Here is a 115343-nt window from a genome sequence, read left to right as displayed (position 1 = left end):
GTTCCCCCACCCCTGGCGTCGCACCCGACGCGCCGAGCGACGCGGCCAGCGAACCCGCGTTGGCCCCGGGGAGGGCCAGCTGGAGCGTGCCGACCCAGTCCAGCAGCGGGGCCGCGACCCCGAACAGCAGGTTCTGGACCACGAGCAGCCACACCAGACCGAGCCCGATCGGCAGCGCCACCCCGCGCATCGCGATGGCGAGCGCCGCGCCGAGTACCGCCCAGGTCATCGCGATCAGCCAGCCGGCGCCGATCCCGGTGACTAGCGAGCCGAGCGTCGGCCAGTCCATCGGCTCGCCTTCGGCGGACGCGATGAGCGCGCTCGTGACCGCACCGGTCGCGAAACTCGTCAGCACGACGGTCAGCGTCGCGACGGCCAGCGCGAACAACTTTCCACTGTAGACGGTCATTCGCGATGGACCCTGTGTCAGCACGGTCTTCCATGTGCTCCAGCCATATTCGGTGCCGACGGCCAGTACCCCGATCACGAGCAGGATCGCCCCGAGGAACACCGGAAGCCCGCCGATCGAGTTGCCGACCAGGTTCGACGGCATGGTCGAGGCCAGCCCGCGATCCGTACCGGGCGCCCCGCTCGACGAGCCCGCCGCGCCCGCCAGTGGCAGCAGGTAAGTGAACGTCAGCCCGAGCACGACCGCGATCCCCAGCATGAACCAGTTCGCCGGTCGCCGGACGAGTTTCGCCAGCTCGGCGGTGCAGCTACCCCACATGGTCCGCCACCTCTCCGGTGAGCTCGAAGAAAACCTGTTCCAGATCCCGTTCGCGGACATGCAGTTCGCGCACCGCGATCCCTTCCGTGACGAGTTCGCGGTTCAGCCACGACGCGCGCTCCGGGTCGACGGTCAGGTCGAGACCGGTCCCGCTCGTTCGTACGTTCTCGCCACCGATCCAGCGCTTCGCCAGCTCGGCGGCGCGAGTGATCTCGTCGGCCTCGATGTGCAGCACCGTGCCGCCGCGGAGTTCGGCGACCGTGTTCTCCGCGACCAGCCGCCCGTGCGACACGACGCCGACGCGGTCGCAGATCTGCTGGACCTCGCCCAGCAGATGGCTCGACAGCAGTACGGTGCAACCCTCCGCGCCGAGCCGCCGGATCAGCACGCGCATGTCGGCCATTCCGGCCGGGTCGAGTCCGTTGGTCGGCTCGTCGAGGATCAGCAGCCGCGGATCCTTCAGCAACGCCGCCGCGACACCGAGCCGCTGTTTCATGCCGAGGGAGTAGGTCGAATACCGGTCTTTCCCGCGATCGGCGAGATCGACCAGCGCGAGTACTTCGCCGACCCGGAGCGGATCCGTTCCGCTGTACCGGGCCAGCACCTTGAGATTGTCCGAACCGGACAGATACGGGTAGAAGCCGGGCGATTCGATCAGCGCGCCGACGCCGTCGAGATCGCCGGGCGGCCGCCCGAACAGCCGCACATCGCCGGACGTCGGCCGAACGAGTCCCAGCAACATCCGCAACGTCGTGGTCTTGCCGGCGCCGTTCGGGCCGAGGAAGCCGTAGATCTCGCCGGGCAGCACGGTCAGCTTCATCCGGTCGACGGCGAGGTGTTCGCCGTACCGTTTGGTGAGTTCGTCTGTGTCCACGGGAATGGTCATGGTGACCAATGGTGTCCGCGGCGAGGCCGCACCACATCCGCTCACAGGCGACTCTCGGCGTACGTCGCCGGACGTAGCCGATGGCCGGAATCCTGTGATATCTGTCGAAAACACCGGTACCGGAAGAGCGGTTGACGATCTTAGGCTCGGCGACGTGTCGAAAGTCCTCTTGATCCTTCATGTCCTCGCCGCCGTCATCGCGATCGGACCGGTCACGGTCGCGGCGAGCATGTTCCCGGCGGCCGCCCGCCGCGCGTTCGCCGAACCGGGTTCCGGTCTCTCCGTGCTGCGGGCGTTGCACCGGATCTGCCGGGTCTACGCCGTCGTCGGTCTCGCGGTGCCGTTCTTCGGGCTGGCGACGGCGGGCAGTATGCGGGTCTTCGGCGACGTGTGGGTCATCGTGTCGATCGTCCTCACCGCCGCGGCCGCCGGTGTGCTGGCGTTGCTGGTGCTGCCGGGACAGAACGCGATCCTCGCCGCGCTGGACGCCGAGCCGCCGTCGGAACCGCTGACGGCCGGGCGCGTGGCGATGTACACCGGGATGTTCAATCTGCTCTGGGCCGTGGTGACGGTGCTGATGATCGTGCGGCCGGGGTCGACCACCGGCGCCTGAGCAGTCCGTGAAGGCCTCCTTCCCTACTTTGAGGGTAGGGAAGGAGGCCTTCACGGACTGGTGGATTACGCCCTGAGCAACTGGTTGAAGAACGACCGGTAGCGGCGCAATGCGATCCGGAGGTCCTCGGTGGCCGGTTCACCCTGGCTCCAGGCGGATTCCAGTTCCTTCTTGTGGTCGGCGAACGTGGTGGCCAGATTCTGGATCACGACGGCGACCAGTTCGTCGGCTTCCTTGACGGCCCGCTGCGGGTCGTCCACGAAGGCCGTCTGGATGCCCTGCCAGCTTTCCCGGAACCGCGTCACGTCGGAGTCGTCGAAAAGGGTGTGCTCACCGTCCTCAGAGGACTCTTCTGTGACGGCGGACTCCGTGGTGGACTCGGGTTCGGCGGCCACCAGATCCTCGGTGCTCAAGGTGTGCCCGGAGTCGCGGCCTTCGGTGTCCGCGGCGGTTCGGTCGAAACCGTCAGCGGTCCGATCCTCGTCGAGCCGATCCTCCGTCCGCGGTTCCGTTCCCTCGGTTCCCAGAGGCCTGCTTTCCATGGCTATCCGCTCCTTCGTCACCGTCGGTCAACAGATCTTCGAACACCACGCGGTAGTGCTTCATCGCTTCACGCATGTCCTCTGTGGACATTTCGGAGTCCCGATGGCGTTCCAGCGTGTCGTGTCCGGCGCGGTAGTGCCGCACCGTGTTCGCGTGCCGGACCGACAGATCCGCGAGCTGCTGGTCGTACCCTTCGGTCGGGTAACCGCGCTCGGCCATCAGTGAGACCAATACCCGGTCCGCTTCGACGACGGCGCCGGACGGGCGATCGACGAACTGTTCCTGGATCAGCGCCCATTCCTGGGCGTAACGATCCTTTGTGGACGACGGCAGGGGACGGATGTCGAGATCCGAATGACGTTTCATCCGCGACGAAAGATCGCGTTCCGCTTCCCGTGGGTTCTCGTGTTCCTTGACGGCCCGGTCGTACTCGGGCCCGAACGTCTCTCGCAATCGTCGCTTGCGTTGCGCCGCGATGACGAACCAGGCGGCCGCTCCCACCACCAGGACCGCGGCGATGACGATGATGATGACCAACCACGTTGGCATCGTTATCTCCTCCGGATATTTGCCGGTAAATCCCCCGACAGACCGTGGATGCCCCCGGCTTCATGCCCGGAAACCCTTGTGTCACAAGAATTTTTGGATCTTAGGCCGGATGGCGCAGTGGAGTTCGTCGCGAATCGGCGTGGCGGCTGGCCGAGTAGGACCATCCGGAGCAAGTCGTGAGGCTCGCTAACGAAGCGTCCCTCTTTCGGATGCCTGAGATGACTCAGTGTAGGTAAACACTCCCGATCACTGCTCCGTTGTGGCACTATTGCCCCATTCGCGGGAAGAGGGCCTGCGAATGGAGGGGACCCGGTGCGATGGGGTCGCCCGGCACGACAAAACAATGATCATCAGGGGAGGAGATCGTCATATGTCGACGCCTACGGACGTCAAGGATCCCATCGGTGAGGAGGAGCCGGTCGACCCGGCTCCGGCCAAGCCCGGCCTGCCACAACACGAACACAGCCCGGATTGCGAGCACTATCGCGACCGGCTGCTGGAGTGCACCGGCGGCTGCGCTCAGACCCCGCCACCGGCTCACTGAGGCGCGAAGTGCGTGAAAGCCGCCCGCCCGCCGGGGTCGCCCGGCGGGCGGGCTTCTTTCGAATACGGACTGTGCTCTCATAGATCAGTGGTTGTTACCAGGCTCGGCCAACTCGAGGTCATTCGCAAAGCGCGTGACCTGCATCAAGCCGGACTCGAGGCGGCTTGTTCGGCTCGTCAGCGCGAGGGGATTCAGCTGCTTCGCCGCGGTATGGCGCTGCTCGAATCGATCCAACCCGTGGCGCCGGAGCACGGGGACGATTGGCTGGTCGCCAGAATCCGGCTGGCTTCGACCATCGCGACCGTGGGTTCTGAGACCAGTGGCGCGGTTTCGGCAGGCCTCGCGGGGCTTGATGAGGTCAGGACCCTGCTCGAAGAGGTCTCGGACCCGTGGCTGAAGACAGACCTGAGCGGCAGGCTCGACCACAACTACGCTCTTTTGCTCATGTCGGCCGGGCGCAACGAAGAGAGCATCGCCTTTTTCGACGCGTCGCTCCAGCACAAGAAGGCGGGATTGGCGGCGGCCACTGATCCGCTCCCACTGCTCGACGCCTTCTTGAACACGTTGGCGACACGTGGCCTCGCGTTTACCCGGCTGGGTGAAGTCGCCCGGGCACGGGCCGACCTTTCCGAAGGCATCAAGATCGCGGACTCGAACGGGTTGCGCGTGCAAGGCGCTGAAGTGAGACGTCATCTGGGGATCCTTGAGCAGCACGTCGGGAACATCCCCGCGGCGCTTCGTGTGCACGAAGAAAGCGAGCGGATTTATCAGGAGCTGGAGATGACGACTCCTCCGCTCCTCAAGCAGGAACAGGCAAGGGCTCTGCTCGCCGCGGGACTCGCGGACGAGGCGGGAAATCATCTCGACGAAGTACTCCCTTGGATGCTGGAGCAACGGAGTGTCGCCAGGGACCTGGCAGGCGCCGAGCTTCTCCGGGCTTCCGCCGCGCTGATGAGTGACGATCTCGAACTCGCTCGCGGCCATGCCGCCTCCGCGCGACGCAGGATGCTCCGCTGGGGTTGTCAGACCTGCGTCGCCAACGCGACCATCGTCGGTCTTCGGGCCGACGTGCGGGAGGCCTTGCGCACCAACGCAATCCCGCTCACCCTGACCGCCCGTGCGCTGCGCGCGGCGAACCGGATGCCGATGCCGAGGCTCGCCGATCAGGCCGCGCTCGCGCGCATGCTGGCCGTCCGGGTCGAGCTGCGGAAGGGGAAGCGTAAACGCGCCGCCGAGCTGCTGTCGCGGATTCCGCGGCCGGGACGGTTGACTTCCGTCGACTATCGGATGTTGCGCCGGCTCTGCCGCGCGGAACTCGCGGTCGCCGAGGGGGACAAGACCAAGGCGCTGGCCGAGATCCGCGCCGGGCTGACCGAACTCGACCGGGTCCGTGACCGGATGGGCGGCCTCGAATTGGTGTCCGGGACGGCCTTGCACGGCCAGGAGCTGGCGGATCTGGCGATCAAGATCGTGCTCGAACGCGCCGACGCGGCCCGGTTGTTCGCCTGGACGGAGCGGACACGCGCGCAAAGTTACCGCTACGAACCTGTCGCGGCGACCGATCCGGATCTCGCCGAGCGGGTCGGGGAGGTCCGTGGTCTGGATCAGGCGATCCACCAGGCGCAGCACGACGGGCATCCCACGGCGGCCTTGCGCGCGAAACACGCCGAGCGGTTGCGTGAGGCGCATCGGCTCGGATGGCACACCGGGCGCTGGGGCAGGCCGAGGCCGATCGCGCGGCTCGCCGAGGTCGCCGACGAACTCGGCGAACGCGCGCTGGTGAGTTTCGCCTACTCCGGAGACGACCTGGTGGCGGTGGTCGTCGCGGGTGGGCGGTGCGAACTGGTGCGGCTCGGTTCGGCGGCGCTGGCGGCGGAATCCGCGCGGATGCTGAACGTCGACCTCGACGCGCTCGCCCCGGATCAGCTGCCGTCGCCACTGGTGCGGTCGGTGCTCGGGTCTGCGCGTAAGCAGGCCGAACGGCTCGATGCCCAGCTGATCCGGCCGCTGGCCGCGCTGCTCGGGGACCGGGGCCTGGTCGTCGTGCCGACCGGATCGCTGTACGCCGTCCCGTGGGGGGTGCTGCCGTCACTGCGGTCGCGGCCGATCGTCGTCGCACCTTCGGCGACGGCGTGGCTGGGGGCGGAGCGATCGACGGCGGCACCCGCGCGGAAGGTCGTCCTCGTTCGCGGGCCAGGGCTGGTCGGGAACAGGGGTGAGCTGGACAAACTCGCGACGCATTATCGGACCGCGCGTACGCTGGCCGGCGCCGACGCGACGGTGAAGTCGGTGCTGCGCGCGCTGGACGGCGCGAAGCTAGCGCACATCGCCGCGCACGGCGCGCACGAGCCCGAGAACGCCTTGTTCTCCCGGCTGCAAATGGCCGACGGGGCACTCTTCGCGTACGAGATGGCCGGACTCGCGCAGCCGCCGTCGCAGGTGGTCTTCGCGGCGTGCGAACTCGCGCTGAACCGGATCCGGCCCGGCGACGAAGTCCTCGGTTTCGCCAGCGCGCTGCTCGCGAGCGGTTCGCGGACGGTGATCGCGCCGTTGAGCCGAGTCGGTGACGAGGCCGCCGCCGCGGCGATGGACGACTACCACCGCGGGCTCGCCGAAGGTGCCGGACCGGCGACGGCGCTCGCGGACACCATCGCGGTTGACCCGTTCCGGCGACCGTTCGTCTGTTTGGGTGCGGGCTGAACGTCCGGCTTGACAACCTCTGTTCGATCTTCACGGGTCGACGCGACCGGTTGGTTACTCTTGACCAAGTCGTCTGAACCAATTATGGTCTAGACCACATTCGCCCGCTCGGCGCTTCGGCGGATGTGGTCCCAACCGTCATTGGTTTTCGCTCGCTGTGGCCCCAGAACCTCTGGTTCCAAGACGGTTCTGCCACCGGGTCAACGGTGGGTGTCGAAAGGGGTATGCATGAGCTTCAAACGAAGGCTTCTGACCCTGGCGGCAGGTGCGGCGATGGTGCCTGCCGCGCTGGTCGCGATCCCGGCGGGAACAGCCAGTGCCCACGGCTACGTTTCCTCACCCGCGAGCAGGCAGGCGCAATGCGCGCAGGGCACCGTTTCCTGTGGTGACATCAAATGGGAACCGCAAAGTGTCGAGGGCCCCAAGGGGCTCATGAGCTGTAACGGCGGTGTCGGCCGGTTCGCGGATCTCAACGACGACAGCAAAGGCTGGAAGGTGCATTCCCTCGGCCGCACCACCTCGTTCCGGTGGACGCTGACGGCTCGCCACCGCACCAGCACCTGGGAGTACTTCGTCGACGGCGCCAAGGTCGCGACCATCAACGACAACGGCGCGCAGCCGGGCGCCACGGTCACACACAGTGTGAACCTGCAGCAGAGCGGGCGGCACAAGATCCTCGCCCGCTGGAACGTCTACGACACGGCGAACGCGTTTTACGCCTGTATCGACGCCAACATCAGTTAATGAGTGGGTCTCGTGAGTGGCGATTCGGGTTAGAACCCGAAACGCCACTCACGACCAACCCAGCCGCCTCCACCCGCGATGCCCAAGCCAGGAATGTCCGTGAAGGCCTCCTTCCTTACCTTGAGCGTAGGGAAGGAGGCCTTCACGGACACGCCACCTTTGGCTTACCCGTCAAGAGAACCGTCTTTACCACTCACGAGGCTTTTTGTGCCACGCTCACCCCATGAGCGATGACGAACGCGACGGGGTCAAGCTGACCAACCTCGACCAGGCGTTGTTCGAGGGCGCGACCAAACGCGACCTGGTGGACTACCTGGACGCCGTCGCCGACCGCATCCTCCCGGTGCTGGAGAACCGCCCGCTGTCGGTGATCCGCGTCCTGCGCGGGCAGGACCCGTTCATGCAGAAGAACCTGCCCAAGTACACGCCGGACTGGGTGAAGCGGTACGGGATGTGGGCGGAGACCTCGAAGCGGCAGGTGTCGTACGCGCTGTGCGACGACCGTCGCACGCTGCTGTGGTTCGCGAACCAGCGCGCCGTCGAATACCACCCGACGTTGATGCGCGCGGGCGACGACACGGGCCCGACCCATCTCGTCCTCGACCTCGACCCACCCGCCGGCGACGACTTCGCGCACGTCGTGAAGGCCGCCGGGCTGGTGCGGCAGGCCCTTTCCGATTCCGGTCTCGCCGGGGCGGTGAAGACCAGTGGTTCCAAGGGAGTGCACATCTTCGTCCCGCTGGTGCCGGGGCAGGGCTTCGACGACGTCGCGGCCGCGACCCGTGCGCTCGCCGCCCGCGCGGAGGCGGTCGATCCGTCGGTCGCGACGACCGCGTACATCGTGGAAGACCGCGAAGGCAAGGTGTACCTCGATTCGACGCGGGCGGGCGGCAACACCGTCGCGGCGGCGTACAGCCCGCGGTTGCGGCCGGGGATGCCGGTGTCGTTCCCGGTGGCTTGGGACGACTTGGAGAACGTCGTCCCCGCCGATTTCACCGTGTACACCGCGCCCGCCCTTGTGGGCGGCAAGGATCCGTGGGCCGAGTCGATGCCCGAACCGCAGACGCTGCCCGCCGATCTGGTCGAGCAGGGGCACACGATTCCGGTCGCCAGGGTCGTGGCGATGCACGAAGGGAAACGCCGGGCCCGGCTGCGTGCCCAGAAGGGTTGAAAGCCCACCGCGTGAAGGCCTTTTGTGTACCGTGGACCACCTGGGGTGGCGGAGGTACTGGGGGCTTTCGTGGGAAAGATCGATGCTGACGTCCTGATCGCCGGTGCGGGTCCGGCGGGGCTCGTGCTGGGAAACCTGTTGCGCGCGGCCGGAATCGACTGCCTGATCCTGGAGCGGCAAAGCCGGGAGCATGTCGAAAACCGGGCAAGGGCGGGGTTTCTGGCCGCGAACAGTGTCCGTGTGCTCACCGAGAACGGTCTCGCCGACGGCCTTCTCCGCGCCGGTGCGCGGCACGACACCTGCGCCTTCCGTACCGAACAGGCGGAATTCGAGCTCAAGTACAGCGAACTCGGCACGGGTGAGGTGCACACCGTTTATCCGCAGCAGTTCCTGGTCACCGACCTGATCGCGGAATTCCTCGCGCGGGGCGGGGAGATCAGGTTCGGGACCGAGGTGTCTTCGGTGTCGGGCACGGAGGCCACCGTCATCGCGGATGATCTTCTCTTGCGCGCCGAGTACATCGCCGGCTGCGACGGTCAGCACGGTGTCTCGCGGAGGTCGGTGCCCGCGCGGATCTTCCGGCGAGACCACGAAATCTCCTGGCTCGCGATCCTCGCCGAAGCGCCGCCGAGTATGTCCGCGATCGGTTACGCGATCCACGAACGCGGGTTCGCCGGACATATGGCGAGGACGTCGACGGTGACGCGTTACTACCTCGAAGTCCCGCGCGGTGAAGATCCGGAAGCGTGGCCGGACGAGCGGATCTGGGAAGAGCTGCACGTGCGGATGGGCGCCGGGCAGTACGGCGAGCTGAAACGCGGCCGCGTCATCGAACGCCGGATCGTGGACCTGGGATCGCGGGTGATGGACACGATCCAGCGGGCGAAGCTGTTCCTCGTGGGTGACGCGGCGAGCCTGATCAGCCCTTCGGCGGCGAAGGGCGCGAACCTCGCGCTGATGGAGGCCGAGATTCTCGCCGGTGCGCTGATCGCCGCACACAAGAAGGGCGATACGACGGCGCTCGAGCGCTATTCCGCGGACTGCTTGCCGCGCATCTGGCGGGCGCAGGAGTTCTCGCACTGGATGATCAACCTGTTGCACAGTCCGCCCGGATACGGCGACGAGGCCTTGTTCCAGCGCGCGCTGCGGGACGCGCGGCTGGAAAGCCTGCGGGTTTCCCGGGCCCATCAGGACTTCTTCGCCGAGAACTACGTGGGAATCTGAGCAGCCGGTGAGGGTCTTTCTCGCGACTTGGATGAACCGGCGGATCACCAGGTCCGTATCTCGGTAGAGAGTCCCTTCGCCGAGTGGAAGGACGGACGACGATGCCGGTACGCATCCGCTGGGCGCCATGGAACTCGTCCAGGCAGCCGAACCGGCCCGTTCCCGCGGAGGAGCCCGAGCCAGGACGGCGGGAACACTCAACCTGCGCGCACTGCGGGTGCGGCCGCCCGCTCGACGGGGACGAGCCGGACGTCGCCTGAGGGCCGCGCGCCTCTCACGGGTTCTTCCTCGGTGACGAACCGCAGTGCCCCGCTCACCTCGCGGGTCACCATCCGCGCGCTCTGCCAGCCCGCCGGCACCCAGCCGTCACGCAGGGCACGGCGCAGCTTCTCGGCCCTTTTGACGTGGCGGGCGAACGAGTGCCGCCGGATGACGCGCCCGCGCGCGACTTGGCCCGCGCGGGCCTCCTCCGGCGTCACGTCGAGCCACAGCAACCGGACCGGGCGGCGGCTCAGCAGGCCGAGCAGGGCCAGCAGCCCGCGCGTCGTCGCCCGGGTCGACGGCTCGTGCACGACCAGCGGGCCGCCGTCCGCCAGCGCGAACCCGGCGACGCGGGCCCGGTGCCACGAGTGGACGAGCGGCCGGTAGAACCGGTACGGCAACGCCGAGGGCAGTCGCGCGCGGAGCCTGCCGCGGACCTGGTCGGAGTCGAGCACCGGCATCGCGCCGGTCGCCGCCCTGGACAGCAGCGTCGTCTTGCCCGCCCCTGGAATCCCCGCGACCACCAGGAGGTCGCGGCGGCCGAGCTGGAGTGCGATGCGCTCAGTCATAAGGCGACAACGACCCGGCCGATGGCAAAGGTTCCTTTACCTTCGGGTACTCGGTTGATGCCCAGGTCAGGCCTCCGGCAGTGGGGCGGGCGTGGTCGGCGCCCCGGAAACGGCCGCCGGCTTGTCGGGCAGCAGCGTCCCGCCTTTGGTGAGCCAGGCGAAGCCGAACGCGAGGATCGCGGCCGACTCCAGCCAGAGCGCCGGGTAGAGCGCCCTGGTCTCCTCGTCGAAGAACAGGCCGCAGAGCACGATCAGCGCCAGGCACACCAGCATGATCACGCCCGAGGTGACGTACAGGCGGTTCCGCTCGGGTTTGCGGGGGCCGGGGATCGCCTTGTCCGATTTGGTGAACAACACGATGCAGAAGAACGCCAGGGTGAGGAAGAAGACCGCCGCGAAGCCGAGGTGCAGCATGCCGATGAGCTCGTCCGTGCGATCGCCGTGCGCCGGGGTGGTGGGGAAGAGGGCCACCCCGACCGCGGCCACCGCCGCGATGTTCCCGGCGATGTCGTCGATCCGGCCGTAACCCCGGTAGGACAAGAGGAAGACGCCGATGGCGAACATGGTGCCGACCCAGACGTCGCGCATTCCCGAGTAGTAGTACCCGCTGATCGAGTTCAGCAGCCCGCCGCCGTCGACGAACATTTTCCCGAACATCAGCACGAAAGGCAGTCCGACGCCGAGGAAACCTATGGCACGCCGCAAGAACAGGTAGTTGTGGACCAGGTTGTCGGACACCGTTCTCGGGCTCATGGCCGCCTCCGTGCTCAGTGCGTTTCGCTACTTGGGAGTATCACCCACGCGAACACGGAAAATGACGGTTCGTGACGACGTTGAGACCGTGTGTTATCGAATTGGCCGACTTGAAGGCGACCGGACCACCGGCGCGAGTGGTCCGGGTTACTCCGATCGGCCCTGCCGGGCGCGGGACCCAGGCAATAAGTTGCCGCTAACAACAAATCCTGCCGTCGATGAAGCCTGTGGGAAGGACCGTCATGAAGTTTCCGAAGCGGCGTCGCGCGATGGTCGCGACGGTGACCGCGGCAGCGCTACTGGCCGCCACGCCGGTGAGTGCCGCACCGCTGGCGGACGCCCCCGGCGCGCCGGGTACCGGAGCGGCCTGGACGACCGGGGGCAAGGAAGGTTTCGGCACCGCCACCGACGCCGCGTCGAAGGTGTGGTTCACCCTCGGTCAGGGCATCAGCCACGAGATCTACTACCCGACCGTCGACGTCGCCAACGTCCAGGACCTGCAGTACGTGGTGTCCGACGGGGCCGGCTTCACGCAGCTGGAACGCGACCACACGACCAAACAGCTGGTGCTGACCGATCCGCGTTCCCTGAGCTACCGCCAGATCAACACCGCGACCAACGGCCGGTATCGGATCACCAAGACCCACACCGCCGACCCGGCCCGGTCCACCGTCCTGATCCAGACCCGGTTCGAAGTGCTCGCCGGCGGCCCGCTGCAGTTGTACGCGCTGTACAACCCGTCTCTGAACAACAGCGGCATGGGGGACACCGGCGCCACTTCCGGCGGGCAACTGGTCGCTTCGGACGGCCCGGTGTCCAGCGCATTGGCCGCCTCCACCGGTTTCGTCAAGACCACCAGCGGCTACAGCGGGACCGCGAGCGATGGCTATGTCGACCTGAGCGGTGACCACGTCCTCGACGCGCAGTACGACTCGGCCTCGACGCCGGGGAATCTGGTTCAGCTGGGGCAGATTCCCGTCGCGACCGACACCACCTTCACCCTCGCGATCGGTTTCGGAGGCGATCGCGGAGCCGCGTCGGCGAACGCGTCGGCCTCGCTGGCGGGTGGTTTCGCCGCGGCGGACACCGCGTACCGGTCCGGGTGGAGCGGCTATCTCTCCTCGCTGGCCGCGGTGCCCAGGTCGATCACCGGTACCGGTCTGACCACGCAGTACAACGTCGCGCTGATGACCCTCAAAGCCCACGAGGACAAGACCTATCCGGGGGCGAACGTCGCCTCGCTCACCAATCCGTGGGGCGAGGCGAAGAACGCGAACAGCACGGGCGACTGCGGATACCACGCCGTCTGGGCTCGCGACCTCTACCAGGTTTCGACCGCGCAGATCGCGGCAGGCGACTCGGCGGCGGCCAACCGTTCCGTCGACTATCTGTTCACCGTCCAGCAGCGACCGGACGGTTCTTTCCCGCAGAACACCCGTCTCGACGGCACCAACTGCTGGACGAGCCTGCAGATGGACGAGGTCGCCTTCCCGATCGTGCTCGCCTGGCAGCTGCGCCGGTTCGACGCGGGCATGTGGGCGAAGGTGGCGAAGTCCGCGGACTTCCTCGTCGCGCACGGCCCCTCCACCCCGCAGGAACGCTGGGAAGAGAACGGCGGCTATTCGCCGTCCACCCTCGCCGCGGAGATCGCCGGCCTGATCTGTGCCGCCGACCTCGCCGAACGCAACGGGGACACCGCCAGGGCCGCGCGCTACCGCGAGACCGCCGACCGGTGGCAGGCACAGGTCAGCGCCTGGACGTTCACCACGTCCGGGCCGCTCGGCGACGGCCGGTACTTCCACCGGATCGACGGCAACGGCGATCCCGACGACGGTCAGAACGTCTTCCTGCAGAACGGCGGCGGTAACCACGACGAACGCGCCGTCATCGACGCGGGCTTCCTGGATCTCGTCCGCCTCGGCGTGAAGCCGGCGGCCGATCCGGATGTCGCCGCCTCACTGTCCGAAGTGGACTCGGTGCTCAAGGTGAACACCCCGAACGGCCCGATGTGGTACCGGTACAACCACGACGGCTACGGCGAAACCGCTTCCGGCGGCCCCTACACCGGCGCCGGCGTCGGCCGCTTGTGGCCACTGCTCACCGGTGAGCGCGGAGAATACGAACTGGCCAACGGCCGTCCGGCGACGACGCACCTGTCCACCATGGCCGCTTCGGCGAACTCCGGTCATCTGATCCCCGAACAGGTCTGGGACCGGCCGAGCACCGCCGGTTTCGTCTTCGGTGAAGGTACCGGCTCGGCGACGCCGCTGGCCTGGTCGATGGCGCAGTTCGTCCGCTTGGCACACTCGATCGACGCGGGTGCCCCGGTCGAGACGCCGTCGGTGGTCAAGCAGCGGTACAGCGCGGCTTGCGCCGGCGTTTCGGCGAAGTTCACGGTGAACGCCGTCACTTCCTGGGGCCAGAACATCTTCGTCGTCGGGGACCGCGCCGAACTCGGTGCGTGGAACCCCGCGAACGCCGTCCCGATGTCCTCGGCCGACTATCCCTTGTGGAAAGCCGACGTCACCCTTCCGAAGGGAACAGCCTTCCACTACAAGTACATCCGCAAGGAGGGCGGCAACGTCACCTGGGAATCGGGCGCCGATCGTGCCGGCACCGCTTCCGATGGCTGCGCACTGACCCTCAACGACACCTGGCGACCTTGACCGGCGCTAGCCGGCGTCCAGTACGAGGGCGGTGACGTAACCGCCCATCCCGATCGAGGTCTTGACGGTGAGCCCGCTTTCCGGCCGGGACGGTCCATCCATCAGCTGCGGATGGCCGTCCGCCACCGGTTTCGGCGCCGGGATCAGGTCACGCCGCGCCGCGAGGCAGGTCGTCACGATCTCGGTCAGCGCGCTGCCCGACTGGCTGTGCCCGGTCAGCGGTTTGATCGAGTAGATCTCGGTACTGCTCGGGAACACCGCTTCGAGGATCTGGGATTCGGTGCGGTGGCAGAGTTTCGTCCCGGTTCCGTGCGCGTTCACGTACCGGACGTCCGCCGCGGCGGCGTTCGCGTTCTCCAGCGCGTCGGTCACCGCCGCGATCGCGGTCGCCGGGTCGGGGTCGAGCGCCATCGCGTTGTGCGCCTCGTGCGTCATGGCGCCGCCGAGCACGGTGGCGTACGCGTCGGTCTTCCGCTGGGTCATCACCACCGCGATCGACGCCTCGGAGAAGGTGAAACCCCTTGTGCCTTCTTGGAAAGGACGGCACGCGTCGAGCGGTGGCACGTCGGTGACCGCGACGCCGCAGTGCACGAAGTGCCGGACGACCTGCCTGGTCGCGGACAGATCGGTGGTGACCACCACGACGTCGTCGGCGATCCCCGCGTCCAGCCACATCTTCGCGGTGAGCACCGCGGCGTTGCCGGTCGCGCACATCGCGGACGCGGTCATCGTCGGGCCGTGGAAACCGTACTCGGCCATCAGGGAGGTGATCGGCGTCGACGGCATCATGCCGATGAACTGGCGCCGGTACGCGAGCCGCTCGCCGAGGGCGTGGAAGCCGTCCCAGGTCCGCATGTCGTCGCGGACGCCACCGTAGACGAGGCCGACCCGGCGGCCGGGGGTCCAGCCGTGCTCGCCGGCGTCCTCGATCGCTTCCCGCGCCGCCGCGAGCAGTGCGCGGCAATGCAGGCTGCCGTCCCTTGGTCTGCCGCCCTCGGGGATGTGCCCGACCCAGCCCGGGAGTTCCCGGGTCTCGCCGAATCCTTCGACGAGCTGGGCGCCGGGGATGCCGCTCACGAGGCCTTCCCACAGCGATTCGTGCCCCCAGCCGTAGGCGGTTACGGCTCCGATGCCGCAGATGCCGGTTTTGCTCCGCACGTGTTTCCCTTCAACTACATTCTGTCAACGCTGGGTGGATAAAGCCGGACCGGTCAGCTGGTCGAGGAGGACGGCTACGTCGATTTAGTGATCTAATCGGAAGCTACATCAGTCGAGTAGGGGGTTTGGATCACATGGATCCTGACGATCTCGACGGTGGGACCCCCGACACCCGCCGGCCCTCGGATCAGGATTCCTCGCCAGCGAACGGCGCCGCGACCTGCACGGTTGGCGTATCCACCGCATCCGGTGGAGTGACCTCCCGGCATGCGTCGCTCGTCCGTCTGCTGACCGAGCTGTCCGCCGAGAGGGATCATCGCGGTGAGCCGGCTCTCGCGTTTCTCGGCAAGGGGTACCGCCTTTTGGAGCAAAACTCCGACGGCGGGACTTTGGGTACGCAATACCTCACGATGGTCGAGGCGAGCCCGTACGGCATCTGTGTCCATCAGCGCGGCAAAGTGGTCTTCGTCAACTCGGCCGCGATGCGGTTCGTCGGCGCCACGGTCTCGACCGAACTCGTCGGCCTGCACATCACGGACATGGTCGACGCCGGTTCGCAGGACGCGTTGCTCGCCAGGATCGGCTCGCTGGCCGCTCCCGGTTCCTTCAGCGAACCGACCGAGATGACGCTGCTGACCCTCGATGGCGGCAAGGTCACCGTCGAGTCCCAAGCGGTGCTCACCACCTGGGAGGGCAAGCCCGCCTATCAGGTGATCATGCGCGATCTGAGCACGCAGAAGGCGGCGGAGGCCGGTCTGCGGTTCCAGGCCGCGCTGGTCGGCCACGCGAGTGACGCGATCATCGCGACCTCGCCCGACGGGCTGGTGACGAGCTGGAATCCGGCGGCCGAAGCGGTATACGGGCATGAACTCGACGAGGTCATCGGAATGCCGGTGGCCGAGGTCGTCGGCGCGCCGATGGATCCGCGGCAGGTCGTCGCGTCGGGCGGTGTCGTGCAGGCGACGCATTTCAGCGCCGACGGCACCGCGCTTTCGGTGCGGGTCTCGGCGGCGGAGATGTTCGACGGGTACGTGCTCCTGTGCGCCGACGAGACCGCGCAGCGCCGGGCCGAGGCCGAGTTCGCCACCGTCGTCGAGACGCTGGACGAAGGCGTGCTGGTGGTCGGGCCGAGCGGGCGGATCGAGCTGGCGAACTCCGCCGCGCACCGGATCTCCGGGGTGCCGGAGGGGACCCTGGTCGGGCTGGAGAGCCGGACGCTGCGGCTGCACGACGAACACGGCGTCCCGGTGCCCGTCGACGATCTTCCCTCCGCGCGGGTGCGGCGCTCCGGGAAGGTCGAGAGCGGGCGGGTCGTGCAGGTGCGGCGGCGTGACGGCTCGCACCGGTGGCTTTCGCTGACCTCCGGTCCGCTGATGGCGCCGGGGCAGAGCGTGCCCTCGGTGCTGACGTCCTTCGCCGACATCACCGAACGACGGGCGATCAGCGAACGGCTGGCCTACGAAGCGACTCATGATCCGCTGACCAGGCTGGCGAACCGCACGCTCGCGCTGAACCATCTGCGGCGCACGATCGCCGATCCGGCGCTCACGACCACCGTGCTGTTCATCGACCTCGACAAGTTCAAGATCATCAACGACTCGCTCGGCCATACCGTCGGCGACCAGGTGCTGCGCATCGTCGGAGAACGCCTGCGGGCCGCGGCCGGGCCTTCGGACCTGGTCGGACGGCTGGGCGGGGACGAGTTCCTGGTCATCACCACCGGTTATACCGAAGCGGCCGAGGTCCGGGCACTGGCCGATCATCTTCAGCGGCAGCTCGCCGAATCGCTCACCGTGCACGGCCGGGAACTGCATATCAATACGAGCATCGGAATAGTGCACGCCGAACCCGGCGATACCCGCAGCGCCGACGAAATGCTGGAAGACGCCGATCTGGCGATGTATCAGGCGAAAACATTCGGGCCGGGAAGGTATGCGTTCTATGCGCCGAGCATGCGGGAACGGGTCCAGGATCGGTTCATTCTCGAACAGGATCTGCGGAAGGCCGTCGCGGAAGGCCTGATCGAGACCGTTTATCAGCCCGTCGTCGATTTGCGGACCGGTGAGATGGTCGCGGTGAAGGCGAAGTCCCGCTGGGATCACCCGATCCGGGGGCCGATCGATCCGGCGGAATTGATCGAGATCGCCGATGACGGCGATCTTCTGACGATCATCGGCGCGGAGGTCCTTGCCAAGGCCGCCGGTGAGATCTCCCGATGGCGTGCCGATCATGGTGTGCACTGTAATGTGAATGTGAGTCTTTCGGTGCGCCAATTGGGCGATCCCACCTTACTGCAATTGGTCCAGACCACTTTGGGTGAGGCGGGATTGGGGCCGCAGGATCTGAGTCTCGACGTCGACGAAACGGCGCTGAAAGACGCGGCCGACGCCGTCGACGCGTTGCGGAAAGCCGGGGTCAGGGTGACCGCCGAACGATTCGGCGCGGGGTATTCCTCGCTCGCCCAGTTGTGTCGTCTCGACCTGAACGTGATCGAAATCGATCGGTCGTTCGTCGCCGATCTCGGCAGGTCCAGTGACGCCGAGCCGATCGTCGCCGGAATCATGGCGATGGCGCACGCGGTCGACCTCGTGGTGGTCGCCGAAGGGGTCGAGACCGCGCGGCAATTGAAGGTTCTGCACGAACTCGGCTGCGATTGGGCGAAGGGGCCGCTGGTGGCGCCGCCGGGGCCGGTCGAGGAGTTGAAGTCGGCGTACGAGCACGTCGTGCGGTGAACCGGGCGACGCTCGCTGCTTGGTCTGGGGCAGTCTTCTGTTGGTCAAGCTCGGGCCGATCGCACCCAGGCGCCGCGTGAGGTGTCCCTGACCTGCGGGTCGGCGCGAAAGTGATAGCAAAGGTCCCTTGCTCCCGCGGGCCGGGGTTGTCTCTGTACCTACTAGTATGTACGGTCTGGATGTGGACAAGAGGGAACAGCTCATCGAGAGCACTCGTGAGCTCCTGTGGGAGCGCGGGTACGTCGGTACCAGCCCGAAGGCGATCCAGGAGCGTTCAGGCGCCGGTCAGGGCAGCATGTACCACCACTTCCAAGGCAAATCCGAACTCGCGCTGGCCGCGATCGACCGCAGCGCCGACGAGCTGCGCGCCAGGGCCGAGGCCGAGTTCTCCGGGCCCGGCACGGTCGTCGAGCGGATCACCGTCTACCTGCGCCGCGAGCGTGACGTGCTCAAGGGCTGCCCGGTCGGCAGGCTCGCCCAGGATCCTGACGTGATGGCCGACGCGGAGCTGCGAAAGCCGGTCGAGGAGTACTTCGGCTGGCTCACCGGCCGTCTCGCCGAGCTGCTCGACGAGGGCCGCACGGCCGGTGAACTCGACGCCGAACTCGACCCGCTCACCACGGCGACCGCGCTGGTCGCGGTCCTGCAGGGCGGCTATGTCCTCGCCCGTGCCGCCGGCTCCCCGGACGTCTTCGCGAAAGCCGTCGACGGCGCTCTCGGGCTCCTCGCCACAAAGGAGAACTGACATGCCCTTCGTCCGTATCGACGCGCTGGGGACCGACAAACTCGAAGCCCTCGGCAACGCCGTGCACGACGCGATGGTCGAAACGCTCGGCATCCCGGCCGACGACCGCTTCCAGGTCCTCAACGGCCGGAGCACCCTGAAATACGACGACTACCTGGGTATCCACCGCGACGAAGGGGTCGTATTCGTCGAGATCACCATGCGGCGGGGGCGCACCGACGAGCAGAAGAAGTCGCTGTACCGGCGGATCGCGGAGCTCGCCGAGGAGTACTCGGGGACCGAGCCGCGGAACGTGCTCGTCGTGATCAACGAGACCGATCCGGTCAACTGGTCGATCGGGAACGGCGAAGCGCAGTACGCCTGATCCCGCGTGAAGGACTCCTTCCCTCGGCTCAGCCGAAGGTTCCGGCAAGGGCGCATAACCGCTGGTCGGTCCGCCGCTAGAGCGGGACAAGGCGGACGTGTCGTGGTGGTCCCGGAGGGAGCGGGCCCACGCAAGGGATCTCACCCGGCGCTTGACTGTCCACAAGGGACACCTTTTGAAGGATCGGTGTCCGATTGATGGCGCTATGTGCGGTTCCGCGTGGGGTCGTGAGTGGCGAATAGGGTTAGAACCCTCATTGCCACTCACGACCCCACGCGCGAAACTGCACAAACCGACCAAGTCAGACATTTTTCTTCAGAAAAGTGTCCTTTGTGGACGTTGGGCCGCGGCCCGGCTTCCGTCAGCCAGCCCGGTCCCGCGCCGGGGCACGCCGCGTTTGCCTTACCCCTCAATAACCCGAATCGCCACTCACGACCCCCGCTGGGGTCCACGATCAGGGCTACCCCACCTTGATCAAGCTCCGCCACCGGCGCATGCGGCCCCGCCACGGCCAGGAATAGTCACCTGACCTGCAAGATCTCGACTTTGCCGCGATCCTGGCGCTAGGCGTAAGGAAGGAGTCCTTCACGCGACGTCGGCGGTGACCCGGGGGCGGGGTTCGACCGGAGCGGTGCCGAAGGCGTGCTGCTCCAGCAGCCACCACGTGTCCCGCCCGAAAGACCAGGTCAGCAGGCCCAGCGCGCCGAGCGTGAGCACGAAACCGGCCCACAGCGGCAAGACCGTCGAAGCCGCGGTGACCAGCACGATGCCCTGCACGGCCGCGACCGTCTTCCGCGCCATGCTCGACGGCAGCGGGGCGTTCAGCCACGGCCACAGCCTGCCCGCGGCGACGAAGGCGTACCGCATCGCGCCGATCGTGAGGACCCACGGCCCCAGCGACTGCGCGACGACGACGCTCAGGACGAGGATCAGATACGCGTCGACCTCCATGTCGAAGCGCGCGCCGAGCGGCGACGCCGTGCCCGTGCGGCGCGCGACCTGGCCGTCGACGGCGTCCAGTACCAGCGCCACCGAGGCGAGGACGACCATGACGCCGATCTCCCGGGCCGCGGTGTCGACGACGAGCGCGGTCACGCAGCCGACGAGCGCCGAGCGGCCGAGCGTGACGGCGTCGGCCGGGCCGAGGGAGCGCGCGGCGCTCCGGTTCACGCCGTAGGTCAGGAATCCGCCTACGGCGACGCCGTAGGCCGCTCCGGCGAGCCAGCCCAGCGGGCCGAGTCCGACGGAGGCGTCCAGTGCGCCGAGAAGGGCCAGCTGGACGAGGACCCCCAGGAAAACTCCGGGGTTGATCACGAGGCCTCCTCGTTATGGTGACGACTGACCCCGTCTCCAGGGTCCGATATGAGAGGACACGATGGAACGCGCCTTCTGGTTCAGTGGTACCGGCGACGGCGAGCTCAGGCCGGTCACGCTCCCTCCGGTCGGCGACGGCGAGGTGCTGGTCCGCACGTTGTGCAGCGGCGTGAGCCGGGGCACCGAAACGCTCGTCTTCCGCGGCGAGGTCCCGGCGAGCCAGCGCGAGGCGATGCGCGCGCCGTTCCAGGAAGGCGACTTCCCCGGCCCCGTGAAGTACGGCTACCTCAATGTGGGCGTCGTCGAACAAGGTCCGGCCGAACTCGTGGGCCAGGTGGTGTTCTGTCTCTACCCGCATCAGACGCGCTACGTCGTCCCCGCGTCGGCCGTCACGCCGGTGCCGCACGGGGTGCCGCCGGAGCGCGCGATCCTCGCCGGGACGGTCGAGACCGCGGTCAACGCCGTCTGGGACGCGGCGCCGAAACTCGGCGACCGGATCGCCGTGGTCGGCGCCGGAATGGTCGGCGGAAGCGTCGCGAAGCTGCTGTCCGGTTTCCCGGCGACCCGGGTGCAGCTGATCGACGTCGATCCGGAGCGCGCGAAGATCGCCGAAGCGCTCGGTGTCGACTTCTCGACACCGGAGGACGCCCTGGGCGACTGCGACCTCGTCGTGCACGCCAGCGCGAGCGAGTCCGGGCTGACGCGGTCATTGGAGCTGCTCGCGCCGGAGGGCGAGGTCATCGAGCTGAGCTGGTACGGCGACCGCCGGATCAGCGTCCCGCTCGGCGAGAACTTCCACTCCCGGCGGCTGACGATCCGCTCCAGCCAGGTCGGCATGGTCTCCCCGGCGCGCCGCGCGAACCGGAGCTACGCCGACCGCTTGGCGATCTCTTTGCGTCTTCTGGCGGATCCGGTCTTTGAGGTGCTGGTCAGCGGGGAATGTGCATTCCATGACCTGCCGGACGTGCTGCCGCGTCTGGCCGCGAATGAACCGGGAACGCTCTGCCTCCGTGTCACCTATCAGGTGGAGGACACGCGTTAAGGGCACGATCTGGGAGGTCCGTTGTTCAGTATCACCGTCCGCGACCACGTCATGGTGGCCCACAGCTTCCGCGGCGAGGTCTTCGGACCCGCGCAGAAACTGCACGGCGCCACCTTCGTGGTGGACGCGACGTTCCGCCGGTCCGAACTGGACGCCGACAACATCGTCGTCGACATCGGCAAGGCCACCGAAGAGCTCAAAGCGGTACTCGCCGACCTGAACTACCGGAACCTCGACGACGTGCCCGAGTTCGCCGGGATCAACACCTCGACCGAGTTCCTGGCCAAGGTCATCGCCGACCGGCTCGCCGGCCGGGTCCACGCGGGCGCGCTCGGCGAGGGCGCCCGCGGCCTCGAAGGGATCACCGTCGCACTGCACGAATCCCACGTCGCGTGGGCCAGTTACGAGCGTGCGCTGTGACCGGACTCCACGTGGTCCTGCCCAACGACATCGACGACGCCGGCGCGCCGAGCGGCGGCAACGTCTACGACCGCCGCCTGTGCGACGGCCTCGCCGCCACGGGCGTGGACGTCCACGAGATCGCCGTGCGCGGGAGCTGGCCGAGGCCCGACACCGAGTCCCGCAACGTCCTCGCACGCAAGCTCGCCGAGCTTCCCGACGGCTCGGCCGTCCTGCTCGACGGCCTGGTCGCCTGCGGGGTGCCCGAGGTGATCGTGCCGTCGGCGCAGCGGCTGTCGATCGCGGTGCTGGTGCATCTGCCGCTGGCCGACGAGACGGGGCTGTCGCCGTCACTCGCGGCCGAGCTGGACCGGCTGGAGCGCGAGACGCTCGGCGCGGTCGAGGCCGTGGTCGCGACCAGCGGCTGGGCGGCGCGACGGCTGATCGAGCATCACGGGCTCGCCCCGCATCGCGTGCACGTGGTGCCACCGGGCGTCGACAAGGCCGAAGTCTCGTTCGGGAGCCTGGACGGGACCAGGCTGGTCTGTGTCGCCAATGTGACGCCGCGCAAGGGGCAGGGCCTGCTCGCCGACGCGCTCAAAGCGCTTTCGGACCTTCCGTGGAGCTGTGAATGCGTCGGCGCGATCCGCCGCGAGACGCGCTACGTCGAGCGCCTGCGGCGACACACTCTGGGCGACCGGTTCACCCTTACCGGCCCCCGGTCCGGCGAAGAGCTCGAAGCGACGTACGCCGCCGCAGACCTCCTCGTGTTGCCTTCGCGCGCGGAGACCTACGGCATGGTCGTCACCGAGGCGCTCGCGCACGGCATTCCCGTGCTGGCGACCGCTGTCGACGCCCTGCCGGACACCCTCGGCCAGGCACCCGACGGCAGCGTGCCCGGGATGCTCGTTCCCGGTGAGGACGTCGACGCGCTGAGCGCGGCCCTTCGCCGCTGGCTCACCGAACCCGAACTGCGTGACCGGCTTCGCGCCTCCGCTCGCCTTCGCCGCGAGACGCTGACCGGCTGGGACGCGACGGCCCGCGGCGTCGCCGCCGTGCTGCTGAACGAAAGGACGGCGGCATGACCAAGTACGCCCCCGGCTGGCTGCGGCTGCGTGAGGACGCCGACGCCGCGGCCCGCGCGACCGAACTGCTGGAGCCGGTGCGTTCCTTCCTCCGGACGCAGGACGAGGTCGTCATCCGTGACCTCGGCTGCGGCACCGGATCGCTCGGCCGCTGGCTGGCCAGGCGGTTGCCCGGCCGCCAGCGCTGGATCCTGCACGACCGCGACCCGGATCTGCTCACGCACGCGCTGGCGCGCACCAGCCGTCCCGATCACTCGCTGGACGGAAGTGACGTCGAGGTCGTCACCGAACAGCGTGACATCACCGAGCTTCGAGCGGCCGACCTCGCCGGAACGTCGCTGGTGGCGGCGTCGGCGCTGCTCGATCTGCTCACCGCCGAGGAGATGACCCGGCTGGCGCAGGCATGCGTCGAGGCCGGCTGCGCGGTCCTGTTCACCTTGAGCGTTTCGGGCCGGGTCGTGCTGTCGCCCAAGGAGAAGTTCGACATCGAGATCTCCGACGCCTTCAACGCGCATCAGCGCCGGGTGACCGAGGGCCGGTGGCTGCTCGGCCCGGACGCGGTGGACGTCGCGTTCGGGGTGTTCGAACGGCTCGGTGCCACCGTGCGGCGCGCGCCGAGCCCGTGGCGGCTCGGGGCGGATCAGGCCGCGCTGACCGCGGAATGGCTCACCGGCTGGGTCGGCGCCGCGTGTGAGCAACGGCCGGAGCTGCGCCCCGACGCCGACGCCTACCTGCAGTGGCGGCTCGCGCAATGCGCGGCGGGCGAGCTGAACGCGATGATCGGGCACGAGGACCTGCTGGTGGTGCCGTCGTGAAGCGGCTTTGGCCGTGGCTGCGGATCCTCGGCGCGCTCGGCATCCTCGCCGTACTCGTCTGGCGGCTGGGGACGAACGCGTTCCTGGACGGACTGCGCGAGGTCGACGTGGCCGGTGTCGCCGCCGCGCTCGGAATCGGCTTCGCCACCACCGTGTTCAGCGCCTGGCGCTGGTGCCTGGTCGCGCGGCGGCTCAGCCTGAAGCTGCCGGTGTGGAGCGCCGTCGGCGAGTACTACCGCGCGCTGTTCCTCAACGGTGTCCTGCCCGCCGGCGTGCTCGGCGACGTCGACCGGGCCGTGCAGCACGGCCGCGAATCCGGCGACGTCCCGCGTGGCGTCCGCGCGGTGGTGCTGGAGCGGACGGCCGGGCAGATCGTGCTGATCGGCGCTTCGGTCGCGGTCGTGCTCAGTACGCCTTCCGTGGTGCCGCGGCCGATCGACGAGATCGTCATGGTCGCCGGGATCGTGGTCGTCGTGCTCGCCCTCGCGGCCGTCGTCACCGGGATGACCGCGGGGAAACGCTGGATCCACAGTGGATCGAAGTGGCGGCGCGGGTTCGCCGTCGGCCTGGCCGACGTCCGGCTGGGCCTGCTGACCAAGGAGACCTGGCCCGGCGTGAGCCTGCTTTCGGTGGCCACGCTGGCCGGACATCTCGCGCTGTTCGTCGTCGCCGCACGAGCGGCCGGGGTGACCGCGCCGATCGGGGACCTGCTTCCCCTGATGATCCTCGCCCTGCTCGCGATGGGGCTACCGCTCAACATCGGCGGCTGGGGCCCGCGTGAAGGCGTCTGCGCGCTGCTTTTCGGCGCGGCCGGACTCGGTTCGGCGCAGGGCGTCACCGTGGCCGTCGTCTACGGCGTGCTCGCACTCGTCGCCAGTCTTCCCGGCGCGGCCGTGCTGCTCGCGCGCTCTTTCGAAGTTCACCGCACCGACACGTCTGCCGCACCGCGCATCGCGGCCGGCGTCGTCAGGACACCCGTACAGACAGGAGAAACGCGATGACTGTGGAGAGGGTCGTAGAGACCAGACTGCCGACTCATTACGGGATTTTCCGCGCGTACGGGTACTTGGACGACGGCGGGACCGAGCAGATGGCGCTGGTGCACGGCGACGTCGCGGGTTTCGACACACTGGCACGGGTCCATTCGGAATGCCTCACCGGCGACGTGTTCAGCTCGATGCACTGCGAATGCGGCGACCAGCTGTCCGCCGCGCTGCGGGCGATCGTCGAGGAAGGCGCCGGAGTCCTCGTGTACGCCCAGGGGCACGAAGGGCGCGGCATCGGCCTGCTCGCGAAGCTGAAGGCCATGCGGCTGCAGGAGGAAGGCCTCGACACCGTCGAGGCGAACATCGCGCTGGGGCTGCCGGTGGACGCGCGCGACTACCGCGCGGCGGCGGAGATCCTGGCCGACCTCGGGGTGCGGTCGGTGCGGCTGCTGTCCAACAACCCGGCGAAGGTCGACCAGCTGAAGCGGCATGGGCTGCGGATCAGCGAGCGGGTGCCGCTGCTGGTGACGCCGAACGACGAGAACCTGCGGTACCTGCGGACGAAACAGGAGCGGATGCACCATTTCCTGCCGCATCTGGACGCCGTCGGCCCGGTGGGCTGAAGGGGCCCTTCGCCGCATCTCATGCGGTGAAGGACGCTTTCCTCGCATGAGATGCGACGAAAGCGTCCTTCAGCCCCCGCAGTACGTCACGGGTGCTTTCCTCGCACCGCGGCCAAGGTCGCCTCGAAGCTCCGCACGAGTGACTCCAGCACCAGCCGCCCCTTCTCCGCCGTGCCCAGCGAAGGCCGTCCCACCACACCGGACTCCGAGTACGGCCGCAGCCCCACCGTCAGCAGATGCCGCCTGTCGTCGGCGAGGTGATCCGCCTCCGCGAAACCGGGCCGGACCAGCGAAGGATGGGCGTGCAGCAGAAGGGAAGTCTCCAGCTCCCCGGCGTGCATGTCGCTGTCCAGCGACGTCTCCAGCCCGGCCGCGTCGTGTGCCGCCTGCCAGCCTTCGACACCGGGGAAGAGCGCCATCGGCGACGTCGACTCCTGGACCACATTGGACAGGACGTAGTTGCCGCCGTGCGCGTTCACCAGCACCAGCTTTCCGACTCCGGACCGGCGCAGCGAAGCGGCGACGTCGTTCACCACGGCGTACAGCGTCGCGGCCGAAATGCTCACGGTCCCCGGCCAGTCCGCGTGTTCGTGCGAGCACCCGATCGTGATCGGCGGGAGCCGCAACACCGGGTACGCGGCGGCGAGGGCGTCGGCGATCGTCGTCGCGATCACCGCGTCGGTGGCGAGCGGGAGGTACGCGCCGTGCTGTTCGAAGCTGCCGATCGGCAGCACCGCGACGTCGGCACCCCTGGCGCGTTCGTCGGCCGTCGTGGCCGTCGGGAACAGGTTCACCGGGCTACGGTAACCCTATGACCGACCACGCCGCATTGTTGTCCGTCGCCAGCGAGGCCGTCGCCAAGGCGACCGGGATCATCCGCTCGATGACCACGTTTTCCGTTGCCGCCAAAGGTGATCGCGACATGGTGACCGATGTCGACCTGGCCGTCGAGGACGCCGTGCGCGAATTCCTCGCGCGCGAGACCCCGGAAATCGGCATCCTCGGCGAAGAACGCGGGCACGAGGGGAACAAGGACCTGTGGTGGGCGCTCGACCCGGTCGACGGCACGGCCAACTTCGCGCGCGGCATCCCGTTGTGCGGCGTTTCGCTCGGGCTCGTCGACGGGCTGAAAAGCACGGTCGCGGCGATCTCCCTGCCGTTCCTCGACGTCACTTACACCGCCGCCGAAGGTCAGGGCGCGTACGTGGGAGAAGAGCGTCTCGAAGCGTCCAAAGCGACGAAGCTGTCCGACGCGATCGTCTCCATCGGCGACTTCGCGGTCGGTGAGGGCGCGGAGGTCAAGAACCGCGTCCGGATGGCGTTGCTGGCCGAACTCGGCGGCCGGGTCCAGCGGGTCCGGTTCCTCGGCTCCGCGGCGATCGACCTGGCCTGGGTCGCGCACGGCAAACTCGACGCGACCGTCATCCTCGCGAACCAGCCGTGGGACACGATGGCGGGTGTGCTGCTGGTCCGAGAGGCCGGGGGAGTGGTCGTCGACACCGACGGCGGCGAGCACACGGTGCGCTCGGCGGCCACCATCGCGGTCGGAGCCGGACTGCGCGACGACCTCGTGGCCGCGATCGCCCGCGTGAACGGCTGAATTTTTTCTCGCTCCAGGGGTGAACCGTTCCGGCGCCGCATCCGTGTCCCCTAGTAAGGCCGTCCGCCGGTTCGCCGTCCGCACCTGGAGGTTTTCCGTGTACACCTCGAATGTTCGCGGCACCGAGCCGGTGGTGTTCGTGCTGCCAGGGGACGCCGAGGAAAGCACCGGCGAGTACGACCGCCGCATGTGCCAGAACCTCCCGGCCACCGGCCTTCCGCTGCTGGAACTGCCGATCGCCGGCGAATGGCCGATGCCGGGGCCGCTGTCCCGCTCGCGGCTGGCCCGTTCGCTCACCGCGCTGCCCGACGACACCGTCGTCCTGATCGACGGCACGGTCGCGTGCGGGGTCCCGGAGATCGTGATCCCGCACGCCCGGCGGCTGCGGCTGGCCGTACTGGTGCACCGGCCGCTCGCCGACGACCCCGCGCTCGACCCGGCGCAGGCCGCCGAACTCGACGCGTGCGAACGGGAGACCCTGCGGCTGGCGGGTATGGTCATCGCGACCGGGCCGTGGCTCGCGCGGCAGCTGATCGACCATCACGACCTCGACCCCACCCGCGTGTACGTCGCGACGCCGGGCACGGACGCGGCACCGCTCGCCGCCGGCGCCGACGGTGTCTCCCGGCTGCTGTGTCTCGCCCCGATGACCGCGCGCCACGGCCAGGACGTGCTCATCCAGGCGCTTTCGACGGTCGACGAACTGGCGTTCAAATGCGTGTTCGCCGGAGCGATGCATCACGACCCCGGCTACGTCGACGAACTGCGCTGGACGGTCGAACGGCTCGGGCTCGGTTCCCGGATCAGCCTCATCCAGCCGCCGGAAGACCTCGATCTCGTCTACGACGGCGCGGATCTGCTCGTGCTGCCGTCGAGAGGAGGGCCGTCCGGGATGGTCGTCGCCGAGGCGCTGGCGCGCGGGATCCCGGTGGTGACCACCGAAACCGCGGGCGCGCACGACGCGCTCGGCATGGCGCCCGGCGGCGGGGTTCCCGGACTGCTGGTGCCGCCGAACAATCCGTCGGCGCTCGCGACCGCGTTGCTGCGCTGGTCGCTCGACGCCGAACTCCGGCATTCCCTGCGGACGTCGGCGCTCGCGCGGAGCAGCGTCCTCGAAGAATGGGACGTCGCCGCGGGAAGGCTCACCGACGTCCTTTCCCGGTTGCAGGCCACGCCGCGTCAGCTGGCGTGATCATCGCCCGGAAGCAGCTATCGGTCCGATCACCGGCTCGGTTGACTTGGCGGCATGCGAATCGTCGATCTTGCGTCCCGTCCCGATCTCCTCGAGCCAGCGCTGAATCTCGGTGATGTGGGCGGTGAATTCATCTACGCCGGGTTCAGCGGCAAGATGATCACTCCGGAACGCCTCCTCCGGCACTGGGCCCGGTACTTCCTGATCGCGCTGGACGACGACGGCGTGCCGATCGCGCGGGCGCTGTCGGTCCCGCTGACCTATCCCGCCGAAGACCGCACCGAACTGCCGGATCACGGCTGGGACGAGGCGATCCAGTGGGCCGCGCAAGACCTCATGGACGGCCGCGCGCCGGACACCCTGTGCGCACTCGAAGTCGTCGTCGCGCCGCGGCTGCGCGGGACCGGGCTGTCCACGCCGATGCTGAAGGCGCTCAAGGCGCGTGCGGCCGAGACCGGGTTGAAACGGTTGATCGTCTCCGTGCGGCCGATCGGCAAGGAGGACGAGCCCGACGTCCCGATGGGCGAATACGCCGTCCGGCGGCGCGAGGACGGGCTGTTCGCCGATCGCTGGCTGCGCACGCACGAACGGCTGGGCGCGCGGATGATCAAGGTCTGCCCGTTCGCCGTGACCGTCTCCGGTTCCGTCGCGGACTGGCGGAAGTGGGCGGGCGTCGAACTCGCCGACGGCGACAACGTGATCCCCGGCGGCATCGCGCCGGTGCACGCGAACCTCGAGCGCGACTGCGGGGTCTACGTGGAGGCGAACGTGTGGATGGAGCACCCGTTCTGACCGCCTCGTGAGTACGGGGCATTCCTCGCGATTTCCGGCAGGAACGTCGCATCGGCCGCGACGGCTCCCGGCCGTGCCGCACAGTGGGTCCATGGGTATCTCACGAGTCGGTTTCGCCGGACTGGGCAGTATGGGCGGGCCGATGGCACGGAACCTGGCGCGGGCGGGAATCCCGTTGCTCGTGTGGAATCGCACCCCGGGTAAAGCGGACCAGGTGGCCGAGGCCGTCGAAGACGTGGCCGAACTCTTCACGCGATGCGACGTCGTGATCCTGATGCTGAAGGACGCGGACGCCGTCGACGCCGTGCTCGACCGCGGAGGACCCGCGTTCGCCGCACGGGTGGCCGGCCGCACGATCGTCCACATGGGAACGACGGCACCGGAGCATTCCCGCGCACTCGAGACCGACCTCCTCGCCGCTGGGGCACGGTACGTGGAGGCACCGGTTTCCGGCTCCCGGGTCCCCGCCGAGGCGGGTGAGCTGGTCGCCATGCTCGCGGGTGACCCCGGCGCGATCGAGGAGGTCCGGGAGCTGTTCGGACCGCTGTGCCGGGAAACCGTGCACTGCGGGCCGGTACCGAACGCGCTCCTGATGAAGCTGGCGGTCAACGTGCACCTGACCGCCGTGGTGACGAGCCTGGCCGAGACCGTTCACTTCGCCCGTGCGCACGGGCTCGATCTCGGCCTGCTCGCGGGTGTCCTCGGCGCGGGGCAGCTGGCCAGCCCGATCCTGCGGGTCAAGGCGCCCAAACTGGCCGAGGAGGATTTCGCGCCGCAGGCCTCGATCGCGAACGTCCTGGCCAACGTCGAGCTGATCGCGGCGTCGGCCAGGGAAGCGGGACTCACGCTGCCGCTGCTCGAAGCCGCCCGCGTCCTCTACGCCGAGACCGCGCGACTCGGCTTCGGCGAGGCGGACATGGTCGCCGTCGTCAAGGCCCTTGAAACGCATCCAGAGGACGAAACGCGTGGGTGAAACGCGTTTCGTCCTCTGAACGCGGTGGGAGGTCAGCCGCGCAGGGCGGCGGCGATCCGGCCCGCTGCGGCGAACGACTCCTCTTCCGGCTCACCGAGCAAGGGGAGCAGGATGACGGATTCGTTCCCGGCCGCGTGCAGCGCGCGGATCTGCTCGACACAACGGTCGAGCGGGCCGCTGATGCTCAGCCTGTCGATCCACTCCGGACGCAACCGCCGGGCCAGGTCCGTCCGGTCGGTCGAGGCCTTGACCTCGGCCAGCAGTTCGGCACCGAAGTCCAGCGGCTCCAGCGCCGGCCCCGAGTTCGGCCCGATCGCGGACGCGACATCGGCTCGCGCCCGTTCGCGGGCCCGCTCCGGATCGTCGTCGAGGGCCAGCCAGTTGTAGGTGGCGATCGAATGACCCTCGACGCCGACGAGGTCCCGTGTCGCGCGGACGTACTCCGGGGTCGCCGGTTCGGCGAGGAGCGTCCCGTCGGCCACCCGGCCGGCGGCGGCGAGCGACTTCGGGCCGCGGACGCCGGCGATCAGCTTCGGCGGGAGTGCGGGCGGGAACTCCAGTTCGACCTCGTCCAGCCGGACGTGCTCACCCTCGAAGGAAACCCGCTCACCCGCCAGCAACCGCCGGATGACCGTCAGCGTCTCCTCGAACGCGGCGAGCGCGGACTTCGGCCACGCGTTGATCTGCCGCATCCAACTTGGCACGCCGTGCCCGAAACCGGCGATCAGCCGTCCCGGGTACAGATTCGCCAGTGCCGCGATCTCCATCGCCGCGATCGCCGGGTTCCTGGCGACGGTGGGCATGACGCCGATGCCGAGGGTGATCTTCTCGGTCGACGCCAGCACCGCCGACGCCGTGGCGATCCCAGCCGCGTAGAAACAGTCCTCGACGATCCAGACCTCGTCCAAGCCTTCTTGCTCCGCGCGCCGGGCGAGGCCGGTCAACCGGGCGGCGGGCAGTTCGCGCGGGATCCTGACTCCGAGCCGTGAAACCATGCCGTTCTCCCATCCTCAGACGCGCCGCAGCACGCGAAGCAGATATTCCTTGCGGTCCAACGGGTTGTGGTCGGTCCTCGACCGTGACGGTGCGGCTCCCCGGATCGGCCGGTAGCCGTGGAAGGCGGTCTCCATCGTGGCTTCCCCTCGGGTCGCCGAGGGCAGAAGCTGGTACACCTCATGGGTTTTCGCCGCCGGGATCTCACCGTCCAGCTCGGCCGTGTCCCCGCGGGTGAGCGTCGTGCGCGGGACTGCGCGTGCCTGCGCCAGCAGCGCGGTGACCGGGCCGAGCGTGTCGGCCGGGGTCTGGAGGGTGAACCGGTGCATCGGTTCGTGCACGGTCGTCCCGGCTTCGCGCAAGGCCGCCATCAGCACCAGCGGCGTCAGGTCGCGGAAGTCACCCGCGGTGCTGGACATACTCTTGTCGAAGGTGCCGTGCGCGTGGCTTTGCCTGGCGTAATAGCCCGAATGCGTCATCGTGGCCACGCAATCGAGCACCTCCCAGCCGTGGACGCCCTCGCGCAGTGTCTCCTTCACCGTGTCCTCGACGGCTTTGATGAAGGAGTACGGCATCGAGCCGAGTTCGACCTCCAGCCGGAACGAGATCCCGCTCCCCGGCGGACCGGGCTCGACGCGCAGCCCGACCGTGGCCAGAAAGGGATTCGATGCCTTGCCGATGAGTTCGACGGCCGACCCGACGCCGGAGACGCGCTCGACGCAGATCGTGGTCGTCTCGCTGAAGGTGACGCCGATGCCGTACTCGTCCGCGAGGGTCGCCTGGATGACCTCCTTCTGCACTTCGCCGTAGAGCGAAACGGAGGTCTCGTGACGGATTTCGTCCTGCCGCAGACCGATCAGCGGATCCTGTTCGGTCAGCTGGGTCAGCGCCTGGTGCAGCGGCCCGCGATCGGCCGGGCGTACCGGTGAGACGACGGTTTCCAGCGTCGGCGGCGAGAACAGCGCCTCTCGCGCGTGTCCCGGCCTGGTCCCGAGCACGTCACCGATCCGGACGTCGAGTCCCGACAGTTTCGCGATCCGGCCGGCCTCGACCGATCCCGCCGAAACGGCGGAGCCGTTGTCGAAGACGCTGATCGCGGTGACCTTGCCCTCGCCGTCACCGAGCGGGACCTTGTCGCGGACGGCGAGACTGCCGGAGAACAGCCGTACATAGGCGATCTTCTCGCCGCCGGGACCGCGTTCGACCTTGAACACCGTGCCGGAAAGTGGGCCGTCGGCCGCACTCTCCTTGGTGGGCAACAGATTCGCGATGCCGTCGCGGAGCGCGTCGATCCCCGCGCCGGTGATCGCCGATCCGAAGTAGACCGGATACGCGCGCCCTTCGGACACTTTCGCGGTGAGTTCGGCACGGAGCCGCGACGACGTGAACGCGTCCGGATCGGTGAGGTAGCCGGTCAGGAAGTCTTCGTCGAGGGCAGCCAGCAGATCGATCACCCGATCGGGTTCGACGGGGTCCATCGCGACGACCGAAGGCGTGAGTTTCCCGGCGATTTCCCGGAACACGCGGTCGGGATCGGCGCCGCGCCGATCGAGTTTGTTCACGAACAGCAGCGCCGGGATGCCCAGCCGTCGCAACGTCCGCATCAGCACCCGGGTCTGTGCCTGGACGCCTTCGACCGCCGACAGCACCAGGACGGCGCCGTCGAGGACGCCGAGGGCGCGTTCGACCTCGGCGATGAAATCGGGATGGCCGGGGGTGTCGATCAGGTTGACGGTGACGTCGCCGACGGCGAACGACACCACGGCCGCCTTGATCGTGATCCCGCGGGCGCGTTCCAGTGCCAGCGTGTCGGTCTGCGTACTGCCGTCATCGACACTGCCCAGCTCGCCGATGATCCCGGCCGTATGCAACAGCCGTTCGGTCAGGCTCGTCTTCCCGGCGTCAACATGCGCCAAAATCCCCAGATTGAGGGTCTTCACGAGGTGTCTTGTCCTTGAGGTAGGCGGAAATTACCTGGTGGAAGGACATGGACACGGGCAAGACGATCATCTCCTAGGCCGGGAACCGATCTTGCCGACTACAACACCCCCGCTTCGCTCCCGCAACCCTTTTTAGCGCGTGAAGGCCCCCTTCCCTCGGCTCAGCCGAGGGAAGGGGGCCTTCACGCGCTATCTCAGGCCAGGTATTCCGCCGCGGCGCGGAGACTGACGTAGGACCCGCTGAACGTGTCGATCCGCGGGCCGTCGGTGCCGGGGCCGGGTGCGCCCGTCTCGACGCGGATGTAGTCCACGCCCGTCTCCCGAAGCCAGGCGAGGAACTCGCGGACCTCAGGGTGGCGGTGTGCCTCGCGGGTCACCACGACGAGGTCGCGCGCGCCGCGGACGGCGTCGATCGCGGTCGCGATCCCGTCCCCGGTGACCTTGAGCGCCCGCGTGCCGGGGACGAGTTCGGTCAGATGCGCGCCGAGTCCCCACGGCATCGGCCCGGCCGCGACGATCGGCTCGGTCTCGACGTCGATCACCAGCGGCGGTCCGTCCAGTTTCGGCGAACCCTGGATCCGCAACGCCTTCCGCGCCGCCTCCAGCCCGAGCCGGTGATCGACCGCCGAAATCGGCGTCGACACCGGCGGAGCGCCGAGTGCGGCGACCCGCTCCGACGCCTCCACCAGCCGCTCCAGCGGCAGTTCACCGGCTTCGACCGCGGCCGCGATGACCGCCGCGATCCGGTTCAGCTCGTCCTCTTCGAACGACACCCCGCCCAGGCAGAGCGCGTCGGCGCCGGCGATCAGCGCCCGCACCGCCGCCCGGCCGACGCCTTCGGTCTTGCCCAGTTCACCGGCGATGGCGCCCATGTCGAGCGCGTCGGTGACCACCGCGCCGGTGAAGCCGAGTTCGCCACGCAGGACGTCGGTGAGCGCCTTCGGGTTGAGCGTCGCGGGCAGGTCGCCCCACGCGGGCACGACGAGGTGCCCGGTCATCACCGCCCGCACCCCCGCCGCGATCGCCGCCTTGAACGGGACCAGTTCGATCTCGTGCAGTTCCGCCTCGGTCCTGGGCAGCACCGGCAGCGAGTGGTGTGAATCGTCGGTCGCCGCCCCGTGGCCGGGGAAATGCTTGGCCGACGCGGCGACGCCGTACTTCTGCAGACCGGTGATGTACGCCGCGACGTGCGGCGACGCCTTCACCGGATCCGAACCGAACGCCCGTACCCCGATGGAGGGATCCTCCGCCGCCAGGGTCAGATCCGCGCACGGGGCGAAGTTGATCGTGACTCCGCACGCCGCCAGCCGTTCGCCGAGCGCCGCGGCGACCGACGCCGTCAGCTCGACGTCGTCCGCGGCGCCGAGCGCGAGTGGTCCCGGGACGAACGAGCCGGTGGCGACGTCGAGGCGCGTGACGTCACCGCCCTCTTCGTCGATGCCGATGAGCACGTCGGGCCGTTCCGCCCGCAGCTGAGCGCTCAGCGCGGCCACCTGCTCGTCGTCGACCACGTTGCGGCCGAACAGGATCGCGCCGCCGAGGCCGTCGGCCACCTTGCGCCGCAGCCAGTCCGGCGCGGTCGTGCCGTCGAAGCCCGACACGAGAACGGATCCGGCGAGCTTTTCCGGTGAAGACAAGGATTATCCCTTCACTGCGCCTGCGGTCAGGTTGGACACGAGCTTGCGCTGGACGATGATGAAGAACACCAGCGCGGGCACGGCGTAGATGACCGACGCCGCCATGATGCCGCCCCAGTCCACGGAAAACGCCGTCCGGAACGACGAAAGCCACACCGGCAGGGTCTGCATGTTCTGGTCGCGCATGAACACGAAGGCGAACAGGAACTCGTTCCACGCGGTGATGAAGCTGAACACCGAGGTGGTCACCAGTCCCGGGGCGAGCAGTGGCAGCGTCACCCGGCGGAACGCGCCCGCCCGGCTGCAGCCGTCGATCATCGCGGCCTCTTCGAGGTCGTACGGGATGCCGTTGACGAAGCCGTAGAGCATCCAGCACGTGAAGGGCAGCGTCGCCGCGAAGTACACCAGCAGCAGCGAAGGCAGCTGGTTGAGCAGCCCGGCGTCCCGCATCAGCAGGTACATCGGGATCAGCAGCGCCTCGAACGGCGCGAGCTGCGCGACCAGCACCAGCAGCAGGAAACCCTTGCGCCCGCGGAACCGCATGCGGGACAACGGAACCGCGGCCAGCACACCCGCGACGAGCGAGCACAGCACCGCGCCGATCGTGACGATCAGGCTGTTGGCGAGGTAGGTGGTGAAGCCGGGTTTCGTCAGTGCCGAGACGAAGTTGTCGAACGTCACCGAAAGCGGGACCAGGTCGTAACTCGGCGACAGGACTTCGCCCGGCGTCTTGAGCGAGGACGTGATCATCCAGTACGTCGGGAAGACGAACAGGACGGCCACGACCACGCCGAGCGTGCCGAGGCCGATCCGCTGGGTCAGGGACTTCCTCATGACAGGTCGGCCTCCTTCGTGCGCACCAGCAGCTGGACGTACCGGGCGGTGAGCAGGATCAGCACGAGCATCATCAGCAGGGCGGCGGTCGCCGCCAGGCCGAAGTGGTTGCCCGCGAGGCCCTTGAGGTACATGTAGACCGGCAGTGTCGTGCTGGCGCCGTCCGGTCCGCCCTGGCGGATCGCCCACACCTGGGCGAACACCTTGAAGTCCCACAGGACCGACAGGAACGTGACCATGGTCAGGATCGGCCGGATCGCCGGCCAGCTGACGGCCCAGAAAGCCTGCCAGGCGTTGGCGCCGTCGATGCCCGCGGCCTCGTACTGCTCCTTCGGGACGCCGAGAAGCCCGGCGTACAACGTGAACGCCACGAACGGCACGGCCTGCCAGACGACCAGCAGGCCGATGACGGTCAGTGTGCTCGGTCCGGTGGAGAACCAGGAATGCCCGATGAAGCCCTCGAAACCGAGTTTCGCGAGCGTCTTGTTCAGGATCCCGTACTGCTGGTCGAAGATCCATTGGAAGATCGTGGTCGTCGCGACCACCGGGGTCGCCCACGCGAGGATCAGCGCGACCTGCAGGATCACCCGGACCACCGGGTTGAGATGCCGCATCAGCAGCGCCATGAACAGCGCGAGCAGCAGGGTGGTGATCACGACCGCGGCGGTGAACACCAGCGTGCGGACCGTGATCTCCCAGAATTCGGGGTCGGACAGGATCGCGGAGAAGTTCTCGAACCCGACCCAGACCATGTCTCCGGAGACCAGCTCACGGAGGTCGAGCTTGCGGAGACTGATCCCGACCAGCTGCAGCGTCGGCCAGCCCAGCAGGACCAGGATCGCGATCAGCGCGGGGAGGATCAGCAGGTACGGCGCCGTCCGTTCGCCGAGACGGAGGCGCCGATTCGACTTCGGCGGCTTGATGCGCGGCGAAGCCGGCGGGGAGGACCCCGCCGGCGTCGTCACATCTTTTGTCGTGGTCATCCGCCGATGAGCTTGTCGAGCGCTGCGTTGGCGTCGGCGGTCGCCTGGTCGAGCGATTTCGTTCCGGTCAGGTAGGCGGTCAGCATGTCCTTGATCGGGTTCTGGCCGGACTCGACGTCACCCCACTTGGGGCTGGTCGGCACGGCGCGGCCGTTCTTGGACGCCTCGGCCATGACCTTGGTGAGCGGGTTCGCGTCGAGCGCGGACACGTCGGTCGAGGTACCGGGGACGTAACCGGCCTTGGCCAGCTCGGTCTGGTACTTCGGGGTGGAGAACAGCTTGACGTAGTCCTTGGCCGCGGCCGCGTTCTTGCTGTTGGCCGGGATGACCAGGTTCGAGCCGCCGAGGAAGACCGGGGCCGACTTGTCGGCGGTCTTGCCCGGGATCGGGAAGGCGCCCGACTTCTCCTTGATCGACGGGTCGGTCTTCGCCGCGGTGTCGGCCTCACCCGGGACACCGATCATCATCGCGACCTTGCCCGCGCCGTAGATACCGGCCTGCTGCGGGGTGGCCTCGTCGGCGTCCTTCGGCGCCTTGGTGCCCGAAGCGTCGGTGAGCTGCTTGTAGAACTCCAGCCCGGCCTTGGCCTGCGGGGTGTTCAGCGTGGCCTTGAAGGACTTTCCGTTGGCCTGCGCGATGTCGCCGCCCTCGTCCCAGATGAACGACAGCAGTTCGTACCAGTTCTGGCCAGGCTGGTAGAGGGCCTGGAACTCGGGGTCGCTGCCGAACTTGGCCTTGAGCTTGGTGATCGCGTCGAGCCATTCCGCGCGGGTCTTCGGGGTCGCGGTGATGCCCGCCTGCTCGAACATGTCCTTGCGGTAGATGACCTCGCGGTTGGCCGCGTAGAACGGGACGCCGTAGGTCTTGCCGTCGAACTCACCCGAGGCCTTGAGCCCCTGGAGCCACTGGGCGCCGTTGAAGTCGGCGACGCTCGAGGTGAGGTCGGCGAGCACGCCCTGGTTGGCGAACGCGGGGGTCTGGGTGTTGCCCAGCTCGATCACGTCCGGCGGGTTGTCACTGGCCAGTGCGGTGGTCAGCTTCTGCTGGATGCCGTTCCACTGCTGGATCTCGTACTTGACCTTGACGCCGGGGTGCGCGTCTTCGAATTCCTTGTGGAGCGAGTTCGTCAGAGATTCGGGGGCGGTCCCGGTCATGAGCCAGACCGTGAGCGTGCCGTTCGATGCCGGAGCGCTCGAATTCGTGCTGTCGCCACTGCCGGAACCGGCGCAGCCCGCCGTCGCGAGGGTGATGGCCGCGGCGCCCGCAGTCATCTTGAGCCAGCGCTTCACTCGTGCCGTCCTTTCGATGCCCGACCACGATGCCGGGCTCCCACAAAATGGTGTAGACCAATGCGGGCAGCGTGGTACGTACCACTCCGACTGTCAAGCAGGTGGCCGAGTCGTTGTAAACGAGCCGCAATCTTTCACCTTGCGTGAGCGCATGATCACGCTCGAACGCGGTTTCGGGCGGCACTCGACAAGTTGTCGCCAGGCGCGCTGACATGCGGTTTTTCGTTGACTGTTCCGGTGAGCGGAGCATTCGGCGGAACGCTCAGGGCTGTTCGGCGGTAGACCGGGCTCGCGTTCGCCGCGCGCCGGGCTGAAGGGCCCCTTCCCCTCATCTCACGCGGCGAAGGGCGCTTTCCCCGCGTCGCACGCGGGGAAAGTCCCCTTCAGCTCAGCGCGGGTCAGTAGTCCTCGTCGTCGAGCGGTGGCTCGATGCCGAAGAGCGCCCTGGTCTGATCCTGAAGGAACCACGCCAGCGTCGCGCAGACGATCAGCAGAATCAGCGGGAGGACCGGGCCGCCATTGGTGAGGATGAACAGTTCGGTGACGCTCGCGCCCACCATGACGCCGGCGAGCAGGAGCGCCGCCGGGCCGCCGAGGCGGGGGACGAGCAGGCCGATGGCGCCGCCGACCTCAAGGACGCCCGTGACGTACCGAAGCCACTGCCCGAGCCCGATTTCGGCGAAGGTCTGTTCGGTGTGGCCGCCCGCGAACAGCAGGTAGCCGCTGTAGAGGAACTCGGCGGCGAGCGCGACGCGCACGATCCACAGCGCGATCGAGCCGATCGGCGGCTTCCGGGTACCGCTGGCTCCTTCGGGCATGCCGGGGATCTTTCTCCAGGGCGCGATGGGTGGCAAGGCGCTGAAGGGGACTTTCCCCGCATGCCACGAGGGGAAAGCTCCCTTCGCTGCGTCACATGCGGGGAAAGTCCCCTTCAGCTTCGGCTTCTGGTCATGCCGAACCGCCTTTACCTCCGACAGAACAGGACACCCGTCACTTCTGTTCACCGAGGAGGATCTGTTCGAGCAGCAGGTCGACGTCGCGGGCGGACTCGGCTTCGCCTATCCGGTGGAATGTTTCGGCGGCGCGGAGCGCGCGGCGGGCGGCTTCCCGGACGCGGCCCGCCGCGCTGAGCACGTGCGCGGCGACGTGGTCGAGCTGGGCGACGAGATGCTCCCTGGCCGGCGCGGTTTCGGTTTTCAGCGCGTGCACGGCGGTTTCCGCGGCGGCGAGCGCGACCAGCGCGGCGTCGAGGTCGCCGGACCGCAGCCGGGAAAGTGTCGCGGCGTTACGGCAAGTGGCGGCCACGTACTCGCCGCCGATCGCCAGCGCCGCCTCGGCGGCCCGCGCGTAGAAGTCGGCGGCGTTCGCGCCGTAGCCGAGCAGGTCGAGTTGTTCCGCGGCGGCCATACTCGCCGAGATGTAGGAATGCCCGGTGTCGCCCGCCTCCTGGAGGATTTCGGCGAGGACGGCGTATTCGTCGAACGCCCGCGCCGATTCGCCGAGCGCGCGGTAGGCGTCGGCGTACATCCACCGGCAGCGCTGATCCCAGTCCGGGAGCCCGGTGAGCAGGTCGATGGTGCGGGGTGCGACGTCGAGCACCTCGTCGTAGCGACCGGCGCCGTGCAGCGCGGTGACGAGGACGTACCAGTGTTCCACCGTGTCCTTGCCCCTCGACGCGGCGACACCGAGGGACGCGTAGGCGTCGTCGACGGCTTCGGCGAACCGGCCGGTGCCGATCAGGGACATCGCCCGAAGCTGACGGAGGTGCCCGCGCAACCGCTCCGGGCCGCCGACGGGCAGTGTCGACAGCAGGTGCTCCACGAAAACGTCGAGTTCGTCGAGCGATCCTGTGCGCTCGTAGGCGACCCGGACCTGCTCGACGGCTTCGACGGCCTTCTCGCCGACGTTCCCGACGATGAAGGCGTCGGTCGCGGCCCGCGCGAGTTCCACTGTGGCCACCGGATCCTCGCCGTCGCCGTTCCGCAGTGACGCTTCCAGGCACAGAAGAGTGCCGAGGAGCAAGGGGTCCCCCGCTTCGCGGGCCCGGTCCGCCCCGCGCCGCAAGGCTTCGTACGCCTCGGGAGTGCGGCCCTGCCCGGAAAGCGCGTGCGCCAGCCAGTATTCGGCCCAGCAGGCGGCGCCGTCGTCGGTCCCGGCGCGCAACCGCGCCGCGGCCACCGTCGTCAGCGCGACGCCGGTCTCGACCTGATCGTCGAAGACCAGCCAGAGGCCGAGCCAGCACTGGTTGAGCAGGAACCGGACCTCGTCGCCCTGGCGCCGGAACCCGGCGGCCGCGCGGCGCAGCCGCTCCTCGGTGTCGCCGCCCTGGAAGAAGATCGCGCGCAGTTCGGTCAGTCGCGGGGCGAGCTCGTCCGGGACGGTGCCGATCGCGGCGAGACAGGCCCGAGCCTCCTCCGGTTCGCACCGGTGATTGTGGATTTCGGCCCGGACGAGCAGTTCCTCCGCCGTCAGATCCGCGGGCGGCAGGATCGGGACCCGGGGGAGCGCGGAAGGAAGGAGCGGGACGAACTCCGTGACCGGTTTCGCGGCCATCTTCCGCCGGGCGTGTTCGGTGAAGTGAGTGGTGTGATCGCGTTCGTCGAGTTCCTCGGCCTCGACGAACGCCGCCGCCCGCATCCGCTGGTGCAGCCGGTGCAGGAGAAGCCCGTCGTACGGGCCGTCGAGGGTGAACCGGATCTCGCCGTACCCGGTTTCGGTCAGCCGCCGGGTGAGCAGGGCCGCCGCGGTGAAGAACTCCAGCCTGTCCACGGCGTCCGCGTGGTCGCCCACACCGTCCAAAAGCGACAGAAGTCCGATACCGGTGTGCTCGTTGCCGGTGAGCGCGCAGAATTCCAGCCGCAGGGCGTGGTCGCCGTACCGGTGCGGGGGACCGGTCGAGGCCCTGGTCACCCACCGGTAGGTCGACGCCGCCTCGGCGTGTGCACCGGCGGCCGCCAGTGGGACCAGCGTCCGGCAGAGCCGGGTGATCTCGGCCTCGCCGGAGCCAGAGCCGGAGCCGTCCGCGCGGCGTGGTTCCACTTCCATGGTTCTGCCCCCAGAACATGACGTCGACGCCGGATCTTAACTCCCGTGGTTCCGTCGTGACCCTGCTTTCGGATGGTTCACGAGGGCGGGTTACGCCGTATCGGTGGCGTGCTGGGCGACAGCGCGTGACCGGACTGGTTAGGCTCAGCGCATGTCCGAGACTTCGACGGCCGATGAGCGCATCCAGGTGCTCGAAGCCATCACCGACACCGCACTGGGGCACCTCGGTCCGGGCAAGGTGATGGCGACGATTCTCGACAGGGTGCGCGAGGTACTCGGGGTGGACACGGCCACGGTGCTCCGGTTCGACCCGGAGGCACAGCTGCTGCGCGCCATCGCCGCTTCGGGGATCGAGGAAGAGGTCTTCCAGGACGTCCAGGTCACCGTCGGCGCGGGCTTCGCCGGCCGGGTGGCCGCGGAACGGCGTCCGGTGATCCTCGACCACGTCGACGAGACCACCGTGGTCAACGCGCTGCTGTGGGAGCGCGGCCTCCGTACCCTGCTCGGCGTGCCGATGGTGTCGGGTGACGATCTGGTCGGTGTCCTGCACGTCGGCGCGGTCACGCCGCGCGAGTTCACCGAGGCCGACGTGGACCTGCTGCGGCTGGTGGCCGCGAGGCTCGCGCTGGCGGTCCAGATCGACATCTCCACCGCCGATCGCGCGGCCGCGTCGGCGCTGCAGCGGAGCCTGCTGCCGGGACGGCTGCCCACCGTCGCCGGAATGCAGTTCGCCGCGCGGTACGTGCCGGGTACCGAACCGGGGGTCGGCGGTGACTGGTACGACCTGTTCCCCCTGCCGGATGACCGCTTCGGCATCGTGATGGGCGATGTCGCCGGGCACGGCCTCAACGCCGCCGTGATCATGGGGCGGATACGCAGCGCGCTGCGCGCCTACGCCCTCGAATCGGACGACCCGGCGGAGGTGCTGTCCAAACTGGACCGGAAGGTCCACCATTTCGAGCCGGGTGCGCTGGCCACCGTCGTGTACGGGTTGATGCCCGCTTCACGGGACAGCGTGGCGATTTCACTGGCGGGGCATCTGCCCCCGGTGCTCGCGACGCGTGACCGCCCCTCGGTGTTCGTCGACGCCCCGGTCGACCCGCCCATCGGGGTCACCGGGGTGAAACGCCGTCGAACGGATATCGACCTGCCGCCCGGCAGTGTGCTCGCTCTGTACACCGACGGTCTCGTGGAGCGCCGGGATCACCTGATCGACGTCGGGTTGCGGCGGCTCGCCGACGTGATCACCGCCGAGCCGCCCGGCGTGGTGTGCGCGCGGGTGATGGCCGCGCTCGTCGGATCGACGCCCGCGCAGGACGACATCGCCCTCCTCGTGGCGCGGCGTGACCTGAACTGATCACCGGACCGGGTGATTGGCGCGGCGGTTCACGGCCGCGAGTTCGACGGTCTTGGCGATCCGCCGCTCCCGGGTCTCCGGTTTCTTCGCGGTCAGGATCCATTCCAGGATCAGCCTTTTCGACGACGGCGGGAACTTCTCGAAGTGGGTGCGGGCGGCCTCGTCCTCGTCGAGCCGGGCACGCAGATCCTCGGGGACGCCCGCGCCGTCGGGTACGACCTGCCAGCGGCCCTTCTCCTTGGCCAGGTCGATCATCGCCTGACCCCGCGCGGTCATCAGGCCCGCCGCGGTGAGGCGGACGGCCCGCTCGCGGTTGACCCGGCTCCACGAACTCCGTGGATTGCGCGGCGTGAACCGCAGCCGGGAACTGACGGCGTCGTTCTTGCGGTGCAGTCCGTCGATCCAGCCGAAGCACAGTGCCTGCTCCATCGCCTCGTGGATGGCCACGCCGGGGACGCCGCTGTCCTGGTGCTGGATGACCAGCCAGACCGCCTTCCCGGTGTCGGCGTTTTCGCTCAGCCAGGCACGCCACTCGGCGGCGGTGGCGGCGGTGAAGGTGGGCTCGTCCATGGCCGGGTCCTCTCTCGTAACGTCTGGGACCATCATCGGAGGCAAAGTGCTCATCGACTGAGCACTTTCAGAACAGAGGTGGTCCGACATGGAGATCTGGGTGAACCCGGCGTGCGGCAAATGCCGGTCGGCGGTGGCGATGCTGGAGGAAGCTGGTGCCGAGTACACCGTGCGGAAGTATCTGGAGGAACCGCCGACGGCGAAGGAACTGAAGGCCGTCCTCAAGCGGCTCGGGCTCGAGCCGTGGGACATCACCCGCACCGCCGAGCCGATCGCGAAAGAACTCGGGCTGAAGGCCTGGGGGCGCACGCCCGCCGACCGCGACAAGTGGATCGAAGCGCTGGTCACGCATCCGAAGCTGATCCAGCGGCCGATCATCACCGCCGACGACGGCACGACGGTCGTCGCGCGCACCCCCGAAGCCGTCCAGTCCGTTCTGCCCGGATGAGCCGCTAGGGCGCGAACCGCAGGATGGCGCCGACGCCGTCGGGCAGGCCCTCACCGCTGACGGTGACGATGTCCGCTCCTTCGGCCAGCGCGGCGGCCGGCAGGGCCTCGTCCGCACGGCGGTCGTCCACGGCCCCGTCGGCGCCGGTCCCCGACAGCTTCAAGTGTTCCCTGGCGGTGGCGACCTGAGTCGGGTCCGCCGCGGTCCACACGGTGCGATCGGCCAGCGAAGCCACGTCGATCAGCAGGCTTTCGACGGCGCCCGAGCGCAACGCCGCGGTGGTCTCGGCGAGGCCGCGCGCGGCCAGACCGCCGTCGCGGCCTTCCTCGATCCGATAGCGGTCGAGGACGTCCCGGCGATGGTGTTCGGCGTGTTCGGCGAGCACACGCCGGACTTCGGCCTCCAGCGCTCCCGGATCGCCGCCCTCGGCTCGGGCGCCCGCCTCGATCTCGATCAGTTTTTCCCTGGCGCGCGGCGGGAATTGGGTGCGCACCGCCGTCCGCGCCTGTACCTCGCCGGCGAGGATCAGCACTTCGGTACCGACGGAGTCGGCGAGTTTGGTCGCCTCCCGCGCGATTTCCGCGGCGTTGCGGTCGACGACGGCCTCGACGCGGTGCTGGATGTTCCAGTACGCCGAACCGCCACCCCGGACCTTGTGCACGGGGTGGTCTTCGCCGTGGACGGTGCGCTGTTCGGTGCCGTGCTCGCCGACCGCGAGCAGATCGGCCCCGGTCTTGTCCGCCACTACCACGACGTGCGGTATGGCCGGCGGCGCGAGTTCGAGGAGCGGGAGAAGATACGGCTGCGGCGCGACCCGCGCGATCTCGCGGGGCGGCGGCTCGGGCAGTCGCTCGTCGAGTACGACCTCGTCCCCGCCGGCCACGAGTACCCGGCCGGCCTTGCCCTCCGGTGGCGGCTCCCGGCCGATCGCCTCGTCGAGCGCCGCCAGCGCCGGTTCCCGCGCTCCTTCTTCGGCGAGTTGTTTCCGGATCGCCCGCCAGCGCAGCTCCTGCTGGGCCGCGGCGTCCTCGGTGTCGTGCGAGCTGTCGAAGTACACCGAGGCGAACGGCCCTTCGCGAGCGGTCACTTCCCGAAGCGTTGTGACGTTCACGCTTCCCTCCCGGCTCGTTGGTTCACTGTCGATCTTCGAGTACCCGTCAGGTGCGGGATGAATCATGGAGGGCACGCAGGCCGGGCAGCAGCGCCAGGATCACCGCCGCCATCAGCGCGAACACCGGCCGCAGCCCCACTGCCTCGGCGAGCAGCCCGCCCGCCGCGCTTCCCAGCGGCTTGGTGCCCCACGCGACGAGCCGGTGCGCGCTGGTTCCGCGGCCCAGCAGGTGGTCCGGGATGATCCGCTGCCGCAGCGAGACGACGATGACGTTCCATACGACGACCCCCGCCCCGCCGAGGAAGAACGCCACGCCGATCACGTACGGATTCGTGGTCACCGAAGGGATTCCGACGAGTGCGGCGCCGGTGAGCAGGCTGAGGGCCAGTGCGCGGGTGCGGCCGAGTACGCGCTCTATCCGCTCGGCCGCGAACGAGGCCACGAAGCTGCCCGCGGCGATGACGGCCAGCAGGAAACCGTAGGCCTGTTCCGGCAGGCCCATCGCCGAGGACGGGCCCACCGCGTAAAGCACGAAGAGGGTGAGCATCGCGCTCGTGGCGAAGTTGAACCCGCCGATCATGATCGCCGTGACCCGGAGAAACCGGTTCGCCCAAAGGAAACGCAGGCCTTCGGCGAGATCTTCGCGCACGCTGGTCTGCTGTGTCCTTTCGACGCGGAACGATCCCTGGACGAAGAAGAGCGCGAGGACCGCGACGACCCAGAGCGCGGACGGAACCATGAACGCGGCGAACGCCCCTGCGGCGACGAGGAAACCGCCCACCGGCGGACCGACGAATTCGTTGGCCGTGAGTTCCGCGGCGTAGAGGCGGCTGTTGGCCCGGGTCAGCCTGTCGCGGCCGACGACCTGGGGCAGGATCGCCTGCGCGGCCGTGTCGTGCACCGTTTCGGCGAACCCGAGGCCCAGTGCGATCGCGTAGAGCAGCCAGATCGACCCGGAGCCCAGCGCGATCGCCACCGCGAGCGCGGCGAGCAGGCCCGCGCGGAACACGTTCGCGGTGAGCATCGCGCGACGACGGTCGACGCGGTCGACGAGCACTCCGGCATGCAGCGCGGCCACCAGCCACGGCAAGGACAGGGCGAACGCCAGTCCCGCGATGAGCGCGGGCGATCGGGTGAACTGGACGGCCACCAGACCGAGCGCGACCTTGACGATGCCGTCGGCCAGATTCGACAAGCCCGACGAAGTCCACAACCGCCGGTAGGCGGCCCCCAGTGAGCTCATCGATCGAGAATCGCACATCGATTGAGAAAACTCCATCGATGTTGTCTCCCTCGGTTTAGGCTGGAGGGATGGACGATCAGCTCGCCGCGAGGGTCGCGGACCGGCGGCGTGAGGCGACGGCGCGTGAGGCCAAGGCGCTCGGCCATCCGGTGCGGCTGCGCGTCCTGCGGCTCTGCGGTGAGCGGGAACTGACCAACAAGGAACTCGCCGACCGGCTCGGCAAGGATCCCGGCACGGTGCTCTACCACGTGCGGCAGCTCGTCGAGGCCGGTCTGCTGGAGCAGGCGCCGGTGCGGACCGGCGCGAGCGGCGCGCTCGAAAAGCCCTACCGCAGTACTGGCAAGAGCTGGTGGCTCGACGGGCCGCTGAACGGCGAGGACGAAGAGACCCGGTTCGGCCCGATCGAGGCGTTCCAGGACGAACTCCGCGAGGCGGGCCCCGGTTCGGTGCGGGTGGTCGAGCGCTTCGCGTTGCACCTTTCACCGGAGGAGGTCACCGAACTCGACAACCGCATCCTCGACATCCTCGACGAGTACGTGGCCACCGACCACGAGCGGCTCGACCGGCCGCTGCTGAGCGGGATCTTCCTGCTGCACAGCCTCGCTGACCGCGCGTGAAGGCCCCCTTCCCTCGGCTCAGCCGAGGGAAGGGGGCCTTCACGCGCAGCCGCCTGGTTCAGCCGAGCTTGTGGAAGAAGTCCCGGATGCTTCCCAGCAGGAGGTCCGGCGCGTCCTGCGTCGCCCAGTGGCTGCCGCGGTCGAATTCCTCCCACGACACGATGTTCGCGTGGTCGCGTTCGGCGAAGCGCCGCAGGGGACGGAAGTCGTAGGCGAAACTCGCCAGCCCGGTCGGCGCGGTCGTCGGCTCGGCCGGATGCTCGGCGTGCTTGTCCTCGTAGTAGAACCGCGCGGCCGACGCGGCGGTGTTGGTGAGCCAGTACAGTGTGGCGTTGGTGAGGACGTGGTCGTCGTTCGTGCCCGCCAGCAGCTGCGCGCTCCAGGCCAGCTGCCCGGCCGGTGAATCGGCCAGCGCGTGCGCGAGGTTCTGCGGCGCGCTCTCCTGCAGTTTCGCGTAGCCGGACATGTTGTCGTTGAAGTGCTGCAGGAACCGCACGTACTCCAGCTCCTGCTCCGTCATGCCCTCGAACTCGGCGGGGTCACCGGTCGGGAACGAGAACAGCTGCGTGACGTGCACGCCGATGACGTGTTCCTGATCGACGCGGCCGACCTCGGGGGCGACGAACGAACCGGCGTCGTTCCCGTGCGTGCCATAGCGTTCGTACCCCAGCCGCCGCATCAGCTCGGCCCAGGCGCGAGCCGTGCGGTAGCGGTTCCAGCCCCTTTCGTGTGTGGGACCGGAGAAGCCGAATCCCGGCAGTGACGGGATCACGACGTGGAAGGCCTTCGCCTCGGCGTCGCCGTGCGAGCGCGGGTCGGTCAGCCGGTCGATCAGGCCGAGGTATTCGAAGACCGAGTTCGGCCAGCCGTGGGTGAGGATCAGCGGCGTCGCGTCCGGTTCCGGCGAGCGGACGTGGAGGAAATGAATCCGCTGTCCATCGATGACCGTGGTGAACTGCGGGTACGCGTTGAGCTTCGCCTCCCACTCACGCCAGTCGTAACCGTCGCGCCAGTACGCGACCAGCCGCTGCACGTACTCGAGCGGCACGCCGTACTCCCAGCCCGGCGTGACGGGTCCTCGCTGTACGCCGTCGGTGACCTGATCGGCGGGTAGTTCGTTCGCCCAGCGGACCCGGGCGAGGCGGTCGGCCAGGTCGTCGAGTTCGGCCTGAGGGATGTCGACGCGGAAGGGCTTGATCTCGGTGTTCTCGTTCATGAGACCAAGATAGAGTTCCATTAGGAACACTACGTTCCTAATGAGGAGGGAGTCTCGAAGAATGTTGGAAACTTCGGCAAGATTGCTCCGTTTGCTCTCCCTTCTGCAGACTCCCCGTGACTGGACCGGTACCGAACTGGCCGAACGCCTGGAGGTGAGCGCGCGGACGATCCGCAACGACGTCGAGCGGCTGCGCGCGCTCGGCTACCCGGTGAACGCGACGCGAGGTTCCGTCGGCGGCTATCGCCTCGGTGCCGGCGCCGATCTGCCGCCGTTGCTGCTCGACGACGAGGAGGCCGTCGCCGTCGCGATCGGCCTGCGCACCGCGGCGGGCGGCACCATCGCGGGGGTGGAGGAGACGTCGTTGCGCGCGCTCGCGAAGCTGGAGCAGGTGCTTCCGTCGCGGTTACGGCGCCGGGTGAACGCTCTGCAGGCGTACACGATCCCGGTGCCCCGCGACGAGCCTGGACCGCGCGTCGACGCCGGGACGCTGACCGTGCTGACCGCCGCCTGCCGCGACCACGAGGTGCTGCGCTTCGGCTACCGGGCCCACGACGGGTCGGAAAGCCTCCGGAAGGCCGAGCCGTACCGGCTGGTGAACTGGGGCCGCCGCTGGTACCTGGTCGCGTGGGACCTCGACCGCGGCGACTGGCGCACCTTCCGCGTCGACAGGCTGACCCCGCGCGTCCCGACCGGCCCGCGGTTCACCGCGCGTGACCTGTCCGAGGACGTCACGGACCGGGTGCGGCGCGGTGTCTCGTCCGCGGCTTGGCGGTACCGGGCCGACGTCACCGTGCACGCGTCCGCCGAAGAGGTGACCGCGCGGATCAACCCGGCCGTCGGGACGGTGGAGGCCGTCGACGCGGACACCTGCGTGCTGCACACCGGCGCCGACAGTATCGAGACGCTGGCCGTCCACTTAGGACTGCTCAATGTCCCTTTCCGGGTCACCGAACCGCCGCAGTTGGTCGACTACTTGCGCACGTTGGCCGACCGGTATCGCGACGCGACCCACGGTTATTGAGGGGTACGGCAAATGTGGCGTGATCGGCTCGTTGCCCGGGGGCAGGCGAGAGGCTCCCCGTTGAGGCGAGGGCGACTGTCCACAAGGGACACCTTTGGGGGACTAGGTGTCCTGTTGCTGACGCTATGTGCGGTTTCGCCTGGGGTCGTGAGTGGCGATTCGGGTTAGAACCCTCATTGCCACTCACGACCCCCGTGCCCAAACCACGCAAGTCGCCCAAGTCGGACACCTGCCCTGCCCAAAAGAGTCCTTTGTGGACACTCTGTCCTCGTCCCGGCTTCCGGTAGCCAGTCCGGACCCGCGCCGGGGCACGCCATTTTTGGCTTACCCACCGCAAAAAGCGGGTTCAGTGGGCGAAGGTGCTCAGGAACCGGTCCCGGAACGCGTTCATCGGCCAGCTCGGCGCGTTCCGGTCCGGGTTCAGCCCGTCCTGCCAGTTCCACCCGGCGATCTTGTCCAGCACGGCCTTGTCCCGTGTGACGACGGTGATCGGGACGTCGCGGTCGGCGCCCGCCCCGGCGACGATCGGGTTCGGCTGATGGTCGCCGAGGAACACGAGCACCAGATCGTCGTCCCCGTACGTCTCCACGTACGAGATCAGCGAGTTCAACGAATAGGCGATCGAGTCGCCGTACGCGGCCCGCACCTTGGCTGGGTCGGTGAAGACCTCTTCGGGTGTCTTTCCCTGCGCGGGCATCGGGTGGTAGACCGATCCGTCGCCGACGGCGTTCCAGTCGACCATACGGGGGAGCGGTGTCCACGGCCAGTGACTGGTGACGAGGTCGATTTCCGCCATCAGCGGCGGGTGGTCCCGCTTCGCGCGTTCGGCGCGCTGGAAAGCCGAAAGCGTGAACTGATCCGGCATCGTGGCGTAGGAGAACGGCGGGCCGTGGTAGCCGATCCCGCGTGAGTCGTAGTAGCGGTCGTAGCCGTAGACCTTGCCCTCCGGCCACTCCTCGGTGTGCGCGGGGACGACGCCGACGGTCTCCCAGCCCGCTCGTTTGAACGCCCCGCCGAGGGTGAACCGGTCGGTCTTCACGAAGTCGTCGTAGCGGTGCTGGCTGTCGACCCAGACGCCGGACTGGAACGTCGAGTGCGCGAGCCAGCTGCCCGCGCTCGTCGTCGGCGACGTCAGGAACGCGCTGCGCGAGCCGTACCCGGCGTTCTTCAGCCGCGCGGTCCCGGCGTCGAGTACCGCGTCGACCTTGGGCGCGATGTCGGAATCCTGGACGGCCACCCGACCGTAGCTCTCGACGAAGGTGAACAGGACGTCCTTGCCGCGCAACGCGTTCAACAGCCCGGACGGCGGTGTGTCACGGAAGGCGTCGACGGCGACCTCCGACGCGAAGGCCTCCCGGTCCCGGATGCCGGCCCGCACCTGCCGGAGGTCGTCGTAGGCGTAGGCGGCGGCACTGCGTGACGCGAGCGGCTGCCCCGGCGCGAGCTGCACGCCGAACACCGCGCAGCCGATCCAGATCACGCTGAGCACGGCGACCACCCGGGTCGACGCGGTGCGGCGTCCGGCCACCACCCGGCTCAACCGCACCATCGACAGCGCCATGAGCACGATCACGGCCACGGCCAGCAGCACCAGCCCGACGGCCGACGCGGTCGCGGCACTCCGGCCGATCGAGGTGCCGAGCAGGTCGACGCCGTTGCCGACGACGCCCCAGTCGAACACCGGGTTGAACCGCCGGTTCAGTGCGAGCCCGAAGCCGATGTCGATGGCCTTGACGACGGTCAGCAGCCCGAGGACGGCGCCGGCGGACATCGCGACGATCCGCCGGGCGCCGTCGCGCAGCATGAGCACGACCGCCACCCCGAGCAGCGCTTCCACCGGCAGCCGCACGAACGCCTCCGGCGTCAGCCGGTCGAGGTCGTTCGGCGCGAGCAGGGCGAACAGCACGAGGACGCCGGACAGGGTCGTCACCGCGCTGGACGCGATTTCGCGGGCGGCCGTCCGGTCCCCCGGCAGGCCGACCAGGGCGGGGCGCGTGAAAACCGACAAGGCGGGTTCCTTCCAGGGTGCAGGAGCCTTCATCGGGTTACACGGACGACGGGGGTCGGTGGTTCAGCCCGATCGCCAGGTGCGCAGCGCCCACCACCAGCCGACGGTGTGCCGCACCTGCGATCCGCCGTCGTCTTCCGGCAGGTCGAGCGACGCTCCGGTGATCTCGCCGAGCCTGGAGAGCCGGTATCTGACGGTGTTCGCGTGGACGTGCAGTGCCGCGGCGGTCTGATCGAGCCGCCGCCCGTGGTCGAGATAGGCCAAGGCGGTCGAGACGAGCTGTTCGTGGAAGGCGTCACCCGGAGTCAGCGCGCCCAGCAGGGTCTCGCCGAGCAGCGCGGCGAGCCCGGGTTGGGCGTCGAGCGCGGTCTCCACGGCCAGCTCGGCCACCTCGTGCAGGCCGCGGGCCCGCTCCCGCGCGGCCGTCGGCAAGGCCATCGCGCACAGGGCGTGCATCCCGCGGACCTCGGTGAGCGGAACGGCTGGGGAGACCACGATGAGGACGTCGTCCCCCAGCGCCGACGGCGTCGGCAGCCGCGGCGCCAGCCCGGTCAGCCGTCCTTCCACCAGCCCGAAGATCCCGCCCGTGCCGCCGAGCCGCCGCTCGACGACCCGCGCCTGGTACGGATCGCCGATGTCGGAGTGCAGGCAGTGGTAGCGGCCGTCCGGGTTCAGCCCGGCGTGCGCGACCTCCTCGGCCGACGGCACCGCCGTGTCGTCACCCAGCAACCGCCGCAGCAACCGGACCCGGCTGTCGTGGACCGTGCGGGAGAGTTCGAGTTCGGCTTCGTGGTAGCCGGCGATCACCTGCCGTTCCAGCGCGCGGGTGTTCCGGTCGAAGTCGACCAGCGCCGCCAGCATGACGTCGTCGGGAACCCCGGCCGCCTTGCCGCGTTCGACGGCGATCTCGACCGCGCGGCTGCGCCCGGCCTGCACCCCGCGCAGCAGCGCGGCCAGCGGTACCCCCTGGGTCGCCCGGTCGGCGCCGAGGACGGCGGCCGCCGCGTAGTCCTGCTCACTGGTCCCGCCCGGCCGTTCGAACGACGCGAGCCCGGCGGCGAGCACGATCGCGACGTGCCGCCGGTTCTCGTGCACCGGCAGGCCCGCCACTTCCGGCGACTCCGTGCGGGCGGCAAGGACGACCTCGTCGACGACGTCGGCGTCGGCCGCCATCGCCCGCAGCACCTCGTGGAGCAACCGGTGCGCCATCGCCACCGCCTTCCCACGGGTGGTTGTGAGCTGTCCACAACGAACGACGCGGTCCTTGGCGACCGGCCCCTACCGAGGGTGTCCGATCGGTTGGTTTCCTGTGAGCTACCGAAAGGTAACAGGACTTCGCCGAAGGGTGCGCGTGATGCGGAAACGCCGATTGCTGAACTTCGCCCTCGTGGCCTGCCTTGTCGTCACGGCACTGGGCTCGGTGTCAGGGACCACGGCTGCGAGCGCCGCCCTGCGGCAGGTCCTGTTCGTGGGCAACAACTGGGAGGGGACGGCGGACGTCATCCGGCCCTCCGGCGATTACGCGAAGATCGCGCGCGTCGACATGGTGCCGGACAAGGACGAGCGGCTCGCCGAGATCTATCTGAACCCGATCAAACTCGCGTTCTTCCTCGGTATCCGCAACGGCGTCGGCGAGGGCCACGACCAGCTCGTCGACGATCTCTACACGACCCCGGACGGCCGTTCCGTCGTCGCGTCGCGCCCGAGTTTCGCCGACGTCGTCTCGATCGACCTCGCCACCGGCCGTGTCAACTGGCGTTTCCCGGTGTCGGGGTTCCGGTCCGACCACATGGCCGTCTCGCCGGACGGGCGCAGCATCGCGGTGTCCGCTTCGACGTCGAACACCGTCCACGTGCTGAACATCGAGACCGGGCAGCAGCTGGGCTCGTTCAAGACCGGCGACAAACCGCACGAGAACACCTACACCGACGGTGGCCGCTACCTCTGGAACAGCTCGATCGGCGACGTGAACACCGCACTCGACGCGCCGTGGCAGGACTTCACCAAGGGCGACCGGAAGCTCACCGTCGCCGACACGAAGACCTTCCAGCAGGTCAAGGTCATCGACATGCGCCAGCGGCTGGACGCCTTCGGCCGCACCGATCTGTCTGACGCGATCCGCCCGATGGCGTTCACGCCCGACGAGTCGAAGCTGTACTTCCAGGTGTCGTTCTTCAACGGCCTCCTGGAGTACGACGTCGCCACCGACCGCATCACCCGGTCGAAGACGCTGCCGAAGAACCCGAACACCAGTGAGGACCGGACGACCTGGGTCAACGACTCGCGGCACCACGGGCTGTCGATGAGTCCGGCGGGCGACAAGCTGTGCGTCGCCGGGACGATGGACGACTACGCGACCATTGTGGACCGCGCGAGCCTGCAGGAGGCCCGGCTCGTGACGGCCGCGAAGCCGTACTGGGCGACGGTGAACGGCGACGGAAAGCATTGCGTCATCTCGGAAAGCGGTGCCGACCAGGTGACCGCGATCGACTTCGCGACCGGTGCGAAGGTGAAGTCCGTCCCGGTCGGCGACCACCCGCAGCGGATCCGGATCGGCTACGTGCCCGACGGCTGGACGGGGCCCGCGGGCCGGTAGCCTGCGCCGGTGAGCGAAGAGATCTGGGCGGCCCTCGGCGCGACGTCCCTCCATGAGGTGCGACGCCGTGCGGCGGTGATCGACGCGATCACCGACATCACGCCGATCGCGGTGGACGGCGCGGAGCGGTTCGCCTGGAACGACAGTGGCGGGCAGTCGGCCGTCTGGTACTTCACGCCGGACGGGCGGGCGCTGCTGCTGACCTTCGACCACGAGCTGGATTTGAACCTGTACGCCGAAGGTGACTATCGGGCGCAGGAGGCGCTTTACGGCGGCGTCCCCGAAAGCCTTGTCGCGCTGGTGCGGAACCGCCCCGAAAACTACGAATCCCTGAACCTCGTCGATCCGGAGACGGGGGCGGCGATCCACTACGCCGGTGGCGTCTTCTGGTTCGACGGAAAGCAGTGGCGACAGGCCGAAGGTTTCCTGGAGCACTGCCGCCGGGAAGGCCTGGACCCGCTGGGCGAGTCGGGGTTCGCCTACTGCGTCGGCCCCTACCGGTTCGGCGAGGAATTCACCCCGGAGGCGATCGTCGAGGATCGGGCCGCCGACGGCTGGTACGAAGACGACGACGCGGAACGCGAGAAGGCGCTGGCCGAGATCCGGGAGATCTTCGCGCGGCTCGGCTGAGGCGTCCCGCTCACCGCACGATCTTGGCTCCGCTGTGGCACCGTTTCAGGAATGAGTCTGCTCCTGGGGCCGTTGCTGCGCCACGTCGACGAGACGTCGGCGACGGTGTGGGTCGAGACCACCACCGCCAGTGAGGTCGAAGTCCTCGGCACGACCGCGAGGACGTTCGAAATCCGGGGGCACCATTACGCCCTGCTCGTGCTGACCGGGCTCGAACCCGGCACCAGCACCGAGTACGAGGTGCGCGTGGACGGCGAAAAGGTGTGGCCGCTGCAGGATTCCGGCTTCCCGCCCAGTCGCATCAGGACACTGCCCGCGAAGGAGTCGGGGGTCCGGCTGGTGTTCGGCTCCTGCCGCAAACCGCACGACGGGGACAGCTTCGGCCCGGACGCGCTGGCCGCGTACGCCCGCCGGATGGCCGAGGGCGACGAGGCCGAGTGGCCGCAGGCGCTGCTGATGCTGGGCGACCAGGTCTACGCCGACGAAACCACCGACGAGACGCAGGAATGGCTGAAGCGGCGTCGCGACACCTCGAAGCCGCCCGGAACCGAGGTGACGGACTTCGAGGAGTACACCCACCTCTACCTCGAAGCCTGGGGTGAGCCGACGATCCGCTGGCTGCTCTCCACCGTGCCGACGTCGATGATCTTCGACGACCACGACGTGCGCGACGACTGGAACACCTCCCACACGTGGCGGCAGGGGATGCGCGCGCAGCCGTGGTGGCAGGAGCGCCTGCGCGGGGCGATCATGTCCTACTGGGTCTACCAGCACCTCGGGAACCTCGGCCTCGCCGAACTCGCGGAGGACCCGACCTACCAGAAGGCCCTCATCTCCGGCAGGGACAACGCCGACCTGCTCACCGCCTACGCCGACGAAGCCGACAACGAACGCGACGGCACCAAAGGCGCGCGATGGAGTTATCGGCGCGACTTCGGCAAGGTGCGGCTGTTGGTCATCGACAGCCGGGCGGGGCGGATCCTGGAACCCGGCCACCGGGCGATGGTCGACGACGACGAGTTCGACTGGGTCGAGGAGAACGCCGCCGAAGCCTGCGACCACCTGCTCATCGGGTCTTCGCTGCCGTGGCTGCTGCCGCCGGTGATCTCCCACCTGCAGTCCCTCAACGAACGAGCCTGCGACCGTCCCGGGTGGCGGGGACGGCTCGCGGAGAAGATCCGGCAGGCGGGCGACCTCGAACACTGGGCGGCGTTCCGCGCGTCGTTCGACCGGCTCGCCGCGATGATCGCGCGCGAGGGGCGCCGGGAGGAGCCGCCCGCCACCATCGCGGTGCTCTCCGGCGACGTCCATCACGCCTACATCGCCGAGGCGCGGTACCCCGAACCGGTGACGTCGACGGTGTACCAGCTCACCTGCTCGCCGGTGCACAACGCGATGCCGCGGCCGCTCCGGTCGGCGTTCGCCGCGACCTGGTCGGCCCCGGTGGCGTCGCTCGCGCGCCGCTGGGCCCGCCGAGGCGGCGTCGCACCCGATCCGCTGACCTGGGCCAAGGTGTCCGGCCCGCATTTCGGCAACGTGATCGCCACGGTCGAGACGACCGGCCGTTCCGCGGTCACGACGATCGAACAGGCCACCGGCGACGGGCTGACCGAGGTGGCCAGGCGGAGGCTGGCTTGACGCGGTCCCGCGCTCGGTAATATCGCCGCGTGACAACCTCTGCCGAAACACTCGAGTTCCAGTCGGAGGCACGTCAGCTCCTGCAGCTGATGATCCACTCGATCTACTCGAACAAGGACACCTTCCTGCGGGAACTGGTGTCCAACGCCTCCGACGCACTGGACAAGCTCCGCCTCGAAGCGTTCCGTGACAAGGACCTCCAGGCGGACACCGACGATCTCCACATCGAGATCGAGACCGACCCCGAAAACCGCACCCTGACCGTGCGGGACAACGGAATCGGGATGAGCCGGGACGACGTCGTGGCGCTGATCGGCACGATCGCGAAATCCGGCACCGCCGAATTCCTGAAAAAGCTCAAGGAGACCAAGGATTCCGCGGCCTCGCAGGATCTGATCGGCCAATTCGGTATCGGTTTCTACGCCAGCTTCATGGTGGCCGACAAGGTCACCCTGCTGACCCGCCGCGCCGGATCGGACGAAGGCGTCCGCTGGGAGTCCGAGGGCGAAGGCACGTACACCATCGAGACGGTCCCGGACCTGCCCCAGGGCACCTCGGTCACCCTGCACCTCAAGCCCGAGGACACCGAAGACCAGCTCTTCGACTACACCTCGGCCACCAAGATCAAGCAGATCGTCAAGAAGTACTCGGACTTCATCACCTGGCCCATCCGGATGACCGAGGGCGAAGAGGTCGTCACGGTCAACTCGATGAAGGCGCTGTGGGCCCGCTCCTCCAGCGACGTCAGCGAAGACGAGTACAACGAGTTCTACAAGCACGTCGCGCACGACTGGAACGACCCGCTGGAGACCATCCGGCTCCAGGCCGAGGGCACCTTCGAGTACCAGGCGCTGCTGTTCCTGCCGGGGCACGCGCCACTCGACCTGTTCATGCGGGAACGCAAACGCGGCGTCCAGCTGTACGTGAAGCGCGTCTTCATCATGGACGACTGCGAAGCGCTGATGCCGGAGTACCTGCGCTTCGTGAAGGGCGTCGTCGACGCGCAGGACCTCTCGCTCAACGTCTCGCGCGAGATCCTGCAGCAGGACAGGCAGATCCAGCTGATCCGCCGTCGGCTGGTCAAGAAGGTCCTCTCGACGGTCAAGGGCCTGATGACCGGCGAGAACACCTACAAGTACGAGACGTTCTGGAAGGAGTTCGGCCGCGCCGTCAAGGAAGGCCTGCTGGACGACTTCGAGAACCGCACCGCGATCCTCGACATCTGCTCCTTCGCGTCGACGAACGACCCGGAGAAGCCGACCACGCTGCGCGAGTACGTCGAGCGGATGAAGGACGGCCAGGAGCACATCTACTACCTGACCGGCGAATCGCGGCAGAGCATCGAGAACTCCCCGCATCTGGAAGCCTTCAAGGCCAAGGGCTACGAGGTCCTCGTGCTCACCGACCCGATCGACGAGATGTGGGTCGACGCGGTCCCCGGGTTCGAGGAGAAGCAGTTCCAGTCGGTCGCGAAGGGTGAGGTCGAACTCGACTCCGACACCACCGACGAGCAGAAGGAGGAGTTCTCCGGGCTCCTGACCTGGCTGACGACGGCGCTCGGCGAGCAGGTCAAGGAGGTCCGGCTGTCGTCGCGGCTGACGACGTCGCCCGCCTGCATCGTCGGTGACACGAACGACGTCACCCCGACGCTGGAGAAGATGTACCGCGCGATGGGCCAGGAAATGCCGCAGATCAAGCGGATCCTGGAACTCAACCCGGGCCACCCGCTGGTCTCCGGGCTGCGGGACGCCTTCGCGAAGCAGGGCGAGAACGAGGGTCTCGCCGAGACCGCCGAACTGCTCTACGGCATGGCGCTGCTGGCCGAGGGCGGCGAACTCGCCGACCCCTCACGCTTCACGAAGCTCCTCGCCACGCACCTCCAGAAAACCCTGTAGCCGGGAGCTGAAGGGGACTTTCCCCGCATAAGACGCCACGAAAGGGCCCTTCACCGCATCGCATGCGGTGAAGGGCCCTTTCAGCTCTACGGCCGGGTCCGCCAGAGCACCAGGACGAAATACGGCGTCCCGACCAGCGCGATGACCAGGCCGGCGGGGATCTGGGCCGGCGCGATGACCGTCCGCCCGAGTGTGTCCGCGACGCTCACCAGCAGCGCCCCGAGCGCCGCCGCCACCGGGATCACCCGGCCATGCCGTCCGCCGACCAGCGATCGCGCCAGATGCGGCGCGACCAGTCCGACGAAGGCGACCACGCCGATCGCGGACACCGCGGTGGCCGCCAGGATCCCGGACGCCGTCAGCACCACCAGCCGCGACCGTTCGATGCGCATCCCGAGTACCCGAGGGGTGTCCTCGTCGAGGGCGTGCAGGTCGAGTTCGCGGTGCTTGAGCCACAACAACGGCGTCAGCGCGAGCAGCGACAACGCCACCGGCGCCACCTGCTCCAGTGTCCGGCCGTAGGTCGACCCCGAAAGCCAGGTCAGCGCCTTGGCCGAGTTCCACGGGTCGGAGACGACGATCAGCAGGGTGATCAGCGCCATCCCGGCCGACCAGACCGCGATGCCGATGATCACCAGCCGGTCCGAATCCAGCCCCGATCGCCACGCCAGCCCGTAGACCAGCACGAACACCACGGCCGCCCCCGCGCCGGCGGCACCGGCGATGGCCCACGCGCCGACCGTCGGGACGATGGTGATCAGTGTGATCGCGCCCAGCCCGGCGCCCGCGGTGATGCCGAGCAGGCCGGGTTCGGCGAGCGGGTTGCGGCTGACCGACTGGATCCCGCAGCCGGACACGGCCAGCGCGGCACCGGCGAGCAGCGCGGCCAGCACCCGAGGAAGCCGCTGGTCCAGCACGAAAGTGAGCGCGGTCCCGGTGTTCCCGGTGACCCAGTTCGCGAGGTCGCCGAGCAGGACGACGCGGTCACCCAGCATCAAGCCCACGAGGGGCACGCCGGCCAGCAGCACCACCAGCGCGGCGGTGATGGTCACGAGCCGTCGCTTCGATCCGGCGACGCCGACCCGCCCCGCCGGGGACGGACGCCGCGAGCCACTGGCCCGGCCGCGCCGCGCCAGCCACACCATCACGGCGGCGCCGACGAGCGTCGTCACGACGCCGGTCGGCACCCGCACCGCGGCGGCCGAGCCCATGATCGCCCGCAGGACGACGTCGGCGCCGAGCACCGTCACCACCCCGACCAGGCCGGACACCGGCAGCAGCACGCGGTGCTTCGCGATCGGCAGCAGCAGCCGCGTGATCACCGGCGCGCTCAGCCCGACGAAGCCGACCGGTCCGGCGACGGTCACCGCCGCCGCGGTCAGCGCGACGGTCAGCAGGACCGCGCCGATCCTCGTCCGCCGTACCCGCAGGCCGAGCACGGTCGCGTTGTCGTCACCGAGGGCGAGGATGTCGAGTTTGCGGCCCATCACGACGAGCGCCACGACGGCGAGCACCACGATCGGCGTCATCTGCCCCGTCGCGCGCAGATCCGACACTGTCAGCGACCCGCTGCCCCAGGCGAAGAGCCCGGACGTCTCTTGCTCGAACATGAGCAGCAGCAGGATGGTCACCGACTGGAGCGCCAGCATCACCGCCGAACCGACGAGCACCAGCCGTGGACTCGCCGAACCGCCGCCCGCCAGTCCCAGCACGATCACCGCCGCGGCGAGCCCGCCCGCGAACGCCGCCCCGCCCACCGGCACGAGCGGCAGTGAAAGCCCGAGCGCGGAAATGGCCACGACGGCGAAATGCGCGCCCGCGTTCACCGCGAGCGTGTCGGGCGAGGCGAGCGGATTCCGTGCCACGGACTGCATCCCCGCGCCCGCGACGCCGAGGGCGACCCCGAGCAGCAACGCGGCGAGCAGCCGGGGGACGCGCGAACCCTCCAGTACCGCGAGGGTTTGCGCGTCGCCCTGGCCGAAGAGCGCCTTCAGCACGTCCAGCGGACCGGACGTCGAGGTGCCCTGTGTCAGGTGGACACCGGCGAGGACGGCGATCAGCACCACCAGCCCCGCCGACACCACGGCGGTCCGCACGGCTTGCGGCGACCGCAGGTCCTCGCTCATCAGGCGGTGATGGCCTTCACGATCTGGTCGGCGGTGAAGATGATCGACTTCGGCCCGCCGAAGGTCCACGTTCCCGCCTCCAGCTTGTGGATCTTCTTCGACACCACGAACGGCAGCCGCTGGTAGACGGCGTTCTGCGCGAGGCCGGTGGTGAAGACGTCCTCTTCGGACGCGCTGTAGAACAGCACGGTCTTCGGGTCGGTGATCGCGGTCAGGCCTTCGACGTCGGTCTGGCCGAGGCCCCATTGCGGATCGACCTGCCCGGTCCACACGTTCTTCAGGCCGACGGCCTCGGCGGTGTCGGAGACCAGGGAGCCCTTGCCGAACGGGCGGATGCTGACGGTGCTGCCTTCGAGGTAGCCGTCGGCCATCAGGAACGGCGTGCCCGCGGCGCCCTTGGCCTCGACGGCCTTCTTGCCCTCGGCGAGTTTGGCGTCCATTTCGGACAGTTGCTTGTCCGCTTCGGCCTCCTTGCCGACCGTTTTGGCGATCAGCTTGAAGTCCTCGCGCAGCCGGTCGAAGTTCCGGCTCGCGTCGCTGGATTTGGTGACCACGACGGGCACGTACTTCTCGATCTGCGGCACCAGTGTCGAGTCGCGTTCCTCGGCCATGATGACGACCTCGGGGTTCAGCCCGACGATAGCGTCGACGCTGGGTTCGTTGCGTTTGCCGACGTCCTTGACCTCGGCGGGCAGCGGAACGGCCTTGTCCCAGACGTTGTAGCCCGCGACGTCCGCGGCGCCGACCGGCGTGACCCCGAGCGAGGCGACCATCTCGGCCTCGCCCCACTCCAGCACGACCACGCGCTTCGCCGGAGCCTTGAGGGTGACGGCCTTGCCGCGCGCGTCGGTCACCGTGACCGGACCGCTCGCGGCGGCCGGCGCGTCCGGCGCGGACCCGGAGGGCTCGGTGGTGCCGCAGGCGGACAACAGCAACGCCGCCGCCGTGAGCAGGGCAGGGGTCAGCACTCGCATGGTTCTTCCTGGATTTTCTCAGGCGGGCCTGGGCGAATAGCGCCCGAGTGGCCTGCAGTGGATCGCGCCCGTGACCGGGTCGTTCGCGACGTGGACGGTGACCCCGTAGGCCTGGGACAGATGCTCGGTGGTGAGCACCCGCCCGATTTCACCCGTGGCCACGATGGTTCCCTCGCTCAGCAGCACGACCTCGTCGGCGATGATCGCCGCGTGGTCGAGGTCGTGCAGCACCACGCCGACCGCGACGCCTTCTCCGGCGAGATCGCGGACGACATCGAGGATTTCGACCTGGTAGCGCAGGTCGAGATGGTTCGTGGGCTCGTCGAGCAGCAGCACCGAGGTCTGCTGCGCGAGGCAGGACGCGAGCCAGACACGCTGGAGTTCGCCGCCGGACAGCTCGTCGACGCCGCGTTCGGCCATCGGCGTCACACCGGTCAGTTCCATCGCGCGGCGGATCGCGGCGGCGCCGTCGGTGTCGACCCCTCGCCAACCCGAGCGGTAGGGGTAGCGGCCATAGGAGACGACGTCGCGGACGGAGACCCCGCTCGGCGTGGGCCGGTGCTGGGTCAGCAACGTGACCTGACGCGCGAACTCCTTGCCGGACAACGCGTTCGGACCCCAGACGGAACGCTCGCCGAGCCGGACGTCGCCCGCGCGAGGACGGTGCAGGCGCGCCAGGGAACGCAACAGCGTCGACTTGCCGGAGCCGTTCGGCCCGACCAGCGCGGTCACCGTACCCGCGCGCAGCGACAGCGACACGCCGTCCACCACGGCCCGCTCATGGTGCGCGAGCACCAGATCATGGCCGGTGAGCAGCGCGTCTTCCGTCGACATGAGGGGAGCCTAACCTAAGGGGGTGTTCAGGCGGATGTCGCGAGTGACACAGAGCGCGGGGTGATTGCCCGGTCACGCCGCTCGCGCGAGCTCCCGCCGCCGCTTGGCCAGCCGCTTCCCCACGATCCCGTGCCGCGGCCCGAACAGGTACACGAGCGTGAACCCCGCGCCCTGCACCAGCACGATCATCCCGCCGGACGCGGTGTCGAGGTGGTAGCTCAGGTACAGCCCGGTCACCGCCGCGAGCACCGAGAACGACGGCGCGATCACGAGCATGCGGCCGAACCGGTCGGTCAGCAGATACGCCGTCGCGCCGGGGATGATCAGCATGGCCACCACGAGGATCACGCCGACCACCTGCAGCGCCACCACCGAGGTCAGCGCGAGCAGCCCCAGCAGCGCGGCGCCGAGCAGCCGCGGGTTGAGGCCGATGGCGTGCGCGTGCGTGGGATCGAAGGCGTACAAGGTGAAGTCGCGGCGTTTGAGCACCAGCAGGGCGAGGGTGATCGCGCCGAGCACGCCGATCTGGATCAGATCCGAGACGTCGACGCCGAGCAGGTTGCCGAAGATGATGTGGTTCAGGTCGGTCTGGCTCGGCGTCACCGAGATCAGCACCAGGCCGAGCGCGAACAGCGTGGTGAACACGATGCCGATCGCGGCGTCCTCCTTGACCCGGCTGGTGTCGCGGACGACCCCGATCAGCGCCACGGCGAGGAAACCGAAGACGACGGCACCCAGCGCGAAGGGCGCGCCGAGGATGTAGGCGAGCACGACGCCGGGCAGCACCGCGTGCGAGACCGCGTCGCCCATCAGCGACCAGCCGATCAGCACCAGCCAGCAGGACAGCACCGCGCAGACCAGGGACGCGACGACCGTGGAGGCCAGTGCCCGCACCATGAAGCCGTAGTTCAGCGGCTCGAGAAGGAGATCGTAGAGGTTCACGCCGGTTCTTCTTCCCGTTGCAGGACATCGAGCCCGAAGGCCAGCGCGAGGTTCTCCGGCCGGAGCACCTCGTCGGGGGAGCCGTGCGCGAGCACCTTGCGCATGAGCAGGATCGCTTCGTCGGCCAGACCGGGCAGCGCGTGCAGATCGTGGGTGGAGATCAGGACGGCGGCGCCGTCGGCCGCGAGTTCCTTGAGCAGCCGGGTGATCGTGGCCTCGGACCGTTTGTCCACGCCGGCGAACGGCTCGTCGAGGAGCAGGACGCGCGCGCCCTGCGCGATGCCGCGGGCGACGAACGCGCGTTTGCGCTGGCCGCCGGACAACTGCCCGATCTGGCGCTCGGCGAGTTCGGTCAGCTCGACCCGTTCCAGCGCCTGATCGACGGCTTCGTGGTCCGCGCGGCGCGGCCGCCGGGTGAACCCGAGACGCCCGTAACGGCCGGTCATGACCACGTCGCGCACCGACAGCGGGAACGACCAGTCGACGTCCTCGCTCTGCGGCACATAGCCGATCACGCCGGTCTTGCGGGCGCGGGCGGGCGGGCCGCCGTCGACCGAGACGGTGCCGGTGTCCGGCCGGACCATGCCCATGATCGTCTTGAACAGCGTCGACTTCCCGGAGCCGTTCATCCCGACCAGGCCGCAGACGTGACCGTGTTCGAGGGTGACGTCGACACCGTCGAGGGCGAGGACGTCGCCGTAGTGAACGGTGACGTCTTCGACGCGGATCGCGGCGGTCACGGCTTCGCTCCGGTGAGGCCGGCCACGATCGTCTTCGAGTCGTGGCGGATGAGATCGAGGTACGTCGGCACCGGGCCTTCGGGGGTGGACAGCGAGTCGACGTAGAGGACACCGCCGAACGCGGCACCGGTCGCGGAGACGACCTGGCGCATCGGGGCGTCGGAGACGGTCGATTCGCAGAACACCGCGGGCACCTTGTTCTGCTTGACGAATTCGATGGCGCGGGTGATCTGCTGCGGCGTCGCCTGCTGTTCGGCGTTGACCGCCCAGATGTACCGCTCGGTCAGGCCGGCGTCGCGCGCCAGGTAGGAGAAGGCGCCCTCGCAGCTGACGAGCGCGCGTTCGTTCTGCGGCAGGCCGCTCAGCGCACCCGTCATCTCGTCCCGCACCCCCTTCAGTTTCGCCTTGTAGGCGTCGCCGTTGGCCTTGAACACGGCGGCGTCACCGGAGGAGAGCTCGCTGAACGCCTTCACCATGTTGTCCACGTAGATACCCACATTCGTCGGGGACATCCACGCGTGCGGGTTCGGCTTTCCCTGATAGGCGTCTTCGCCGATGGCGATGGGCTGGACACCTTCGCTGATCACCTTGTGCGGCGCGTCGCTCTCCTTGACGAAGCGGGCGAACCAGGCCTCCAGGTTCAGGCCGTTGTCGAGGATCAGGTCGGCCTTCGCGGCCTTCTTGATGTCGTCCGGGGTGGGCTCGTAGCCGTGGATCTCCGCGCCGGGCTTGGTGATCGACTCGACCCGGAGCTTGTCGCCCGCGACGTTCGACGCGATGTCGGCGAGGACCGTGAACGTGGTCAGCACCACCGGCCGGTGGTCGCTCTCACCCGCGCTGGGACCGCCGCACGCGGTGAGGACGAGCGTGGACGCCGCCAGCGCGCATACGGCCTTGCGCAGATTCGCCATGCCGTGAGTCTAGAGTTCGGCACGCCGAACTTCCAACTCACGTGTGCCTTAAATCTCCGTCGTGGTCCTATCCCGCTCCTTCACGGTTTCCAGCAGCAGCTGGGAGACGTCGCGCACGGTGACGTTCTGACCACGCTGCTCGCTCTGCCGCTGGACGAGACCGTCGTTCAGCATCACGCGGCAGAACGGGCAGCCGGTGACGATGGTCTCGGCGTCCGTGCCGAGCGCCTCGTCGACGCGTTCGAGGTTGATGCGTTTGCCGATCTGCTCCTCCATCCACATCCGCGCGCCACCGGCGCCGCAGCACAGCGAGCGGTCGGCGTGCCGGGGCATCTCGCTCAGCGTCGCGCCGGTCGCGCCGACGAGTTCGCGCGGCGGCTCGTAGACCTTGTTGTGGCGGCCGAGGTAGCAGGGGTCGTGATAGGTCACCGGTCCGGCGTCGACCGGTTTGACCGGGGTCAGCTTGCCCGCGCGCACGAGCCGGTTCAGCAGCTGTGTGTGATGGAGGACCTCGTAGTGCCCGTCCAGTTGCGGGTACTCGCGGCCGAGCGTGTTCAGGCAGTGCGGACAGGTCGTGACGATCTTGCGCGTGCCCGGCTCGCGGCCTTCGAACACCGCGTTCAGGGTTTCGACGGTCTGCTGCGCGAGCATCTGGAAGAGGAACTCGTTGCCGGAGCGTCGTGCCGGGTCGCCGGTGCAGGATTCGTCGGTGCCGAGGATCGTGTACTTGACCCCGGCCAGATGCAGCAGCTCCGCGGTGGCGCGGACGGTCTTGCGCGCGTTGTCGTCGAAAGCGCCGGCGCAGCCCACCCAATAGACGTACTCGACGTCCTCGGCGAGTTCGCCGTCAAAGATCGGCACCTCGAAATCGAGGCCCTTCGTCCACGCGAGGCGGTCGGAATTGTTCTGGCCCCAAGGGTTTCCCTTGGTCTCCAGGTTCTTGAACAGCACACCGAGCTCGCTGGGGAACGCGGACTCGATCATCACCTGGTAACGGCGCATGTCGACGATGTGATCGACGTGCTCGATGTCCACCGGGCACTGCTCGACGCAGGCGCCGCAGGTGGTGCAGGACCAGAGGACGTCCGGGTCGATGACCCCGAAGTCCTCCTTGGTGCCGACGAGCGGGCGTTCCTCGGGGGGTTCCTTGCCGTCGAGGATGTACGGCGCCTTCTCGAAGAGATGGTCCCGCAGATCCATGATCACCAGCTTGGGGGACAACGGTTTCCCGGTGTTCCACGCCGGGCACTGCGACTGGCAGCGGCCGCATTCGGTGCAGGTGGCGAAGTCGAGCATGCCCTTCCAGGTGAAGTCCTCGATCTTGCCTCGGCCGAAGGTGTCGTCCTCGCCGGGATCCTCGAAGTCGATCGGCTTGCCCGCCGATTCCATCGGCAGCAGCGGGCCGAGTGCGTCCGGAAGCCGTTTGGCGGTGACGTTGACCGGCGCCAGGAAGATGTGCAGGTGCTTGGAGTAGAGCACGATCGACAGGAACGCCAGCATCACGCCGATGTGCAGCAGCAGCCCCACGGTCTCCAGCGGTTCGGTGACCGCGGGCCCCAGCGGTTCCAGGAGTTCCCCGACGCCGAGGGAAACCCACGCGCCCGACTCGTACGGGAAGACGCCGACCGCCGCCGACGCGCCGCGGAAGAGGAACATCGTCCAGATCACGTTGAAGATCATGAACAGGATCAGCCAGGCGCCGCCGGTGTGCGAGCCGAAGAAGCGTGACGCGCGCTCTTTCCTTTCGGGTGCCTGGCGGATCCGGATGACCGCGAACACCCCGAGCGAGACGAGCACCGCGACCGCGATGAAATCCTGCAGGAATCCCAGCACCGCCCAGTGCCCGATGAGCGGGATGTGGAAATCGTGGTCGAACAAGGCGCCGTACGCCTCGACGTAGACCGAGCCGAGGATCACGAAACCCCAGAACGTGAACAGATGCGCGATCCCGGGAACGGACCACTTCAGCAGTTTGCGCTGTCCGAAGACCTCGGCCAGATGCGTTTTCGCGCGGACGGCCATGACGTCCGAGCGCTTCTCGTCCGGCTGGCCGGACCGGATCAGTTTCGCGAGCCAGGCGGCGCGGCGGGCGGCGAAAGCGAGGCCGGCGACCGTGATGAGCAGACCGAGGATGAGACGAACGAGCACGAGTCCTCCGGGGGAGAATCGGCTCAGTGAGAGCCGGTGTAGTACCGGCACGCCTTGCAGGCGTACCGCATTTTGGCCACTCGCCACCGTTTTCGATAGACCTCGAGACGGCCCGGCCGGGGCGGGCGCACGCCGAGTCTTTGGTGACTCCGCCTTTGGTGGCAGCGGATCCGCCGCCCCGTTTCGAAGAGTTCGGTCGCCAGCCCGAGGTAGGCGCGCCTGAGCGCGATACCGGTGTCCGGCGAGGGGTTGTCCCGGCAGAACCGGTGCAGGAGGGCGAGGTCCGGCAGGCCGGGGGTGGCGACGCCGGGGAGATGCTCGACGACGCCGAGCCCTGGATGCCCTGCGGGAAGGGAGAATCCGGCGGGAAGTCCACAGTGGACGCAGGTGAGCGTGCAGCTCAGACATCGGGTGACGTGGCGGATCCGCCGTTCGCGCTGATCCCCGTCGATCACCTCGCGAACGTGCCACCCCATGGAGCCTCCCAAGACCGTGGTGTGTCCTGTGTCACTCTCAATACTGGAGAGTAGGGCTCGCTCCCGGTGGCGCGACAGGTCCAACCGGATGGCGTCGGAGCGGCCGGTCGGCGTAACGCTCCGCGTCAGGAGGACCGCCGCACGCTTGCGCACACCGTGACCCACTCGTAGCCGAAAACCCTCCTCCCGGCATCACGCCCTGGTTATAGTCCTGACTCGGGGTAATGGGGGAGGGAACGACGGCGATGGGCGGGTTCGTCACCGCGGCTCTGGGGTTCCCGGCCGTGCTTTTCAGCTTCCTGCTGATCGTGGTGATCGGCTATTGGCTGCTGGCACTGCTCGGCGCCGTCGACACCGACGACTTCGACGGCGGCGACGGGCTCCTGGCGGGTTTCGGTGGGGTCCCGCTGTCGATTTCGCTCTCTTTGCTGATCGCGTTCACCTGGTTCGTCAGTCTGGCAGGGACGGTTCTTCTCGATGACTTGGAGCTTTCGACACCTTCGAGGATCGGCATCGGGACGGGCGTGCTCGTCGTCGCGCTCGTCCTCGGCACACTCGGGACGAGGGTGATCGTGGTGCCGCTGCGCCGGGTATTCGGTCCCGCGAAGGAACCGAGCAGGATGGACTTCGTCGGTCGTGCCGCGGTCATCCGCACTTCGTCGGTGACCCACGACTTCGGGCAGGCCGAAGTCGCCGCCGCCGACGGGTCGACGGCCATTGTGGACGTCCGTCAAGCGGGTCAAGGCAACCTCACGGCGGGCAGCCGCGTAGTTCTCTATGACTACGACTCCGAAGGCGAGTTCTTCTGGGTCGAGTCCTTGGACATCTGAAGCAGAAAAGGAACAGTATGGGTGCCATCAGCGTGGGGGCCGGCGTTCTGATCGCCGTGATAGTTGTCATCCTCCTGGTTTTGCTCTTCACGATCACCAGGTTGTTCAAGAAGGTGCCGCAGGGGAAGGCGCTGATCATTTCGAAGGTCCGCCGGGTCGACGTGACGTTCACCGGCGCGATCGTCCTCCCCGTGCTGCACAAGGCCGAGATCATGGACACCTCGGTCAAGGCGATGGAGATCACCCGCACCGGCCGGGAAGGCCTGATCTGCCGGGACAACATCCGCGCCGACATCCGGATCTCGTTCTTCGTGCGGGTCAACAAGACCACCGAGGACGTCATCAAGGTCGCGCAGGCGATCGGCACCGAACGGGCTAGCCACGAGGCGACCCTGCAGGAACTGTTCAACGCCAAGTTCTCCGAAGCGTTGAAGACCGTCGGCAAGCAGCTCGACTTCGTGGATCTCTACACGAAGCGGCACGAGTTCCGTGACCAGATCATCCGCGTCATCGGCACCGACCTCAACGGGTACAGCCTCGAAGACGCGGCCATCGACTATCTCGAGCAGACGCCGATGGCGCAGCTCGATTCCGCGAACATCCTCGACGCGCAGGGTATCCGCAAGATCACCGAGCTGACCGCGATCGAGCACGTACGCACCAACGAGTTCCGCCGCGGCGAGGAAAAAGAGATCACCCGCCAGAACGTGGACGCGCGCGAGGCCATCCTCGAACTGGAGCGGCGCCAGGCCGACGCGGAGATCAAGCAGCGCCGCGAGGTCGAGACCATGCGGGCGCGCGAAGAGGCCGAGATCGCCAAGGTCCAGGCGGAGGAGCGGCTCAAGTCGCAGGCCGCGGGGCTGCGCACCGACGAGCAGCTCGGTATCCAGCACCAGAACCAGCAGCGCGAGATCGAGGTCGCGGGCAAGAACCGCGAGCGCGTCATCGCCATCGAGAGTGAGCGCATCGAGAAGGACCGCCTGCTGGAGGTCATCGGCCGCGAACGCGAGACCGAATTGTCCCGGATCGCCAAGGACAAGGAGGTCGAGACCGAGAAGCGCTCGATCGCCGAGGTGATCCGCGAGCGGATCGCGGTCGAGAAGACGGTGGCGGAGCAGGAAGAGATCATCAAGAAGCTCCGTGTCGTCGAGGAGGCGGAGCGCCAGCGCGAGGCCATCATCATCCGGGCCGAGGCGGAGGCGCAGGAAAGCCTCGTCAAGGACATCAAGGCCGCGGAAGCCGCCGAGGCCGCCTCGAAGCACAAGGCCCGCGAGGAACTGACGCTGGCCGAGGCACGCCAGCAGACCGCCGAACTGGAGACCCGCGCGAAGATCCGCCTGGCGGAAGGGATCCAGGCCGAAGAGGCGGCCAGTGGGCTGGCCGCGGCCCAGGTCAAGGAACGCGACGCCGACGCGCTGGAGAAGGTCGGCCGGGCCGAGGCGATCGTCGCCCGCGAGAAGGCGATCGTGCTCGCCGACGGGATGCGCGACAAGCTCAAGGGCGAGGCCGAAGGTCTCACCGAGAAGGCCGCCGCGATGGCCGCGCTCGACAGCGCCAGCCGCCAGCACGAGGAGTACCGCCTGCGGCTGGAGGCGGAGAAGGAGATCCGGCTCGCCGCGCTCAACGTGCAGCGCGAGGTCGCCGAGGCGCAGGCCACGGTGCTCGGCATCGGGCTGGAGAAGGCCGACATCGACATCGTCGGCGGCGAGACGATGTTCTTCGAGAAGATCATCGGCTCGATCGGCCTCGGCAAGAGCGTCGACGGATTCGTCGAGCACTCGGACGTCGTCCAGACGCTCGCGAAGCCGTGGCTCGACGGTTCGGGCAGCTTCACCGACGACCTCACGAAACTGGTTGGCTCGGTGAGCACGGAGGACGTGAAGAACCTGACGCTGTCGGCCTTCCTGGCGCAGCAGCTGAAGGCGGGCGGCCCGGACAGCGACAAGCTGCGTGAGCTGCTGACCATGGCGCAACGTCTCGGCCTCGCCGAGACGTCGGTCGCCACCCTCGCCGCCGCGAAGCAGTGACGGCGACCGAACCGGCGGTCGGAACCGAGCTGGACGCGGGCACCTATGAGGTGCTCCGCGCCCGGCTCGCCGCACAGGCCGCCGAACTGGCGAAACGCGCGGACGAGCTCAACAAGGCCCGGCTGGGTGTCTTCGGCAGCGCGCAACTCGCGCTGATCGGCACGGAACGGATCCGGACCGCGAACAACTGCGTGCCGCGCGACGTCGTGTCGGTCGGCGGGCGGATGTTGTTCGGCTACAACGTCTTCATCGGGCTCAAACCCGAGACGACGGTCGACGACGTCTTCTCGCTGCACGGCTTCAGTCATGACGAAGAAGCCTTCCGCTTCGACGACGTGCCCGCCGAAGAACTGCCGGAGCTGTTGCGCGACGATCAGTTCGTCCGAGACTTCGCCGAGCTGTACCGGTATTACCGGCAGGCGAAACTGCTGCAGCTGCGGCGGGTCGAGGGCAAGCTGCTCGCGATCTTCCAGATCGGGCCGCGGACCGAGGACATCCGGGTGCTGCGCTGGGGGATCACCGCCGACGGCAAGGTGTCCTATGTAGACAGTCGGGGCGAGCGCGATCACGTCTTCCCGCCGTCACACGACTTCGAATGGATCGAGACCACCCGCGAGCAGCATGTGCTCGGACGGCATCCGCATATCTCGATCGAGGACGAGGTGTTCGTCGAGACCGTCGGCGGCAACCTGACGATCAAGGTCGAGAACAACACCGAGACCGGCGAGGGGATCTACTCCGAACCGGTCGACGAGCCGCTGCAGAGCCTCGCCGACGCCGAGGTCTCCTACGCCAGGATCGGCCCGCTGATCCTGGTACGGATGCTGCCGTACAAGGAGATCGAGTACCGCTACCTGGTGTTCAACATCCGCACCCGGGACGTGGTCCGCCTCGACGGCATCGGGCAGGCCTGCCAGCGGCTGCCGGAGGACCACGGGATCATCTTCCCCGGCGGTTACTACCTCGACACGGGTGTCAGCAAGACTTTCGACACCACTGTGGACGGTCTCGAATTCGAACGGGTGATCCGTTCGCCCAACGGCGAGGACGTGCTCTACGTCTTCCACGCGAGGGCCGAGGGACGCACGCTTCTCCTGCCGTACAACGTGATCCGCAAAGAGGTCTCGAACCCGATCCCGTGCCACGGGTATTCGCTGTTCGACGACGGCACGATGGTGCTGTTCCGGGCGTTGTCCGACGAGCCGAGCCGCGTGCATCCGATGCAGGTGTGGCGGACGCCGTTCCAATCGGACACCTACGCCGCGTCGCAGCCGACCGGGACCGGGCCGCTGGAACGGGTCGGCAACGCCGATCTGGTCCGCGGGATCTCCGACTGCCTCTCGATCGGCCGGATGGTCGACGAGATGGCGCCGTCGGCGGCGGTGTTCGAGGCCCTGATCGCCGCGTGCGCGCGGATCTTCGACCACTACCACTGGCTCGGCGAGGCCGAACTCGGTGATCTGCGGTCGCCGCTGTCGGAGGTCCGGGTCACCGCGGAGCAGGTGCTCGACGAGTTCGAGACGGTCACCGCGCTCACCACGCAGGCGGCCGAAGCGGTCGACGAAGCGGCCGCGCAAACCGCCTCGCTCGTGCGCAAGGTACGCGGCGAGACGTTGAACGCGGCCGACGCGTGGGTGCGACGGCTCGCCGAAATGCACCGCGCGCGGGGACATCTGGTCACCGTGCGGGAACTGCGGTACGTCGACACCGAGCGCGTGGACAAGCTGATCGCTGATCTGGACACGGAGTTCGGCGAGGCCGCGCAGCGGGCCGTGCGGTTCCTGCAGGGCGAGGACGCGTTCACCAGCTATCACGCCGAGGTGGACGGGCTGATCGCCGCCGCGGGCGCGATCGCCACCGTCGCCGAGGCGGTCCCGGTCGCCGAGCGGCTCGACGAGCAGTCCGGCGGGCTCGAAGTCCTCACCGACGTCGTCGGCGGGCTGGAGATCGCGGACGCCGTGGTGCGGACGCGGATCCTGGAGCGCGTCGGCGAGGTCATCGGCGGGGTCAACCGCGCGAGGGCGACGCTCGAAGCGCGGCGCAAGGAACTGCTGGAGACCGAGGGCCGGGCGGAGTTCGCCGCCGAGTTCGCCCTGCTCGCGCAGGCCATCACCGGCGGTCTCGCGGTCGCGGACACCCCGGACCGCTGCGACGAGCAGCTCGGCAGACTGTTGCTGCAGCTGGAAAACCTCGAATCGCGATTCGGCGAATTCGACGACTTCCTGGTGTCGCTGGGGGAGAAGCGCACCGACGTCTACGAGGCGTTCTCCTCACGCAAGCAGGCGCTGCTCGACGAGCGGGCGCGCCGCGCGGACCGGCTGGTCGATTCGGCCGAGCGGATCCTCACGAGTGTGACCAGGCGGGTCGGCACGCTCGGTTCGGTCGAGGAGATCAACACCTATTTCGCTTCGGACCCGATGGTGGCGAAGCTGCGGAGTGTGGTCGCCGAACTGCGCGAACTCGGCGACCAGGTGCGCGCCGAAGAACTCGAAGGCCGGGTCAAGGCCGCTCGCCAGGAAGCGGGCCGCGCGCTGCGCGACCGGCTCGACCTCTACGGCGAGGGCGGGGAGACGATCCGCCTCGGCCGCAACACCTTCGCGGTCAACACCCAGGACATCGACCTCACCCTGGTCCCGCACGAGGGCGGGATGAAGTTCGCGATCACCGGGACCGACTACCGCGCTCCCGTGCGGGACGCCTCGTTCGAGGCGACGAGGCCGTACTGGGATCAGTTGCTGGTCTCGGAATCGCCCGAGGTCTATCGCGCCGAGTATCTCGCGACGTCGATCCTGCACGAAGAGCCGGACTTGATCGAGGCCGACCTGCTCGACGTCGTCCGGCGCGTGGCGGGCAACCGGTACGACGAGGGCTACGCGCGCGGTGTGCACGACCACGACGCCGCCGCGATCCTGTCGGCGTTGCTGCGGCTGCGTTCCGCCGCGGGACTGCTGCGTTATCCGCCCGCGTCGAGGGCGGCCGCACAGCTGTTCTGGGCGTTCGGTGCCGAAGAAGCGGCGAAGTCCTCCTGGACGACGCGTGCTGCGTCGCTCTCGCGGGTCCGGGAGGCCTTCGGGCACACCACGGCGATCGACGCGCTGTCGGCGGAGTTCACCGAGGCGATGGCCACGTTCGCCGAGAACTCCGGTCTGACGCTCGACCTCGAATTCGCCGGCGAGTACCTGTTCGAGGAACTGGCCGACGCGTCACCGGGATTCGTCACCAGCGGCGGCGCGCGGGCGCTGCTCGACAAGTTCCGGCTCGACAGGCGCAGTTTCGCCGAAGACCTGCGCGCGCTCGACGACCTCGCCGATCGCCACCAGCTCGCCGAAGCCTGGCTGACGTCCTTTGTGGACTCCGCTGGGTTGCCCGGTGACGAACTGGCGGAGGCCGTCGCGATCGAACTGGCCGACCTGCCACGCTACGATTCGTCGGCGGAACTCTCGGCCACTGTGGACGGTCTGCTCGGTTCACATCCGCGGATCGTCAACCGGTCCATGACCTTCCGGCTCGACGAAACGCTGGCGCGGACGCAGCGGTTCCGACGCGATCGTGTCCCGGGTTTCCGCGCGTATCAGCGGCAGCGCAACGAACTGGTGGCGGCCGAGCGGGACAGGCTACGGTTGAGCGAGTACAAGCCGAAGGTGATGAGCGCCTTCGTGCGCAACCGGCTGCTCGACGAGGTCTATTTGCCGCTGATCGGCGACAACCTCGCCAAGCAGCTCGGTGCGACCGGCGATGCCCGCCGCACCGACCAATCCGGTCTGCTGCTGCTCATCTCGCCGCCGGGATATGGCAAGACGACCTTGATGGAGTACGTCGCGAGCCGCCTCGGTCTGGTGTTCGTCAAGGTGAACGGGCCCGCGCTCGGACACGAGGTCACCTCGGTCGACCCGGCGGACGCGCCCAACGCGACCGCGCGCCAGGAGGTCGAGAAGATCTCGTTCGCGCTGGAGCAGGGCAACAACGTGCTGTTGTATCTCGACGACATCCAGCACACCTCGCCGGAACTGTTGCAGAAGTTCATTTCGCTGTGCGACGCGCAGCGGCGGATGGAAGGTGTCTGGGAAGGCCGGACGCGGACCTACGACCTGCGCGGGAAGCGGTTCGCGGTCTGCATGGCCGGTAACCCGTACACCGAGCAGGGCAAACGGTTCCGGATCCCGGACATGCTCGCCAACCGCGCGGACGTGTGGAACCTCGGCGATGTGTTGTCGGGCAAGGAAGAGCTGTTCGCGCTGAGCTACATCGAGAACGCGCTCACCGCGAACACCGTGCTCGCACCACTCGTCTCCCGGGAACGGTCCGATGTGGACGTTCTGGTCCGGCTGGCCCGAGGCGACGGCGGCGTCCGGGCGGATCAGCTGAAGCACGCGTATTCGGCGACAGAGCTGAAGCAGATCCTCGCCGTGCTGCGGAAACTGATCCGGGTGCAGCAGATCGTGCTGAAGAACAATCAGGCCTATATCGCTTCGGCGGCGCAGGCGGACGCGTCCCGCGTCGAACCGCCGTTCCAGCTGCAGGGTTCCTACCGGAACATGAACAAGCTGGCAGGCCGGATCGTGCCCGCGATGAACGACGCCGAACTCGAAGCGCTCATCGACGACCACTACGCCGGCGAAGCGCAGACGCTGACCTCGGGAGCCGAGGCCAACTTGCTCAAGCTGGCGGAACTACGCGGACGCCTGAGCGCCTCGGAGGCGCAGCGGTGGGCGGAGGTCAAGGCGGGTTACCTGCGGGCACAGGCGCTCGGTGGCGACGAGGAGGACCCGATGAGCCGCGCGGTCGGCGCGGTGGGCCTGCTGGCGGACCGGGTCGGTGCGGTGGAAGCGGCTATCGAGCGGGCTTCGGAGCGGATGGTTGTGCGGGATGTGATGTGAGGGTTTTTCGCGACAGGACGATTCGTGTTGGCGCGTGAAGGCCCCCTTCCCTCGACTCTGCCGAGGGAAGGGGGCCTTCACGCGCACAGGTCCAGCTCTAACCTGAAGTGCCATTCCTCATTGCCGGAAATCGGCGACGCGTCACGGTGGTGGCATGGTCGGAAACTGTCGGTGGTCGATCGTATGTTCGTCGGGTGGATACTTTCAAAGCGCCGGTGGCGCTTCTCGAAGAACTTACTGATCCGAACGTTTTGGAGTTGGTCAATGCTTCGATAGTTTCGTTGGATGACAAGGATTCCGTGGCTGTGGCGCGGGCGGCGTCGGCGGGGATCGCGCGGTTGGAGGCGGTCCGGTTCCGGGCGTTGGCTCAGCTGAGCCGGCACCGGCAGGGTGCGCGGAGTGTGGTGCAGGAGGTCGCGGTCGAGTTGTCTCTGGTGGACACTCACGCGGGCTCGATGGTCTCGACGGCTGAGGCGTTGACGACGCGTCTGCCGCGGACTCTGGGGTTGATGGATCAGGGGAAGTTGTGTGGTTTCGGTGCGATGAAGGTCGCCGCCGCCACCGCGTGGCTCTCGGAGGAGAACGCGCGTGCCGCGGATGCGTTGTTGGAGGATCGGTTGCCGGGCAGGAATGCCGGCCAGATCCGGAAAGCGGCGAATCACGCGGCGGGCACCGTCGACCGTGACGGCGCCGACAAACGCGCCGCGCACCACCGCGAAGGACGGCGACTCACTCTGCGGCAGGGGGAGACCGGGGTGGCGTCGATCGAGGTCGAGGACGGGCCGGTGGAGAAGGTCACGGCCGCGTACCGGCGGATCGACCGTGAAGCCCGCGCCCTGCGGAAGGATGGGGAGACCCGGACGCTGGATCAGTTGCGTGCGGATATCGCGCTCGATCTGCTGCTCGGTGGGCAGGGCGGCACGAGTGAACGCACCGAAGTGTTCCTGTACATGGACTTGTTCACCTATCTCGGGGTGAACAATGATCCGGCTGAGCTGGCCGGGCATGGCCATATTCCGGCGGGGCTGGCGCGGCACATCGCGACCGGGCCGGACACGGTGTTGCGCCGGATCGTCACCGATCCGCTCTCCGGGCAGGTGCTGGATCTGGGGCGGGATCGGTACCGGCCTACCGCAGGTCTGGGTGAGTTTGTGCGGGTGCGGGATCGTGAGTGCCGAAGACCGGGGTGCGGTCGTCCGGCGCAGGCCTGCGATCTGGATCATGTGGTGCCGTGGCAGTTCGGCGGCCACACCAACGCTGATGAGTTGGTCGACCTCTGCCGCCGCGACCACCGCCTCAAAGACGAACCCGGCTGGAGCTACCGTCTCGCGGCGGACGGGACACTGACCGTCACCACCCCGACCGGGCACAGCTACGACAGCACACCGCCACCACTCCACGAACCCCGGACCGAAAGCCCGCTGGACGACGAACCACCACCGTTCTGAGCCCGTCGCCGGAAAACGGCGACAGCTCCGCTGTGCTTTCGTGCCTGGTGGTCTGACCGGCAGACGCCTCCTGTGAACGGTGAGAACCTCTTGGGCACGTTCCCGGAAGTGACTGGTGTGGCTTGGGTGGCTGGAGAGGGGTTGGTTCCTTGCCGGACAGGCCTTTTCCGCGCTGCCGGTGCGGCAGCCCGTCGCCGGAAAACGGCGACAGTCTAGGCACGCTTTTGCGCTCTTGAGTCGAAGTGAATCTCTTTAGCCGTGTTCGTGGCAGCGCCAGTACGGCCGATCTGGTCCTGACGGTTGAAGTTGCGCCGGTTACTGACCGACAGGCGTGCTCCGTCGCCGAGAACCGGCGACAGCTCAAGCTGCTGCCGCCAGGGGCGTTTTCCCTGCGGTGGTGGGCGTGGCTTGGGTGGTTGAGCGGTGCCGGTTCCTTGCCGGACAGTCCTTTTCTGCGCTGCCGGGAGAGAATCCCGTCGCCGAAAACCGAGCCTGTCACGATTTTCGTGTAAGTCAGAGGTGATTTACTTACGTTTTTAGGTTATCAGAACGGGAGTCTTCCTGGGAAGAGTCGGGCGAGCGTGTTGAGTGCCACCTTCCAGCCGTGTGTTCCGGTTCCTGATGTGCCTCCGCGTTGGCTGGAGATGTTTCGGAGTCCGAGGTATAGCAGTTTCATGGCCGCGTCTTTGTCGGGGAAGTGTCCGCGATTTTTTGTGATCTTGCGTAGTTGGAAGTTGATGGATTCGATGGCGTTGGTTGTATAGACGATTTTGCGGAGTTCGGCCGGGTAGTCGAGGAAAGGAATGAAGTCGTTCCAGGCGTTGCGCCACACGTCGATGGCGCCAGGGTATTGAGTTCCCCATGACTTGTCGAATTCGGCGAGTGCGAGTTCGGCGCCGTCGAGTGTGGGTGCACAGTAGATTTCACGCATCGATGCGGCGATCTTCTTGCGGTCGCTGTAGGACACGAATTTCGAGGCGTTGCGGATCACGTGGACCACGCATGTCTGGACAACAGTGTCGGGGAAGACTGTCTTGATCGCGTCGGGCAGGCCGGTCAAACCGTCGCAGCAGGCGATCAAGATGTCTTTCACGCCACGATTACGCAGGTCGGTGACGACCTTCAGCCAGAACTTCGCGGCCTCGGTGTCGGAGATCCAGCAGCCGAGGGCGTGCTTGCGGCCGTCGACGTCGACCCCGATGGCCAGGTAAGCGACCTTGGTGGTCACCACGCCGTTGTCCTTGACCCGGATCCGGATTCCATCGACATAGAGAATCGGGTAGACCTCGTCGAGCGGACGCGATTGCCACGCCTTGATCTCGTCGACTACGACCTCGGTGATATTAGAGATCAATTCCCGTGAAGCGTTCACCCCGTAAACTTCCCGTAGGTGCGCTTCGATGTCACGGGTCGTCATGCCGCGCGAGTACAACGACAGGATCATATCGTCAATATTGCCGATCCGCCGCGCCCGTTTCGGCACGATCGCCGGCTCGAACGACCCGTTCCGATCACGTGGCACCTCGATATCGACAGGGTCGTTCCTTGTCGACACCGTCTTGGTCGATTTACCGTTCCGCGAATTCCCGGACCCCCGGCCCGCCGGGTCGCCGGCGTCATAACCTAAATGGTCGGTCATCTCCGCCTGCAGCGCCCGCTCGAGCACAGCCTTGGTCATCTGATTCAACAGGCCATCCACGCCATCGATCGGCGTCCCCGCCGCTTTGGCGTCCCTCAGCAACGCGTCAATCGTCTCCGGAGAGAAGGCCTCCGCCAGCTGCCGCGCCGCCGTCTCGTCACCGCGACGAGACGATGTGTTCTGTGTCACTCGGTGTCCCCTCCGACCGCCTACCAGGCGAGTCGATCTTGGTGCACCTCCGACTTACACAGTTGGCATGACACGCCCCGAAAACCGGCAACACTCCATCAGCCACACCCCATCAGCCAAACCCACATCCCCCTCACGACCCCAAAGCCGTCAACTGCTCATCCGTGAGCCGTTCCACCAAAGCAACCGCCCGATACCCACCATCAGAAGAAACCACCCGCACCGGCCCGGCGACATGCGGATGCTCCTCCGCCACCCGTAAAGCGGCCGAAACCCGCTCAGCAGGCCATCCCAGTGCCGCCGCGAGAGCCGGAACAGACATCGCGCGTCGAGCGTGCAGTAGGGCGGCCAGCGCGGTCAGGGCGTCGCCGACGTAGACCGCGACGCGGTCGTCCAGCATGACTTCGTTGATGCGCGCATGGAATCGGGAGAGATCGTCCATGCGTGCGCCGGCGGGGGTGGCGGTGCCGAGGACTTCGGCGCCCTGGCGAGCGATTTTGATCCATTCCTGGTTCGAGCGGACGCTTTCGGCCCAGACTCGCTGCGGCATCTCCTCGTCGATGACGTACTGCTCGCGCCGTCCGGTGCGTTCCCGTTTGAGCAGGGCCTGCGTTTCGAGGTAGCGGACGGCGTTCGAGATCGACGCCGGACTCACCTGGAGCCGCTGGGCGAGTTCGGCCGCGGTGTGGACGCCTTCGTCGCTGACGGACAGGCACGCGAGCACTCGCGACATCATCCTGGGCAGTCCGGTGGCCACCATCATCTCGGTGAAGTCCGCTTCGAAGCGGCGCACGGCTTCCGGATCGCGCCCGTAGTCGTTCGTGACGACGGGGGCGGCGCGGGGGTGTTGCTTGCGGCGCCGCGCCCGTTCGCCGGTGACCCGGCTCGCTTCGTCGGCGCGGTAGCCGGAATGGCCGCTGTTGCGCGCGACCTCGCGGCTGATCGTCGACGTCGGGCGGCCGAGGCGGCGGGCGATCTCGGCGTATCCGAGGCCGTCCTTGAGCCAGGTCGCGATCAGCCGGCGGTCCTCCAGGGTCAGCCTGCCGCCCGGCATGGGCGCCTCCTGTGCGTTCACTCGCAGGTCAATGCAATGAATCGTTGCGTTCATCGACAGCATCGTTGCAACGATTTCCAGAATCTACCAGCAGTTACCCCGAAAAGCATCATCCGCAACTTTGAGCGATGGCTGAATGCAACGTAGCCTTCAGACATAGCTGAAGATCTGGGAGGAACAGCTGTGACCAAGTCAGTACCCCATCTCGCGGAACTGCCCCTCGAACGGCCACGGGGGTGCCCGTTCGACCCGCCCGCGGAACTTGCCTCGCTGCGGGACGAGCATCCGCTCGTCCGCCTGACCTTCCCCGACGGCCACGAAGGCTGGCTCGCGACGGGGCACGCGATCGTCCGGTCCATCATCGCGGATCCGCGTTTCAGTGCCCGGCAGGAGCTGATGCACTCACCGCTGCCGGGGCCCGCCGCGATGGTGACGCCGCCGCCCGCGCAGCCGGGGATGTTCATCAAGATGGACGATCCCGAACACGGCCGCTATCGCAAGCTGCTCACCGGCAAGTTCACCGTGCGCCGGATGCGGCTGCTCACCGAACGGGTGGAGCAGGTGGTCACCGAACATCTCGACGCCATGGAGCGGCAAGGCTCACCCGTCGACCTGGTGCCTGCCTTCGCGCAGCCCATCCCGGCGCTGATGATCTGCGAACTGCTCGGCGTTCCCTATGCCGACCACGAATTCTTCCGGCGCAACGTCGCGCCGCTGAACAAACCGGACGCCCCGCTGGCCGAACAGGACGCGGCCATCACCGCGCTGGGGGAGTATCTCTACCGGCTCATCGTGGCGAAACGGGCCGAGCCGACCGACGACATCCTCGGCGAACTGGTCGCCACGGAACTCACGGACGAGGAACTCACCAGTATCGCGTTCCTCTTGCTGGGGGCCGGTTTGGACACCACGGCCAACATGCTGGCGCTGGGCACTTTCGCGCTGCTGCGGCATCCCGATCAGTTGCGGGCCCTGCGCGAGGACCCGGAGAGCCTCGACGGCGCGATCGAGGAACTGCTGCGCTACCTGACCATCGCGCATACCGGCGCCCGCACCGCGCTCGAAGACGTCGAGGTCGGCGGGCAGCTCATCAAGGCGGGGCAAGTGGTCGCGCTTTCGGCGGCGGCCGCCAACCGCGATCCGCTGAAGTTCCCGGAACCCGACCGGCTCGACCTCCGCCGTAACGCCGCCGGGCACGCGTCGTTCGGGCACGGTGTCCACCAGTGCCTCGGTCAGCAGCTCGCGCGCGTCCAGATGAAGGTCGCTTTCGCCGGGTTGCTGGCCAGGTTCCCGTCCCTGCGGCTCGCGGTACCGGCCGAGGAGGTCCCGCTGCGGACGGACTCCGACATCTACGGGGTGTACGCGCTCCCGGTGGCCTGGGGCTGATCGCGATGAGGATCCAAGTGGATCGGGAACGGTGTGTCGGCGCGGGAATGTGCGTGCTGACCGCACCCACGGTATTCGATCAGGACGAGGAAGACGGCCGGGTCCGGTTGCTGGATCCGGAACCGGCCGACGCGGGGGACGCGGTGGTGTCGTGTCCCGCCGCGGCGATCACGGCGGACGGCTGAGGCGGCCAGGGGGTGCCGGGCGGGCACCCCCTGGCACGGGATCAGCCGACTTCCGCGAGAACCTTGCCGCTGTCGGCGTTCCGCACGGCGGTACCGGCGTAGTTCTGCTGAACCCTGGCCTTCTCCTGGGCGTTGGGGTTCACGTTGGCGCAGCTGACCCCGCCGGTCGATCCGGACATCAGCGACGAACACGGCCCGGGCTTCACGTCGGGGAGGCCGAGGCTGTGGCCGAGCTCGTGGGACGCGATCCGGACCTTGTTGTAGCCCTGCTGGACGGCCTGCCTGCCGTACCAGACGGTGACCGTGCCGCTCGGGCGAACCGGTCCGAGGGTGGCACGCGGCCAGCCGTCGTCGGCGATGATCCGGATGTTGACTCGCTGCCCCGGCGTCGCCTTGACGATGCGGACGTTGGTGACGTTGGTGTTCCAGACGTTGACGCCGGCGGCCACCACGTCCTTGAACTCCGCGGCCTGGCTGTCGTCGTAGGTCAGGGTGGTCGCCATGATCTCGGCGGCCCCGGCGGAGGGCGCCGAAAGCAGCGAAAGGGAAAGCGCGGCGCCGGTGAGCACCGCGGCGAAGGTACGTCGAAGCACGTTTTACTCCTCGCGTTAAGGCGTGCTGGAATTGCGGAGCAGTGTCGACACTTTTTGGATCGGGCGAGAGGGACCTCTGAGTAGTCCTCCGTTGCCTCCGCGTGATGTTAGGACCTGTCGAGGTCGTCGCGGAACCCGCCGATAGTCGCCTGTCGTTAACCATGATCTTGACGCGACCGGAAGACTGTCCGGCTATGACGACGGCACGTTTCACCGGACACGAAGAACCCATCCTCGCCGTCGCGGTGCACGGAAACCGGCTGGTCACCGGTGGTACGGACAAGACGGTGCGGGTATGGGACCTGGAGACCGGCGCGCAGCGGTTCGCCTTGAGCGGCCACGAGCGGCCGGTGCTCGCGGTGGGTATCTCGGGTCAGTACGTGGTGGGATGCGATGGCGCGACGGTGCGGCGCTGGCGGCTCTCCGGTCGTGAGGCGCGGTCCCCGGAGGTCCAGACGACCAAACGGGCACTCGCGGTCGCGGTGGCGAAGGAGTTCGTCGTTTCCGGCGCGGGAAGCACCGTCGAGGTCCGGCGGCTGGACGGCGTGACGGAGCGCGGTTTCCGTACCGGTGGCCCGGAGATCGAATCGGTCGCGGTGACCCCGGACGGCCGGGTCGTGGTCGCCGGTGACGACACCGGCGGCGTGCGGCTGTGGGACCGCGAAGTCGTTTCCCACTACCGGTTCGGCGGCGCGGGCGCGGTACACGTGGTCGCGGTCTCCGCCGACGGCGCGCGGGTGCTGTCCGGCGAGGGCGAGACGGTCCGGTTGTGGGGACGGAAAGGCGATCCCGCCCTGGTCTTCCCCGGACACGCCGGGGTGGTGCGGGCGCTGGCCTTCAGCCCGGACGGGAAGCTGGTGCTCTCCGGCGGTTCCGGCGGCGAGGTCTACGTCCGTGACATCGAGAACCCCGCCGAGTACACCCTCCTCACCGGACACGAGGGCAACGTCCGCGCGATCGCCTGCACCGCGGGCAACGAGAAGATCATCTCGGTCGGCGACGACCGCACGATCCGGGTGTGGGACCGCTTCGGCAATCAGATCGACGGCACCGGTTTCGTCGAACCCAAACCGGGGCGAGCCCGGCCGCGGATCACGCCGGACGTCGAGAGCGCGATCGATCTGATCGGCTTCCAGGACGACGTGCGCACGCTCGCCGCGGTCATCGCCGACCGTGAGACCAGCCCGCCGTTGTGCGTCGCGCTGCTGGGCCCCTGGGGCTCCGGCAAATCGAGTTTCGTGCGGCAGGTGGCCGATCGTGTCGCCGAACTGGCCCGGCGATCCCGGGGCGACGCCGCCAACAGCGTGTTCGCCGGTGAGATCCGGCAGATCCGGTTCAACGCCTGGCAGTACCACGACGACCATCTGTGGGTCGGCCTGGTGGATCACCTGTTCCGGAACCTCGGCGCGCCCGAGACGCACGCGGACGCCGACGAGGTCCGTGCCGAACGCGAGGAGCTGCGGACCCGGCTCGCCGGGCTGCGGGCCGTCAAGGCGGATTCGCCGCTCACCTGGCGCTGGCGCCTGCTGGTGTCCGGGGTGGACCGGGCCGAGCGCCGACGGCGGCGGTTCGCCGTCGCCGGGTACGCGGTACTCGGTGTGCTCGGCGTCGCCGCGGCGATCACCGGATGGGCCTTGTGGCACAACGCGATCCTCGCCGCGGCAGGCGCCGTCGTCGCGCTCGGCGCCGTGCTGACCCCGGCGCTCACCACCGCGAGAGCCGCCCTCGCTCCCGTGAAGTCCACATTGGACAAACTGCGGTACGACGTCGACAAACGGGTGGAACGGTTCGAGACCGAGGTCCGCGAAGCCGAGGAGCGGCTCCGGCGGCTGGACGCGGCCACGCGGCTCGGCGAGCTGATCGAAGAGGCGAAGAGCGGCAGATACGGGGACTACCAAGGGGTTTTCGCCCGCCTTCGGGAGGATCTCGCGCGGCTGAGCGCGGATCTGGTGGACGCGCGCAAGGACTGGCAGCTGGCGGGCGGCAAGGGCGATCCACCACTGGAACGGATCGTGCTCTACATCGACGACCTCGACCGCTGCCCGCCGTCGAAGGTGATCGAAGTGCTCGCCGCGGTGCACCTGCTGCTGGCCCTGCCCGCGTTCGTCGTGGTGGTGGCCGTCGATCCCCGCTGGCTGCGGCGATGCCTCGATCAGCACCACGAGGAGTTGTTCGGCGCCGGGGAAGAGCGCCGGTCGGAGTATCTCGACAAGATCTTCCAGATCGTGTTCGCGTTGCGCCCCATGGGAACCGCGGCCGACGAGCTGATCGACGTCCTGATGCCGATCGAAGGCACGGAACCGGCGGTTCACGAGCACGAGGAATGGTCCGACGACGGGGAAACCCTCCAGCATGGCGAAAGCGGTGAGCCGAGGGAGGTCATCGTCAAGGACACGGCCCCGCCCACGTTCTACAACATGCGGCCGGACCGGTTGCGGCTCACCGAAGTCGAACGCGATTTCGTCCACGTGCTGCGGAAACGGCTGAACACGCCACGGGAGATCCGGAAACTGGTCAACCTCTACCGGCTGGTGCGCATCGGTATCCCCGACGCGGAACTGGCGCGGTTCGTCAGTGGTCCCTACCGCGCGGTGCTGGTGCTGCTGACCCTACTGGTCGCCGATCCGGACTCCGCGCGCTCGACCTTCATCGCGCTGTCCGATGGGGAATCGTTGTCCGAAGCCTTTCCACCTGAATGGCGGCTAGACGTCGAATCCTTCGATGATCTACAGGTCTATCGGAATTGGGTGGGCACCCTCGCCCGCTTCAGTTTCGAAACCTACGATCTGGTGACCGAGGAAACAGAACCGGGAACCACGTTGTAGCTACACTTGCCCGCTACGACGTCGAGGGGGCGCGCATGCGGAGATCAGGCTGGCTTTCGCTCGCCTTCGGCGCGCTGGTCGGGACACTCGTGATCGTCCTGCTGGCGACCGTGGTCACCGCGCCCTCGAACGCGCTCCGGACCGATTGCGTCCGCCTGGTCACGAGTTCCTCGACGGAGAAGGGCGACCTGATCCGCGAACTCGCCGAGCGGTACAACAACACCGGCCGGACGTTCGACGGCGGCCGGTGCGCGAAGGTCGAGGCGTTCAAGAAGACCTCGGGCGCCGCGCTCGACCTCATCGCCGACGGCTGGAACGACATCGACGAGCAGCAACCGGAACCCCAGGTCTGGCTGCCGAGTTCGTCGCTGTGGCTCGATCTGCTGCGCCAGCGCGGCAAAGGCGGCTTGATCGACAGCGGCCCGAGCACCTCGCTCGCGACGAGCCCGATGGTCATCGCGATGCCGAAGCCGATGGCCACGGCGATGGGCTGGCCGCAGAAGACCATCGGCTGGAACGACGTCCTCCAGATGAATCAGAAGGGCGGCTGGGCCTCCACCAGCGCGGCGAACGCGCAATGGGGGAACTTCACGCTGGGCAAGGACAATCCGCGCCGGTCGACCTCGGGGCTCGCCGCGACCATCGCCACCTACTTCGCGGCGACCGGTGGGGACTACGGCAAGATCGACACGACGGAGGCCGTACGGTTCGTCCGCGGCATCGAGGCGTCGGTCGCCTACTACAGCGACGACTCGGTCGCGTTCTTGAAGACGCTGTACGAAGAGGACCAGAAGAAGCCGACGCCCTACATCAGTGCGATGGCGATGCAGGAGCAGATGGTCTACCTCTACAACCGCGGCGCGCCGACAGGGGATCCGAAGCAGCTGAAGGACAAACCCGAACCGCTGAACCGGCCGCTCGTCGCCGTGCACCCGAGTGAAGGGACGATGCTGATCGATCATCCCTTCCTGATCACGGCCAAGGCGTCACCGGAACAACACGCGGCGGCCAAGGACTTCGCCGATTTCCTGCGGGAACCCGGGCAGCAGGAGCGCTTCCGCGATCTCGGGTTCCGCGACCCGGCGGGCCGGGGCGATGCGAAGCTGGCCGAAGGCGCGCACACCGCGGAAACCGGAGACTCCCGGCTCATCCCGCTCCCCACCGGTGAGCAGATCCAGAAGATGCTGGACGGCTGGGAGTACACGCAGCGACGCGGCCGGATCCTGCTGGTGCTGGACCTGTCCGGATCGATGACCGAACCGTTCGACAAGAACCGCAAGGACAAACCGTATTCCGACCGCCGGATCGACCTGCTGAAACCCGCGATCCGGAAACAGCTCGAATACCTGCATCCCGAAGACGAGGTCGGGCTGTGGACGTTTTCGACCGACGGACCCGAGGAAAAGATGCCGATCGGCAAGGTGAAGGACGTCCGGGGCCCGATGAACGACCTGGTCGAAAACCTGACCCCGAAAGGCGATACGGCGCTGTACAAGTCCGTGGTGGAAGCCAACGCCAAGATGCGGCGGGAGTTCGACCCGAACGTCATCAACGCCGTCGTGGTGCTGACCGACGGCGAGGACACCGAGGGCGGGGTCACCAAGGAACAGGTGCTGCAGAACGTCGACGCAGAGAGGCTGGACAACTCCGTTCGCATCTTCACCATGGCCTACGGCGCGCAAGCCGACAGCCGGGTCCTGGACGAGATCGCGCAGAAGTCCAAGGCCCGCAGCTACCAGGCCGTCGACCCGCACGGCATCGACAAGATGTTCGTCAACGTCTTCAGCAACTTCTGACATGGCCGATCCCGACAACCGCCCGTTCCACGTCGTCACCGGCGTGCTCACGGTCATCGCGGGCCTGCTCGGTCACTCGGTGACCTTGCCGCATCCACAGGCCTGGCTTTTCGGTGCCGTCGCCGCGTTCGCCGTGCTGATCCCCGCCGAGGTCGCGTTCTTCGTGCTGAGCGGCAGGCGACCGGCGAAGAGGCCGGAATTCCGCACGCCCGAGCCTGCCGCCGGCTACGACCACTATAGCCTGCTGGGCCGCGCGCTGACCGCTGTCGAAGCGGCGCAGCCTGGGGAGACGGAGCTTTCGAGGGTCATCCGGCAGGCGGTGGCGAGACTCGAAGAACGGGCCGGGGACAACACGCCCGCGGTGGTCGAACTGCGGGTGACGGTCAAGCAGACCACCGAGAAGCTGGAGCGGCACGCGCGGGACGAGAACCCCGATCCGATCATGCTCGGCTACCGGCTCACGCTGTACCGGGAAGCGCTGGAGGAAGCGATCGCGGCGGTCGAACGGGGCTGATCGGTGGCGAGTGTTCGCTGCCGAACAGACTACGGCCGTGCGTCATGCTGATCTGACAGTATGCCGTTGATCGGGCGCCGGGTTGTCGAGGGTGTGGAACATGTGGTCGTACCGGTGGAGCACCGGTTCAGCCTGGAGGAGGCCGTGCTGGCGGTGATGGCCGCCAAGAGCACCGTGCGGCCCGCCCCCGGGATCAAGGTCGCTCCGTTGAAGGTGTCAGAGGTACGGTCAGCGCTGCTCTACGCGGCGAAACACGCCGACAGACGACACCAGATCGTGGACAGCTATTTCGTCGAGGCCGAAGACGGACCGTTGCACCGGCTGGCCGAGTGGATCAGATCGGAGCTGGTCCGGCTGGGCATCTTCACCACGCACGACGGTTCCGCCGCCGGATCGGGTGGCCGATTCGGTTACTCTCCGCGATAGGTGTTCACGACTGCCTGGGAGGGTGTTTCGTGGGTTTGGGCCCGGAGGCCGCCGAAGAAAGAGAACGTCCGTTCCTGGAGCGGCTGGACGAACCCGTCCGTGCCCGGTTGCTGGAGATGGGCACCCCGCAGACCTACGAGGGCAGACAGGCGCTGATGCGCGCGGGCGAGCCCGGCGACTTCGTCATGCTGCTGCGGCACGGCTACGTGAAGGTGACCAGCGCCGACCGGATGGGGGCGACGGTCATCCTCGACGTCGGGGTGCCCGGCGATCTGCACGGCGAGATCGCGGTGATCGCGGGCGGCATCCGGATGGCCGACGTCGTCGCCATCGAGGAGGTCCACGTCCGGCGGATCGCGGCGAGCGAGTTCAACCGCTTCCTGCTGGACCATCCGTCGGCGATGCGTGAGGTGCTCGTCAGCGTCGCCCGCCGGTTCGTGCTCGCGCAGCGGCAGCGGACGCAGTCGTGGAAACCGCAGGCGGTGGCGCGGGTCGCGACGCGGCTGGACTACCTGGTCGACGTCTGCGGGATCCGGACGCCCGCCGGCTGGCGGATCGGGATCCCGTTGAGCCAGGACGAACTCGCGCAGTTCATCCCGATGGGCCGGACCATGGTCGCGCAGGCACTGGACAAGCTCCGGAAGGCGGGAGTTGTGGCCAGTTCGCGCCGTGCGATCACCGTCGTCGATCGCGAAGCATTGCGGGTGATCACGGAAAAAGGTGTGACTTAGCTCACTGGCGTTGACCACGGCGGGGTCAGGTTCTGTTCGGTTCCGAACAGAACTTCCGGTGAGGAGTGGGAACACTGCTTCGTGCCGCCAGTTTTCACCGATCAGGGGAGGGGTCGCAGAGATGCAGGTGCTGACCTCAGGCCAATACAACGCGCACACCCATGCCGTGCTCGCCGTCGACATCGTCGGTTCGTCCAAGGCCAGCGATGACCTGCTGGATCCGATGAAGACCGAGATGGAAACGCTGGTTTCCCGCTCCTTCAACGCGGTCGGGCTCGCGCCGGGGGAAGCACGTCATTTCCGGGAGACCGGCGACGGGCTGATGGTCGCGTATCCGGATCGGGCTGTCGGGCAGCTCTGCGAGGTCGTGTTCCATCTGGACCATCTGCTGCGGTCCCGCAACCGCTACGCCCGCGTCCCGATGCGAGCGCGGGTGGCCGTCCATATGGGACCGATGGCGGACAACCACCGCTACCACCGCACGTACATCACGCTGACCCGGCTGCTGTGCGCGTCGACCTTCAACGACGCTGTCGGCTACTGGTGCCGTCTCGACCCGACGGGCGACAAGTTCGGCGCCGGGATGATCGTCTCGCAATCGGTGTGGCGCAACGTGGTCGAGCCCTTCGGTGTCGCGCTGGTCCCGCCGGCGCGCTGCGGCCGGATCAGTGTCACCACACCGGATTTCGCCGACAGCGCGTGGATCCACCTGCCCGGCCTCGACGCCGACGCCGTGCTGGCCGAGGTCGATCCGGCGGTGCCCGCGCCGCTCGTGTTCGACCGGGTGAGCCGGTTGTCGACGACGGCCTAGCCCCAGACCGGGCGGTCCGGCTTCCAGGGAGGGAAAGCCGTATCGCTCGCCGGTTCCTGGCCCGGTACCCCTACGCCGGGCCAGGAATCGGACCCCGGCGCGGGGGGGTGGGGGCGCGGGTCATCCCCACCGCGCCCCCACCCTGCGCGGCACGTCTACTGGCGGCAGCTCTTCCCGCTGTTGATGCACTTCACCAGCTGGTTCATCAGGCACTGCGACATCACGTTCGCGAAGTCGTCGTGGTCGGAGCGCGGATTGTGCTTCTCCTGCGCGAACGCGTCGACCGCGTACTGCCCGGCGAGCTGGACGGCCGGGGGGATGTCGTAGGTCAGCGTGATCCGCAGCTGCGGCACGTTCTTGAAGCCGCGCGGGCATTTCCCGTTGCGGTCGGAGAACACGATATGCGTGCGGTGGTTCGCGCTGTCGGTGTTCTTCCCGTCCCAGCAGTTCGGGAAGGCGTGGACACGGGTGACCTTGCTGCCCTGCGGGCAGATCGGGTACAGCTCGGTGAGCCGGTCTTCGAAGCCGCTGCAGGTCCAGCTGGGCCGGGCGTTGGCAGGACCGTTGGTGGACTGCTTGGCGTCGCCGTAGAGCACCCGCAGGAATTTCGGCATCGCGACGACGCGGCGGGCGCCGCCGCTGGTGAAGGTCAGGTCCACCTTCGCGGGGCGCTGGATCTCGCCTTCGTTGTCGCCGATCTCGTTGTTCTCGTCGACCCCGGGAAGTTCGGCGGCCTTGCCGTCGGCCTTCTTCTTCTCGACGTCACCGCCCTTGGCGACCTTGCTGTTCTCGCCGCCGTTGTCGAGGCCTCCTTCGCCGTTCCGTTTCACCGCGCAGCCGGTGAGCTGGTCTTCGGGCTTCGCGACCGGTTTGCCCGCCTGCTTCATCTGGTCGGCGATCTTGTTGATCGCCGCCTTGCGCTTGTTCTTCAGGTCGTCGAGCACCTGGGCGGCCTGTTTGCCTTGCGCCAGCTGGTTGTTCGCGTTGTCGACGTCCTGGTCGATCTTGATGAGGCCGTCGTTGACCGCGTCCATGGCCTGGTCGGGGACGTCCTCGAGTTCGCTGGCGACGTCGGGGCAGTCGGCCTGCGGGGAGGCTTCGTCCTTGGCCGCGTTCGCGCGGTCGGCGGCGAGCTTCTCCTCGTTCGCCGCTTGGTTTTCTTCCTCTTCCTCGGTGTTGATCCGGATGACCGGCCAGAAGTAGGCGGATTTGTCGCCGTTCTTGCAGGTGGTGCCCGCGCGGAGCAGGCTCTTGTTGTTCGAGTCCGCGTTGGTCGAAAGGTTCCCGACGTAGTCGTGGAGGTGCTCGGCTCCATTGCGGACACCGGGCTGTGCGATGAAGTTGTCGCCGTTGAAGTGGCCGTTCTCGTTACGGCCGCAGTCGACGGTGAACGTCCCTCGTGCGCCTCGTTTCGCGAGGTCGAGGTTGACGTTGTTGCCGCGGGGGACCTTCGTGATGTCGATGAAGAACGACTTGTCCGCGCCGTCGGCCCTGGCCGCGTCGGGGGTTCCGGTCGTGTTCGCCACGACGATCCCGCCGACGGCGAGAGAGAGCGCGATGGCGCCGGTGGCGAGTTTGGTCCGGCGTGCCATGCGGTGGCGGCCGGCTGATCTTTCGTTACGGGGCATGAAATTGTTCACCTCGTTCGGTGTCGTTTCGCGGAGCCCGGGGGATGCGTCACCGGCATCACCGGTGTCACTGACCCCGCGTTGGCTGAAACGGCCGCAGTACGAGGGCGGTTCAAAACGCGATCTCGCTGTTATCCTTTCGTAATATATGCGGAGGTGCTGCGAGGGACACGAACGACGGCGCGAGACGGTTCACCGTGACGAAGAAGAAGACCCGGCCTCGGGGCAGTCGAGGCCGGGTCTTGATCGGGGTAGCCGCAGGTCAGACGTCCACCTTGGCCTTGGGTTCCGCCTCGGCCGCGGGCGGCCGGGAGGGCAGGAGACGTTTGATCAGCGGGAAGAACACGATCAGCAGGATGATCGCGTAGACCACGATCGAGAACGGGGTGTTGACCAGCCCGCTCAGATCGCCGTCGCTCAGCTGCAGCGCGCGCCGCATCTGCTGTTCGGCGGCCGGGCCGAGGATGACGCCGATGATCGCCGGCAGCACCGGCAGGCCGTAGCGGCGCATCGCGAAGCCGAGCAGGCCGATCACGAACATGACCAGAAGGTCGAAGATGTCCGCGTTGACCGCGTACGCGCCGACGCTGGCGAAGAACAGGATGCCCGCGTAGAGGTACGGCCGCGGGATCCGCAGCAGCTTCGCCCACAGCGGCGCCAGCGGCAGGTTCAGCACCAGCAGCAGGGTCAGCCCGACGAACAGCGACGCGATCAGGCCCCACACCAGCGACGACTCCCGTTCGAATAGCAGCGGTCCCGGCTGGATGCCGTACTGCTGGAACGCCGCGAGCATCACGGCCGCGACCGCGGTGGTCGGCAGCCCGAGCGTCAGCATCGAGACCAGCGTCCCGGCGGCGGAGGCCGACGCCGTCGCTTCCGGGCCCGCGACGCCTTCGATGGCGCCCTTGCCGAACTCGTCCTTGTGCTTCGAGAGCCGCTTTTCCGTTACGTAGGAAAGGAACGTCGGGATCTCCGCGCCACCGGCGGGTACCGCGCCGAACGGGAAACCGATCAGCGGACCGCGCAGCCACGGCTTCCAGGTCCGCTTCAGGTCGGTGCGCGAGAGCCAAGGCCTGCCCACCGGGATGGGCTTGAACGCGTTACGCCGCAGATGCGCGGCGACCCACAGTGACTCGCCGACCGCGAACAGGGCGACCGCGACGATCACGACGTCGATGCCGTCGGCCAGATGCAGCGAGCCGAAGGTCAGCCGCTGCTGTCCGGTCATCTCGTCCAGGCCGACCAGTCCGATGGTGAGCCCGATCAGCAGCGACGCCACGCCGCGGATCCGGGAACCGCCGAGTACCGAGGTGACCGCGATGAACGCCAGCACCATGATCGCGAACAGGTCCGGCGCGCCGATGTCGACGGCGTGCTTCGCGATCACCGGGGCCAGCACGACCAGCGCGATCGTGCCGAGGATGCCGCCGACGAAATGCCCGATGGCAGCCGCGGCAAGCGCTTGCGCCCCGCGTCCCTTGCGGGCCATGGGATTGCCGTCGATGGCCGCGACGACCGCCGCGCTCTCACCCGGGGTGTTCAGCAGGATCGACGTCGTCGAGCCGCCGAACATCCCGCCGTAGTAGATCCCGGCGAACATGATGAACGCGCCGGTGGGCTCCAGCCCGTAGGTGACCGGGAGCAGCAGCGCCACCGCCATGGCCGGGCCGATCCCCGGCAGCACGCCGATCGCGGTACCCAGCAGGACCCCGATCGCCGCCATCGCGATATGGGTCGGCGTCAGCGCGGTGCCGAAGCCGTCGATGAGTTGCTGAAGCATCAGAACACCTCCATCAACGGGCCACCGGGGAGCGGGACACCGAGCAGGTTGTTGAAGATCAGGAAGGTCGCGACGGACATGCCCGCCGCGATCAGCGGGTCACGCACCAGATTGCGGCTGCCGAGCGCGTAAGCCGCGCCCCAGAACAGGATCGCGCCCGAGATCGGGAAGCCGACCAGGCCGATCAAGGCCGCGTTGGCGAGGAAAGCACCGCACAGCAACAGAACCGTGCGCAGGTCGGCGGGTGCGGTGAGGTCGATGTCCTCGCCGCCCTCGGCCTCTCCCTTACCGCCGCGCAGCACGTCGCGGGCCAGCAGGACGGCGACGATCAGCAGCAGCGAGCCGACGAGGATCGGCACCGCCTTCGGTCCCACCGGTCCGCGCTGGGCGAAATCGGTCGGAATGCTCAGCGCGTCGGTGAGCACCAGCGCCCCGAGCACCAGAAGTACCACGCTCACCCCGAGTTCGGAGCGCTCCTTCAGCCACGTGGTCATGCCAGACCCAGCTCTTTCAGCACCGTTGCCACTCGAGTGTTCTCCTCTTTGAGAAACGAACCGAACTGCTCCCCGGGCGCGAAAGCCCCGGTCCATCCGTTGCGCTGCAAGGCTTCCTGCCATTGCGGCGTCTTCTGCAGCCGCTCGAACAGGCCGACCAGCTTCGCGCGGTCCGCGTCGGTGATGCCGGGCGGCGCGACGATGCCGCGCCAGTTGGTGAACTTGACGTCCACACCGGACTCCGAGAGCGTCGGCGCGTCGATGCCGGGGATCCGGTTCGCGCTGGTCACCGCCAGCACCCGCAGCGTGCCCGCCTGGATCTGGTCGCGGTACTCGCCGACGCCCGAGACACCGAAGGCGACCTTGCCGCCGAGGACCGACGCGAGCAGTTCACCGCCGCCGTCGAACTGGACGTAGTTGACCGCCTTGGGTGCGAGCCCGACCGCCTTCGCCATCAGCATCGGCGCCAGATGGTCCGGCCCGCCGGGCGACGAACCGCCGCCGACCTGGACCGCGCCGGGGTCGGCCTTCCACGCCTCGACCAGCTGGCCGATCGTCTTGTACGGCGAATCCTTGCCGACCACCACGATGTCCGACTCTTCGATCAGCTTCGCCACCGGTGTGGTGTCAAGCAGCGACGACGGCGACTTGTTCGTGAACACGCTGCCGACCACGCCGAGTCCCATGGACATCACGAGCTTGCCGTTGCCGCGTTCGGCCACCGTGCGGCCGAGGCCGACCGTGCCGCCGGCACCGGGGAGGTTGAACACCTCCGCGTTGCCGAGCAGGTCGGCGTCCTCCATCGCCTTGGTCGCCGTGCGGGCCGTGATGTCGTAACCGCCGCCGGGCGCGTTGGGCACGAGTACCCGCAACGACCGGATCTGCGAGCCCTCGTCGGCCTCGCCGCCCGGGGTGAGCAACGGTGGCACCAGCAACACGGCGACTAGCGCCGCCGCGATGGCCAACCAGCTACTGGGCTTCACTGTGATCCCCGCCTCTCTGCCGCGTGGTTGGACATGTTGCACTCGTGTAAACAGAGATGTCCCGCTTGCGGGCCCAATGGTTGTTGTGTTCGTTTTGGTCACGCGGAGGTGGCGATGGGTGCTCGGGGTTCGCTGGCCCGTCAGCTCCTCGTGTGGCAACTTGTAGTCGTCACCTGCCTACTGTGCGCGGTGGGCGTGCTGGCCGTCGTCCAGGCGGGGAGCAACTTCCGCACGACCGAGGGACGCCGGGCGCTTTCGGTGGCGGAGAGTGTCGCCGCGCAGGGTGTCGTGGGCGATCTCGAGAACGGCCCGTTCGAACTGAACGCGCCCGCGGAGACCGCGCGGAGCCTGTCCGGGGTGGATTTCGTGGTGATCGCGGGAGCGGACCGCTACGTGCTCGCGTCACCGGATCCGGGTCAGTTGCGGACGCTGCTCGACATCGGGGACAGCACTGTCCTGCGTGGACGGTCCTGGGTCGGCGAACTCGACGGTTCGATCGTGGCGCACGTCCCGGTGCTCGACGAAAAGGGCGGCAAGGTGATCCGCATGGTCGCGGCGGGCTCGAAGTCGCCCGGTTTCTTCGCGGGCGTGCTCGACTCGCCGGACAACGCCCTGCGGGTGCTGGGTGTCGCGCTGGTGATCGGGGTGAGCGGTTCGCTGCTGCTGGCGCGGCGCGTGAAGAACCAGACACTCGGCCTGGAACCGCACGAGATCACCGCACTGGTGGAAAACCGGGAGGCGCTCCTGCACGGCATCAAGGAGGGCGTCGTCGGCCTGGATCCGCAGCACCGGATCACCCTGGTGAACGATCAGGCCCGCGAACTGCTGGCGTTGCCGGAGGACGCGGTCGGCCGGTCGGTCGAGGATCTCGACCTCAACGAGCGGATCCGCGATCTGCTCACCGGCCGGGCGACCGGAGCCGACCAGATCGTGTTGCGGCAGGGAAAGGTGCTGACGCTGAACCGGATGCCGATCGACGTGCGCGGCGCCGTGGTGACCCTGCGGGACCGCACCGATCTGATGACCCTGCGGGACGAACTCGACGCCAGCAGGCACGCCACCGACACGTTGCGGGCGCAGGCGCACGAGTTCAGCAACCGGCTGCACACCATCTCCGGGCTGCTGGAACTCGGGGAGTACGACGAGGTTCGCGGCTACGTCAGCCGGATCAGTTCGGCGCAGGGGGAGTGGCGCGCGGAGGTCGGCTCGCGGATCGGCGACCCGGCGGTGGCGGCGCTGCTGATCGCGAAGGCGTCGCTCGCCGCGGAACGCGGGGTCGGGCTGCGGATGGCCCCGGACAGCGAACTGGACCGCGCCGAGGAGGGGCTCTCCACGGATTTGGTGACGGTGCTGGGAAATCTCGTCGACAACGCACTGGACGCGCTGGGGTCTCATAAGCAGGGTGGCGAACAGGGCTGGATCGAGGTCGGCGTATGGCAGGAGGACGACGAAGTGCGTGTGGAGGTCCGTGATTCCGGGCCCGGTGTCGCCCCGGAGATCGCCGAGGAAGTGTTCGAACACGGCTTCACCACGAAGGCGGCCGCGCACGGACAGCGTGGTCTCGGCTTGGCGCTGATCCGGCAGGCGTGCGTCCGGCGGGGTGGTTCGGTCGAGGTGCACAATTCCGGCGGCGCGGTGTTCACGGCAAGGCTTCCGCGATGATCAGGGTTCTCGTCGTCGACGACGATTTCATGGTCGCGAAAGTCCACAGTGGATACGTCGCGCGCACGGACGGGTTCGCCGTCGTCGGGGTCGCGCACACCGGCGCGGACGCGCTCCGGCTGGCGCGGGAACTGAAACCGGACCTGGTGCTGCTGGACGTCTATCTCCCCGATCTGGACGGGCTTTCGGTGCTGCGGGAGTTGCGCGCCACCGAGGACGTCGACGTCATCCTGATCACCGCCGCGACCGACGTGGAAACCGTGCGGCAGGCGATGCGGGGCGGGGTCCTGCACTATCTGATCAAGCCGTTCGAATACGCGTCCCTGCGGGATCAGCTCACCCATTTCGCCACCCTGCACCAGCGGCTGGACCGGCTTGCCGAGGCCGGGCAGGCCGACGTCGACCAGGTCTTCGGTGCCCGGCCGAGCGCGAAACCCGTGCTGCCCAAGGGACTCACCGCCGAAACCGCGCGACTGGTGGAGACCGCGCTGCGCGGTGCGCCGGGCGGGATGTCCGCGAGCGAATGCGCCGAGGCGACCGGCGTCGCGCGGGTGAGCGCGCGGCGGTACCTGGAGCATTTCGTGGCGACCGGGAAGGCCGAGGTGAACCTCAAGTACGGCGGCACGGGCCGCCCCGAACGGCGCTACCTCTGGTCCTGACCCTGACTCCCCCGCATTGAGAGGACTAAATGCGGGGGAGTCAGGGGGCGGCGGAGCGGAGGCCCGCGATCAGCAGCGAGAGGCCGTATTCGAAGGAAGCGGCCGGGTCTTCGTCGTGGTCGGCCGACTCGCCCTCGATGTACTGCTGCTCGTCGATCGCGCAGCCGAGGGTGTACCGGCTGACGGCGAGGATCGCGTGCGTCGCGTCCTCTTCGGTGAAACCGGCGTCCAGCAACGGTTTGATCAGTGGCGTCATCGCCGATCGCTCGGTGGGGCGCGAGCCGGCGTGCAGGCGGGCACCGTCGCGATAGGACAGCAGTGTGCGGCGGATGGTGCGGGCTCGTTTGGCCAGCCACGCGGCCCAGTCGTCCACCGACGCGGGATCGTCGAGCGGGGCGAGTTCGTCGTCCAGCATGGTTTCGGCCATCTGATCGAGCAGCGCCTGCTTGCTCTTGAAGTGCGTGTAGAGCGCGGGACCACGCACACCGAGCTTCTCCCCGAGTTTGCGCAGGCTCAACCCGTCCAGCCCGACCTCGTCGAGGAGTTCGAGCGCGGCTCGAACGTATCCATCCCGTCGCACGACCATGCGCACACTTTCGCCGGTCCGTAGTGGACTTGACAACTCGACCGAATCTTATCATCGTTAAGGTCTTAACGGCGATAAGATTGGCTGGTAGGATGATCGGGCGTCCGCTGGACGAGCGCATTTCCCCTGCTTTGTGGGGCATGGCTTCGATCTTGACCCTTGGCGGGTTCCTGTCGATGTTCACTTCGACAGTGGTCAACGTCGCGCTCGGCACGATCGCGGCGGAACTCCACGCCCCACTCGGCACCGTGCAGTGGATCGCCACCGGCTACCTGCTCGCGCTCGCCGCGATGGTGCCGGTGAGCGGCTGGGCGAGCCGCCGCTTCGGGGCGACCAGGCTGTGGCTGGGGTGCGTCGGTCTGTTCGCGGTGTTCTCCGCCTGCTGCGCGATGGCGACGTCGATCGAGGCGCTGATCGTTTTCCGGGTCCTGCAAGGCGCCGTGGGCGGACTGTTGGTCCCGGCTGGGCAGATCCTGTTCGCGGTGGCGGCCGGCCCGAACCGGCTGGGCCGGATGATGAGTGTGCTGAGCATTCCGATCTACCTGGCCCCGGTGCTCGGCACGCTGTTCGGCAGCATGCTCACCGACGGGCTCGGGTGGCCGTGGCTGTTCGCGGTGAACGTGCCGATCTCGGTGCTCAGCCTGCTGCTGGGGCGGAAGTGGCTGCCACGCCAGACCCCGGCCGCCACGCGACCATTGGACATCCGCGGTCTGGTCCTGACCGTGTCGGGCCTGCCGTTACTCGTGTACGGCGTCGCGGAATTCGCCCCCGTTCCGGCGATCGTCGGCGCGCTCCTGCTCGCGGCGTTCGTCTTCACCGCGTCGCGGTCGAGCCATCCGCTGCTGAACCTGCGGCTGTTCCGCGACAAAGCGTTCTCGTCGGCCGCACTCGTCATCTTCGGCATGGGCATCGCGCTGTTCGGTGCGATGATCGTGCTGCCGCTGTACTACTTGGACGTCCGGCACGAAAGCCTCGTCGACACCGGCCTGCTGACCGCGCCGCTGGCACTCGGCACGGTGGCGGCGCTGCCACTGGCCGGCAGGCTGACCGACCGGGTCGGTGGCGCACGGGTGATCTTCGCGGGCCTGATCATCACCATCCTCGGCACAGTGCCGCTGGCGATGATCACCGAAACCGACGGCTACTGGTGGCTTTCGGCGGTGCAGATCGTCCGCGGCGCCGGCATCGGCCTGACCACGACACCGGCACTGGCCGTCGGGCTGAGGATGGTGCCGAAGGACCAGATCTCCCACGCGATGCCTCTTTTCGCCATGCTCCAACGGATCGGCGGTTCCTTCGGGACTTCACTCCTCACCGTGCTCGTCGCCGTCCAGTCGGCGAACACTCCGCCCGGGTCCGCGACAGCCATCGCCAACACGCACTGGTGGATCGTCGGTGTCACCGCGATCGTGCTGATCCCGGCCGCGATCCTCGTCCGGACCGAAACCCGGGTCAGCTGAGCCGATCGGCGAGAAAGGCCAGGATCTCGTCCCTGGCCCGAACGGTCGGATGCCCTTCCTGATCGACGAGGTGAGCGGTGACGACGCTGTGGGGACACCCGACGACGTCGCGGAAGAACGGCGGCGGTTCGGGGTTGGCCGCCTCACCCGGGATGACGCGACCGTCGAACGCGTCGCCGAGAAGTGCCCGGTACGCGGCGAAGCGCTGCCCGGTGCACCAACGGTCGTTGTCGAAGCGGTAGGCGAGCACCTTCAGCCCGTCACGCTCGACCCGCTCGCGGATCGCGACAGCGTCCGCCTCACCGATCTCCAGTCCGCCGGGATCGTCCAGCGGTAACGAGGGATGGTTGACGACGGGCGCGATCACGGCCGGTTCGAGGCTCATGCTGAGGGCGAAGTTGCCGGTGAAGCAGAGTCCGATCGCGCCGACGCCCGGTCCGCCGCATTCCTCGAACGCCTTCCTCGCCAGCCCCCGCAGCCAGTTCACGACGGGGCTCGTGCCGCCGCCTGCGAAGGCCCGGAACTCGGCGCTGACGCAGGCGCGACGGGCGACCTTCTCCCCGTCGGCGGCGGTGGGGAAGGCGCCGTCGACACCGAAAAGCGACGGGAGGTAGACCGTGAAACCCGCGTCCCGGATCCACCGTGCGAAGCGGACGACGTCCGGGCTGATGCCGGGCATCTCCGGCATCAGCACCACCGCCGCCCCGGAACCGGCGACATGGACGGTTTTGCCGACCCCTTCGACATCGACGAGCCGTTTCGAGAAGTCCGCGAGGGTGTCCATCGCTCCATCGTCGGGTGCGCCGCCCGGTCCGGACAGGGGCGAGATCGCCACATGAGCGGGTAATCTCGCCACCATGGTGACCCCGCCGCGCGTCGGAGTGCTCGCTTATCCGGGATGCTTCGCGTCGGAGGTCTTCGGGGTTCCCGACCTCCTCACGATGGCCTCGCATGTCGCCGCCGCCGGGGATTCCTCGTACGAGGTCTCGATCTTGTCGCCGCGACGGCGGGTGGTCGCTTCTGGCGGGGCGGTGCTCTCGGTTTCCCCGGTGCGGCCGGTCGATGTCCTGGTGGTACCCGGGTTCGAGCTGTCGCCAGGACTCGATCTCGACACCAGGCTCAGGTCGCTCCGCCCGGAAATCGAAGCCATCAGGACGGCCGCGGAGGACGGAGTCGCGGTGGTCTCGATCTGCGTCGGCGCGTTCTTACTGGCCGAGGCGGGCTTGCTCGACGGACGGCGGTCGACGACGTCGTGGCTCTTCGCCGGCCAGTTGGCGAGCCGATGCCCTGCCACCGAAGTCCTTCCGGAGAAACTCGTCATCACCGACAGCGGGGTGACCACGACGGGTGCGTTCAGCGCGATGTACGACTTCGCACTCGGCCTGATCCGGGAACACCACGGCGGCCGGGTCGCCCGTGCGACCGCGCGGATCGCGCTCGTCGACGACGCGCGGTCGAGCCAGACGCCGTATGTCGACACGGATCTGTTGCCCGCCGGCGGCAGCGAGTTCTCCCAAGGCGTCAAGCGCTGGCTGGACCAGAACATGCGCGAGCGGTACGACCTCGGGCTGCTCTCCACGACGTTCCACGTCAGCACGCGAACATTGCTGCGGCGATTTCGCGCCGAGACCGGCAAGACTCCGCTCGGTTATCTGCAGGAGGCACGGGTGCGCCGGGCGAAGCATCTGCTCGAGACCACGGAGCGAACGGTCGCCGGTATCGCCGCCGATGTCGGCTATCGCGATCCCGGGACGTTCGGTGCGGTCTTCGCCCGGCTGACCGGACATCGGCCGATGGACTACCGCGCGATGTTCAGGCGCGGCCGGGCGGCCACGGGCGTTCGGGACAGGAAGTGGACAACGCCGTAGGCTCGGCTGAATGAGCACGGCATCCACCACGGAGCATCCGATGGTCGAAACCCGGCACCAAACCCAGTTGCTCACCTTGCTGCGGGACGAGGGCCCGATGTCCAGGGTCGAACTGGGGGAGCGGCTGGAGCTGCCGCGTGCCCGGGTGGGTGCCGAGGTGACCCGCCTCGCCGAGGTCGGTCTCGTCGAGACGGCGGGTCCGTCGGCGAGCCGGGGTGGCAGGCGGTCGACGCTGGTGCGGCTGGCGGGAGACCTGCGAGTGCTCTCCGTCGACGTCGGCGCGACGTCGGTCGGGGTCGCCCTCACCGACGCTTCGTGCGAGGTGCTGGTGCACACCGTCGAGGACTGCGACGTCCGGCAAGGGCCGCACGCCGTCCTCAAACGGGTCGTGGAGCTGGCGGAGAAGATCCGCGAAGAGGCGCCGGGCAAGCTGATCGCCGCCGGGATCGGCCTGCCGGGGCCGGTGAGCTTCGCCGAGGGGATGGCGGTGGCGCCGCCGATAATGCCCGGCTGGGACCGGTTTTCCGTGCGCGACCATCTCGGCGGGCTGTTGCGCTGCCCGGTCACCGTCGACAACGACGTGAACTCGATGGCGCTCGGGGAACGGCACGCCGGGGTCGCCCGGTCCATCGACGATCTGGTGTTCGTCAAGATCGGTACCGGGATCGGCTGCGGGATCGTGCTCGGCGGCAAGGTGTACCGCGGTGTCGCGGGTACCGCCGGCGACATCGGGCACATCCGCCTCGACGACTACGGCCCGACCTGTGCCTGCGGCGAGACCGGCTGCCTCGAGGCGTACTTCGGCGGCGCCGCACTGGCCCGGGACGGGCTGACCCTGGCGCGCAGCGGCCGGTCGGCGTACCTCGCCGACGTCGTCGCGGACCGGGGCGCGATCACCGCCGCGGACGTCGGCCGCGCGGCGGCGTCGGGCGATTTCGGCGCGGTCAACCTGATCCGCGACGGCGGGCGGCGGCTCGGCCAGGTGGTCGCCTCGCTGGTGAGTTTCGTGAACCCGGGGATGGTCGTGATCGGCGGCGGTGTGGCGCAGCTCGGGCATCAGCTGCTCGCCGAGATCCGCAGCTCGGTCTACCGCCGCTCGCTGCCGCTGGCGACCGGGAACCTGCCGATCGTGCTGTCCGAACTCGGGGACACCGCCGGCGTCATCGGGGCCGCCTGGTCGGCCACGGACCGCGCGTTCACGTTGAGTAGCTGAGGCGGCGGCGCAGAGCAGGATCACCCGCCAGGCGAGGCCGCCCCAGGTGCCCGGGGTGGGCGGTTGCCCGAACCCGGCCGCGCAGGCGAGGACGACGGCGGCGATCAAATCCGCTCGTTCGCCGCTGAGCCTGGCCAAAGCTCTGTCGGGGAACCGGAATCGACAACTGCGCGGCTTGGTCGGAATGACGCTCACCAGGGTCTCCTTCAGGTCGGATTCGTTCCGTGCGACGCCACTTTGAGGCGCCGAGTGCGGCCGTGGCACACCTGACGGCGGGGAAGACCGGGGCGATCCGGGGAATCCTGGGGCAGGTTCGCGACGCGGTGACCAGGTGGATCCCGGCGACTACACTTCGTGGGGCCGGGGGGGGACCGATGGCCGAGACGAACAGGTTGTTGCGGGCGGCGAGAGAGCGCCTGCCCTCGCCCGGCGCGCCGGGCGAACGAGCCAGCCGGGCGGAGGTCGCGGAAGCGGTCAACGTCTGGTTATGGGAGACCACGGGCAAGCGACACGCCTTGGACGCGCACTATCTCGCGAAGCTCGAGCGTGGCGTCGCGAGGTGGCCCAACGCGGCGTACCGCGCGGGACTTCGGCACGTGCTGGGAGCCGTGGACGACGCGGCGTTGGGTTTCACGCCCCCTCGTCGCGCAGTGGACGGTAACTCGCTCCCGGTGGCTTCCTCAGAGCCTCGATGGGACTCCAGGACCATGATCGAGCGGGCGATCGCGTTGACCGATCACGATCTCCTCCCGCCCGATCGGCGGAGAACGGTCGCCCATGGGGGAACCCTGCTCGGCCAGGTGCTCAGCGCCGAATTGCGACCGTTCTTGTCACCGGTCGACGGCGCGGCAGAGCGCGGAGGAAACGCTTTCAGCCCACCGGAACTCGACGCCGCCGAGCAGTTCGTCCAAGTGCTGCGTTCGTGGCATTCCGCGCACGGAGCGCTTTCCCGGCAGGCGGTCGTCGCCCAGCTCGGTGCCCATGTTCGACGGCTGCGCTCCGCGCCGCAGGGCACACCGGAGACCGTACGGGGTTTCCGGGTGGGGGCGGAGATCGCCGACATCGCCGCCACGATGGCTTGGGATACGGGAGAAAGCAGCACGGCCCAACGCTATTTCGTGCTTGCCGCACAACTCGCCCACGCCGCGGGCGACGACGCGCTGGCCGCGGTCGCCTTGGGGTCGCTCGCACGTCAGTGCTTCGACATGGGACGCCCTGATGACGGGCTCGAAGTCGTCCAGCTCGCGCAGTACTGCACGAGACGCATCGCGACGCCGAGACTTCGAGCCGTCCTGGCGACGCGCGAAGCGTGGGCCTACGCGCTTCGAGGCGAACCACGAGCTTTCCGGCGCGCGGTCGCGCTCGCCGAGGACTACCACGGCGAAGGAGTGCGTGAGCTCGATGCGCGTACGCCGTCGGCGAGGAGTCTCGACAGCGCGGAACTCGCGGGCGTCATCGGTGCCCGCTATCGGGATCTCGCCCGCTACGAACCGCGGTACGCCGTGACCGCGCAGGAGTACATCAGCCGAGCGCTCGATCTGCGAGATCCGGGCAGGGCGCGCAACCGGGTTTTCGACCTCATCGGGCTGGCCAGGGCGCACCTTCTGTCCAGGGAGCCCGACAGGGCCGCGGAGCTGGTGGCGGAAGCGCTGCCGGCCGCCGGTGCGTGGGCGTCCGGGAGAGTCGGCGTGCGCCTGAGGGACTTCCATCGTGAAGCCGCGGTGTTCGCTACGGTGCCCGCCGTGCGGGACGTCCGTGCCGCCGTCGTGGAAATGACCGCCGCTTGACGAGAGGAACTTCGTTGCGCCGCATCGGAATCACCGGGCACTCGAATCTGTCCGCGACCACTGTGCCGTTGGTCGCCGATGCTCTTCACCGGACGCTCGCCGCTCTGACGGACGAGCCGCTCGTCGGTGTGACTTGCCTGGCCCGTGGCGCCGACCAGCTCTTCGCCCGCGTGGTGCTCGACCTCGGCGGTTCGGTGGAAGTCGTGCTTCCCGCGCAGGACTACCGCGCCAGGAAGGTCAAGCCGGACAACGCGGCCGACTTCGACGAGCTGCTCGGGCGGGCGGCGGTCGTCGACACCCTGCCGTTCCCCGAGTCCGGCCGCGAGGCCTACATGGCGGCCAGTGAACGGGTGCTGGCGGAGGTGGAGGCCATCATCGCGGTCTGGGACGGAGGTCCTTCCGGTGGCCACGGAGGGACCGCCGACGTCGTCGACGCGGCGCGTCAGCGAGGTCTGCCGGTGACGATCGTGTGGCCCGACGGGGCCTTGCGCGAGTGACACCGCGGGACCTCGGCCACGGACCGCGCGTTCACGTTGAGTAGCTGAGGGCGGGCGCCGCTGCGTGTTATGAACGGGACTTTCATTGCAAAATTTGCCATGAAAGTCCCGTTCATGACACGCGCTGTTGGTCCTCCACCGCACGTTGGGCAGTCACCTGATTCCGATTAGTAACGTCAAGATCGTGCAGACTTTCGCTTGAAAAGTACAAAAGTCTGCACCGATCCGAACGGCTAATCGGGTGACAGGGGGCATTTCTGTCTTGTTGTCACCTTGACGAGTGGCAGCAGTCACCCTACTTTCGCTGGCTAAGTAACAAAGTTTGTTACGGCCGATTCGTAAGTGAGGCGTCGTCAAATGAGGCAGTGTGGCCGCGACTGATCCCGGGCAGCTCGACCCGGTCAGCCCACGCACGGCGAATGGCGCCCATGGGTTCTCGGCGGGGAAACGTACCTCGAACCTCGCCGCGCTCCTGCGGGCGCTGCGCGCCGGACCGCTGTCGCGTACCCAGCTCGCGGCGCGGAGCGGGATCGCCAAGGCGGCCGTCTCCGGTCTGGTCACCGAGCTTTCCGAGCGCGGCCTCGTCCGCTCCGCCGGACTCCAGGCAGGCGGCAACGGCAGGCCCAGTCAGCTGGTCGAGCTGAACGGCGCCGGCGCCCACGGGCTCGCGCTGAGTGTCGAGGCCGATCGTTTCGCCGCCGTCGTCACGAACCTCGACGGCCGTGTCATCGCCGAACGCGCCGAGTCCGCCGACGTCGCCGCTCTGGGGCTGCACCGGAGCATGGACGAACTCGCCTTCCTCGCCGGTCAGGTGCTGCGCGACGAGCGGCCGGTCGGCGTCACGGTCTCGGTCCCGGGCCTGGTCGACTCGGCCGCCGCGGTGCTGCGGTTCGCGCCGACGCTGCGTTGGCGCGACGCCGAGATCGCCGATCTGCTGGCCGCCCGGCTCGGGCTGCCGGTCGACGCCATCGCGGTCGACAACGAGGCCAACCTCGGCGCGGTCGGTGAGGCGGTCGCGGGGGCCGGTCGTGGCGTGCGGGAGCTTTTCTACCTCAGCGGCGGGATGAGCGTCGGCGGCGGACTCGTCTCCGGCGGCGCGATCCTGCGCGGGGCAAGGGGTTTCGCCGGGGAGGTCGGGCACATCACCGTCGACCCGTCCGGCGAGCAGTGCCAGTGCGGCCGGGTCGGCTGCCTGGAGACCAAGGCCGGCCTCAACGCCGTGTTGCGGGTCGCCGCCTCACCGGGTGACCCCCTGCACGATCCCGCGCTCGGCGTCGACGGCCGGGTCGGGCTGCTCAAGCATCGCGTCCAGCGCGGTGACCAGCGTGCCGTCGCGGCGGTCTCGGGACTCGGGGTCGCCCTCGGTGTCGCGGTGTCCACTGTGGTCGATGTACTCGACCCGGACGTCGTGGTGCTCGGCGGTTACTTCGCCGAACTGGGCGAGTGGCTGGTCGAGCCGGTGCGCCGCGAACTGTCCGCGCGCCCGCTGGGGCACGAGCCTGCCTGCCGGGTCGAGCCGTCGCCGCTGGGTACCACCGCTCCGCTGCGCGGGGCCGCACACCTTGCCACCGAACGGCTTTTCGCCGACCCGACGCTCGTTCCAGTGCTCACCGAGGAGGCGCCGGCATGACCTTGCTATCGGTCCGGGGGATCGTGAAGACCTTCCCGGGCGTTCGCGCGCTCGACGGGGTCGACTTCGACGTCGAACCCGGCGAGGTGCACTGTCTGCTCGGCCAGAACGGCGCGGGCAAGTCCACGCTGATCAAGACCCTCGCCGGGGCGCACCGTCCCGACGGCGGCGAGATCTTCTGGCAGGGCGAGCCGGTCACGCTGCCTTCGCCGGTCGCCGCGCTGAAGATCGGCATCGCGACCATGTACCAGGAACTCGACCTGGTGCCAGGGCTTTCCGTGGCGGACAACATCTTTCTCGGCCGCGAGCGGGCCAGCTTCGGCTTCACGCGGATCAGCGAATCGCGTGCCATGGCCGCGAAGCTGATGGCCCGGCTCGGGCATCCGGAGATCACCCCGTCGACCGAGGTGGGCAAGCTCTCCGCCGCCGGGCAGCAGCTGGTCTCGATGGCGCGGGCGCTCGCCTACGACGCCAAGCTGCTGGTGATGGACGAGCCCACCGCGGCACTGGCGGGGGAAGAGGTCGACAACCTGTTCCGCATCGTCGGCGAACTGACCGACGAAGGCGTCGCGATCGTCTACATCTCCCACCGGCTCGAAGAACTGCGCCGGATCGGCCACCGCGTCACCGTGCTCAAGGACGGCAAGACCGTCTCCACCGGCCTCGACGCCAAGGAGACGCCGACGTCGGATCTCGTCGCGCTCATGGCGGGCCGCAAGGTCGAGACCGTGTTCGGCCCCCGGCACCAGGAGCACGTGAACCCGGACAAAGAGGTGCTCAAGGTGGAGAACCTGACCACCGTTGGCGAGTTCGAGAACGTGAGCTTCACCGTGCACGCCGGGGAGGTCGTCGGTATCGCGGGTCTCGTCGGCTCCGGGCGCAGCGAGCTGCTGGAGACGATCTTCGGCGCGCGCAAACAGGACGCGGGCACGGTCTCGGTCGACGGCGAACCGGTACGGGCGGGCAGTGTGTCCGCGGCGGTCAAGGCCGGGATCGGCCTGGCGCCGGAGGAACGCAAGAGCCAAGGCCTGCTGCTGGACCTGCCGGTGGTGCACAACGTGACACTGGCCAGCCTGTCCAAATACGCGACGTTCGGGTTCTCCGAGCGGTCGAGGGAGCTGGAGGACGCCGGGGAAAGCCTGCGGCGGCTCGATCTCCGGCCCGCCGACCCGCACCGGATCATCCGCACGCTGTCCGGCGGAAACCAGCAGAAGGCGGTGCTCGCGCGCTGGCTGGTCCGCGGCTGCCGGGTACTGCTGCTCGACGAGCCGACCCGCGGGGTGGACGTCGGCGCGCGGGCCGAGCTGTACCGGCTGATCGAAGAACTGGCCGCGACCGGGGTCGCCATCGTGCTGGTCTCCAGCGAGATCCCCGAAGTACTCGGACTGTCCGACCGGGTGCTGGTGCTGCGTGAAGGACATGTCCTGGCTGAAAGGCCGTCTGCGGAGCTGACAGAGGCGGATGTGCTCGACGTGATTCTCGAGGGGAGTGCGGCGTGACTGACCAAGCCGAGTCGGTGCGTACGGGAAGCGCCGTGGAACCCGTGCCACCTAAAGAAAAGCGACACTTCTCGCTGGACACCCGGTTGCTCGGGCTGACCGGTGTGCTGGTGATCCTGTGCGTCGTCGGCCAGCTGACCCGGCCCGACCAGTTCTTCACCGAAGGCAACATCTCGACGATCCTCCGGCTGGCCGCGGCCATCGGCGTGGTCAGCGTCGGGATGACCTTCGTGATCATCGCCGGCGGCATCGACCTCTCGGTCGGGTCGATCGTGGCGCTCTCCAGCGTCTGGCTGACCACACTGGCCACCCAGTCCTACGGCCCGTTCGTGATGATCCTTTGTGGACTCCTGGTCGGCCTCGGCTGCGGTCTGGTCAACGGGATCCTGGTCTCCTACGGGAAGATCGTGCCGTTCATCGCGACCTTGGCGATGTACGTCGCGGCCCGCGGGCTCGCGGAACGCATCAGCGGCCGCCGCACGCAGGTGGTGTCGGAGGCGGGCTTCCTCGACTTCTTCCGCGGCGACCTGCTCGGCGTCCCGGTGCTGATCTGGATGTTCGCGCTGGTGTTCGTCATCGGCTGGGTGCTGCTGAACCGCACCACGTTCGGCCGCCGCACCTTCGCCGTCGGTGGCAACGCCGAGGCTTCGCGCCTGGCGGGCATCAACGTCAAGCGGCACACCGCACTCGTCTACGGCGTCGCCGGACTGTGCTGCGGTATCGCCGCGCTGATGGTCGTCGCCCGCACCACCGCGGGCGCCTCGACCAACGGCATGCTCTACGAACTCGACGCCATCGCGGCGGTCGTCATCGGCGGCACCCTGCTCACCGGTGGCCGCGGCTCGCTCATCGGCACCCTGATCGGCGTGCTGATCTTCACCGTGCTGTCCAACATCTTCACGCTCAACAACCTGGACACCGACATCCAGAACATCGCCAAGGGCGTGATCATCGTGCTGGCCGCGCTACTGCAGTTCCGCTCCGTCAAGAAAACCAAGACGAGTACTTGATCACCGTGGATGGAGAATCGTCATGACCGAACAATCCCTGCATCGCCGCCGTTTCCTGCTGGGGGGCGCGGCCGTCGGAGCGGGTGCGCTGCTGACCGCGTGCACCTCGAACGAGGCACCGGCGCAGAACAACGCCGCCAACGTGGCCAACGCGGGCAGCAACTCGCAGCCCGGAAACCCGGTCACCATCGGGTTTTCGGCCCCGGCCGCCGACCACGGCTGGATGGCGGCCATCACCAAGAACGCCCGCGCGCAGGCGCAGAAGTTCAGTGAGGTCACACTCAACGCGACCGAGGGCACCAACGACGTCAACCAGCAGATCTCGCAGGTGGAGACGCTGATCAACGCCAAGGTCAACGTGCTGGTGATCCTGCCGTTCGACGGCAAGGCGCTCACCGCCGTCGGCCAGCAGGCGATGGACGCCGGGATCCAGGTGATCAACCTCGACCGTGTCTTCGACACCCCGCTCGCGTACCGCACCTGGATCGGTGGCGACAACTACCGGATGGGCGTCAACGCCGGGAACTACATCGCCAAGCAGATGAAGGCGAAGAACATCGCCAGCCCGGTCATCGGCGAGGTCGCGGGCATCGACTCGCTGCCGCTGACCCAGGAACGCAGCAAGGGGTTCAAGGACGCCTTGGCGCGTCAGGGTTTCGCGGTCGGCCCTCGGGTCTCGGCGCAGTTCACGCCGGAGTCCGGTGAGCAGCAGACCTCGAACCTGCTGCAGTCCGCGCCCAAACTGGACGCGCTCTGGAACCACGACGACGACCAGGGGGTCGGTGTCATCGCGGCGATCAACAACGCGAACCGCAAGGACTTCCTGATGGTCGGCGGCGCGGGTTCGAAGAACGCGATGAACCTGATCAAATCCGACGCCGAGCCGCTGAAGGCGACGGTGCTCTACAGCCCGTCGATGGCGTCGTCCGCGATCTCGCTCGCCAGGCTGCTCGGCCAGAACAAGGGCGCGGGCGATTTCGCCGAGCACGAGATCCCGTCGGAGATCACCACGTACTCCGCGGTGGTCACCAAGGAGAACGTCGACCAGTACATGGACGTCGGCTTCGACTCGTAAACCCGCGTACCCGACACACGCAAGCGGAGACATAGGAGGGGCATGAGCACGGCAAAGGAAACGATCGGGGTCGGCATGGTCGGTCACTCGTTCATGGGTGCGGTGCATTCGCACGCGTGGCGCAGTGTGCACCGGTTCTTCGCGCCACCGCTGATCCCGAGACTCGCCGTGCTCGGCGGCCGCGACGAAGGGCGGGCGAAGGCCGCGGCGGAGCGGTTCGGCTGGGAAGACGTCGAGACGGATTGGCGCGCGCTGATCGCCCGCGACGACGTCGACCTGGTCGACATCTGCACCCCGGGCGACAGCCACGCCGAGATCGCGATCGCCGCGCTCGAGGCCGGAAAGCATGTGCTGTGCGAGAAACCGCTGGCCAACACCCTCGCCGAAGCCGAGGCGATGGCGGAGGCGGCGGCCAAGGCGCGGGCGAACGGCGTCCGGTCCATGGTGGCCTTCAACTACCGCCGGGTGCCCGCGCTCGCGCACGCCAGGAACCTGGTCGCGAGCGGGGCACTCGGCGAGATCCGCCACGTGCGCACGGTCTACCTGCAGGATTGGCTGTCCGACCCGGAGTCGCCGATGACCTGGCGGCTGCACAAGGACAAGGCGGGCTCCGGCGCGCTGGGCGATCTCGGCGCGCATATCGTCGACGCCGCCCAGTTCGTCACCGGCGAGACCATCACCGGGGTCTCCGCCTTGACGAACACCTTCGTCAAGGAACGGCCGGACGGCGACGGCGGGACGGGGCAGGTCACCGTCGACGACTGCGCGCTGTTCCTCGGCCGGTTCTCCGGCGGCGCCGTGGCGAGTTTCGAAGCGACCCGGTACGCGCTGGGCCGCAAGAACTCGATGCGGCTGGAGATCAACGGATCGAAGGCGAGCCTCGCCTTCGACTTCGAGTCGATGAACGAACTGTCCTTCTACGACGGTGGCCAGCCCGCCACCGAGTCGGGGTTCCGCCGGATCCTGGTCACCGAACCGGACCACCCGTACGTCGGGGTGTGGTGGCCGCCGGGCCACCTCCTCGGCTACGAGCACACCTTCACCAACGAGGTCGCCGACCTGCTCACCGCGATCGGCGAAGGTACGGATCCCGAACCGTCCTTCGAGGACGGGTTGAGGGTTCAGATGGTCCTCGACGCGGTCGAGCGCAGCGCGGCCGAAGAGGCGCGATGGACAGCTGTGCCCGGAGGCGGCGGAGTGGTAACGGCGGAGTAGATCCAGCCGAAAGTCGCATGGACGTACTTCATGGCGACTTGGTTCGATCCGAAACGTCCGACCATCCGAGGAAATGGACTGTCGGACGTTCCGGATCTTGGAAAGGTGGAGAAATGCCTGCTCAGGAGCGCACGGGCATCTGGTTGATCGGTGCGAGAGGATCGGTGGCCACGACCGCCGCGGTGGGCCTGCTGGCCCTGCGCGCCGGTGTGACCGGTCCGGTCGGCTGTGTCACCGAGCTACCCGCGTTCGCGGGGGTTCCGTTGCCGGGCTGGGACGATCTGGTCCTCGGCGGGCACGACATCGCGCACACTCCGCTGGAGAAGCGCGCCGAACAGCTGGCGCACGCCGGTGTGTTCGGGCACTCGGTGTTCTCGGCGGTCCGATCCGGACTGGCCGAAGTGGACGCCGAGATCCGCGACGGTTACCACCCGGCGACGCATACCGGTGCCCAGGCCGACGCCGCCGCCCGGCTCGGCGCGGACATCCGAGCTTTCGCGGACCGGCACGACCTCGCGCGGGTCGTGGTGGTCAACGTGTCCTCCACCGAGGCCCCGTGTCCCCACCTTCCCGAACACGACGACCTCGACGCTCTCGAAGCCGCGCTCGCGGATCCGGCGAGGGCGGTCCTGCCGCCCAGCTCGCTGTCGGCCTACGCGGCGCTGAAAGCGGGAAGTCCGTACGTCGAATTCACGCCGTCCGCCGGGGTCACCCTGCCCGCGTTGCGGCAGCTCGCCGAGCGGGAAGGCCTGCCGTACGCGGGATGCGACGGCAAGACCGGGGAGACGCTGCTCCGCACCGTCCTCGCGCCGATGTTCAGCGCGCGGGCGCTGAAGGTCCGCTCTTGGTCGGGCACCAACCTGCTCGGCGGCGGTGACGGCGAGACCCTCGCCGACCCGGTGACCGCGAACAGCAAGCTGGAGTCGAAGGCCCGCGGCCTCGCGGCGTTGCTCGGCGAGGACGTCACCGCGCCGCTGCACATCGACAACGTGCCCGACCTCGGCGAGATCAAGACCGCGTGGGACCACGTGTCGTTCGAGGGATTCCTCGGCGCGCGCATGAGCCTGCAGTTCACCTGGACCGGCTACGACTCCGCGCTCGCGGCGCCGTTGATCCTCGACCTCGCGAGGCTGGTCACCGCGGCGCACGCCGACGGCCAGAGCGGCGCGCTGACCGAACTCGGCTTCTTCTTCAAGGATCCGCTGGGCAGCGACGAACACCGCTTCGCCGAGCAGGCCGCCCGCCTGATCACCTGGGCGGCGGCACTGTGAAATCGAATGCTGTGAAGGCTTACGTGGAACTCGTCCGCGCCCCAGCCGCGCTGACGGTGCTCGGTGACACGGTCGCCGGGTCCGCCGCCGCGGGGCTCAAGATGACCGGGCGACGGCTGCTGCTGCCGCTGTCCTCGGTCGCCTTCTACTGGGCCGGGATGGCCCTCAACGACTGGGCGGACCGGAAGCTCGACGCCGTGGAGCGTCCCGAGCGGCCGATCCCGTCCGGGCGGGTGAGTGCCGGCGCGGCGCTCACCACCGGCGCCGCGCTGACCGCGACCGGGCTCGGCCTGGCCGCGCTCGGCGGCGGCCGTCAGGCGATGCGCGTCGCGGTCCCGCTGGCGGCCGCGGTGTGGGCCTACGACACCGTGCTCAAGCCGACCCCGGCCGGACCGGTGGCGATGGCGGCCTGTCGCACGCTCGACGTCCTGCTGGGCGCGGGCCTTGAAACTCGCCGTGCTCTCACCGCCGCGGCCGCCGTCGGCGTGCACACGCTCGGTGTCACCGTCTTGTCCACCGGGGAAGTGCACGGCGCGAAACCAGGTACGGCTCGTGCCGCACTGGCCACCAGCTGCGCCGCGACAACGTTGGCATTGACCGGACCCGCACGTGGGGGCTGGTATCGCGCGGCCTCGGTGGCGGCCGGTTCGGGCTACGCGGGCCTGGTCGGCCGGGCACAGGCGGACGCCGTCCGCGATCCGTCCGCGAAGTCCGTGCGGTCGGCGACCAAGAACGGCATCCACGGCATGGTCCCGCTCCAGGCGGCGGTCACGGCCAAAGGCTCGGTACTGGGAGCCGTGCTCGTCGCGGCCGCGCTGCCGATCGCCCGCAAGCTGTCGAGGAAGGTGAGCCCCACATGACTGTGTTCTCCTTGGGATACGGCACCAACGGCTTCTCCAACCACCGTCTCGACGACGCGCTCGCGATCATCGCCGACCTCGGCTACACCGGGGTGGCGCTGACCCTGGACCACGACCATCTCGACCCGTTCGCCGACGATCTGGCGCGGCAGGTCGACCACGTGGCGTCCCGGCTTTCGGCGCTCGGCCTGAACCGGGTCGTCGTCGAGACCGGCGCGCGCTACCTGCTCGACCCGTGGCACAAGCACTCGCCGACGCTGCTGTCGGACGACCCCGCGCGCCGGATCGACTTCCTGGCAAGGGCGATGCGGATCGCCGCCGACCTCGGCGCCGACTGTGTCTCGTTCTGGTCCGGTGTGTCTACTGTGGACACAGAGGTCGCCTGGCCCCGGCTGCGTGACGGCGTCGCCGCGGTGCTGGAGCATGCTTCGCGGCTGAACGTCCGGCTGGCCATGGAACCGGAGCCCGGGCACCTCGTGCAGCATCTGAGCCAGGTCCTGGACCTGCGCAAGGAACTGGGCGAGCCGGAACTGTTCGGGGTCACGCTCGACGTCGGGCACTGCGTCGCCGTCGAGCCGGTGAACGCGGCCGAGTGCGTCCGTCTCGCCGGACCGCTGCTGTGGAACGTCCAGCTGGACGACATGCTGCCGAGGGTCCACGAGCACCTCGAATTCGGCGACGGTCATCTGGACCTGCCGGGCACGCTCGCCGCGCTGGCGGAGATCGGCTACACCGGGCTGGCCGCGGTCGAACTGCCCCGGCACAGCCACGCCGCACCGGACACCGCGCGCAGCGCCTTCGAAGCCCTCACCAGCGCGTTGCCGCAAACGTGGCTGGACAAGGCGGAACGGCGGATCCGGGAAAAGCCGTCGGTCGTCGGCTCGCTCTTCCCGGCCGTCGGCCGCGAGGTCGGCCGGACGGCGTTGCGGCCGGAGACGGATCCGCAGGGGCTGGTGCACGGCACCGTCGACGACCGGGCGCGCGTCCGGCTCGTGACGGCGCTGGCCGGCGTCCTCGACGACGCGGCGTTGGCCGCTGAGCTGCGGGATCTCTACCGCTACGGTGACGACGCCGAGCGGCGAGGAGTGCTCCGCGCGCTCAACGAGCTTGAGTCCCCAGACGCCGAAGTCACCGACACCGGCGTCAAGCTGGTCGAAGACGCCTTGCGCGCCAACGACATCCGCCTGGTCGCCGCCGCCATGGGCGCTTTCGCCCGCTTCCTGGACGACCACACCTGGCGGCACGGTGTCCTCAAATGCGTCTTCGTCGGCGTTCCGCTCGCCGCCGTCGCGGAGCTCGAAACCCGCGCGGACGACGAGCTGAGGCGCATGCTCGCCGACTTCGCCGACGAACGCAGGGCGGCCGGACGTGACGTTCCCGCCGACGCCCTCGAACTCCTCAAGGAGAACTAACACAGTGCGCATCTTCGATCCCCACATCCACATGTCCTCCCGGACCACCGACGACTACGAAGCCATGTACGCGGCAGGCGTGCGCGCTCTCGTCGAACCCGCGTTCTGGCTGGGGCAGCCGCGCACCAGCGTCGGCTCGTACACCGACTACTTCGACGCCCTCATCGGCTGGGAACGGTTCCGCGCCGCCCAGTTCGGCATCCGCCACCACTGCACGATCGCGCTGAACCCCAAGGAAGCCAACGACCCCCGCTGCCGCGAAGTGCTCGACGTCCTCCCGAGGTACCTGGCCAAGGACGGCGTCGTCGCGGTCGGCGAGGTCGGCTACGACTCGATGACCAAGGAAGAGGACGAGGTCTTCGCGCGGCAGCTGGCGATGGCCCTCGAACACGACCTGCCCGTCTTGGTGCACACGCCGCACCGCGACAAGCTCGAAGGCACCAAGCGCACCCTCGACGTCGTCCGTGAGGCCGGGATCGCGCCGGAGCGCGTGGTCGTCGACCACCTCAACGAGGTGACCGTCAAGCTGGTCAAGGATTCTGGCGCCTGGATGGGGTTCTCCATCTACCCGGACACCAAGATGGACGAGCACCGGATGGTCGAGATCCTGCGCCAGTACGGGCTGGACAACATGATCGTCAACTCGGCCGCCGACTGGGGGCGCTCGGATCCGTTGAAGACCGCCAAAACCGGGCAGGCGATGCTCGACGGCGGCTTCACCGAGGCCGACGTCGACAAGGTGCTGTGGCAGAACCCCGTCGAGTTCTACGGGCAGAGCGGGCGGCTCACCCTCGACCCGCTGCCCGGGTTCACCGGCGAGGCGGCGACCTTCGAGGGCAACTCGGTGTTGCGAGGTGCCCGCAAATGATCTCCTACTGCACGAATGTCCATCCCGCCGAGGACGTCGACGGCATCGTCGCGCAGCTGGAGCGGTACGCGCTTCCGGTCCGCGAACGGCTGGGCGCCGACCGGCTCGGCGTCGGACTGTGGCTCTCCGCGCCGGTCGCGCGCGGGCTCGCCGAAGACGCCGGGGCGCGCAAGCGGTTCCGTGCCGAACTCGACGCCCGCGGGCTGTCGGTGTACACGCTGAACGCGTTCCCGTACGGCGGATTCCACGACGAGGTCGTCAAGCACGCGGTCTACCGTCCTGAGTGGACTCATCCGGACCGGGTCGCGTACACGATCGACTGTGTGAACGTCCTTTCCGACCTGCTCGCCGAGGACGCTTCGTACGGCAGCATCTCCACGCTGCCGCTCGCGTGGCGCGAGCCGTGGTCCGAGCACGACGACCGTCGCGCGGCCGAGGCCTTCAGCCAGGTCGTCCGGGCGATCGGTGACCGGCCGATCAAACTGGCCGTCGAGCCGGAACCCGGTTGCGTGCTCGACACCGTTGCCGACGCGCTGGGCTGGTTGTCCGGCCGCGTCGATCCGGAGTACGTCGGGCTGTGCCTGGACACCTGCCACCTCGCGGTGTCGTTCGCCGATCCGGCGGAGACCCTCAAGGCGATCGCCGAGTCCGATGTGGACATCGTCAAGGTGCAGGCTTCCGCCGCACTGCACGTGGAAAAGCCCGCCGAAGCCCGTGAGGCGTTGGCAGCGTTCGCCGAACCCCGCTATCTGCACCAGGTCCGGGAGCTTTCGGGCGGTGTCGTGCACAAGGCCGACGACCTGCCCGAGGCATGGACGGAGTTGCCGGGGGAGGGGCCGTGGCGCGTGCATTTCCACATGCCGCTGCACCAGGCCCCGGCCGCTCCGCTGTCCACCACGACCGACGTCCTGCGCATCATCGCCGCCGGGTTGCCCGGCGAACCGCATATCGAGGTCGAGACCTACACCTGGAGTGTCCTGCCGGACGCGGGTGACCTCGTCGGCGGAATCGCTGCGGAACTCGAGTGGGCGCAGGCGTACCTCGTCAAGGAAGGGGTTTCCGCGTGAAGCCGCTGGTCGTCATCGACGTCGTCGGGCTGACCCCGAAGGCGTTGCGGGACATGCCGAACCTGTCCGCCGTCGCCCGTGACGGCTGGCAGGCCGAACTGGGCACGGTGCTGCCCGCCGTCACCTGCAGCGCGCAGTCGACCTTCCTCACCGGGCTCATGCCCGCGCAGCACGGGATCGTCGGCAACGGCTGGTACTTCCGCGATCTCGGCGAGATCTTCCTGTGGCGCCAGCACAACCGGCTCGTCGGCGGGGAGAAGCTGTGGGAGACCGCGCGGGCGGCGCACCCCGGCTACACGTCGGCGAACGTGTGCTGGTGGTACGCGATGGGGATGAGCACCGACGTCACGGTGACCCCGCGCCCGATCTACCACGCCGACGGCCGCAAGTCGCCGGACGCCTATGTGCGACCGCCGGAACTGCACGATCAGCTGACCGGCGCGCTGGGGGAGTTCCCGCTCTTCCAGTACTGGGGCCCGACGGCGTCGCTCAAGTCGAGCAAGTGGGTGATCGGCGCGTCGCGGCAGATCCTGCGGGAGAAGCGTCCCGATCTGCTGCTGACCTACGTCCCGCATCTGGACTACGACCTGCAGCGCTTCGGTCCCGACGCACCGCAGGCGGCGTTGGCGGCGCGGGAGTTGGACAAGGCGCTGGCACCGCTGCTCGACGACGCCCGCAACGCCGGGGCGACCGTGGTCGCGCTCAGCGAGTACGGGATCACCAACGTGCACCGGCCGGTCGACATCAACCGGGCACTGCGGCGCGAAGGACTGCTGGAGGTCTACACCCAGGCGGGCATGGAGTACCTCGATCCATGGGCGTCGCGTGCGTTCGCCGTCGCCGACCACCAGGTCGCGCACGTCTACGTCCGTGACGAGTCCGATGTGGAGCGAGTGCGCTCCATCGTCGGCGAACTGACCGGCGTCGACGAGGTCCTCGACCGCGAGGCACAAGCTCGTTACGGGCTGGACCACGAACGGGCAGGTGAACTCGTCGCGGTCGCCGAGCCGGACTCGTGGTTCACGTACTACTACTGGCTCGACGACGCGCGGAAGCCCGATTTCGCGCGCGGCGTGGAGATCCACCGCAAGCCGGGCTACGACCCCGCCGAGCTGTTCTTCGACCCGGAGGACAAGTTCGCCAAGGCGCGGGCCGGGCTCAACCTGGCGAAGAAGTTCGCCGGGCTGCGCTACGCGATGGACGTCGTCCCGACCGATCCGCGCTGGGTGCGCGGTTCCCACGGACGGCTCCCCGATGCAGGCGAGGACGGTCCGGTGCTGCTGTGCAGTGACCCGGCCTTCCAGCCCTCCGGTCGCGTCGGGGCGACCGACGTGCATCCGTTGCTTTTGGCACTGCAGGGATTGAAGTAAGGGAGGTCTTCGGTACAGCGGGTCGTGTGTTGGGGGTTTAGTTGTTGGACCACAAGAACCAAACCAACACCACCCCCCCCGCACCCACACACGGCCTGGAAACGCGCGGGACTCGGAAAATCG

General features: G+C 68.4%; 98 protein-coding genes (1 of these 98 cut by a window edge). 58 read left to right on the top strand and 40 right to left on the bottom strand.

What is annotated here, in order from left to right; translation table 11 throughout:
- Together ACZ5ZX_RS17535 and ACZ5ZX_RS17530 are read right to left on the bottom strand one after the other, a co-directional pair.
- Window positions 1-727 carry the 5' portion of an ABC transporter permease gene (locus ACZ5ZX_RS17535; protein ID WP_465503034.1) on the bottom strand. 98 nt of this gene lie to the left of the window's left edge, so 727 of the gene's 825 nt are visible here — the first part of the coding sequence; it begins with the start codon at window positions 725-727; the stop codon falls past the left edge of the window.
- Entirely contained in the window at window positions 717-1613 is an 897-nt protein-coding gene (locus tag ACZ5ZX_RS17530; protein ID WP_465503033.1) for an ABC transporter ATP-binding protein, read from the bottom strand. Before ACZ5ZX_RS17530 ends, ACZ5ZX_RS17535 begins: the two co-directional genes overlap by 11 nt.
- Window positions 1614-1767: 154 nt before the next feature.
- On the opposite strand from ACZ5ZX_RS17530, the gene ACZ5ZX_RS17525 reads away from it, so the two are divergent.
- Entirely contained in the window at window positions 1768-2226 is a 459-nt protein-coding gene (locus ACZ5ZX_RS17525; protein WP_465503032.1) for a hypothetical protein, read from the top strand.
- A gap of 65 nt (window positions 2227-2291) precedes the next feature.
- Here ACZ5ZX_RS17525 and ACZ5ZX_RS17520 read toward each other — a convergent pair whose 3' ends face one another.
- Both ACZ5ZX_RS17520 and ACZ5ZX_RS17515 read right to left on the bottom strand, forming a co-directional pair.
- Window positions 2292-2768 (bottom strand): hypothetical protein, encoded by a 477-nt coding sequence (locus ACZ5ZX_RS17520; RefSeq protein ID WP_465503031.1) that lies wholly within the window; start codon window positions 2766-2768, stop codon window positions 2292-2294.
- Entirely contained in the window at window positions 2692-3318 is a 627-nt protein-coding gene (locus ACZ5ZX_RS17515; RefSeq protein WP_465503030.1) for a hypothetical protein, read from the bottom strand. Before ACZ5ZX_RS17515 ends, ACZ5ZX_RS17520 begins: the two co-directional genes overlap by 77 nt.
- 370 nt (window positions 3319-3688) lie before the next feature.
- Here ACZ5ZX_RS17515 and ACZ5ZX_RS17510 point away from each other — a divergent pair, with 370 nt between their 5' ends.
- The 5 genes from ACZ5ZX_RS17510 (at window position 3689) to ACZ5ZX_RS17490 (ending at window position 9701) form a co-directional block, all read left to right on the top strand.
- Window positions 3689-3862, top strand: coding sequence for a hypothetical protein (locus ACZ5ZX_RS17510; protein ID WP_465503029.1), 174 nt, complete (start codon window positions 3689-3691; stop codon window positions 3860-3862).
- A gap of 210 nt (window positions 3863-4072) precedes the next feature.
- A complete protein-coding gene (locus ACZ5ZX_RS17505) occupies window positions 4073-6562 on the top strand; it encodes a CHAT domain-containing protein (protein ID WP_465503028.1) in 2490 nt (829 codons plus the stop codon).
- 228 nt (window positions 6563-6790) lie between these two features.
- Window positions 6791-7306, top strand: a complete 516-nt coding sequence (locus ACZ5ZX_RS17500; RefSeq protein ID WP_465503027.1) for a lytic polysaccharide monooxygenase auxiliary activity family 9 protein — start codon at window positions 6791-6793, stop codon at window positions 7304-7306.
- A gap of 223 nt (window positions 7307-7529) precedes the next feature.
- Window positions 7530-8477, top strand: a complete 948-nt coding sequence (locus ACZ5ZX_RS17495; protein WP_465503026.1) for a DNA polymerase domain-containing protein — start codon at window positions 7530-7532, stop codon at window positions 8475-8477.
- Between the two features lie 69 nt (window positions 8478-8546).
- The gene (locus tag ACZ5ZX_RS17490) at window positions 8547-9701 is read left to right on the top strand and encodes a 4-hydroxybenzoate 3-monooxygenase (protein ID WP_465503025.1); all 1155 of its coding nucleotides are present in this window, start codon (window positions 8547-8549) and stop codon (window positions 9699-9701) included.
- A 197-nt stretch (window positions 9702-9898) separates the two neighbouring features.
- Here the strand turns inward: ACZ5ZX_RS17490 and ACZ5ZX_RS17485 are convergent, their stop codons facing one another.
- Together ACZ5ZX_RS17485 and ACZ5ZX_RS17480 are read right to left on the bottom strand one after the other, a co-directional pair.
- Window positions 9899-10531, bottom strand: coding sequence for an AAA family ATPase (locus ACZ5ZX_RS17485; protein WP_465503024.1), 633 nt, complete (start codon window positions 10529-10531; stop codon window positions 9899-9901).
- Window positions 10532-10597: 66 nt separating this feature from the next.
- Window positions 10598-11284 (bottom strand): DUF998 domain-containing protein, encoded by a 687-nt coding sequence (locus ACZ5ZX_RS17480; protein WP_465503023.1) that lies wholly within the window; start codon window positions 11282-11284, stop codon window positions 10598-10600.
- Between the two features lie 242 nt (window positions 11285-11526).
- Here ACZ5ZX_RS17480 and ACZ5ZX_RS17475 point away from each other — a divergent pair, with 242 nt between their 5' ends.
- Entirely contained in the window at window positions 11527-13950 is a 2424-nt protein-coding gene (locus ACZ5ZX_RS17475) for a glucan 1,4-alpha-glucosidase (RefSeq protein WP_465503022.1), read from the top strand.
- 6 nt (window positions 13951-13956) lie between these two features.
- Here ACZ5ZX_RS17475 and ACZ5ZX_RS17470 read toward each other — a convergent pair whose 3' ends face one another.
- Complete coding sequence (locus ACZ5ZX_RS17470; protein WP_465503021.1) at window positions 13957-15108, bottom strand: beta-ketoacyl synthase N-terminal-like domain-containing protein; 1152 nt, start codon at window positions 15106-15108, stop codon at window positions 13957-13959.
- A gap of 254 nt (window positions 15109-15362) precedes the next feature.
- Between ACZ5ZX_RS17470 and ACZ5ZX_RS17465 the strand changes: the two genes are divergently transcribed.
- The 3 genes from ACZ5ZX_RS17465 to ACZ5ZX_RS17455 all read left to right on the top strand — a co-directional run bounded on the left by ACZ5ZX_RS17465 (window position 15363) and on the right by ACZ5ZX_RS17455 (window position 18949).
- Window positions 15363-17840, top strand: coding sequence for a sensor domain-containing protein (locus ACZ5ZX_RS17465; RefSeq protein ID WP_465503020.1), 2478 nt, complete (start codon window positions 15363-15365; stop codon window positions 17838-17840).
- A gap of 181 nt (window positions 17841-18021) precedes the next feature.
- Window positions 18022-18585, top strand: coding sequence for a TetR/AcrR family transcriptional regulator (locus tag ACZ5ZX_RS17460; protein ID WP_465503019.1), 564 nt, complete (start codon window positions 18022-18024; stop codon window positions 18583-18585).
- Between the two features lies 1 nt (window position 18586).
- The gene (locus ACZ5ZX_RS17455) at window positions 18587-18949 is read left to right on the top strand and encodes a tautomerase family protein (protein WP_465503018.1); all 363 of its coding nucleotides are present in this window, start codon (window positions 18587-18589) and stop codon (window positions 18947-18949) included.
- 585 nt (window positions 18950-19534) lie between these two features.
- On the opposite strand, the gene ACZ5ZX_RS17450 is transcribed toward ACZ5ZX_RS17455, so the two are convergent.
- Window positions 19535-20263, bottom strand: a complete 729-nt coding sequence (locus ACZ5ZX_RS17450; RefSeq protein WP_465503017.1) for a CDP-alcohol phosphatidyltransferase family protein — start codon at window positions 20261-20263, stop codon at window positions 19535-19537.
- Between the two features lie 61 nt (window positions 20264-20324).
- Between ACZ5ZX_RS17450 and ACZ5ZX_RS17445 the strand changes: the two genes are divergently transcribed.
- Genes ACZ5ZX_RS17445 through ribA form a run of 6 tightly spaced genes read left to right on the top strand, consistent with a single transcriptional unit; the run spans window position 20325 to window position 25213 of the window.
- The gene (locus tag ACZ5ZX_RS17445) at window positions 20325-21305 is read left to right on the top strand and encodes a zinc-dependent alcohol dehydrogenase (RefSeq protein ID WP_465503016.1); all 981 of its coding nucleotides are present in this window, start codon (window positions 20325-20327) and stop codon (window positions 21303-21305) included.
- Between the two features lie 21 nt (window positions 21306-21326).
- Window positions 21327-21725: a 6-pyruvoyl trahydropterin synthase family protein gene (locus tag ACZ5ZX_RS17440; RefSeq protein ID WP_465503015.1), complete on the top strand. Its 399-nt coding sequence runs from the start codon at window positions 21327-21329 to the stop codon at window positions 21723-21725.
- Window positions 21722-22789: a glycosyltransferase family 4 protein gene (locus tag ACZ5ZX_RS17435; RefSeq protein ID WP_465503014.1), complete on the top strand. Its 1068-nt coding sequence runs from the start codon at window positions 21722-21724 to the stop codon at window positions 22787-22789. The genes ACZ5ZX_RS17440 and ACZ5ZX_RS17435 overlap by 4 nt, the downstream gene beginning before the upstream one ends.
- Window positions 22786-23604: a methyltransferase domain-containing protein gene (locus ACZ5ZX_RS17430; RefSeq protein WP_465503013.1), complete on the top strand. Its 819-nt coding sequence runs from the start codon at window positions 22786-22788 to the stop codon at window positions 23602-23604. The genes ACZ5ZX_RS17435 and ACZ5ZX_RS17430 overlap by 4 nt, the downstream gene beginning before the upstream one ends.
- Complete coding sequence (locus ACZ5ZX_RS17425; RefSeq protein WP_465503012.1) at window positions 23601-24605, top strand: lysylphosphatidylglycerol synthase transmembrane domain-containing protein; 1005 nt, start codon at window positions 23601-23603, stop codon at window positions 24603-24605. Before ACZ5ZX_RS17430 ends, ACZ5ZX_RS17425 begins: the two co-directional genes overlap by 4 nt.
- A complete protein-coding gene (gene ribA, locus ACZ5ZX_RS17420; RefSeq protein ID WP_465503011.1) occupies window positions 24602-25213 on the top strand; it encodes a GTP cyclohydrolase II in 612 nt (203 codons plus the stop codon). The genes ACZ5ZX_RS17425 and ribA overlap by 4 nt, the downstream gene beginning before the upstream one ends.
- An 86-nt stretch (window positions 25214-25299) precedes the next feature.
- Here ribA and ACZ5ZX_RS17415 read toward each other — a convergent pair whose 3' ends face one another.
- Window positions 25300-26007: a creatininase family protein gene (locus ACZ5ZX_RS17415; RefSeq protein ID WP_465503010.1), complete on the bottom strand. Its 708-nt coding sequence runs from the start codon at window positions 26005-26007 to the stop codon at window positions 25300-25302.
- A 17-nt stretch (window positions 26008-26024) separates the two neighbouring features.
- Between ACZ5ZX_RS17415 and ACZ5ZX_RS17410 the strand changes: the two genes are divergently transcribed.
- The 4 genes from ACZ5ZX_RS17410 (at window position 26025) to ACZ5ZX_RS17395 (ending at window position 29770) form a co-directional block, all read left to right on the top strand.
- The gene (locus ACZ5ZX_RS17410) at window positions 26025-26813 is read left to right on the top strand and encodes an inositol monophosphatase family protein (protein WP_465503009.1); all 789 of its coding nucleotides are present in this window, start codon (window positions 26025-26027) and stop codon (window positions 26811-26813) included.
- Window positions 26814-26910: 97 nt separating this feature from the next.
- A complete protein-coding gene (locus ACZ5ZX_RS17405; protein ID WP_465503008.1) occupies window positions 26911-28005 on the top strand; it encodes a glycosyltransferase family 4 protein in 1095 nt (364 codons plus the stop codon).
- Between the two features lie 54 nt (window positions 28006-28059).
- Window positions 28060-28797 (top strand): Long-chain-fatty-acid--CoA ligase, encoded by a 738-nt coding sequence (locus ACZ5ZX_RS17400; protein ID WP_465503007.1) that lies wholly within the window; start codon window positions 28060-28062, stop codon window positions 28795-28797.
- A gap of 91 nt (window positions 28798-28888) precedes the next feature.
- Entirely contained in the window at window positions 28889-29770 is an 882-nt protein-coding gene (locus ACZ5ZX_RS17395) for an NAD(P)-dependent oxidoreductase (RefSeq protein WP_465503006.1), read from the top strand.
- Between the two features lie 32 nt (window positions 29771-29802).
- Here ACZ5ZX_RS17395 and ACZ5ZX_RS17390 read toward each other — a convergent pair whose 3' ends face one another.
- The 8 genes from ACZ5ZX_RS17390 to ACZ5ZX_RS17355 form a co-directional block, all read right to left on the bottom strand.
- Window positions 29803-30765 carry an LLM class flavin-dependent oxidoreductase gene (locus ACZ5ZX_RS17390; RefSeq protein WP_465503005.1) on the bottom strand — a complete coding sequence of 321 codons (963 nt, stop codon included), beginning with the start codon at window positions 30763-30765 and terminating at the stop codon, window positions 29803-29805.
- A gap of 15 nt (window positions 30766-30780) precedes the next feature.
- On the bottom strand, window positions 30781-32703 hold the full coding sequence (locus ACZ5ZX_RS17385; RefSeq protein WP_465503004.1) for a GTP-binding protein: 1923 nt from the start codon (window positions 32701-32703) through the stop codon (window positions 30781-30783).
- A gap of 194 nt (window positions 32704-32897) precedes the next feature.
- Window positions 32898-34340: a glycoside hydrolase family 3 protein gene (locus ACZ5ZX_RS17380; RefSeq protein WP_465503003.1), complete on the bottom strand. Its 1443-nt coding sequence runs from the start codon at window positions 34338-34340 to the stop codon at window positions 32898-32900.
- A 3-nt stretch (window positions 34341-34343) separates the two neighbouring features.
- The gene (locus ACZ5ZX_RS17375) at window positions 34344-35174 is read right to left on the bottom strand and encodes a carbohydrate ABC transporter permease (protein WP_465503002.1); all 831 of its coding nucleotides are present in this window, start codon (window positions 35172-35174) and stop codon (window positions 34344-34346) included.
- Window positions 35171-36157 carry a carbohydrate ABC transporter permease gene (locus ACZ5ZX_RS17370; protein ID WP_465503001.1) on the bottom strand — a complete coding sequence of 329 codons (987 nt, stop codon included), beginning with the start codon at window positions 36155-36157 and terminating at the stop codon, window positions 35171-35173. Before ACZ5ZX_RS17370 ends, ACZ5ZX_RS17375 begins: the two co-directional genes overlap by 4 nt.
- The gene (locus ACZ5ZX_RS17365; RefSeq protein WP_465503000.1) at window positions 36154-37446 is read right to left on the bottom strand and encodes an extracellular solute-binding protein; all 1293 of its coding nucleotides are present in this window, start codon (window positions 37444-37446) and stop codon (window positions 36154-36156) included. The genes ACZ5ZX_RS17370 and ACZ5ZX_RS17365 overlap by 4 nt, the downstream gene beginning before the upstream one ends.
- A gap of 398 nt (window positions 37447-37844) precedes the next feature.
- The gene (locus ACZ5ZX_RS17360) at window positions 37845-38264 is read right to left on the bottom strand and encodes a DoxX family protein (RefSeq protein ID WP_465502999.1); all 420 of its coding nucleotides are present in this window, start codon (window positions 38262-38264) and stop codon (window positions 37845-37847) included.
- Window positions 38265-38436: 172 nt separating this feature from the next.
- Window positions 38437-40491, bottom strand: coding sequence for a hypothetical protein (locus ACZ5ZX_RS17355; RefSeq protein ID WP_465502998.1), 2055 nt, complete (start codon window positions 40489-40491; stop codon window positions 38437-38439).
- Window positions 40492-40642: 151 nt separating this feature from the next.
- Here ACZ5ZX_RS17355 and ACZ5ZX_RS17350 point away from each other — a divergent pair, with 151 nt between their 5' ends.
- A complete protein-coding gene (locus tag ACZ5ZX_RS17350; protein ID WP_465502997.1) occupies window positions 40643-41848 on the top strand; it encodes a PP2C family protein-serine/threonine phosphatase in 1206 nt (401 codons plus the stop codon).
- Here the strand turns inward: ACZ5ZX_RS17350 and ACZ5ZX_RS17345 are convergent, their stop codons facing one another.
- Window positions 41849-42418, bottom strand: a complete 570-nt coding sequence (locus ACZ5ZX_RS17345; protein WP_465502996.1) for a YdeI/OmpD-associated family protein — start codon at window positions 42416-42418, stop codon at window positions 41849-41851.
- An 88-nt stretch (window positions 42419-42506) separates the two neighbouring features.
- On the opposite strand from ACZ5ZX_RS17345, the gene ACZ5ZX_RS17340 reads away from it, so the two are divergent.
- Window positions 42507-42866, top strand: a complete 360-nt coding sequence (locus ACZ5ZX_RS17340) for an arsenate reductase family protein (RefSeq protein WP_465502995.1) — start codon at window positions 42507-42509, stop codon at window positions 42864-42866.
- Between the two features lie 4 nt (window positions 42867-42870).
- On the opposite strand, the gene ACZ5ZX_RS17335 is transcribed toward ACZ5ZX_RS17340, so the two are convergent.
- Together ACZ5ZX_RS17335 and ACZ5ZX_RS17330 are read right to left on the bottom strand one after the other, a co-directional pair.
- On the bottom strand, window positions 42871-43953 hold the full coding sequence (locus ACZ5ZX_RS17335) for an Rv2629 family ribosome hibernation factor (RefSeq protein ID WP_465502994.1): 1083 nt from the start codon (window positions 43951-43953) through the stop codon (window positions 42871-42873).
- 70 nt (window positions 43954-44023) lie between these two features.
- Window positions 44024-45220, bottom strand: a complete 1197-nt coding sequence (locus ACZ5ZX_RS17330; protein WP_465502993.1) for an MFS transporter — start codon at window positions 45218-45220, stop codon at window positions 44024-44026.
- Window positions 45221-45288: 68 nt separating this feature from the next.
- Here ACZ5ZX_RS17330 and ACZ5ZX_RS17325 point away from each other — a divergent pair, with 68 nt between their 5' ends.
- Window positions 45289-45837 (top strand): ArsR/SmtB family transcription factor, encoded by a 549-nt coding sequence (locus ACZ5ZX_RS17325; protein WP_465502992.1) that lies wholly within the window; start codon window positions 45289-45291, stop codon window positions 45835-45837.
- A gap of 58 nt (window positions 45838-45895) precedes the next feature.
- On the opposite strand, the gene ACZ5ZX_RS17320 is transcribed toward ACZ5ZX_RS17325, so the two are convergent.
- Entirely contained in the window at window positions 45896-47053 is a 1158-nt protein-coding gene (locus ACZ5ZX_RS17320) for an epoxide hydrolase family protein (protein WP_465502991.1), read from the bottom strand.
- A gap of 61 nt (window positions 47054-47114) precedes the next feature.
- On the opposite strand from ACZ5ZX_RS17320, the gene ACZ5ZX_RS17315 reads away from it, so the two are divergent.
- Complete coding sequence (locus ACZ5ZX_RS17315) at window positions 47115-48077, top strand: helix-turn-helix transcriptional regulator (RefSeq protein ID WP_465502990.1); 963 nt, start codon at window positions 47115-47117, stop codon at window positions 48075-48077.
- Window positions 48078-48423: 346 nt separating this feature from the next.
- Here ACZ5ZX_RS17315 and ACZ5ZX_RS17310 read toward each other — a convergent pair whose 3' ends face one another.
- Together ACZ5ZX_RS17310 and ACZ5ZX_RS17305 are read right to left on the bottom strand one after the other, a co-directional pair.
- The gene (locus ACZ5ZX_RS17310) at window positions 48424-50085 is read right to left on the bottom strand and encodes a sulfatase-like hydrolase/transferase (RefSeq protein ID WP_465502989.1); all 1662 of its coding nucleotides are present in this window, start codon (window positions 50083-50085) and stop codon (window positions 48424-48426) included.
- 63 nt (window positions 50086-50148) lie between these two features.
- Window positions 50149-51294 carry a PucR family transcriptional regulator gene (locus ACZ5ZX_RS17305; protein WP_465502988.1) on the bottom strand — a complete coding sequence of 382 codons (1146 nt, stop codon included), beginning with the start codon at window positions 51292-51294 and terminating at the stop codon, window positions 50149-50151.
- 145 nt (window positions 51295-51439) lie between these two features.
- Here ACZ5ZX_RS17305 and ACZ5ZX_RS17300 point away from each other — a divergent pair, with 145 nt between their 5' ends.
- The 4 genes from ACZ5ZX_RS17300 to htpG are packed head-to-tail and all read left to right on the top strand — an operon-like array spanning window position 51440 to window position 56844.
- A complete protein-coding gene (locus tag ACZ5ZX_RS17300) occupies window positions 51440-52681 on the top strand; it encodes a YncE family protein (RefSeq protein WP_465502987.1) in 1242 nt (413 codons plus the stop codon).
- Between the two features lie 9 nt (window positions 52682-52690).
- Window positions 52691-53311 carry a hypothetical protein gene (locus ACZ5ZX_RS17295; RefSeq protein WP_465502986.1) on the top strand — a complete coding sequence of 207 codons (621 nt, stop codon included), beginning with the start codon at window positions 52691-52693 and terminating at the stop codon, window positions 53309-53311.
- 51 nt (window positions 53312-53362) lie between these two features.
- Window positions 53363-54949 (top strand): alkaline phosphatase D family protein, encoded by a 1587-nt coding sequence (locus ACZ5ZX_RS17290; protein WP_465502985.1) that lies wholly within the window; start codon window positions 53363-53365, stop codon window positions 54947-54949.
- Window positions 54950-54978: 29 nt separating this feature from the next.
- The gene (gene htpG / locus ACZ5ZX_RS17285) at window positions 54979-56844 is read left to right on the top strand and encodes a molecular chaperone HtpG (protein ID WP_465502984.1); all 1866 of its coding nucleotides are present in this window, start codon (window positions 54979-54981) and stop codon (window positions 56842-56844) included.
- A gap of 86 nt (window positions 56845-56930) precedes the next feature.
- On the opposite strand, the gene ACZ5ZX_RS17280 is transcribed toward htpG, so the two are convergent.
- The 8 genes from ACZ5ZX_RS17280 to ACZ5ZX_RS17245 all read right to left on the bottom strand — a co-directional run bounded on the left by ACZ5ZX_RS17280 (window position 56931) and on the right by ACZ5ZX_RS17245 (window position 65995).
- Window positions 56931-58970: an iron ABC transporter permease gene (locus tag ACZ5ZX_RS17280; protein WP_465502983.1), complete on the bottom strand. Its 2040-nt coding sequence runs from the start codon at window positions 58968-58970 to the stop codon at window positions 56931-56933.
- Complete coding sequence (locus ACZ5ZX_RS17275; protein ID WP_465502982.1) at window positions 58970-59944, bottom strand: ABC transporter substrate-binding protein; 975 nt, start codon at window positions 59942-59944, stop codon at window positions 58970-58972. The genes ACZ5ZX_RS17280 and ACZ5ZX_RS17275 overlap by 1 nt, the downstream gene beginning before the upstream one ends.
- 18 nt (window positions 59945-59962) lie before the next feature.
- A complete protein-coding gene (locus ACZ5ZX_RS17270; RefSeq protein WP_465502981.1) occupies window positions 59963-60778 on the bottom strand; it encodes an ABC transporter ATP-binding protein in 816 nt (271 codons plus the stop codon).
- Window positions 60779-60850: 72 nt separating this feature from the next.
- Window positions 60851-61720 carry a metal ABC transporter permease gene (locus ACZ5ZX_RS17265; protein ID WP_465502980.1) on the bottom strand — a complete coding sequence of 290 codons (870 nt, stop codon included), beginning with the start codon at window positions 61718-61720 and terminating at the stop codon, window positions 60851-60853.
- Window positions 61717-62460: a metal ABC transporter ATP-binding protein gene (locus ACZ5ZX_RS17260; RefSeq protein WP_465502979.1), complete on the bottom strand. Its 744-nt coding sequence runs from the start codon at window positions 62458-62460 to the stop codon at window positions 61717-61719. Before ACZ5ZX_RS17260 ends, ACZ5ZX_RS17265 begins: the two co-directional genes overlap by 4 nt.
- The gene (locus ACZ5ZX_RS17255) at window positions 62457-63371 is read right to left on the bottom strand and encodes a metal ABC transporter substrate-binding protein (protein ID WP_465502978.1); all 915 of its coding nucleotides are present in this window, start codon (window positions 63369-63371) and stop codon (window positions 62457-62459) included. The genes ACZ5ZX_RS17260 and ACZ5ZX_RS17255 overlap by 4 nt, the downstream gene beginning before the upstream one ends.
- A gap of 48 nt (window positions 63372-63419) precedes the next feature.
- Entirely contained in the window at window positions 63420-65519 is a 2100-nt protein-coding gene (locus ACZ5ZX_RS17250) for a (Fe-S)-binding protein (protein ID WP_465502977.1), read from the bottom strand.
- A gap of 23 nt (window positions 65520-65542) precedes the next feature.
- Window positions 65543-65995 carry a hypothetical protein gene (locus tag ACZ5ZX_RS17245; RefSeq protein ID WP_465502976.1) on the bottom strand — a complete coding sequence of 151 codons (453 nt, stop codon included), beginning with the start codon at window positions 65993-65995 and terminating at the stop codon, window positions 65543-65545.
- A 224-nt stretch (window positions 65996-66219) separates the two neighbouring features.
- Between ACZ5ZX_RS17245 and ACZ5ZX_RS17240 the strand changes: the two genes are divergently transcribed.
- The 4 genes from ACZ5ZX_RS17240 to ACZ5ZX_RS17225 all read left to right on the top strand — a co-directional run bounded on the left by ACZ5ZX_RS17240 (window position 66220) and on the right by ACZ5ZX_RS17225 (window position 75177).
- On the top strand, window positions 66220-66825 hold the full coding sequence (locus ACZ5ZX_RS17240) for a hypothetical protein (protein WP_465502975.1): 606 nt from the start codon (window positions 66220-66222) through the stop codon (window positions 66823-66825).
- 80 nt (window positions 66826-66905) lie between these two features.
- The gene (locus ACZ5ZX_RS17235; protein ID WP_465502974.1) at window positions 66906-68852 is read left to right on the top strand and encodes a flotillin family protein; all 1947 of its coding nucleotides are present in this window, start codon (window positions 66906-66908) and stop codon (window positions 68850-68852) included.
- The gene (locus ACZ5ZX_RS17230; RefSeq protein WP_465502973.1) at window positions 68849-73729 is read left to right on the top strand and encodes a DNA repair ATPase; all 4881 of its coding nucleotides are present in this window, start codon (window positions 68849-68851) and stop codon (window positions 73727-73729) included. The genes ACZ5ZX_RS17235 and ACZ5ZX_RS17230 overlap by 4 nt, the downstream gene beginning before the upstream one ends.
- Before the next feature lie 215 nt (window positions 73730-73944).
- The gene (locus ACZ5ZX_RS17225) at window positions 73945-75177 is read left to right on the top strand and encodes an HNH endonuclease signature motif containing protein (RefSeq protein WP_465503112.1); all 1233 of its coding nucleotides are present in this window, start codon (window positions 73945-73947) and stop codon (window positions 75175-75177) included.
- A 544-nt stretch (window positions 75178-75721) separates the two neighbouring features.
- Here the strand turns inward: ACZ5ZX_RS17225 and ACZ5ZX_RS17220 are convergent.
- Both ACZ5ZX_RS17220 and ACZ5ZX_RS17215 read right to left on the bottom strand, forming a co-directional pair.
- Window positions 75722-76954: an IS256 family transposase gene (locus tag ACZ5ZX_RS17220; protein WP_465503111.1), complete on the bottom strand. Its 1233-nt coding sequence runs from the start codon at window positions 76952-76954 to the stop codon at window positions 75722-75724.
- 184 nt (window positions 76955-77138) lie between these two features.
- A complete protein-coding gene (locus ACZ5ZX_RS17215) occupies window positions 77139-78059 on the bottom strand; it encodes a helix-turn-helix domain-containing protein (RefSeq protein WP_465503110.1) in 921 nt (306 codons plus the stop codon).
- Between the two features lie 183 nt (window positions 78060-78242).
- On the opposite strand from ACZ5ZX_RS17215, the gene ACZ5ZX_RS17210 reads away from it, so the two are divergent.
- A complete protein-coding gene (locus tag ACZ5ZX_RS17210; RefSeq protein ID WP_465502972.1) occupies window positions 78243-79445 on the top strand; it encodes a cytochrome P450 in 1203 nt (400 codons plus the stop codon).
- Between the two features lie 5 nt (window positions 79446-79450).
- On the top strand, window positions 79451-79630 hold the full coding sequence (locus tag ACZ5ZX_RS17205) for a ferredoxin (RefSeq protein WP_465502971.1): 180 nt from the start codon (window positions 79451-79453) through the stop codon (window positions 79628-79630).
- 41 nt (window positions 79631-79671) lie between these two features.
- On the opposite strand, the gene ACZ5ZX_RS17200 is transcribed toward ACZ5ZX_RS17205, so the two are convergent.
- Window positions 79672-80223, bottom strand: a complete 552-nt coding sequence (locus tag ACZ5ZX_RS17200; RefSeq protein ID WP_465502970.1) for a snapalysin family zinc-dependent metalloprotease — start codon at window positions 80221-80223, stop codon at window positions 79672-79674.
- 194 nt (window positions 80224-80417) lie between these two features.
- Between ACZ5ZX_RS17200 and ACZ5ZX_RS17195 the strand changes: the two genes are divergently transcribed.
- The 6 genes from ACZ5ZX_RS17195 to ACZ5ZX_RS17170 all read left to right on the top strand — a co-directional run bounded on the left by ACZ5ZX_RS17195 (window position 80418) and on the right by ACZ5ZX_RS17170 (window position 87326).
- Window positions 80418-83048, top strand: a complete 2631-nt coding sequence (locus ACZ5ZX_RS17195) for a P-loop NTPase fold protein (protein ID WP_465502969.1) — start codon at window positions 80418-80420, stop codon at window positions 83046-83048.
- Window positions 83049-83083: 35 nt separating this feature from the next.
- The gene (locus tag ACZ5ZX_RS17190; RefSeq protein WP_465502968.1) at window positions 83084-84844 is read left to right on the top strand and encodes a substrate-binding and vWA domain-containing protein; all 1761 of its coding nucleotides are present in this window, start codon (window positions 83084-83086) and stop codon (window positions 84842-84844) included.
- 1 nt (window position 84845) lies between these two features.
- Window positions 84846-85358: a hypothetical protein gene (locus tag ACZ5ZX_RS17185; protein WP_465502967.1), complete on the top strand. Its 513-nt coding sequence runs from the start codon at window positions 84846-84848 to the stop codon at window positions 85356-85358.
- A 60-nt stretch (window positions 85359-85418) separates the two neighbouring features.
- Entirely contained in the window at window positions 85419-85784 is a 366-nt protein-coding gene (locus ACZ5ZX_RS17180; RefSeq protein WP_007034234.1) for a hypothetical protein, read from the top strand.
- Between the two features lie 29 nt (window positions 85785-85813).
- Window positions 85814-86515, top strand: coding sequence for a Crp/Fnr family transcriptional regulator (locus tag ACZ5ZX_RS17175; protein ID WP_465502966.1), 702 nt, complete (start codon window positions 85814-85816; stop codon window positions 86513-86515).
- Between the two features lie 121 nt (window positions 86516-86636).
- The gene (locus ACZ5ZX_RS17170) at window positions 86637-87326 is read left to right on the top strand and encodes a hypothetical protein (RefSeq protein ID WP_465502965.1); all 690 of its coding nucleotides are present in this window, start codon (window positions 86637-86639) and stop codon (window positions 87324-87326) included.
- A 155-nt stretch (window positions 87327-87481) separates the two neighbouring features.
- On the opposite strand, the gene ACZ5ZX_RS17165 is transcribed toward ACZ5ZX_RS17170, so the two are convergent.
- From ACZ5ZX_RS17165 to ACZ5ZX_RS17150, 4 genes are all read right to left on the bottom strand, one after another.
- Window positions 87482-88918: a DUF1996 domain-containing protein gene (locus tag ACZ5ZX_RS17165; protein ID WP_465503109.1), complete on the bottom strand. Its 1437-nt coding sequence runs from the start codon at window positions 88916-88918 to the stop codon at window positions 87482-87484.
- A gap of 298 nt (window positions 88919-89216) precedes the next feature.
- The gene (locus tag ACZ5ZX_RS17160; protein ID WP_465502964.1) at window positions 89217-90734 is read right to left on the bottom strand and encodes a tripartite tricarboxylate transporter permease; all 1518 of its coding nucleotides are present in this window, start codon (window positions 90732-90734) and stop codon (window positions 89217-89219) included.
- A complete protein-coding gene (locus ACZ5ZX_RS17155) occupies window positions 90734-91228 on the bottom strand; it encodes a tripartite tricarboxylate transporter TctB family protein (RefSeq protein ID WP_465460697.1) in 495 nt (164 codons plus the stop codon). Before ACZ5ZX_RS17155 ends, ACZ5ZX_RS17160 begins: the two co-directional genes overlap by 1 nt.
- The gene (locus ACZ5ZX_RS17150; RefSeq protein ID WP_465503108.1) at window positions 91225-92193 is read right to left on the bottom strand and encodes a Bug family tripartite tricarboxylate transporter substrate binding protein; all 969 of its coding nucleotides are present in this window, start codon (window positions 92191-92193) and stop codon (window positions 91225-91227) included. The genes ACZ5ZX_RS17155 and ACZ5ZX_RS17150 overlap by 4 nt, the downstream gene beginning before the upstream one ends.
- Window positions 92194-92325: 132 nt before the next feature.
- Here ACZ5ZX_RS17150 and ACZ5ZX_RS17145 point away from each other — a divergent pair, with 132 nt between their 5' ends.
- Both ACZ5ZX_RS17145 and ACZ5ZX_RS17140 read left to right on the top strand, forming a co-directional pair.
- The gene (locus ACZ5ZX_RS17145; RefSeq protein ID WP_465502963.1) at window positions 92326-93873 is read left to right on the top strand and encodes a sensor histidine kinase; all 1548 of its coding nucleotides are present in this window, start codon (window positions 92326-92328) and stop codon (window positions 93871-93873) included.
- Window positions 93870-94532 (top strand): response regulator, encoded by a 663-nt coding sequence (locus ACZ5ZX_RS17140; protein WP_465502962.1) that lies wholly within the window; start codon window positions 93870-93872, stop codon window positions 94530-94532. The genes ACZ5ZX_RS17145 and ACZ5ZX_RS17140 overlap by 4 nt, the downstream gene beginning before the upstream one ends.
- Window positions 94533-94572: 40 nt before the next feature.
- Here ACZ5ZX_RS17140 and ACZ5ZX_RS17135 read toward each other — a convergent pair whose 3' ends face one another.
- The gene (locus ACZ5ZX_RS17135; RefSeq protein ID WP_465502961.1) at window positions 94573-95118 is read right to left on the bottom strand and encodes a TetR/AcrR family transcriptional regulator C-terminal domain-containing protein; all 546 of its coding nucleotides are present in this window, start codon (window positions 95116-95118) and stop codon (window positions 94573-94575) included.
- A 140-nt stretch (window positions 95119-95258) separates the two neighbouring features.
- On the opposite strand from ACZ5ZX_RS17135, the gene ACZ5ZX_RS17130 reads away from it, so the two are divergent.
- The gene (locus ACZ5ZX_RS17130; RefSeq protein ID WP_465502960.1) at window positions 95259-96578 is read left to right on the top strand and encodes an MDR family MFS transporter; all 1320 of its coding nucleotides are present in this window, start codon (window positions 95259-95261) and stop codon (window positions 96576-96578) included.
- Here the strand turns inward: ACZ5ZX_RS17130 and ACZ5ZX_RS17125 are convergent.
- Window positions 96571-97362 (bottom strand): dienelactone hydrolase family protein, encoded by a 792-nt coding sequence (locus tag ACZ5ZX_RS17125; protein ID WP_465502959.1) that lies wholly within the window; start codon window positions 97360-97362, stop codon window positions 96571-96573. The genes ACZ5ZX_RS17130 and ACZ5ZX_RS17125 overlap by 8 nt on opposite strands.
- A gap of 73 nt (window positions 97363-97435) precedes the next feature.
- On the opposite strand from ACZ5ZX_RS17125, the gene ACZ5ZX_RS17120 reads away from it, so the two are divergent.
- From ACZ5ZX_RS17120 to ACZ5ZX_RS17050, 15 genes are all read left to right on the top strand, one after another.
- Complete coding sequence (locus ACZ5ZX_RS17120; protein WP_465502958.1) at window positions 97436-98446, top strand: GlxA family transcriptional regulator; 1011 nt, start codon at window positions 97436-97438, stop codon at window positions 98444-98446.
- Between the two features lie 10 nt (window positions 98447-98456).
- Entirely contained in the window at window positions 98457-99659 is a 1203-nt protein-coding gene (locus tag ACZ5ZX_RS17115; RefSeq protein ID WP_465502957.1) for an ROK family transcriptional regulator, read from the top strand.
- 374 nt (window positions 99660-100033) lie between these two features.
- Window positions 100034-101446, top strand: a complete 1413-nt coding sequence (locus ACZ5ZX_RS17110; RefSeq protein ID WP_465502956.1) for a hypothetical protein — start codon at window positions 100034-100036, stop codon at window positions 101444-101446.
- Window positions 101447-101460: 14 nt separating this feature from the next.
- On the top strand, window positions 101461-101943 hold the full coding sequence (locus tag ACZ5ZX_RS17105) for a hypothetical protein (protein ID WP_465502955.1): 483 nt from the start codon (window positions 101461-101463) through the stop codon (window positions 101941-101943).
- A 367-nt stretch (window positions 101944-102310) separates the two neighbouring features.
- Window positions 102311-103573, top strand: coding sequence for an ROK family transcriptional regulator (locus ACZ5ZX_RS17100; protein ID WP_465502954.1), 1263 nt, complete (start codon window positions 102311-102313; stop codon window positions 103571-103573).
- The gene (locus ACZ5ZX_RS17095; protein WP_465502953.1) at window positions 103570-105072 is read left to right on the top strand and encodes a sugar ABC transporter ATP-binding protein; all 1503 of its coding nucleotides are present in this window, start codon (window positions 103570-103572) and stop codon (window positions 105070-105072) included. Before ACZ5ZX_RS17100 ends, ACZ5ZX_RS17095 begins: the two co-directional genes overlap by 4 nt.
- 35 nt (window positions 105073-105107) lie before the next feature.
- On the top strand, window positions 105108-106082 hold the full coding sequence (locus tag ACZ5ZX_RS17090) for an ABC transporter permease (protein WP_465503107.1): 975 nt from the start codon (window positions 105108-105110) through the stop codon (window positions 106080-106082).
- A gap of 22 nt (window positions 106083-106104) precedes the next feature.
- Window positions 106105-107157: a substrate-binding domain-containing protein gene (locus ACZ5ZX_RS17085; RefSeq protein ID WP_465502952.1), complete on the top strand. Its 1053-nt coding sequence runs from the start codon at window positions 106105-106107 to the stop codon at window positions 107155-107157.
- Between the two features lie 42 nt (window positions 107158-107199).
- Window positions 107200-108372 (top strand): Gfo/Idh/MocA family protein, encoded by a 1173-nt coding sequence (locus ACZ5ZX_RS17080; protein ID WP_465502951.1) that lies wholly within the window; start codon window positions 107200-107202, stop codon window positions 108370-108372.
- A 113-nt stretch (window positions 108373-108485) separates the two neighbouring features.
- On the top strand, window positions 108486-109643 hold the full coding sequence (locus ACZ5ZX_RS17075; protein WP_465502950.1) for an inositol-3-phosphate synthase: 1158 nt from the start codon (window positions 108486-108488) through the stop codon (window positions 109641-109643).
- A gap of 11 nt (window positions 109644-109654) precedes the next feature.
- A complete protein-coding gene (locus ACZ5ZX_RS17070; protein ID WP_465502949.1) occupies window positions 109655-110503 on the top strand; it encodes an SCO3242 family prenyltransferase in 849 nt (282 codons plus the stop codon).
- The gene (locus ACZ5ZX_RS17065; RefSeq protein ID WP_465502948.1) at window positions 110500-111915 is read left to right on the top strand and encodes an EboA domain-containing protein; all 1416 of its coding nucleotides are present in this window, start codon (window positions 110500-110502) and stop codon (window positions 111913-111915) included. Before ACZ5ZX_RS17070 ends, ACZ5ZX_RS17065 begins: the two co-directional genes overlap by 4 nt.
- Window positions 111916-111919: 4 nt before the next feature.
- The gene (locus tag ACZ5ZX_RS17060; RefSeq protein ID WP_465502947.1) at window positions 111920-112783 is read left to right on the top strand and encodes a TatD family hydrolase; all 864 of its coding nucleotides are present in this window, start codon (window positions 111920-111922) and stop codon (window positions 112781-112783) included.
- Window positions 112780-113850 carry a metabolite traffic protein EboE gene (eboE, locus tag ACZ5ZX_RS17055; RefSeq protein ID WP_465502946.1) on the top strand — a complete coding sequence of 357 codons (1071 nt, stop codon included), beginning with the start codon at window positions 112780-112782 and terminating at the stop codon, window positions 113848-113850. The genes ACZ5ZX_RS17060 and eboE overlap by 4 nt, the downstream gene beginning before the upstream one ends.
- Window positions 113847-115220 carry an alkaline phosphatase family protein gene (locus ACZ5ZX_RS17050; protein WP_465502945.1) on the top strand — a complete coding sequence of 458 codons (1374 nt, stop codon included), beginning with the start codon at window positions 113847-113849 and terminating at the stop codon, window positions 115218-115220. The genes eboE and ACZ5ZX_RS17050 overlap by 4 nt, the downstream gene beginning before the upstream one ends.
- Window positions 115221-115343: the final 123 nt, after the last annotated feature.

Source organism: Amycolatopsis sp. NPDC033938 (genome assembly GCF_055575975.1).
Note: the sequence above shows the minus strand (reverse complement) of the source record. Positions and strands in the feature narration are given on the sequence as shown.

What these genes read in the sequence shown, in the direction of transcription:
- ACZ5ZX_RS17530 (WP_465503033.1), bottom strand. Translation starts at nt 1,613, where the DNA reads ATGACCATTCCCGTGGACACAGACGAACTCACCAAACGGTACGGCGAA.
- ACZ5ZX_RS17520 (WP_465503031.1), bottom strand. Translation starts at nt 2,768, where the DNA reads ATGGAAAGCAGGCCTCTGGGAACCGAGGGAACGGAACCGCGGACGGAG.
- ACZ5ZX_RS17515 (WP_465503030.1), bottom strand. Translation starts at nt 3,318, where the DNA reads ATGCCAACGTGGTTGGTCATCATCATCGTCATCGCCGCGGTCCTGGTG.
- ACZ5ZX_RS17510 (WP_465503029.1), top strand. Translation starts at nt 3,689, where the DNA reads ATGTCGACGCCTACGGACGTCAAGGATCCCATCGGTGAGGAGGAGCCG.
- ACZ5ZX_RS17505 (WP_465503028.1), top strand. Translation starts at nt 4,073, where the DNA reads ATGGCGCTGCTCGAATCGATCCAACCCGTGGCGCCGGAGCACGGGGAC.
- ACZ5ZX_RS17500 (WP_465503027.1), top strand. Translation starts at nt 6,791, where the DNA reads ATGAGCTTCAAACGAAGGCTTCTGACCCTGGCGGCAGGTGCGGCGATG.
- ACZ5ZX_RS17495 (WP_465503026.1), top strand. Translation starts at nt 7,530, where the DNA reads ATGAGCGATGACGAACGCGACGGGGTCAAGCTGACCAACCTCGACCAG.
- ACZ5ZX_RS17485 (WP_465503024.1), bottom strand. Translation starts at nt 10,531, where the DNA reads ATGACTGAGCGCATCGCACTCCAGCTCGGCCGCCGCGACCTCCTGGTG.
- ACZ5ZX_RS17480 (WP_465503023.1), bottom strand. Translation starts at nt 11,284, where the DNA reads ATGAGCCCGAGAACGGTGTCCGACAACCTGGTCCACAACTACCTGTTC.
- ACZ5ZX_RS17475 (WP_465503022.1), top strand. Translation starts at nt 11,527, where the DNA reads ATGAAGTTTCCGAAGCGGCGTCGCGCGATGGTCGCGACGGTGACCGCG.
- ACZ5ZX_RS17455 (WP_465503018.1), top strand. Translation starts at nt 18,587, where the DNA reads ATGCCCTTCGTCCGTATCGACGCGCTGGGGACCGACAAACTCGAAGCC.
- ACZ5ZX_RS17445 (WP_465503016.1), top strand. Translation starts at nt 20,325, where the DNA reads ATGGAACGCGCCTTCTGGTTCAGTGGTACCGGCGACGGCGAGCTCAGG.
- ACZ5ZX_RS17430 (WP_465503013.1), top strand. Translation starts at nt 22,786, where the DNA reads ATGACCAAGTACGCCCCCGGCTGGCTGCGGCTGCGTGAGGACGCCGAC.
- ribA (WP_465503011.1), top strand. Translation starts at nt 24,602, where the DNA reads ATGACTGTGGAGAGGGTCGTAGAGACCAGACTGCCGACTCATTACGGG.
- ACZ5ZX_RS17410 (WP_465503009.1), top strand. Translation starts at nt 26,025, where the DNA reads ATGACCGACCACGCCGCATTGTTGTCCGTCGCCAGCGAGGCCGTCGCC.
- ACZ5ZX_RS17400 (WP_465503007.1), top strand. Translation starts at nt 28,060, where the DNA reads ATGCGAATCGTCGATCTTGCGTCCCGTCCCGATCTCCTCGAGCCAGCG.
- ACZ5ZX_RS17395 (WP_465503006.1), top strand. Translation starts at nt 28,889, where the DNA reads ATGGGTATCTCACGAGTCGGTTTCGCCGGACTGGGCAGTATGGGCGGG.
- ACZ5ZX_RS17390 (WP_465503005.1), bottom strand. Translation starts at nt 30,765, where the DNA reads ATGGTTTCACGGCTCGGAGTCAGGATCCCGCGCGAACTGCCCGCCGCC.
- ACZ5ZX_RS17375 (WP_465503002.1), bottom strand. Translation starts at nt 35,174, where the DNA reads ATGAGGAAGTCCCTGACCCAGCGGATCGGCCTCGGCACGCTCGGCGTG.
- ACZ5ZX_RS17370 (WP_465503001.1), bottom strand. Translation starts at nt 36,157, where the DNA reads ATGACCACGACAAAAGATGTGACGACGCCGGCGGGGTCCTCCCCGCCG.
- ACZ5ZX_RS17360 (WP_465502999.1), bottom strand. Translation starts at nt 38,264, where the DNA reads ATGCCCGAAGGAGCCAGCGGTACCCGGAAGCCGCCGATCGGCTCGATC.
- ACZ5ZX_RS17355 (WP_465502998.1), bottom strand. Translation starts at nt 40,491, where the DNA reads ATGGAAGTGGAACCACGCCGCGCGGACGGCTCCGGCTCTGGCTCCGGC.
- ACZ5ZX_RS17350 (WP_465502997.1), top strand. Translation starts at nt 40,643, where the DNA reads ATGTCCGAGACTTCGACGGCCGATGAGCGCATCCAGGTGCTCGAAGCC.
- ACZ5ZX_RS17345 (WP_465502996.1), bottom strand. Translation starts at nt 42,418, where the DNA reads ATGGACGAGCCCACCTTCACCGCCGCCACCGCCGCCGAGTGGCGTGCC.
- ACZ5ZX_RS17340 (WP_465502995.1), top strand. Translation starts at nt 42,507, where the DNA reads ATGGAGATCTGGGTGAACCCGGCGTGCGGCAAATGCCGGTCGGCGGTG.
- ACZ5ZX_RS17330 (WP_465502993.1), bottom strand. Translation starts at nt 45,220, where the DNA reads ATGAGCTCACTGGGGGCCGCCTACCGGCGGTTGTGGACTTCGTCGGGC.
- ACZ5ZX_RS17325 (WP_465502992.1), top strand. Translation starts at nt 45,289, where the DNA reads ATGGACGATCAGCTCGCCGCGAGGGTCGCGGACCGGCGGCGTGAGGCG.
- ACZ5ZX_RS17320 (WP_465502991.1), bottom strand. Translation starts at nt 47,053, where the DNA reads ATGAACGAGAACACCGAGATCAAGCCCTTCCGCGTCGACATCCCTCAG.
- ACZ5ZX_RS17315 (WP_465502990.1), top strand. Translation starts at nt 47,115, where the DNA reads ATGTTGGAAACTTCGGCAAGATTGCTCCGTTTGCTCTCCCTTCTGCAG.
- ACZ5ZX_RS17305 (WP_465502988.1), bottom strand. Translation starts at nt 51,294, where the DNA reads ATGGCGCACCGGTTGCTCCACGAGGTGCTGCGGGCGATGGCGGCCGAC.
- ACZ5ZX_RS17300 (WP_465502987.1), top strand. Translation starts at nt 51,440, where the DNA reads ATGCGGAAACGCCGATTGCTGAACTTCGCCCTCGTGGCCTGCCTTGTC.
- ACZ5ZX_RS17290 (WP_465502985.1), top strand. Translation starts at nt 53,363, where the DNA reads ATGAGTCTGCTCCTGGGGCCGTTGCTGCGCCACGTCGACGAGACGTCG.
- ACZ5ZX_RS17280 (WP_465502983.1), bottom strand. Translation starts at nt 58,970, where the DNA reads ATGAGCGAGGACCTGCGGTCGCCGCAAGCCGTGCGGACCGCCGTGGTG.
- ACZ5ZX_RS17275 (WP_465502982.1), bottom strand. Translation starts at nt 59,944, where the DNA reads ATGCGAGTGCTGACCCCTGCCCTGCTCACGGCGGCGGCGTTGCTGTTG.
- ACZ5ZX_RS17270 (WP_465502981.1), bottom strand. Translation starts at nt 60,778, where the DNA reads ATGTCGACGGAAGACGCGCTGCTCACCGGCCATGATCTGGTGCTCGCG.
- ACZ5ZX_RS17255 (WP_465502978.1), bottom strand. Translation starts at nt 63,371, where the DNA reads ATGGCGAATCTGCGCAAGGCCGTATGCGCGCTGGCGGCGTCCACGCTC.
- ACZ5ZX_RS17245 (WP_465502976.1), bottom strand. Translation starts at nt 65,995, where the DNA reads ATGGGGTGGCACGTTCGCGAGGTGATCGACGGGGATCAGCGCGAACGG.
- ACZ5ZX_RS17240 (WP_465502975.1), top strand. Translation starts at nt 66,220, where the DNA reads ATGGGGGAGGGAACGACGGCGATGGGCGGGTTCGTCACCGCGGCTCTG.
- ACZ5ZX_RS17215 (WP_465503110.1), bottom strand. Translation starts at nt 78,059, where the DNA reads ATGCCGGGCGGCAGGCTGACCCTGGAGGACCGCCGGCTGATCGCGACC.
- ACZ5ZX_RS17205 (WP_465502971.1), top strand. Translation starts at nt 79,451, where the DNA reads ATGAGGATCCAAGTGGATCGGGAACGGTGTGTCGGCGCGGGAATGTGC.
- ACZ5ZX_RS17195 (WP_465502969.1), top strand. Translation starts at nt 80,418, where the DNA reads ATGACGACGGCACGTTTCACCGGACACGAAGAACCCATCCTCGCCGTC.
- ACZ5ZX_RS17190 (WP_465502968.1), top strand. Translation starts at nt 83,084, where the DNA reads ATGCGGAGATCAGGCTGGCTTTCGCTCGCCTTCGGCGCGCTGGTCGGG.
- ACZ5ZX_RS17185 (WP_465502967.1), top strand. Translation starts at nt 84,846, where the DNA reads ATGGCCGATCCCGACAACCGCCCGTTCCACGTCGTCACCGGCGTGCTC.
- ACZ5ZX_RS17180 (WP_007034234.1), top strand. Translation starts at nt 85,419, where the DNA reads ATGCCGTTGATCGGGCGCCGGGTTGTCGAGGGTGTGGAACATGTGGTC.
- ACZ5ZX_RS17170 (WP_465502965.1), top strand. Translation starts at nt 86,637, where the DNA reads ATGCAGGTGCTGACCTCAGGCCAATACAACGCGCACACCCATGCCGTG.
- ACZ5ZX_RS17165 (WP_465503109.1), bottom strand. Translation starts at nt 88,918, where the DNA reads ATGGCACGCCGGACCAAACTCGCCACCGGCGCCATCGCGCTCTCTCTC.
- ACZ5ZX_RS17160 (WP_465502964.1), bottom strand. Translation starts at nt 90,734, where the DNA reads ATGCTTCAGCAACTCATCGACGGCTTCGGCACCGCGCTGACGCCGACC.
- ACZ5ZX_RS17155 (WP_465460697.1), bottom strand. Translation starts at nt 91,228, where the DNA reads ATGACCACGTGGCTGAAGGAGCGCTCCGAACTCGGGGTGAGCGTGGTA.
- ACZ5ZX_RS17145 (WP_465502963.1), top strand. Translation starts at nt 92,326, where the DNA reads ATGGGTGCTCGGGGTTCGCTGGCCCGTCAGCTCCTCGTGTGGCAACTT.
- ACZ5ZX_RS17140 (WP_465502962.1), top strand. Translation starts at nt 93,870, where the DNA reads ATGATCAGGGTTCTCGTCGTCGACGACGATTTCATGGTCGCGAAAGTC.
- ACZ5ZX_RS17135 (WP_465502961.1), bottom strand. Translation starts at nt 95,118, where the DNA reads ATGGTCGTGCGACGGGATGGATACGTTCGAGCCGCGCTCGAACTCCTC.
- ACZ5ZX_RS17130 (WP_465502960.1), top strand. Translation starts at nt 95,259, where the DNA reads ATGGCTTCGATCTTGACCCTTGGCGGGTTCCTGTCGATGTTCACTTCG.
- ACZ5ZX_RS17125 (WP_465502959.1), bottom strand. Translation starts at nt 97,362, where the DNA reads ATGGACACCCTCGCGGACTTCTCGAAACGGCTCGTCGATGTCGAAGGG.
- ACZ5ZX_RS17120 (WP_465502958.1), top strand. Translation starts at nt 97,436, where the DNA reads ATGGTGACCCCGCCGCGCGTCGGAGTGCTCGCTTATCCGGGATGCTTC.
- ACZ5ZX_RS17115 (WP_465502957.1), top strand. Translation starts at nt 98,457, where the DNA reads ATGAGCACGGCATCCACCACGGAGCATCCGATGGTCGAAACCCGGCAC.
- ACZ5ZX_RS17110 (WP_465502956.1), top strand. Translation starts at nt 100,034, where the DNA reads ATGGCCGAGACGAACAGGTTGTTGCGGGCGGCGAGAGAGCGCCTGCCC.
- ACZ5ZX_RS17095 (WP_465502953.1), top strand. Translation starts at nt 103,570, where the DNA reads ATGACCTTGCTATCGGTCCGGGGGATCGTGAAGACCTTCCCGGGCGTT.
- ACZ5ZX_RS17085 (WP_465502952.1), top strand. Translation starts at nt 106,105, where the DNA reads ATGACCGAACAATCCCTGCATCGCCGCCGTTTCCTGCTGGGGGGCGCG.
- ACZ5ZX_RS17080 (WP_465502951.1), top strand. Translation starts at nt 107,200, where the DNA reads ATGAGCACGGCAAAGGAAACGATCGGGGTCGGCATGGTCGGTCACTCG.
- ACZ5ZX_RS17075 (WP_465502950.1), top strand. Translation starts at nt 108,486, where the DNA reads ATGCCTGCTCAGGAGCGCACGGGCATCTGGTTGATCGGTGCGAGAGGA.
- ACZ5ZX_RS17065 (WP_465502948.1), top strand. Translation starts at nt 110,500, where the DNA reads ATGACTGTGTTCTCCTTGGGATACGGCACCAACGGCTTCTCCAACCAC.
- eboE (WP_465502946.1), top strand. Translation starts at nt 112,780, where the DNA reads ATGATCTCCTACTGCACGAATGTCCATCCCGCCGAGGACGTCGACGGC.